87 protein-coding genes and 1 tRNA gene (1 of these 88 only partly in view) are annotated in these 115,343 nt (G+C 40.5%); 35 read left to right on the forward strand and 53 right to left on the reverse strand.

Annotated features, from left to right (window positions below; all coding sequences use genetic code 11):
- Positions 1-131: 131 nt before the first annotated feature.
- Positions 132-1,898: a protein adenylyltransferase SelO gene (locus EGC86_RS16380; RefSeq protein WP_123778256.1), complete on the reverse strand. Its 1,767-nt coding sequence runs from the start codon at positions 1,896-1,898 to the stop codon at positions 132-134.
- A gap of 1,328 nt (positions 1,899-3,226) precedes the next feature.
- On the opposite strand from EGC86_RS16380, the gene EGC86_RS16385 reads away from it, so the two are divergent.
- Together EGC86_RS16385 and EGC86_RS16390 are read left to right on the forward strand one after the other, a co-directional pair.
- The gene (locus EGC86_RS16385; protein WP_245423172.1) at positions 3,227-3,835 is read left to right on the forward strand and encodes an HNH endonuclease; all 609 of its coding nucleotides are present in this window, start codon (positions 3,227-3,229) and stop codon (positions 3,833-3,835) included.
- Between the two features lie 179 nt (positions 3,836-4,014).
- The gene (locus EGC86_RS16390; RefSeq protein WP_245423173.1) at positions 4,015-4,827 is read left to right on the forward strand and encodes a hypothetical protein; all 813 of its coding nucleotides are present in this window, start codon (positions 4,015-4,017) and stop codon (positions 4,825-4,827) included.
- A gap of 407 nt (positions 4,828-5,234) precedes the next feature.
- Here the strand turns inward: EGC86_RS16390 and EGC86_RS16395 are convergent, their stop codons facing one another.
- A complete protein-coding gene (locus EGC86_RS16395; RefSeq protein ID WP_123778257.1) occupies positions 5,235-5,774 on the reverse strand; it encodes a response regulator transcription factor in 540 nt (179 codons plus the stop codon).
- Between the two features lie 74 nt (positions 5,775-5,848).
- Positions 5,849-7,171, reverse strand: coding sequence for a sensor histidine kinase (locus tag EGC86_RS16400; protein WP_123778258.1), 1,323 nt, complete (start codon positions 7,169-7,171; stop codon positions 5,849-5,851).
- A gap of 390 nt (positions 7,172-7,561) precedes the next feature.
- On the opposite strand from EGC86_RS16400, the gene EGC86_RS16405 reads away from it, so the two are divergent.
- Both EGC86_RS16405 and EGC86_RS16410 read left to right on the forward strand, forming a co-directional pair.
- Entirely contained in the window at positions 7,562-8,968 is a 1,407-nt protein-coding gene (locus tag EGC86_RS16405; protein ID WP_102036284.1) for an alanine/glycine:cation symporter family protein, read from the forward strand.
- 389 nt (positions 8,969-9,357) lie between these two features.
- Complete coding sequence (locus EGC86_RS16410; protein WP_123778259.1) at positions 9,358-9,945, forward strand: TetR/AcrR family transcriptional regulator; 588 nt, start codon at positions 9,358-9,360, stop codon at positions 9,943-9,945.
- 175 nt (positions 9,946-10,120) lie between these two features.
- On the opposite strand, the gene EGC86_RS16415 is transcribed toward EGC86_RS16410, so the two are convergent.
- The 11 genes from EGC86_RS16415 to EGC86_RS16470 all read right to left on the reverse strand — a co-directional run bounded on the left by EGC86_RS16415 (position 10,121) and on the right by EGC86_RS16470 (position 22,487).
- Positions 10,121-10,591, reverse strand: a complete 471-nt coding sequence (locus tag EGC86_RS16415) for a Dps family protein (protein WP_011637305.1) — start codon at positions 10,589-10,591, stop codon at positions 10,121-10,123.
- A 440-nt stretch (positions 10,592-11,031) separates the two neighbouring features.
- Complete coding sequence (locus EGC86_RS16420; protein ID WP_123778260.1) at positions 11,032-11,490, reverse strand: DUF2127 domain-containing protein; 459 nt, start codon at positions 11,488-11,490, stop codon at positions 11,032-11,034.
- 531 nt (positions 11,491-12,021) lie between these two features.
- A complete protein-coding gene (locus EGC86_RS16425; RefSeq protein WP_123778261.1) occupies positions 12,022-12,516 on the reverse strand; it encodes a PaaI family thioesterase in 495 nt (164 codons plus the stop codon).
- Positions 12,517-12,873: 357 nt separating this feature from the next.
- Entirely contained in the window at positions 12,874-14,124 is a 1,251-nt protein-coding gene (locus EGC86_RS16435) for a phenylacetate--CoA ligase family protein (protein ID WP_165872440.1), read from the reverse strand.
- A gap of 89 nt (positions 14,125-14,213) precedes the next feature.
- Positions 14,214-15,035 (reverse strand): ABC transporter ATP-binding protein, encoded by an 822-nt coding sequence (locus tag EGC86_RS16440; protein WP_011637301.1) that lies wholly within the window; start codon positions 15,033-15,035, stop codon positions 14,214-14,216.
- Between the two features lie 98 nt (positions 15,036-15,133).
- A complete protein-coding gene (locus tag EGC86_RS16445; RefSeq protein WP_123778264.1) occupies positions 15,134-16,381 on the reverse strand; it encodes an ABC transporter substrate-binding protein in 1,248 nt (415 codons plus the stop codon).
- Positions 16,382-16,469: 88 nt separating this feature from the next.
- Entirely contained in the window at positions 16,470-17,543 is a 1,074-nt protein-coding gene (locus tag EGC86_RS16450) for a branched-chain amino acid ABC transporter permease (RefSeq protein ID WP_011637299.1), read from the reverse strand.
- Between the two features lie 96 nt (positions 17,544-17,639).
- Positions 17,640-18,533 carry a branched-chain amino acid ABC transporter permease gene (locus tag EGC86_RS16455; protein WP_123778265.1) on the reverse strand — a complete coding sequence of 298 codons (894 nt, stop codon included), beginning with the start codon at positions 18,531-18,533 and terminating at the stop codon, positions 17,640-17,642.
- On the reverse strand, positions 18,530-20,497 hold the full coding sequence (locus EGC86_RS16460; protein WP_123778266.1) for a long-chain fatty acid--CoA ligase: 1,968 nt from the start codon (positions 20,495-20,497) through the stop codon (positions 18,530-18,532). Before EGC86_RS16460 ends, EGC86_RS16455 begins: the two co-directional genes overlap by 4 nt.
- Positions 20,497-21,306, reverse strand: coding sequence for an ABC transporter ATP-binding protein (locus EGC86_RS16465; RefSeq protein ID WP_123778267.1), 810 nt, complete (start codon positions 21,304-21,306; stop codon positions 20,497-20,499). The genes EGC86_RS16460 and EGC86_RS16465 overlap by 1 nt, the downstream gene beginning before the upstream one ends.
- A gap of 140 nt (positions 21,307-21,446) precedes the next feature.
- Positions 21,447-22,487 carry a DcaP family trimeric outer membrane transporter gene (locus EGC86_RS16470; RefSeq protein ID WP_123778268.1) on the reverse strand — a complete coding sequence of 347 codons (1,041 nt, stop codon included), beginning with the start codon at positions 22,485-22,487 and terminating at the stop codon, positions 21,447-21,449.
- Positions 22,488-22,673: 186 nt separating this feature from the next.
- Between EGC86_RS16470 and EGC86_RS16475 the strand changes: the two genes are divergently transcribed.
- Positions 22,674-26,237, forward strand: a complete 3,564-nt coding sequence (locus EGC86_RS16475; RefSeq protein WP_123778269.1) for a hybrid sensor histidine kinase/response regulator — start codon at positions 22,674-22,676, stop codon at positions 26,235-26,237.
- A gap of 8 nt (positions 26,238-26,245) precedes the next feature.
- On the opposite strand, the gene EGC86_RS16480 is transcribed toward EGC86_RS16475, so the two are convergent.
- The 3 genes from EGC86_RS16480 to EGC86_RS16490 all read right to left on the reverse strand — a co-directional run bounded on the left by EGC86_RS16480 (position 26,246) and on the right by EGC86_RS16490 (position 28,641).
- Complete coding sequence (locus EGC86_RS16480; protein ID WP_123778270.1) at positions 26,246-26,896, reverse strand: response regulator transcription factor; 651 nt, start codon at positions 26,894-26,896, stop codon at positions 26,246-26,248.
- A 768-nt stretch (positions 26,897-27,664) separates the two neighbouring features.
- Positions 27,665-28,096 carry a hypothetical protein gene (locus EGC86_RS16485; RefSeq protein ID WP_425376050.1) on the reverse strand — a complete coding sequence of 144 codons (432 nt, stop codon included), beginning with the start codon at positions 28,094-28,096 and terminating at the stop codon, positions 27,665-27,667.
- 119 nt (positions 28,097-28,215) lie between these two features.
- A complete protein-coding gene (locus tag EGC86_RS16490) occupies positions 28,216-28,641 on the reverse strand; it encodes a PACE efflux transporter (RefSeq protein ID WP_123778271.1) in 426 nt (141 codons plus the stop codon).
- Between the two features lie 86 nt (positions 28,642-28,727).
- Here EGC86_RS16490 and EGC86_RS16495 point away from each other — a divergent pair, with 86 nt between their 5' ends.
- The 3 genes from EGC86_RS16495 (at position 28,728) to EGC86_RS16505 (ending at position 32,037) form a co-directional block, all read left to right on the forward strand.
- Positions 28,728-29,615 (forward strand): LysR family transcriptional regulator, encoded by an 888-nt coding sequence (locus EGC86_RS16495; RefSeq protein WP_041413545.1) that lies wholly within the window; start codon positions 28,728-28,730, stop codon positions 29,613-29,615.
- A gap of 77 nt (positions 29,616-29,692) precedes the next feature.
- A complete protein-coding gene (locus EGC86_RS16500; protein ID WP_123778272.1) occupies positions 29,693-30,478 on the forward strand; it encodes a DODA-type extradiol aromatic ring-opening family dioxygenase in 786 nt (261 codons plus the stop codon).
- A 341-nt stretch (positions 30,479-30,819) separates the two neighbouring features.
- Positions 30,820-32,037 (forward strand): cyclic di-GMP phosphodiesterase, encoded by a 1,218-nt coding sequence (locus tag EGC86_RS16505; RefSeq protein ID WP_123778273.1) that lies wholly within the window; start codon positions 30,820-30,822, stop codon positions 32,035-32,037.
- Between the two features lie 73 nt (positions 32,038-32,110).
- On the opposite strand, the gene EGC86_RS16510 is transcribed toward EGC86_RS16505, so the two are convergent.
- On the reverse strand, positions 32,111-33,241 hold the full coding sequence (locus tag EGC86_RS16510; RefSeq protein ID WP_123778274.1) for an acyltransferase family protein: 1,131 nt from the start codon (positions 33,239-33,241) through the stop codon (positions 32,111-32,113).
- A 287-nt stretch (positions 33,242-33,528) separates the two neighbouring features.
- Between EGC86_RS16510 and EGC86_RS16515 the strand changes: the two genes are divergently transcribed.
- The gene (locus tag EGC86_RS16515) at positions 33,529-34,710 is read left to right on the forward strand and encodes an NAD(P)H-hydrate dehydratase (protein ID WP_123778275.1); all 1,182 of its coding nucleotides are present in this window, start codon (positions 33,529-33,531) and stop codon (positions 34,708-34,710) included.
- A gap of 266 nt (positions 34,711-34,976) precedes the next feature.
- Here EGC86_RS16515 and proX (EGC86_RS16520) read toward each other — a convergent pair whose 3' ends face one another.
- The 6 genes from proX (EGC86_RS16520) to EGC86_RS16545 form a co-directional block, all read right to left on the reverse strand.
- On the reverse strand, positions 34,977-36,011 hold the full coding sequence (gene proX, locus EGC86_RS16520; protein WP_123778276.1) for a glycine betaine/L-proline ABC transporter substrate-binding protein ProX: 1,035 nt from the start codon (positions 36,009-36,011) through the stop codon (positions 34,977-34,979).
- A gap of 345 nt (positions 36,012-36,356) precedes the next feature.
- Positions 36,357-37,391, reverse strand: a complete 1,035-nt coding sequence (gene proX / locus EGC86_RS16525; protein WP_123778277.1) for a glycine betaine/L-proline ABC transporter substrate-binding protein ProX — start codon at positions 37,389-37,391, stop codon at positions 36,357-36,359.
- Positions 37,388-38,239 carry an ABC transporter permease gene (locus EGC86_RS16530; protein ID WP_011637284.1) on the reverse strand — a complete coding sequence of 284 codons (852 nt, stop codon included), beginning with the start codon at positions 38,237-38,239 and terminating at the stop codon, positions 37,388-37,390. The genes proX (EGC86_RS16525) and EGC86_RS16530 overlap by 4 nt, the downstream gene beginning before the upstream one ends.
- Before the next feature lie 26 nt (positions 38,240-38,265).
- Entirely contained in the window at positions 38,266-39,492 is a 1,227-nt protein-coding gene (proV, locus tag EGC86_RS16535) for a glycine betaine/L-proline ABC transporter ATP-binding protein ProV (RefSeq protein WP_207893052.1), read from the reverse strand.
- Between the two features lie 450 nt (positions 39,493-39,942).
- Positions 39,943-40,260, reverse strand: a complete 318-nt coding sequence (locus EGC86_RS16540; RefSeq protein ID WP_102037577.1) for a chaperone modulator CbpM — start codon at positions 40,258-40,260, stop codon at positions 39,943-39,945.
- A 2-nt stretch (positions 40,261-40,262) separates the two neighbouring features.
- Positions 40,263-41,234 carry a DnaJ C-terminal domain-containing protein gene (locus EGC86_RS16545; RefSeq protein WP_102037576.1) on the reverse strand — a complete coding sequence of 324 codons (972 nt, stop codon included), beginning with the start codon at positions 41,232-41,234 and terminating at the stop codon, positions 40,263-40,265.
- A 587-nt stretch (positions 41,235-41,821) separates the two neighbouring features.
- On the opposite strand from EGC86_RS16545, the gene EGC86_RS16550 reads away from it, so the two are divergent.
- From EGC86_RS16550 to EGC86_RS16570, 5 genes are all read left to right on the forward strand, one after another.
- Positions 41,822-43,120, forward strand: coding sequence for an efflux RND transporter periplasmic adaptor subunit (locus EGC86_RS16550; protein WP_011637280.1), 1,299 nt, complete (start codon positions 41,822-41,824; stop codon positions 43,118-43,120).
- Between the two features lie 8 nt (positions 43,121-43,128).
- Positions 43,129-43,839, forward strand: a complete 711-nt coding sequence (locus EGC86_RS16555; protein ID WP_011637279.1) for an ABC transporter ATP-binding protein — start codon at positions 43,129-43,131, stop codon at positions 43,837-43,839.
- The gene (locus EGC86_RS16560) at positions 43,839-45,044 is read left to right on the forward strand and encodes an ABC transporter permease (RefSeq protein WP_011637278.1); all 1,206 of its coding nucleotides are present in this window, start codon (positions 43,839-43,841) and stop codon (positions 45,042-45,044) included. The genes EGC86_RS16555 and EGC86_RS16560 overlap by 1 nt, the downstream gene beginning before the upstream one ends.
- A 438-nt stretch (positions 45,045-45,482) precedes the next feature.
- Positions 45,483-47,360, forward strand: coding sequence for a DUF294 nucleotidyltransferase-like domain-containing protein (locus EGC86_RS16565; protein ID WP_123778279.1), 1,878 nt, complete (start codon positions 45,483-45,485; stop codon positions 47,358-47,360).
- Positions 47,361-47,370: 10 nt separating this feature from the next.
- Positions 47,371-48,087 (forward strand): 3'-5' exonuclease, encoded by a 717-nt coding sequence (locus EGC86_RS16570; protein WP_011637276.1) that lies wholly within the window; start codon positions 47,371-47,373, stop codon positions 48,085-48,087.
- A 117-nt stretch (positions 48,088-48,204) separates the two neighbouring features.
- On the opposite strand, the gene EGC86_RS16575 is transcribed toward EGC86_RS16570, so the two are convergent.
- The 6 genes from EGC86_RS16575 to nhaC form a co-directional block, all read right to left on the reverse strand.
- Positions 48,205-49,785 carry a BCCT family transporter gene (locus tag EGC86_RS16575; RefSeq protein ID WP_011637275.1) on the reverse strand — a complete coding sequence of 527 codons (1,581 nt, stop codon included), beginning with the start codon at positions 49,783-49,785 and terminating at the stop codon, positions 48,205-48,207.
- 741 nt (positions 49,786-50,526) lie between these two features.
- The gene (locus tag EGC86_RS21160; protein ID WP_123778280.1) at positions 50,527-52,071 is read right to left on the reverse strand and encodes a methyl-accepting chemotaxis protein; all 1,545 of its coding nucleotides are present in this window, start codon (positions 52,069-52,071) and stop codon (positions 50,527-50,529) included.
- Between the two features lie 683 nt (positions 52,072-52,754).
- Positions 52,755-54,437 carry an ABC1 kinase family protein gene (locus EGC86_RS16585; RefSeq protein WP_123778281.1) on the reverse strand — a complete coding sequence of 561 codons (1,683 nt, stop codon included), beginning with the start codon at positions 54,435-54,437 and terminating at the stop codon, positions 52,755-52,757.
- 7 nt (positions 54,438-54,444) lie between these two features.
- Positions 54,445-55,128, reverse strand: a complete 684-nt coding sequence (locus tag EGC86_RS16590; protein WP_123778282.1) for a DUF6781 family protein — start codon at positions 55,126-55,128, stop codon at positions 54,445-54,447.
- Positions 55,129-55,248: 120 nt separating this feature from the next.
- Positions 55,249-55,596 carry a carboxymuconolactone decarboxylase family protein gene (locus tag EGC86_RS16595; RefSeq protein ID WP_243638332.1) on the reverse strand — a complete coding sequence of 116 codons (348 nt, stop codon included), beginning with the start codon at positions 55,594-55,596 and terminating at the stop codon, positions 55,249-55,251.
- A gap of 645 nt (positions 55,597-56,241) precedes the next feature.
- Positions 56,242-57,675 (reverse strand): Na+/H+ antiporter NhaC, encoded by a 1,434-nt coding sequence (gene nhaC, locus EGC86_RS16600; RefSeq protein ID WP_207893053.1) that lies wholly within the window; start codon positions 57,673-57,675, stop codon positions 56,242-56,244.
- A gap of 411 nt (positions 57,676-58,086) precedes the next feature.
- On the opposite strand from nhaC, the gene EGC86_RS21185 reads away from it, so the two are divergent.
- Together EGC86_RS21185 and EGC86_RS16605 are read left to right on the forward strand one after the other, a co-directional pair.
- Positions 58,087-58,353 carry a hypothetical protein gene (locus EGC86_RS21185; RefSeq protein WP_341539171.1) on the forward strand — a complete coding sequence of 89 codons (267 nt, stop codon included), beginning with the start codon at positions 58,087-58,089 and terminating at the stop codon, positions 58,351-58,353.
- A complete protein-coding gene (locus tag EGC86_RS16605) occupies positions 58,347-59,216 on the forward strand; it encodes an ADP-ribosylglycohydrolase family protein (RefSeq protein ID WP_342634238.1) in 870 nt (289 codons plus the stop codon). The genes EGC86_RS21185 and EGC86_RS16605 overlap by 7 nt, the downstream gene beginning before the upstream one ends.
- Here the strand turns inward: EGC86_RS16605 and ovoA are convergent.
- From ovoA to EGC86_RS16640, 7 genes are all read right to left on the reverse strand, one after another.
- Positions 59,185-61,350, reverse strand: coding sequence for a 5-histidylcysteine sulfoxide synthase (ovoA, locus tag EGC86_RS16610; protein WP_123778283.1), 2,166 nt, complete (start codon positions 61,348-61,350; stop codon positions 59,185-59,187). The two genes, EGC86_RS16605 and ovoA, sit on opposite strands and share 32 nt — an antisense overlap.
- Positions 61,351-61,462: 112 nt before the next feature.
- Positions 61,463-62,596, reverse strand: a complete 1,134-nt coding sequence (locus EGC86_RS16615; protein ID WP_123778284.1) for a MalY/PatB family protein — start codon at positions 62,594-62,596, stop codon at positions 61,463-61,465.
- Between the two features lie 901 nt (positions 62,597-63,497).
- Positions 63,498-64,082: a hypothetical protein gene (locus EGC86_RS16620; RefSeq protein WP_123778285.1), complete on the reverse strand. Its 585-nt coding sequence runs from the start codon at positions 64,080-64,082 to the stop codon at positions 63,498-63,500.
- A gap of 114 nt (positions 64,083-64,196) precedes the next feature.
- A complete protein-coding gene (locus EGC86_RS16625) occupies positions 64,197-66,431 on the reverse strand; it encodes an ankyrin repeat domain-containing protein (protein ID WP_123778286.1) in 2,235 nt (744 codons plus the stop codon).
- A 636-nt stretch (positions 66,432-67,067) separates the two neighbouring features.
- Entirely contained in the window at positions 67,068-67,805 is a 738-nt protein-coding gene (locus EGC86_RS16630; protein WP_165872441.1) for a hypothetical protein, read from the reverse strand.
- A gap of 962 nt (positions 67,806-68,767) precedes the next feature.
- Complete coding sequence (locus tag EGC86_RS16635; RefSeq protein ID WP_123778287.1) at positions 68,768-70,168, reverse strand: site-specific integrase; 1,401 nt, start codon at positions 70,166-70,168, stop codon at positions 68,768-68,770.
- Between the two features lie 98 nt (positions 70,169-70,266).
- Positions 70,267-70,356, reverse strand: a tRNA-Ser gene (locus EGC86_RS16640).
- Positions 70,357-70,695: 339 nt separating this feature from the next.
- Between EGC86_RS16640 and punR the strand changes: the two genes are divergently transcribed.
- The 6 genes from punR to EGC86_RS16670 all read left to right on the forward strand — a co-directional run bounded on the left by punR (position 70,696) and on the right by EGC86_RS16670 (position 73,943).
- Positions 70,696-71,598 (forward strand): DNA-binding transcriptional activator PunR, encoded by a 903-nt coding sequence (gene punR / locus EGC86_RS16645; protein WP_059746694.1) that lies wholly within the window; start codon positions 70,696-70,698, stop codon positions 71,596-71,598.
- 217 nt (positions 71,599-71,815) lie between these two features.
- Positions 71,816-72,475 carry a Bax inhibitor-1/YccA family protein gene (locus EGC86_RS16650; RefSeq protein WP_123778288.1) on the forward strand — a complete coding sequence of 220 codons (660 nt, stop codon included), beginning with the start codon at positions 71,816-71,818 and terminating at the stop codon, positions 72,473-72,475.
- Positions 72,476-72,540: 65 nt separating this feature from the next.
- On the forward strand, positions 72,541-72,930 hold the full coding sequence (gene tusD, locus EGC86_RS16655; RefSeq protein ID WP_123778289.1) for a sulfurtransferase complex subunit TusD: 390 nt from the start codon (positions 72,541-72,543) through the stop codon (positions 72,928-72,930).
- A gap of 19 nt (positions 72,931-72,949) precedes the next feature.
- The gene (gene tusC, locus EGC86_RS16660; protein ID WP_123778290.1) at positions 72,950-73,306 is read left to right on the forward strand and encodes a sulfurtransferase complex subunit TusC; all 357 of its coding nucleotides are present in this window, start codon (positions 72,950-72,952) and stop codon (positions 73,304-73,306) included.
- Positions 73,303-73,611: a sulfurtransferase complex subunit TusB gene (gene tusB, locus EGC86_RS16665; protein WP_123778291.1), complete on the forward strand. Its 309-nt coding sequence runs from the start codon at positions 73,303-73,305 to the stop codon at positions 73,609-73,611. Before tusC ends, tusB begins: the two co-directional genes overlap by 4 nt.
- Complete coding sequence (locus EGC86_RS16670; protein WP_123778292.1) at positions 73,605-73,943, forward strand: TusE/DsrC/DsvC family sulfur relay protein; 339 nt, start codon at positions 73,605-73,607, stop codon at positions 73,941-73,943. The genes tusB and EGC86_RS16670 overlap by 7 nt, the downstream gene beginning before the upstream one ends.
- A 483-nt stretch (positions 73,944-74,426) precedes the next feature.
- Here the strand turns inward: EGC86_RS16670 and serS are convergent, their stop codons facing one another.
- The 6 genes from serS to lrp form a co-directional block, all read right to left on the reverse strand.
- On the reverse strand, positions 74,427-75,713 hold the full coding sequence (serS, locus tag EGC86_RS16675) for a serine--tRNA ligase (protein WP_123778293.1): 1,287 nt from the start codon (positions 75,711-75,713) through the stop codon (positions 74,427-74,429).
- 18 nt (positions 75,714-75,731) lie between these two features.
- On the reverse strand, positions 75,732-76,106 hold the full coding sequence (crcB, locus tag EGC86_RS16680; protein WP_102037154.1) for a fluoride efflux transporter CrcB: 375 nt from the start codon (positions 76,104-76,106) through the stop codon (positions 75,732-75,734).
- A complete protein-coding gene (locus EGC86_RS16685; RefSeq protein ID WP_123778294.1) occupies positions 76,099-77,430 on the reverse strand; it encodes a replication-associated recombination protein A in 1,332 nt (443 codons plus the stop codon). Before EGC86_RS16685 ends, crcB begins: the two co-directional genes overlap by 8 nt.
- Before the next feature lie 8 nt (positions 77,431-77,438).
- Positions 77,439-78,083, reverse strand: a complete 645-nt coding sequence (lolA, locus tag EGC86_RS16690; protein ID WP_011637262.1) for an outer membrane lipoprotein periplasmic chaperone LolA — start codon at positions 78,081-78,083, stop codon at positions 77,439-77,441.
- A gap of 11 nt (positions 78,084-78,094) precedes the next feature.
- A complete protein-coding gene (locus EGC86_RS16695; protein ID WP_123778295.1) occupies positions 78,095-80,749 on the reverse strand; it encodes a DNA translocase FtsK in 2,655 nt (884 codons plus the stop codon).
- A 273-nt stretch (positions 80,750-81,022) separates the two neighbouring features.
- Positions 81,023-81,520 (reverse strand): leucine-responsive transcriptional regulator Lrp, encoded by a 498-nt coding sequence (gene lrp, locus EGC86_RS16700; protein WP_011637260.1) that lies wholly within the window; start codon positions 81,518-81,520, stop codon positions 81,023-81,025.
- 182 nt (positions 81,521-81,702) lie between these two features.
- On the opposite strand from lrp, the gene ald reads away from it, so the two are divergent.
- A complete protein-coding gene (gene ald, locus EGC86_RS16705; protein ID WP_123778366.1) occupies positions 81,703-82,818 on the forward strand; it encodes an alanine dehydrogenase in 1,116 nt (371 codons plus the stop codon).
- Between the two features lie 122 nt (positions 82,819-82,940).
- Here ald and EGC86_RS16710 read toward each other — a convergent pair whose 3' ends face one another.
- From EGC86_RS16710 to EGC86_RS16725, 4 genes are all read right to left on the reverse strand, one after another.
- Positions 82,941-85,199 carry a sensor domain-containing phosphodiesterase gene (locus EGC86_RS16710; RefSeq protein ID WP_123778296.1) on the reverse strand — a complete coding sequence of 753 codons (2,259 nt, stop codon included), beginning with the start codon at positions 85,197-85,199 and terminating at the stop codon, positions 82,941-82,943.
- Positions 85,200-85,422: 223 nt separating this feature from the next.
- Positions 85,423-86,637 carry an RsmB/NOP family class I SAM-dependent RNA methyltransferase gene (locus EGC86_RS16715; protein ID WP_123778297.1) on the reverse strand — a complete coding sequence of 405 codons (1,215 nt, stop codon included), beginning with the start codon at positions 86,635-86,637 and terminating at the stop codon, positions 85,423-85,425.
- A gap of 302 nt (positions 86,638-86,939) precedes the next feature.
- Entirely contained in the window at positions 86,940-88,205 is a 1,266-nt protein-coding gene (locus tag EGC86_RS16720) for a sugar MFS transporter (protein ID WP_123778298.1), read from the reverse strand.
- 166 nt (positions 88,206-88,371) lie between these two features.
- On the reverse strand, positions 88,372-90,006 hold the full coding sequence (locus EGC86_RS16725; RefSeq protein ID WP_123778299.1) for an alpha-glucosidase family protein: 1,635 nt from the start codon (positions 90,004-90,006) through the stop codon (positions 88,372-88,374).
- A 504-nt stretch (positions 90,007-90,510) separates the two neighbouring features.
- Here EGC86_RS16725 and EGC86_RS16730 point away from each other — a divergent pair.
- The 4 genes from EGC86_RS16730 (at position 90,511) to EGC86_RS16745 (ending at position 98,932) form a co-directional block, all read left to right on the forward strand.
- Positions 90,511-93,231: a TonB-dependent receptor gene (locus tag EGC86_RS16730; RefSeq protein ID WP_123778300.1), complete on the forward strand. Its 2,721-nt coding sequence runs from the start codon at positions 90,511-90,513 to the stop codon at positions 93,229-93,231.
- Positions 93,232-93,345: 114 nt separating this feature from the next.
- Positions 93,346-94,869, forward strand: a complete 1,524-nt coding sequence (locus EGC86_RS16735; protein ID WP_123778301.1) for a tryptophan halogenase family protein — start codon at positions 93,346-93,348, stop codon at positions 94,867-94,869.
- 62 nt (positions 94,870-94,931) lie between these two features.
- Positions 94,932-96,851, forward strand: a complete 1,920-nt coding sequence (locus EGC86_RS16740) for a glycoside hydrolase family 13 protein (RefSeq protein WP_123778302.1) — start codon at positions 94,932-94,934, stop codon at positions 96,849-96,851.
- Between the two features lie 98 nt (positions 96,852-96,949).
- Positions 96,950-98,932 (forward strand): alpha-amylase family protein, encoded by a 1,983-nt coding sequence (locus EGC86_RS16745; RefSeq protein ID WP_123778303.1) that lies wholly within the window; start codon positions 96,950-96,952, stop codon positions 98,930-98,932.
- A 329-nt stretch (positions 98,933-99,261) separates the two neighbouring features.
- Here EGC86_RS16745 and EGC86_RS16750 read toward each other — a convergent pair whose 3' ends face one another.
- On the reverse strand, positions 99,262-99,693 hold the full coding sequence (locus EGC86_RS16750; RefSeq protein WP_123778304.1) for a hypothetical protein: 432 nt from the start codon (positions 99,691-99,693) through the stop codon (positions 99,262-99,264).
- A gap of 1 nt (position 99,694) precedes the next feature.
- The gene (locus EGC86_RS16755; RefSeq protein WP_123778305.1) at positions 99,695-100,123 is read right to left on the reverse strand and encodes a hypothetical protein; all 429 of its coding nucleotides are present in this window, start codon (positions 100,121-100,123) and stop codon (positions 99,695-99,697) included.
- Positions 100,124-100,672: 549 nt separating this feature from the next.
- On the opposite strand from EGC86_RS16755, the gene EGC86_RS21240 reads away from it, so the two are divergent.
- The gene (locus EGC86_RS21240; RefSeq protein WP_123778306.1) at positions 100,673-100,840 is read left to right on the forward strand and encodes a helix-turn-helix domain-containing protein; all 168 of its coding nucleotides are present in this window, start codon (positions 100,673-100,675) and stop codon (positions 100,838-100,840) included.
- 479 nt (positions 100,841-101,319) lie between these two features.
- Entirely contained in the window at positions 101,320-103,530 is a 2,211-nt protein-coding gene (locus tag EGC86_RS16765) for a putative Ig domain-containing protein (RefSeq protein WP_123778307.1), read from the forward strand.
- Positions 103,531-104,040: 510 nt separating this feature from the next.
- Here EGC86_RS16765 and EGC86_RS16770 read toward each other — a convergent pair.
- The 3 genes from EGC86_RS16770 to EGC86_RS16780 all read right to left on the reverse strand — a co-directional run bounded on the left by EGC86_RS16770 (position 104,041) and on the right by EGC86_RS16780 (position 105,643).
- Positions 104,041-104,283, reverse strand: a complete 243-nt coding sequence (locus tag EGC86_RS16770) for a YecH family metal-binding protein (protein WP_011637249.1) — start codon at positions 104,281-104,283, stop codon at positions 104,041-104,043.
- A gap of 279 nt (positions 104,284-104,562) precedes the next feature.
- Positions 104,563-104,760 (reverse strand): hypothetical protein, encoded by a 198-nt coding sequence (locus tag EGC86_RS16775; RefSeq protein WP_011637248.1) that lies wholly within the window; start codon positions 104,758-104,760, stop codon positions 104,563-104,565.
- A 25-nt stretch (positions 104,761-104,785) separates the two neighbouring features.
- The gene (locus EGC86_RS16780) at positions 104,786-105,643 is read right to left on the reverse strand and encodes an STAS/SEC14 domain-containing protein (protein ID WP_123778308.1); all 858 of its coding nucleotides are present in this window, start codon (positions 105,641-105,643) and stop codon (positions 104,786-104,788) included.
- Between the two features lie 399 nt (positions 105,644-106,042).
- Between EGC86_RS16780 and EGC86_RS16785 the strand changes: the two genes are divergently transcribed.
- On the forward strand, positions 106,043-107,227 hold the full coding sequence (locus EGC86_RS16785; protein ID WP_245423175.1) for an MFS transporter: 1,185 nt from the start codon (positions 106,043-106,045) through the stop codon (positions 107,225-107,227).
- Between the two features lie 304 nt (positions 107,228-107,531).
- Positions 107,532-108,395, forward strand: coding sequence for a delta-class carbonic anhydrase (locus EGC86_RS16790; protein WP_102036752.1), 864 nt, complete (start codon positions 107,532-107,534; stop codon positions 108,393-108,395).
- Positions 108,396-108,636: 241 nt separating this feature from the next.
- Here the strand turns inward: EGC86_RS16790 and EGC86_RS16795 are convergent, their stop codons facing one another.
- The gene (locus EGC86_RS16795) at positions 108,637-109,107 is read right to left on the reverse strand and encodes a GNAT family N-acetyltransferase (RefSeq protein ID WP_123778310.1); all 471 of its coding nucleotides are present in this window, start codon (positions 109,105-109,107) and stop codon (positions 108,637-108,639) included.
- 290 nt (positions 109,108-109,397) lie between these two features.
- On the opposite strand from EGC86_RS16795, the gene trmY reads away from it, so the two are divergent.
- The 4 genes from trmY to EGC86_RS16815 form a co-directional block, all read left to right on the forward strand.
- Positions 109,398-109,994 carry a tRNA (pseudouridine(54)-N(1))-methyltransferase TrmY gene (gene trmY, locus EGC86_RS16800; protein WP_123778311.1) on the forward strand — a complete coding sequence of 199 codons (597 nt, stop codon included), beginning with the start codon at positions 109,398-109,400 and terminating at the stop codon, positions 109,992-109,994.
- A 224-nt stretch (positions 109,995-110,218) separates the two neighbouring features.
- Positions 110,219-112,312: a glycoside hydrolase family 97 protein gene (locus tag EGC86_RS16805; RefSeq protein ID WP_123778312.1), complete on the forward strand. Its 2,094-nt coding sequence runs from the start codon at positions 110,219-110,221 to the stop codon at positions 112,310-112,312.
- Positions 112,313-112,709: 397 nt separating this feature from the next.
- Positions 112,710-114,269: an MFS transporter gene (locus EGC86_RS16810; protein ID WP_123778313.1), complete on the forward strand. Its 1,560-nt coding sequence runs from the start codon at positions 112,710-112,712 to the stop codon at positions 114,267-114,269.
- A 57-nt stretch (positions 114,270-114,326) separates the two neighbouring features.
- Positions 114,327-115,343, forward strand: the 5' portion of a protein-coding gene (locus EGC86_RS16815) for a glucan 1,4-alpha-glucosidase (protein WP_123778314.1). 1,446 nt of this gene lie beyond the right edge of the window; the window shows 1,017 of its 2,463 coding nt (coding positions 1-1,017); it begins with the start codon at positions 114,327-114,329; the stop codon falls past the right edge of the window.

Genomic DNA, 115,343 nt, shown 5'->3' on the forward strand with positions numbered 1-115,343 from the left:
AAAAATAAACATTTAGCCGCTTTAGGCTAATGATAATATACCAGCCTAATAGTCAGATACGTTGAGATAACAATCCTGACGCAGGTGGCATAAAGCATGACACCAATCAAAGCTGATAGATTATCTCACCATTACGACGAGCAGCTTAAATGCGAACATCCACCTACCCCAAAGAACTCAGATGCCTTGAGTCGATAGTATTTGTCTTCAATTTCTTGAGACTGCTCTGCGTATGGCTGGGTCATCACCTTCTGCAATTCTCGAACAAGTGCATAATTGCCAACACTGGCTTGCTGATAAGCAGGCACCAACAACCACTCGCGTAAAGTATATTTAGGGTTAACTCGTTGCATCTGCGCAATAATATCATCACGGTTACGTGGCTGTGCGTCTGCGTCTGCGTCTGCGTCTGCAATAAGCATAGTGCTATTGCCCTCGGTGCCTAATAGTGTTTGCCACTGTACTAACCAAGCAGACCAGCGTTGCTCCAACCCTTTTGGCCCTTGCGCTAAGTCTCGATAGAAGCTTTTAGTCAGTGAACCAATATCATCAGGCAACGACGAAAGCTCTCGGAAAAACAGAGTGTAATCCACTGGGGTTTGCAGCATCAGCGTTTCAAGCTCATTAAATAACGCCGCATCAAAAGTGTTAAGCCCAAGCTTGGCCGCCCACATCTGCTCCATCTTTGTTTGCATCTCAGTGGCAAAACCATCGACCAACTGCTGGAGCTGTTCTAGATAATCTGGTGTAGACATCAATAATGGACTTAATGCGGTGCAAAACATCAAGAAATTACGTTCTGCTGCCACGCTTTGATTCAAAAATGCAAAATGTTGCCCGCCACCCGTCCATGGTTGATATTGTGGATTGAACACATCGCAAAATCCAAACGGGCCGTAATCGAGCGTAAAGCCACCAGCAGCACAGTTGTCGCTATTAAAATTGCCCTGACAGTAACCAACACGGATCCAGTTCGCTATCAATGAAGTTAAACGGTTACGGAATTCACGCGCCAGCAAAAGCACTTTTTGTTCGTTAGTGAGTTTTTGGTCGATAACATCAGCGTATTCACGATCAATTAAATGCAACATCAACAGTTCAAGCTCTGCCATCGCTTGCGGGTGTTCCTGCGTGCGGGCACGGCGACCAAATAGCTCAAGTTGGCCAACCCGAATAAACGAGGGTGCCACACGTGTTGAAATAGCAACCGCCTCACTAATCATTTGGTCAGGGTCTTGTGCGTTAGAGCCCTCAGAATACCAAGGCCGCTGCACAGTCTCGGTTTTAGATACATACAAACTCAGCGATCGAGACGTTGGTACGCCAAGCGCGTGCATGTGTTCTTGCGCGAGAAACTCACGCACACTGGATCGCAGCACAGCGCGACCATCCGCACCGCGGCAATATGGCGTGCGGCCACCGCCTTTAAGCTGCATTTCCCAGCGTTTATCATTAATCACAGCCTCAAGCACAGAAACTGCTCGACCATCGCCGTAGCCATTACCCGTTCTGAACGGACATTGTTGGATGTATTCGGTACCAAAAATGGACAATGCATATCCACACGCCCACCCGACCTTGCTCATTGGCTCTGGAACGTTCGACAGGTCACCAGAGAACATGCCCATAAAATCGGCAGACTGCGCCATGCTGTCAGCAAAACCCAATTCAGCAAATAAGCTGCTGCTGTGTGCTACATATTCTGGATTTTCAATCAGCGTCGGTTTAACAGGAACGTAGTGGCCAGAGAATACTTGTCGCGGCGCGTGGTCGTCGCCATTAGCTGTCGCGTCAGGATCGCTGTTGAGCGTGTCCATCAATGAGTAGTTGACCAATTTAGCGAGATCGTCGACTGTCTCGACAGTAACGGGAGTTTGCTGGGACAGTTGATTAGTCATAGGGATACCTTGTTGTTTGAGTCGAAGGGTTGTTCACAACTTGATGGTTCATCGTGTCGACGATGATTCGATTTGTTAGATTTCTGGAAGCGGATCTTTTCAGCATATATGTCGAAGGCCTGCGCGGTATAATTAGAAAGAGCCTGAGAGAAATGGATGGAACCGACACCCATGGTAACGACTCATTATACTAATGGAAAGCTTAGCTTGCTGCATCTGTAAAATTGATATCATGTCATATGATGATCCATCATATCTGCTATGGCCTGCGGCCACTAACGTCGTGGCGCTTCGCCCACACCAGATTTATCAAACTTCGTTTGAATTAGATCGCAAGGTTCCACCCTGCACGGGCCAAAAGGGGATCAACAGCAATCCCCTCTTGGATCACCCTTGCCGTTCCGGCAACATTTTCGCTATTTACAAAACAATAGCGGCGAAAAAATTGCGACGGAAAGTAATCCAGCTTTTAACTTCATTTGAATCCTGCCTCGGACTTATTCGAAAATGCTAACGCTTACGATGGGGCGTCCCTTCCCCTCGAAAGCTAGCCTGACATCCATGTCAGGACTCACGCTATTTTCTTCAACGCCCTCAAGTTCAGAGTTGAATCACACCATTTCCAAGTCAAGAAAACTAACTCGTTTTTGCCCCAAAGTGAGTTTGCTATTTTGGACAAATCAAAGTATCGGAGCTTCGCCCACAACAAATTTAGACCGTAGGTTTTCTTTCAGTATTTCCAAACTGCTTTGGATTAACATCGCAGGATTCCATCCTGCACCGGCCATTGTCAAAAAGCCCTAACAAATCAGATAGGCCATCCGTGGACAAACGAAACCTAGCGTGGCATCCATGCCAAGCTCACGGCCTTTTCTCGATGACCTGAATTCAAACTGTAGATCCAAGCTTCTCTTATGGAATTGTTACAAATAAAGTTAAACCGAAGAAGCGAAAATTTTCAGGTGTAGATGAGTCAGCGAGTATCCAAAGCAAGGATGCTTTGGTTAAGCCCACATGGAAGTGCTTGCAGCGTCTCGCTGAATTATCAGCAATAGGCCTGCGGCAGGCAATTGATTAGAGTGAAGTCACGGACCTACTTGAACTACCCAATATAACTTTTATTAAAATATTGAATTAAAGCTATAAAGTAGATTAAAGTATGAAAACTTAAGGATAAAGTTGGGTAAACTCGAACAGAATCATCGAGCGCACCATTTAGGGAGGATAAAGCCATTCAATAACATGTGCCTATCAATTCCCCTATAAACATTACTCTGACCAAACTAATTAAAAACCTAGAATTAATTCTACTTTAAATTGGAGCATCTGTGATTGAAGATGAAGAGTTATTTAAAAATTATTTAATTTACAAGAAAAGTCGAAAGCTCACAGCAGAGGCAGCAAATAGCTATATTGATGATCTCAATAGTATAAAAAAGGAAATAAACGTTGATATCACTCGTGATCAATTCAGCCATATTGAAGAAGTTAAAAGTATACTATACGTATTAAAAACACGTATGTCTGATAGCTCAATTAGGAACTGTCAATCTGCATTAAGGGCATATTTTTGGTTTAATCGTTCCAGCAGTAAAGAATCTGTTTACCCTGAAGAGATTGTTACTTATACGGAAGGTATGGTGACAAATATAAAGGTCAACAAATACGAAAGAGATATTAATGCTAGGTTAGCCTGCATTGATTATCACAAAGCTATTTGCAAAGTTTGTAATTTTAATTTTTCATTGATTTATGGAGCCATTGGTGAAGGTTTCATACATGTTCATCATCTTGTTCCGTTGGCACAAGTCGGTAAGCAATACATTGTAAATCCAATAATAGATTTAGTGCCAGTTTGCCCAAACTGTCATGCAATGTTGCACAGGAAGACCCCGCCTTTTACCATAAAAGAATTAATTAGTATAATATCTGTTTAAAAATTTAAACTGACGATAAAAACTAATCCCTTTGTTTTTTGTAAATAACTATTCTGCTCTAACTAATTTCAATCCAAAATAAGTTATGCAGGTACTAATCAAATGACCAGTGACAATTATCACTACACAAGTCTTTTACTAAGACGTTAGCCGCCTCTAAAATCACTGTTGAAGTAAATATGGAAATACAAAAAAAACAAGATTTTTTAAAGATGGATTCCCCTCGAACTGATTTTTGGATGCTGTTCAAAGTTTCCTCATATGAGAGGCTTCTTCAAATGCAAAATGGCCTTTTGTATATGAATAGTTTGGATTATTTTTCCAATCTGAAAGATGAGGAGTCACTAGCACTCCGTGTTGATGAGCATGAAGAAGTCTATGGTATCTTGAGAGCTGGCCCAAATGAAAAAGGTTTCTCTACACTAGCTCTTAAACTAGGAAATGGAGAAGAAATAGACCTCGGAGAAGAGGCTATATTGACAGCGAAATTCCCAAGACCCAAAAATACAATGCTATTTTGCATGGGAGCTCTGGGTGATGGTCAATATGGTGTTATTCCTGGAGAAAAAGATAATCAAATTATATTTGATGAAAAGTTTCTTGAGTTTGGCTCGCATTTATTACTTATAACTAAGCCCACAGAATTCTCAAGTCGAATAAATGCTGCATTGAGCAAAGAAAGTGATGCGTTCGGCTCTAAGATTTTTCATGATGGATATGGAATCGTCAACTACATGTCTCTCAAAGGCTATTCTGGTCCAATAGGCTTATACACAAAAGACACTAAATACTCATGGCAAATGGAGTTTAGGATCGCTTTTGGTGTTGAGGATCATCGCCTGAATAATAGAGGAGCATTTGAATTTAATATCGGAGATTTATCAGATATAAGCCAAATAATACCTGTTCAAGCACTCATCGATTTGCCAATGACGGTTAAAAGGAGGACTTATATTGAATTCAGTGATGAGCACGAGCAAATCAGCGGCTAACAAGCTTTTGTCCAAAAATGAGTTAGTGCCTGTAACCTATAAATGGATAAATTCAACTCTGAACTTGAGGCCGTTGAAGAAAATGACGTGAGCTGGCCATGGACGGCCAGCTAGCTTTCGAGGGGAAGGGACGCCCCATCGGAAGCGTTAGCATTTTCGAGTAAGGCCGAGGCCTATTACAAACGAGATTCAAAGCTGGATAAATCCCCATGGCGACTTTTCGCAGCTCTTATTTTGTAAATAGCGAAAATGTTGCGGGGCGGCTGGGAGTTCCAAGAGGGAACAGCCGTTGGTTTCCTCTTGGTCTGGTGTGGGCGAAGCGCCACGACGTTAGTGGCCGCAGGCCATGAAGCAATATCTAAAAACACCCTTTGTCCAAAGTAGGACAAACACCCAACTCCCCTATTCTACCGATTATCTGCCGTTGGCTTTTTCAGCAATTTGCGCTGCAAGGTTCTGCGGTGCATGCCCAGTTGGCGGGCAGTTTCTGATACGTTACCATTGTTGGTGGCGAGGACTTGTTGAATGTGTTCCCATTCGACCCGTTTGGGGTTAAGTGGTAGTTCTTCAATATCACCATAAGTCATTGTAGTGTCTGGTGTGACTAATAATGCATTTAATAAGGTTTGGGTGTCGACGGGTTTGGCGAGGTAATTGTCTGCGCCGAGACGGATGGCTTCTACCGCAGTCGCGATGCTGGCAAAGCCAGTGAGCAATACCATGTGGACGTTGGGTAATAATTGTCTTAACGGTTTAATTAACGACAAACCATTATGTTCAGCCAGTTTCATGTCTAACACGATATGCGTTGGCACAAATTGCCTGGCCATTAATAAACCGTCACTGGCGTGATGGCAGGTTTTACACTCAAAGCCATGTTTGCCAAGGCGGCGAGCTAAAATGGTCGCTAGGGCTAAATCGTCTTCTATAATCAATAGCTTGTTCATGATGTTCTCAATTCAGCTTGTATTTATTTCAACGTCTGTTTACTTCGACACGCTTCTATTCGTTTAAAATAGCTTCAACTCGTTTTTTGTACGCTTAACGGCAACGTCACGATGGCTTCGGTGCCGCATTCTGGGTGAGGTTTAAGGTATAACTTACCGCCTAAACGCTCAAAGCTGGTGTGACTTAATAATACCGCGATGCCCATCCCTTTGGGACTTTTTACCATGTTACTGCCTAAAGTTTGTAATAAATGAGTCGCAATGCCGACACCGTAATCACGTATAGTCATACTCAGCTGATTGGGTTGTGACAAACCAATATTGATATCTACGCGGGTCTGGTGTTGATTATCTTCACTGGCTTGAATACCATTTTGAATTAACGCCATTAATGCAGGCAACAAGCTCATGTCGGTCATGACTATACGTGACTCAACTTGTGGTGCTATGGCGATATTCAGTTGCGCTTCTGGCATCAACAAACTTATCTGTTCGGTTAAGGTTGCCACTAATTTGTCGACACGCTGCTCTGTCAATTTGTGCTCTCGTATCGACTCTGTCGCTAAACGTAAGTCTGCTAAGGTGACCTCGCAGCGATTCAACGCTTGCTGCATTTCGCTGATCAATTCCAGTTGTTCTGCATCATGATGGGTATCGACTAACTCATCGGTGAGTAAACGCAATGTGGCTAACGGCGTTGCCAGTTGGTGGGCCATTTGCGCTGATGCGGTGCCTAAGGCCAATATTTTTTCCTGGCGTAACTGCGCTTCTCGTAAATAACGTAGCTCGGCATTTTTTTGCCTAATGCGTTTAGCAATAAAGCCTACGGTAACGGTTAACACCAATGCGGAAATCACAAAATTAAACCACATGCCTAAATAGTGCGAGCCCATGTCCATACTGTGGCTTGCAGGCATAACATGATTTGCAGCCATTGGCATTTGGCTCATGTCATGGTCCATTATCGAGCCACTATTTTGTTCGGTGATATCAACAATCATCAAAGTATAAAATATCGTCGATACGATGGTTAAGCACCACGGTGCCCATCTGGGTAAGGTAATCGCTGAAATCGCAATCGGTAATAACAGCAATGAAACAAAGGCATTGGTTGCTCCACCGGTAAAATATAACCAGGTGGCCCAAAACAAGGTGTCTAACAATAAGGTTAAAAACAACAAACCATTGTTGTTCATGCTGAGTCGATGAAATCGGTAGCTAAAGCCGACATAACAAGCTTCAAATATGAGCACGTAAGACAAGGTTACTGGAGGCGTGGTTAAGCCAAATAAGTCGGTAGCAAACAGAATAAGGCCGATTTTAAGGCCCCAATTGACTAATCGCAGTAACGCTAATTGTTGCTGACTTGCATTAAAAGGCAGACTCGCATTTGTCATACTATTATTTATCCTAATTTTTATGATGTATTAAGCTAAAGAACCCGCTTTCAAATGTTAGAGCCTTACAACACGGCAATTGTGGAGCATTTTATCAAAAATTTACCCTTGCAGTGCCAATATTAACGATATTAATTCAGCGAAGCAGACTCACTTTTTTAGTCAATAATAAAATTAACAACTAACAAAAACGCCTCGCCTAGCGTTAAATATGTAGATACAATGCATATCGATTCAAATAACAAAATCAACCAACTGCATTATAACCCCTCTTACAGGGTTATTAACGCATTTGGACGTTGGCGGTGTTTGCATTCATAGGTCATTTTTTCGAAATGTAACCTTTTTAAATATCTAATAATAAAACGATAAAACCAAGGAAGTTGTTCAATGATTAACGACATTATATCGCTCGCCAACAATGTGCTATGGGGCGAGTACCAAGTACTCATTTATATATTGGTATTTGCCGGTATATGGTTTTCATTGAAATTAAGATTTATTCAACTTCGCCATTTTGGTTACATGTTTAAAGTGATGAAAGGCAGCACACAAGGTGACAAATCTGGCATTAGCTCGTATCAAGCATTATGTACTGGCCTGTCTGCCCGTGTGGGAACCGGTAATTTAGCCGGTGTCGCTATGGCGATTTCGTTGGGTGGCAGCGGCGCAGTATTTTGGATGTGGGTTATCGCGCTACTGGGTATGGCAACCGGATTTGCCGAAAGTATTTTAGGTCAGTTGTATAAAGTGCGCGACGACCATAAAGAATACCGCGGTGGACCCGCTTATTATATCCGCGCTGGGCTGAATAAACCTTGGTTAGCGGTATTATTCGCGCTGTGTTTATTCCTGGGTTACGGCATTAGTTTCAGTGCCATGCAAGCCAACACGATTACTGACGCACTCAACCACACTTTCGAGTTATCGCCGGTATATTCCGGTGCGGTTATTACCTTTATTGCTGGCATCATCGTTATGGGAGGTCTTCGCAGTATTGCGCGTTTTGCTGAGTTCGTGGTGCCGTTTATGGGATTGGCATTTATTTTATCCGCAGTGGTGGTCACCATTATTAATATCCAGCAAGTACCTGGAGTATTGATGGATATTATTAACTCTGCTTTTGGGTTAAATGAAGCGGCGGCTGGCGCACTGGGTGCTGCGATTAAAAATGGGATTCAACGCGGTTTGTATTCTAACGAAGCCGGCGCCGGTAGTGTGCCGCATGCCGCAGCTGGCGCAACACCGGTTCCTAATCACCCGGTTGCGCAAGGTTACGTACAAATGCTTGGGGTGTTTATCGACACTATGGTGTTGTGTAGCTGCACCGCGATTGTGATTTTATTGGCTCAAGGCAGTATTGGCTCTGAAATGGAAGGTATTCGGATCACTCAAAACGCCATGACTTACCATATGGGAATAAGCGGCGATATGTTTGTTGCCATCATTATTACTCTATTCTCTTTTACTTCTGTGGTGGCCAACTACGCCTATGCCGAAAGTAACTTACATTTATTTAAGCTCGACAATATCTATGGCCGCACCATTTATACACTCTTGTATTTAAGCATGGTGTATTGGGGAGCGAATGCCTCATTAAAAGAAGTGTGGAACATGGCCGACATGGCGCTAGGATTAATGACGGTAGTGAACATCAGCGCCATAATGCTGTTAACCCCGACCATCGTAAATTTAACTCGCGATTATCAAGTTAAACTTAAAACCACTAACAAGCCTGAATTCAAACTGGCCGATGTAGAAATACAAGGTAAAACAGAAGACGGTGTGTGGTCTTAGCCTGTAATCAACGTATTTATACAATAGAGTTAACTTGAGTGTAATTTAGTGGTTAGTTTTAAAGCGGAATTGAATAAATTAGTTCAATTCCGCCCCTATATTTACAATAGCGCCATTACGACCACACTAATACAACAGAACTATGACAACAGCTCTAGTAAAAAATAAGCCTGCTTACCGTTACGTTATCTCCTACTCTATTAACTTTTCAATTAGTCCAGCATTGAAACTGCATTGTTGATTAATCGACATTATTTGCTCAGTTCATATCACATCCATAATTAACCATAATCAGCAGCAATAGCCGTTATGATTAAAAAATTGCCAAAAGGTACTGGCCTTATCTCATAGGGTTAACGTAAAATAGAAGGCTAACAAAAGAGGATGTAATGGCTAATATTTCTAAATTTGATCGCGAAGACGTACTTGAAAGAGCAAAGAATCTGTTTTGGCAGAAGGGCTTTTTAGCCACATCCACGCGAGAAATTCAAACGGCTATGGACATGCGACCAGGCAGTATTTATGCCGCTTTTGGTAGTAAAGCTGATTTATATCAATCAACACTAATTCGTTATGCCCAAGCTGGCGAACAGAATTTAAATAACATGTTAGAACAGCACGATCGTGCGTGGGTTGGATTAACTCATTATCTACGTGGACTGATTAAACCATGCTGTGAAGGTTCACCTAGCGAATTGTGCATGTTGGTAAGAACGTTATCTGAATTAGATGAATCTCATCTTGATACATTAAACGTTGCCCGTGAGCTGCTTAGCAAATTTGAACAACGATTTGCCAGTATTATTGACCAAGCTAAACTTGAAGGCGACTTACCTGCCCATTTAGACAGTCAACTTACGGCTAAAAAAATTCAAATCAATATTATTGGTTTACGCTCTTATTTAAAAGCTACCGATGACGTTGATATGGTGAGACAACAGCAAGAAGAGTTTTTTACGCAACTCGCCAGCGTTTAACCACAAAAAAGCGCCTTATTAAGGCGCTTTTTTAATTCACGTTTTAACTCACGTATTAGTTGATGCCTTGATTATCTTGCTCGCTAACATCTTCATGAGTACTGCGTTGCGTCTCAATTCAGATAATAATATTAGCCAACATTAATTGCGCAAATAAATATCTGTACGTTACAGGTTACTTGCGAGTTGCTCTTAACATCCACGCTGTTTTTTCGTGTATTCGCATGCGATCAGACACTAAAGCAGCAGTTGACTCATCGTCAGCAGCTTGGGCTAACTTAAGCACTTGTCGCGATGTTTTAACCACTTGTTCATGGCCTTGGGTCAGTAAGTCAACCATATCAGCAGAACTCGGCACACCTTCAACTTCTTTAATTGAACTCAGGCGAGCAAACTCTTTATATGTTCCCGGTGCTGCCACATCCAAGGTACGAATACGCTCGGCAATATCATCAACCGCTACCGCAAGCTCAGTGTAATGTTCTTCAAACATTAAGTGTAATTCGCGAAAATGTACCCCTGTGACATTCCAATGGAAATTATGGGTTTGCAAATAAAGTGTATAAGAGTCGGCCAATAAGCTTTTTAAACCTTCGGCTATTTTTAGTCGGTCATCTTTTTTTATACCAATATCGATGTCAGTCATTTTATTCCTCATAAAGTAGAATTAATTAGTCATAACATTACAGCATTTGTATAAATGGTGATTACAAGCCAGCAAGCTAAACAATAAATTACTAACAACTTGCTTACATTGTATCCCAGCGTGTCTTTGTCGTCGTTTTATGACACCAACGAAAACAGTTCACGCTGTTAAAACAAATATCACACCACTAATAAAACTGAACTCAATTCAAATAATGTTCATTTATAAAACAGATATATTAATTGAATGTCTACATGAATTAACGTAATAAACTCGCGTAAACCAAATCATCTCGAATCTATTCATTACGGTTTCGCTAACTCATCGTTAATGTTAGTGAGTATTTATACTAACATTATCATCTAATGGATCAACCGTTAGCCATTAAACTCTGTTAATACTTTTATCTTAATAAGTACAAGCAAACATTGAAGTGGATCTCATATTGCTGCACGACGAGGAAACAACACAAAATACATATACATGACCACCACAAGGTTAATCAGCAGCACAATTACACTGAGCACATTAAAATGGCGAATCATTTCATAAAGCTCAAAAGGTAAATATATTGCGCCGCTAAGCAGTGCAAACCATTGGGTCCAGCGCATGTTATGCCATAAACCATAGGCTTCAATAAAGCGCACCGATGTATATACAGCCGCGCCAAACGCCATTAACGTCAGACTAGATTGCGACACTGAACCCACTGCTGAAATAAAAATACCTGGGTAATGACTCGCTGGATTTAGGTGCAAATGCCTCACCAACTCAAGCGCTAACGCAGACAGATTTTGGCCCGTGTAGACATGCAAGCCAATGGCAACCAGTAATGCCAGTAAGCCTTTGCTTGCTTCAAGCACCGCGACAGCACGAACGCCGCCATCAGAATGTTCCATTATTATTGCTTTCCTGAAATAAAGATTGGTTTATATAAAGGCCGGTTGATCTTTCAAGGTTGTTTTTGCAGCGAATTATTGGTCATTACTTAAACAGGAGCTACAAGGAATAGACGTTGAGGTGTAGTCATTCTACATAAAAAGTCGATAACGCAGTAGAAATGAACAACAAACGCTGCCCGAAGGGTTCGGCTAAAAACGTTTTACTCTTTGTTGAGCGATTCTTTGGTAAGCACCTCGATTAAAACGTTGTTATCTTGAACAAAATTTAACCGGCAAAGTTCAACAGGCCCTAATGTCTTATACTGATTAAGCCTATGATGGCTCATTAATACTAAAGCACATCAACGTAAGTATTTAGTCATTGCCTAAAACCGCGCAATAAAAGATACATTAGTTTAATAACAACCCTGATTTCTTCGCTTAGCGCTGAAACTACATTTCCATATAGATTATGTATACACCTGTATGTTCAACAAAAAAAGTGTAGAACGACTTCATGTTTAATTTTTAACATTGAGCATTTAACATTTAACATTTAACATTTAACATGGAGTCTGGCATTTTTACTGCTATGACAGTGCCTTTAGCACAAATAACATTGTTTGCAGATACGGTTATTTCTACCACGACTTTTTTTTCTTTTACTTCGATAAAAGTACCAATTAATTCAAGTTCAGCTCCCATGGGCGTTGGCGCTATATAGCTCACATTCAATGCCGCGGTAACAAAACGTAATGGCGGCAATGTTCCCATAGCTCGATTTGCTTGCTGGAAAGCTACCGCCGCGGCGCTTCCTGTGCCATGGCAGTCAATTAATGATGCCAATAAACCTCCATAGACAAAACCTGGGATAGCCGTATAGCAAGCTTCAGGCGTATAATGAGCAATGGTTAGCCCCTGTGAATTTTGATTGTCACTTTGCCAATAACTTTTAAGTTGATGACCGGCAGTATTATTTTTTCCACAGCCATAACAATGGCTAAGCTCATCTGGATAACAGTCTTGAAAAGCAACTTCGCTCACAATATTTTCCTTCTATGCTAGGGTCTGTTGATCTTTGCGGGTTAAATTTTGTTCGAGATAAAAACGTTTTAATCGAGGCGAGTGGATTGCTGCCTAGCAATCTAAGTAAAATTCGCTCAACAAAGAGTAAATCGTTTTTAGCCGAACCCTTTGGGCAGCGTTTGTTGTTCATTTCTACTGCGTTATCGGCTTCTATTGTAGAATAACTACACTACAAAGCCTCTGCCTTGTAGCTCATGTTTAAGTAATGAACAACAACTCGCTGCAAAAACAACCTTGAAAGATTGACAGACCCTAATGTAATGCCCTTTGGAATTACATTATGATTTTTGAATGATTAAAAACTGCGAATAACGGTTAATCAAAATCCCTTTGTTCATCAATCACCTTACCATCATCAGGTAAGCTATTTATGGGTACTAACTCTACTGAGCCTGTTAATTTGGTTACTGTCTTTAATGTTTGGGCAATTTTATCTTTCAGTACCTGTTCATTACCATTACTAAAAGCCGACTCAACGACTTCACAAACTAGATGCATCTTGTCTTTATGATTAACCTGACTCACGACTAAACGCGCTTTTATAATACAGGCATCACTTTGACAAACTTTGTCAACTTGTTCAGGATGAACAAACATACCTTTAACTTTAGTGGTTTGGTCTGCACGTCCCAACCATCCCTTTATTCGCATATTGGTTCTACCACAAGCGCTTTCACCTGCCTTGATTGCAGATAAGTCTCCTGTCGCAAAACGAATTAAGGGATAATCTCGATTAAAACTTGTGATCACAACCTCGCCTATTTCGCCATCAGCAACCGGTAGTCGGCTACCTGGACGCACAATCTCAACAATGACATCCTCGCTAATAATAAAGCCATCGTCGGCTATAGTTTCATAACCAATTAAGCCAACATCTGCAGAAGCATAAGCTTGTAAGGTACTAATTCCTGCAGCGTCAAACTCGCGTCTAAGTACTACAGGTAATGCCTCACCTGTAACCAATGCTTTTTGTAAACTACTCACATCACGATTGTCAGCAGTTGCTTTATCCAATAAAATTTTCAAAAATGAAGGTGTACCACAATAACCGTTAGGCTTTAAATCCTCGATTATATCGAGCTGTTGTTCCGTTTGTCCTGGCCCTGCCGGTATAACCACACAGCCACAGGCTCGCGCTCCCGAATCTAAAATAAACCCGCCAGGTGTTAAATGATAAGAAAGACAGTTTTGAACAATATCACCTTGCTTAAACCCTGCAGCATGGAAAGCTTGCCCGAGTCGCCACCAGTCATCAGCACAATGTTCAGGATCATAAATAGGCCCTGGCGATTGAAAAATTCGATGAAATTTTGCGCTTGCAGCATTTAATCCTGCCAGCGGAGGATTCAGCTTTTGCAGATTAATCAAATCTGATTTTCGCGTAATAGGTAATTTAGCTAATAGCGCTCTACTATCAATTTTATCAACATCAATATTGTTCAGTGTCTGCTGATAGTGTAAACATTCATGTTTAGCAAAGTTAAGAAAATCAGGCAGTTTAGTGAATAGTGAATGCTCTCGAGCATCTGCATCTTGGCACGCATTTTTATTAAAATAGCTGTTCATTGTTAGCCTATATTTGTGATTTTTCATTTAATTTGAGTTTTTCTAAATGAGTACTTAATTAACGTCACAAACTAATTAGTCAATAATAGTTATAACCAACGCTTGCGGCGTTTATAAGATTTCAAGCCTTTAAAACTCTTGCGTTCTTCATTACCGCCGCCGAGATAAAACTCTTTAACATCTTCATTACTCATGAGTTGTTCTTGCGTACCATCAAGCACAATTTTTCCTGATTCCATGATATAACCATAATTTGCTGCACGTAGAGCGTAATTGGCATTTTGCTCGACCAACAACATGGTGATCCCTTGGTCTTGGTTAATTTTTTTAATAATACCGAAAACTTCTTTGACTAATAGTGGGGATAGACCCATTGATGGTTCATCTAAACAAATCATCTTTGGACGCGCCATTAATGCACGACCTATTGCAAGCATTTGCTGCTCACCACCGGATAAATAACCCGCTAATCCAGTCCGTTCTTTCAAGCGAGGGAAATAGTGGAATACCATTTCAATATCTTGATTTATTCGAGAATCTTTACGGGTAAAAGCACCCAGCTTTAAATTCTCTATTGATGACATATCCTCAATAATGCGGCGCCCTTCCATCACCTGAAATAAGCCACTAGCAACAACATCTTCAGCATTTTTACTGTCAATACGCTCGCCCATAAAAGTAATATCACCTTTCGTTACCTCACCATTTTCGGTTTTTAACAAACCTGAAATAGCTTTAAGCGTCGTTGATTTCCCAGCACCATTAGGGCCTAGTAAGGTAACAACTTCGCCATCTGGCACATCTAAGCTTACACCGCGTAATACCTGAATAACGTCATCGTAAACCACTTCAATATTATTCACCGTTAATATAGATGATGTGGGTTGTATTTTTGTTGCAATTTGTGGCATATCTACTCCGTCGATGCTATTTGGCTATTAAGATGGTTACTGAGAAACACACTATGCTGTGCTCCCAGCAACCTAAACGTTATTGAATTAAGTGTTAATTAAAAACCTAACCAATCGTCTCGACGCTCTAGCGTAACTTGCGATACCTTCTCTACGACGACATCACCGCCGTTATAGTTACCCTTATAGATATTGACCTGGTTAATTCCACGATGGTCTTCATTACTCCAATTAGCCGCTAAACACACGCCCTCTAACCCTTTTGGCACCCAGTTTTTATGCACGTACATGCCTTTTTTCACATTTTCACCGGTAATACCGCCGTTATCTTTTGCCCATTCCATTGCTTCTTTCATAAAGAAGGTTGAACAAACACCGCGCATATAATGATGAACACGCTCTTCTGTACCTGACTTATCAGACTGCTTAGATATTTCACGTACTAGCTTCATACCAGGCGCATCATCATTCCAAAAGGGTGTCATGGTCGGGAAAATATAATCCTTTATCCCTTCGCCCGCGGCGGCGAAGATATTCTTATCCCCGCCCCAAATATTCGACATAAATTGAATGTCAGTACCTACGGTGTTACAAGATTTCACCAGTGAAAGCACTGAACCGCCTAAGTTACCAATGTAACCATAGTTAGAACCTGAACTTTTTAAACTTAAACATTGCGCCTTAAAGTCACCGGGTTTCATTGAAATAACAACCGATGGTTGTACATCAAAACCGAGTTCAGTAGCGTATTCCGCACATGCCGCTTTGGGTGCGTTAGGAAATGGATGATTGGCACCGATATGAGTGAATTTAGGCTTACCTTTTTCACCTTTGTCTTTCCAATCTTGTGCCGCCCATTGCACTAAACCACGACAAGCATCTGAGTAAGAGGCGCCATAAAAAAAGTTATAAGGGGCTGGTTTTTTAGTATGTGGATTTTTTCCGGTAGGATCAGTTAAATGACCAGAGTATGACGCTGAAAAAACTGGAATTTTATCTTTTGCAACAAAAGAAATTAACGCTTCAGTATCAGCGGTTCCCCAACCTTGCATCGCGACCATTTTTTTACGTGAATGCCATTTTTTATATGATGCGATGGCTTGCGGTACTTTGTAGGCATAGTCGATAGTTTCATATTCTAAGGTTGTGCCTTTAATACCACCGTTAGCATTAATGTAAGCGAGTGAATCTCGCACACCATCAGCATAGTTTTTACCCACAAAGGCTGTTGGTCCTGACATGTCAGCTAAATGTCCGACAAATACAGAATCTTCTGCTATTACCTGAGTGCTCATCCCCAAAGCACAGTATACGAATAGAGAACTTAATTTTGCTTTATGTTGCATGACTATTTCCTTCTTCTTTTAATGGCTATATTGCCAATGAATTGTTGTAATAATTTTTATTTATTCTTTCCCTTTCTATCCACACGGATTAGTAAGAAAAAGGGTAAAATTTCCAATAGTTTTTAATTTGTGCCCAACGATGTGCCATACCTTCGGGCTCAAAAATGAGGAATAAGATGATGACTAAACCTATTGCCATTTCTTTGATGTAAGCCAAACCATCAACCACGGCAGGAATATTGCCCCAGTCAGTCATTTTCATTAGGCCAACACCGCTTTCTAGCACTTCTGGCAAAAACACCATAAACACAACGCCCATTAACGTGCCTTTAATAGAACCCAAGCCACCAATAATGATCATCGCTAGAAATTGAATTGACATAAATAAGGTAAAACCTTCAGCAGACACATAGCCCAAGTAATGCGCATATAACGCACCACCAATACCGGCATAAAATGAAGAAACACCAAACGATAACAAGCGATATTTATTGAGTTTAATACCCATAATTTCTGCAGAAAGGTAATGATCTCGTACGGCTATAAACGCGCGCCCTTCTCGGCTACGCATTAAATTACAACCCCAGATATACATGAAAACTAAAGCAAATAATGCCACATAAAAAAAGCTTTCATCGGTATCAAAGACAAAGCCGAACAAACTAATAGGGTCTGCAGAAGAACCCGATGAACCACCTGAGAACCAGTCGGCACGTGCAAAAAAGTCTTCCAAAATAAATTGTGCTGCGAGTGTTGCTATTGCTAAATACAAACCTTTAATACGAGAAGCAGGTAAACCAAATATCATGCCCACCCCCATAGTTAAAAAACCGGCCAGTGGAATACAAAGCAATACCGGTATACCAAATGAAGTATTCAGCCAAGCGGATGCAAACGCACCAAAGCCAAAAAAAGCACCATGACCTAAGGATATTTGTCCGGTGTAACCAACGAGAATGTTTAACCCTAAAGCAGCTATGCCCAAATACGATATTTGAATAAATAGCGTCAAGTAGTAAGCGTCAACAACAAAAGGCGCAAGACATAGCAGTGCAATAGTAATCACTGCGATACTTTTGATGGTTTTAGTTTCAAAAATAGTATTATCTTGTTTATAGCTAGTACGAAAATCTCCGCACGGTCGCATTGTTAAACTCGACATAATTAACTCCTAAAAATTACATATAATATGCAACACACGAACAGAACTTTTTAATCCTTAGCGCTGCTCATGTTTTATTTTGAAATTGCAAATAGATTAAATTCGTTCAATATCTTTGGTTCCGAATAAACCGTACGGTTTAAACCAAAGAATAATTAACAATACATAGAATGGTGCGATGTCATACATGTTGCCGATATGAAGATATTGACTATCAAAAAACTCTGCCACATTCTCTAGCACGCCAATAATTAAGCCTCCAACAATAGCGCCAATAATGGAATCTAGTCCGCCAAGGATCACGGCTGGAAACACTTTAACCCCCATCACGGCTAGTGAATTTGAAACACCGTTTACCATGCCAATAACAATACCTGCGGTTGCCGATACTGTTGCAGCAATTCCCCAGCTCATAGCAAACACTTGCTTAACAGATATCCCTACACTCTGTGCGATTTGTTGATCGAAAGCGGTTGCTCGCATCGCTAAACCATATTTGGAATATTTAAAGAATAAGAAGAACGCGACCATGATAATTAACGCTATCACTGTGCTCATTAAGTAAGCTGATTCGATATTCAAACCAAAAATTTGGATATTTTCAGTTTCAAATACTTTTGGAAAACTCTGTGCAGACACACCGAATATCCACTTCATTAACGCTTGGAAAAATATTGATAACCCAATGGTGACCATAATCACTGAAATAATGGGTTCGCCAATCATCGGCCTTAGTACAATCATTTGGATTAAAATACCAAATATTGCCATAAATACCATTGTTGCTAAAAAGCCGACGATAAATGGTAATTCCAAGTAAATCAGCATTGCCCAACAAACCCATGCACCAACCAATAGAAACTCACCTTGGGCAAAGTTAACCACTTGAGTGGATTTATAAACCAGTACAAAACACATACCGACTACGCCATACAGCAAGCCAACAATTAAACCATTGATAACCAGTTGGATTAATAATTCATAATTCATGATGCTCTCCGTTCTGATGTGAGTTCATTTGTTGATGTATCGGGATTAGGTAAAAGCGAAGCCACTGTAAGCGCTGTTTGAATACGCGTTTTAGTACCATCCTGAAAGACAATAACGGTATCAATATCAACCTTTTCTTTGTCTTCATAGATAGATGAAATAATATCGCCGTATTTATCGGCAATAACCCCACGCCTCACTTTACGTGTACGTGTTAATTCACCATCATCGGCATCAAGCTCTTTATAAAGTAGTAAAAACTTATGGATTTTTTGTGCTTCAGGCAGTGATTCATTAACACGTGCAATCTCTTCACTCATTTTTTCATACACCTGGGGGAGCGTAGATAAATTGGTGTAGTTAGTGAATGCATAACCTTGTTGTTCCGCCCATTTGGCGACAATGCTAAAGCGAATACAGATAAGAGCAGAAAGATACGGACGATCTTTTCCTAAGATGACGGCTTCACCGATAAATGATGAAAACTTCAATTTATTTTCAATATATTGTGGTGAGTACTGGACGCCATTGCTGGTACAAGCAAGATCTTTAATACGATCAATGACCACTAGGTGGCCAGACGGTTTAAAGTAGCCTGCATCACCTGTTTGCATCCAACCATCAATAACATCTTCGTCATACGCTTTTTGGTTATTTAAGTAGCCTGTAAACATTCCAACTGTTTTAGCAATAATTTCACCAACACCTTCTTCATCAGTGTTAATGACTTTTACTTGGGCATTATCAAAAGCAACCCCTACACTATCGTAATCAACATCACCTTCATGATGAATTGTGTAGGCACCACACATTTCAGTTTGTCCATAAAGTTGACGTAACGGCACTCCGATAGTTTGGAAAAACCTAAAAGTATCAGGTCCCATAGCAGCCCCGCCCGTAGCAGCGGATTTTAAAAATGAAAAACCCAACCTATCGCGTAGAGCTTTCATCAATAAGACATCAGCAAGCCAAGACTTTTTACCCTGTGCTTGGCTCTCTTTAGCCAACTTCATAGCATAGTTAAACAGTTTTCTTTTAAGCGGGGTTGAATCCATCATACGCGCTTGAACATCTGCCAATATGCCTTCCCAAACGCGAGGCGCAAGCAAAACAAAACTCGGACCAATTTCACGTAAGTCAGACATTAAGGTTTCTTGCTCTTCAACAAAGTTGACAATTTGGCGGGCGATCAACGCTTGACCAACGGCATAAACCTGTTCCATGATCCAAGGTAATGGCAGCACAGAAACATAATTATCACCCGCATTACGAGGATCGGCTCTTAAGTAAGCGCTACAGTGCTTAACAAAATTTCCTCCATTTAACAGGGCAATTTTAGGTTTAGACGTGGTACCTGATGTCGTGCAGTAAATAGCTGTATCTTCTGGCGTTGTTGCTGCAACTAATTGGTCATAATACGTTGGTTGTGCTTTATCAATTTCTTGACCACGTTTATAAAGTGTCTCTATATCAATAAGGCGTGGATCATCATATTTACGCATACCTCGTGGGTCGCAATATACAATGTACTTCACTTTAGGAATGCCATCACCAAGCTCAAGTAACTTGTCACATTGCTCTTCATTCTCAGCAATAACAACAGTCGCGCCACTGCTATCGAGTAGGTAAATCACCTCGTCATGCATCGAGTCTTGATAGATTCCAATCGAGTAACATCGCATCGCATGGGCAGCGACTTCGCCCCACACCCATTCAGGTCTATTATCACCAAGCAAGGCAATAGCATCGCCTTTTTCTACTCCCATATCGAGTAAAGCTGTTGATAGCCATTTCACACGATTGTTATAGTCATTCCAGGTGAATTCATTCCAAATACCAAACTCTTTCTCACGCATTGACACATCGTTAGGCCAATTTTTTGCATTATGTTGTAAAATTTTAGGGAAAGTATTTAAACTTTCCATTTCAAAATCATTTTCATTATTGCTAATTGATGAAGCCATTAGTTAACCCCCTCTAATTGCAATATGTCTTCTTCCTCTTCTTCAAGACCAAGATAAGCACGCTTAACATATGGATCAGCCATCACTTCATCAGGTAAACCACAAATCAGTTTCTTGCCAAAATCAAGTACCATGACTTCATGAGAAATATCCATAACCACCCCCATGTCGTGCTCAATCATTACCACGGTAATACCAAACTCTTCATTCAAATCGAGAATGTATCTGGCCATATCTTCTTTTTCTTCAAGGTTCATGCCCGCCATGGGTTCATCTAAAAGAATTAATTTCGGGTTTAATGCCATTGCACGAGCAAGCTCTACACGTTTGCGTAAGCCGTAAGATAATGTGCCTGCAATTGATTTTCGAATATGAGAGATTTCTAAAAAATCAATAATCTCTTCCACTTTCCGACGATGTGCTAACTCTTCTTTTTGTGCACCAGACACCCAATATAAAGGTCCTGTAAGCCAATTATTTTTTAGCAGGTGATGACGACCAACCATAATATTGTCTAATACCGACATATGCCCAAATAAGGCTAAATTTTGAAAAGTACGTCCCATACCAAGATCGGCGCGGTCATTGGGGCGTAAATCGGTAACATTTTTACCATCAAAGATTATTTTTCCACTATTAGGACGATAGCGCCCCGAAATGCAATTGAGCATTGAAGTTTTACCCGCTCCATTTGGCCCTATAATGGAAAAAACTGAGCCTTTTTTTACTGAAAAGCTAACATCAGTAAGGGCTTTCACACCACCAAACGCCAGTGATATTTGCTCTATATTGAGTATTGACGCAGTCATACTCAACCTCCTAAATTCAAGTGGGGATAAAATTCTGTCACAACTATTATGTTAAAAAATAGAGGGGGAAAACCCCCCTCGAAAACGCAACAAAGATTGGGAAAGTTACGTAAATTTAAACAGTAGAATTGATAACGAGATCACAGTGCGTATCTCATGGTTGCTTGTATGTAGTTAGAATTTTTATCTAGCTCATCAAGAGAAAAGTTACCGACTTCAAAACCTACCGTGAGTTCCTTCGTTAAGTCTTGAAACAGATTAACTCCCCACTGTGTACGTTCTCGATTTGAAACATCACCTTCGACTTTTCCGTACAAAACAGTTGAGCGTAAAGATTCAGTCCAAAAATGGCGGTAAGCAACAAGTACAGAGGTTAAATCTTCCACTTCTTCACCATAAAGATCTTTAACAGCAGCAACGCCAACATAGCGACCTAGTTCACCTTTATGAAATTGGAAACGGATATCATCCTTACCCGTGGTGTTAATTCGACCGGCAATTGAGGCACCAAAAGCGGATTCACTATTTCCTAAACTGGTATTTAATTGACGTGCGAGACCCGAAACAGAAATACTGCCCCAGTCCCCTTCAATATTATATCGAGCAATAACATCCGGTACGCTGTCATTAGCGGTATCACCCCCCCAACTTTCTGGATTTTCAATTGCTACTTGAAAATTACCCATGTTATAGCGAATTTGGCCCTGGCGAATGAACACTAAGCCGGTAGTTGCACCAGCAAAATCAGCGGACTCAGGAATAGCACTTGTATTCATAAACGTTGACCACGTTTGACCAACCGTTAACTCTTTATATTTAACAAAAGCATGACGGATACGTGGATGGGCTGAATTAGAAACTATTTCATTACCGCCACCCCCCCAAAAATCCATTTCGATAAAACCCATAACATCGCCATGAACATATTTGGTATTGAAGCGTGTTTCGTTGGCAAAAATTTTAAATTTAGAAGCATCTTCGGTAAGTGGTTCGCCATCTCCTATCCAAAAATCTTTATAAGCAACATCACCATCAACATAACGAGCATCAATTTTAATGTAACCACCAAAAGTTAATTTATCATCTTCTGTTAAGTCAATTTCGTAGCCAGCAAACGCAGAACTTGTTGCTGCCATAAACGAAGATGCAAGTAGAATTTTTTTATATTTTGAATTAAACATTTAACTATTTCCCCTTGTATTTGTTTAATCAATACTATGGCAGTCGAACAAATCGACAATTGGAAATAAGGCCTAGCACCTAACACTTAGTCCTTTAGTCCAATTCCGTATAATTAATCTTGTGAGGGAAAATAGCTAAAGTTAAGATGAACAAATAAAATCAACTGGCGTGATAATAAGGAATATATGTTTTCAAATTGGCTATTGGTAAGCGTAAGCATTGGCTATATCAGCTTATTGTTTCTCATTGCCTATTTAGGTGGAAAATATCGCCATAAATTATTAGAAAAACAAAATGCAATTATCTATGCATTATCGCTTGGTGTTTATTGCACCTCTTGGGGGTTTTTAGGCACATCGGCACAAGCAGCAAATAATTCATTTACTTATATTTCGGTATATCTCGCACCAATATTATTATTTATTTTTGCATGGCCCTTTATTCAACGCATAATAACAACAAGTCTCAAGCTCAAGATCACTTCCATTGCGGACCTACTTTCTGCCCGTTTTGGTAAATCCCAAAGCTTGGCATTTGTTGTCACGCTAGTTGCGTTAATTGGTACTTTGCCTTATATAGCCTTACAGCTAAAAGCTATTGTTTACTCATACAAAATATTACAGCAAAATCAAGATCTTAATGTTTGGCAGATTGGTCTGGTTGTGAGTGGCATTTTGGCAGGCTTCACGATTATATTTGGCATAAGAACCATAGATGTTACTGAGCGTCATCCCGGTGTAATGATTGCTATTGCTTTTGAGTCTGTAGTTAAATTAATCGCTTTTTTATTGGTGGGCCTCTTTGTTTCCTTCGTCATCTATGATTCACCCATCGACATTTGGCGACTATCACAAAACAATATTTCATTTACACAACAATTTGATAGCAGCAGCCTGATCGGTATGGTGGGTTTATTAATTATCGTGATGTCTGCCTTCCTATGTTTACCAAGACAATTTCAAGTAATGTTTGTTGAAATTAAGGAAAAAAAAACCAGTAATTTAGCAAGATGGTTGCTCCCCATCTACATTATTGTTTTTGCTTTTTTTGCTGGCCCGATAGGCCTTGCAGGGACATTAAATTATGGTCAATCAATAGATGCAGACGCTTATGTGTTGTTTCTTCCGGCCTATAACGGGCAAGTATGGCTTTCTTTATTTGCTTTTCTTGGCGCCATTTCTGCTGCTAGCTCTATGGTTATCGTGTCGACAATAGCGTTAAGCACGATGTTAAGTAACGAAATAGTATTCCCATTAATGTTCAAGTTAGCACCACGAAAAAATCATGATTTTCTACATTTTCAATCACGCTTATTACTGATCCGTAAAGCCCTTGTCATTGCAGTGATCACACTCAGTTATTGTATGTTACTACTTTCTCCTCCTGACACATTAGCGTCATTGGGGGAAGTTGCATTTGGGGCTATCGCACAAATTGGTCCAGCTCTTTTAGCCGCTTTTTTCTGGCGAAGAGCGACTCAAAAAGGTGTGTTATGGGGAATAGTAAGCGGGTTTTCTATCTGGACATTATTGAATTTATTACCACAACTTGGCTTCTACCAACATCCTTTAGCGCATACAGACTGGCCTGAAACAACCATGGTGACACTCTTTGGCCTCTGCATTAACATCTTAGTACTGTATATTGTTTCACTACTAACACGGCAAAGTATCCGTGAAGAAATGCAGAGTAAATTTTTTTATAAAGAAGATAAAAATCAGCTCCCTTATTTACCTAAGCAACCTAAAGTTGTTCTGCTCGAATTAGAATATCTCGTTGCACGCTTTATAGGCCAAGAAAAATCAACCGATTGCTTTGCACAATTTAATCAATCACACAAAAATAAAAAACATAAAACCTACAACGAAGCCTTGTTATTTCATGCAGAAAACACTCTAGCCAGTGTTATGGGCTCAGCATCTGCAAAGCTCGTTATTTCCTTCGCCTTAGGTGGTCGCGACATAGCATTTGACCAAGTAGCCCAAATTGTTAAAGACAATTCAACACAGCAGTTAGAATTTAGCCGTTCGGTATTACAAGGAGCAATAGAGAATACCAGTGAAGGTATATCAGTCATTGACGGAAATTTAAATTTAGTCGCATGGAATAAACAATATCTCGACATTTTTAATTATCCCAAAGATCTGGTTTATATCGGTTGCCCAATAAGCCAACTTATTCGTTATAACCTCGCTAATCAAAAACACTACATTCTCGATATTGAAGCCCAAGTTCAAAAACGATTACAATTTATAAGGGCTGGTAGTAAACATAAGTCAGAGCGAAAACTACCAAATGATAAAATCATTAACATTGAGGGGAACCCAATACCCGGCGGTGGTTTTGTCATGATTTTCTCCGATATTACGGAGTTTCGTCAAACAGAGAATTACCTTAAAGAAGAGAACACCGACCTTGAAAGTCGCGTATTATCACGCACTAAAGAATTAGAGCAAGCAAACTTAGAACTCGAAAACGCCAACCGAGAATTAGCCCATGCGCAGCTTAAAGCAGAGCAAGCGCATTTGAAAAAAAGTCAATATTTACGTGCCTGTAGCCATGACTTATTGCAAGCATTATCCGCTGCTCGACTATTTTCATCTGCTGTATGTTTAAGTTCAAGAGTGTCCCGACAAGAACGACAGCAAATAAAACAAATAGACAATTCACTCGAGATAGCAAACAATTTACTCTTAGACTTAAATGAAATAGCCCGTATCGAAAGTGGCAATATAATCCCGGATATTTCGATCATCTGTGTTGAACAATTATTTTCTATGTTGCAGTCAGAGTTTTCAGTGCTAACTAAAGATTACCATATCGATTTTCATTGTCATTGTCATTCAAGTAAGTTATACATCAAAAGTGATTTAACGTTATTAGTAAGAATTGTGCAAAACTTCCTAAGTAATGCCTTTCGTTATGCTAACCATGGCAAGGTATTATTAGGCTGTCGTCGTAAAGGTCAAAATTTATGTATACAGGTACTCGATAATGGACCAGGAATACCTGAAGATAAGCAACAACAAGTATTTGAACAATTCACTCAGTTATCAACAAATTTGGTAGGACCTAAAGGCTTAGGTTTAGGACTAAATATAGCACAAAGTTTAGCCAACATTTTGCAGCATGACCTTGGACTCATCTCAAAAGTAGGATGCGGTTGCTTATTTAGCGTTGAAGTTCCCATTGCCAAAGAGCCAAAAATAATACAAGCAAAAGCCACTCGGGCCAGTGCAACTTTACAAGGGGTAGGCGTACTTTGCATTGACAACGAGATGGATGTAATTTCGGGCATGAGTGACTTATTAACCGCGTGGAAATGTCGAGTTTTTACTGCCCGCACTGCTAAGCAGGCTCTTGAAATTTATCAGGCTCACGAAGAAGATATCGATATATTATTAGTAGATTATCAATTGGTTGACGAAAAGCAAAGTGATTATCTTCAATACAAAAACTCACACAAAAGAACCAATTTTTCAAATAATCACAATAACAATAATCGCTGTGCTAATGAAAATAGACTTAATGGCATTGAATTAATTGCTTGTCTACGGGCGAAAAGTCATTACCCACTACCTGCAATATTAATTACTGCGACAACAGATGAGTCCGTATTAGTACAAGCACAACAAGCTGATATAGGCTATTTAAGGAAGATCATAAAACCACTCGCTTTACGTGCTTTAATGAGCTCATTATTGACGAGAAAACTAGAGCAAAATTACATTCCTAACTCATTCAATTAGCACAATCGCTACTGTGTAAAAGATGCATTTGCCATTTGACGATCATTTAATAGAATAACGGCTTGTGTGCGATTTTTTACGCCTAGCTTTAAAAATATAGTACTTGCATGGCTTTTTATTGTGGATTCTGAAAGATTAAGCTCATAAGCTATTTGCTTATTAAGCAAACCTTCTGCAAACATCAATAATATTTTCCGTTGCTGTGGTGTTAATGATGTCAACTTATCTTCTTGTTCTACGATATCATCATCAGGATTATAACTTCCGATTGGCGTCCATAACTTCCCGTTAATAACATCATTAATTGCTTTGATCATTGCCGGTACAGGTGTCGACTTAGGTATAAATCCCGCAGCACCTAAGTTCATGGCCTTACGAATCGTCTCAGGCTCTTCAAAACCAGAAATAACAATCACACCAATTTCTGGATATGTGTGTCGGATATTAATCAAAGTGTTAAAACCTTGCGCCCCCGGGATATCCAGATCAAGTAGTATCAGATCGATATCAGAGGTTTCTTCCAATTTTTGCTCTAATTCAGGAATCGTCTGTGCTTCAAGTAAACAAGAACAAACAAAGCTAGACTTCAACATGAACGACAATGCTTGTCTAAAAAGTGGGTGGTCATCTGCGATAATGATCTTAGTATTTAATGTCATTTTATAACTTAATATTTAGATTGATGAGCTTTTAGTGTTAGCAAAGTAAATGTGCGCCAAGCTAGTGTTAACTCGATAAGGTAACAATATTATAAATAACTTCAATGGCAATTATGGCAAACAAGACTAAAGGACTAAGACATCAAACGTAAAAAAGCACGTTTAAACGACAAAGCACAGGCGTGTTTTAACGGATTCGACAGCCTCAGTTAAGACATAATAAGCTAACGAGTAAGCAGAAATGAAAAACGGAAAAGGTATACCTAAGAGTTTATATTTAATGTATTTTTTTAGTTAGAGATCAAAGAATGACGGCTGCTAAAGCAAGTTTTAATTGAGGTGTTAGCGCTCAAATGCTTGGTTACAGGCTCAAACAATCAAATTAAAATGCTAAAGGATATTGCCAAATTTAGTGACAATACTTATGGTGAACGACGTATTAAAGTCGTACGTAATAGCTTCGGTTCCTGTAAGTCGAGGGATAATAGCCAACTTACCTGTGAAGCGCTAACAATGTCATTTCCCCTCATGAGTAAAAGGTTGTTGCGAGGGTAATGCTGTAGCAAAAATATTTTTGGGTAGCTAAAAGCAAGATCGTGTGTCTGGAGAAACGATGAAGCTCTTTAAGATGCACTTGGTGTGGTGAAGAATTGCATCACAATGTGTACAAGGGTAACCGGTGCCATTCTTATTTAATGTATCAAAGGCCTGGTGATTTTGAATTGAAATTCATGTGTTTGAAAAACAGCCTAACAGAGGTGTTTGAATTTACATAACTAGGCCAGATAACAGCTCGACTTGTTGATGCTCATCGTCAGTTAGTGCACCGTAATCTCTTGGGTATGACCAACCATAACCCCAGCGAAATTGAGTAGGTAAATAAGGCGTGCCACCCACTCTTACTCCGGCTAACATCAATAAAGCAATTTGTGGCTGACCCACGTTTGTGACACAAGCACGTAACGCTTTATCTGATGTGAGGCGTTCATCAAATGTGCCGCCTTTCCAATAGTCGTAATCATGATTTTGACAGCATGCCAACCATAATTCACTTTGCTCGAAAGTCCCATTAGGAAACGCACTGCAACCATCACTGGTGAAAGGTGTTAGCGCGTCAGCCTGTGCAAAATTGACTAGCATCGACACACTGGCGAAAACCAGAGCAGTGCAATTTAAGCAATATTTGTTCACTATTAACATCCAGCTTTGATTATTCACACATTATGATGCCACAGCAGCGATGACAGTAATAGAATAAAACGTTGCTTGTTGATTAAATCATCTTTCACATCAATGGGTAACGCTTTATAACTGCCAGACTAATGTGCCAGATTAGCAAACCATTTTTGGTACGGTTGATACACGTCGTAAAGCCAATTAAAGACTGCGGTATACACTAAAATAAAGCCTAAAACCCCAGCTTCTAATATTAAGGTGTTAATCAGACTTAATGACAAATACCATGACACTAATGGGATGGTGAAAAATAACATCCCGCCTTCAAAACCCAATGCATGAACGACTCTAATGCCAATTTTACGCTCAACTCTGTCAGAACCGTTGAGCTTATCAAACAATATGTTGTAAACGTAGTTCCAAAAAACAGCAAATAATGACAAACAAATACTCACTATCAACATGTCTGTGCTGTTTTGTTCCACTAACATCGCACTCACTGGCACAATAAAGGCCAACGCTATTACCTCAAAAGACACGGCGTGGAACACTCTTTCTCTTCTTTGCATGTTTATCTCTATTTAATGGTGACGTTTTGGCTATTTTCATCCAATATATAGATACATTGAAGTTGGTAAGTATCGGTAAACACGATATGTATAGTATTGAACAGCTTGAGGCCTTTGTGGCGACCGTAAAAACGGGCTCATTTTCATCTGCAGCAAGAGCGCTTAATAAAGCACAATCAGTTATCAGTCAGCATGTGATAAATCTTGAAATTGACTGTAATAGCGAACTATTTGATCGCAGTGGCCGCTATCCTCAATTGACACCAGCAGGTAAAAAACTACTGCCCCATGCCCAAGTGTTGCTCAGCCAGCATCAACGACTGCGCGATTGCGCCCAAAGTTTAGACCAACAAGCAATATCTGAATTGACGATTGGTTTAGATGAAGGAATACCTCTACAAAAGCTGTTCAATATTATTAATGAGCTCGAAGCTAAGTTTCCGACAATTACGCTTGAGTTTTTAACCGCATCAAGCATCGATATTATCGATATGATTGATACTGAGCGGGCTGTCACCGGCATTATTTTCAGCGAGTTAACGATCCCGGCTCACATCGATTTTGAATCTATTGGGTCAATTAAATTTGATATGTATGTGGCCAGCACACATCTCTTAGCACAACAGATATATGATAATTTAGCCCATTTGAAATTGCATCGTCAACTATTGATACGGTCACGAAATACTAAATCCAGTAGCTTTCAATTCGCCATTAGCCCAGACGTTTGGTACGCCGACAATTATTATATTTTGCTAGAACTTGCATTGCAGGGCCATGGCTGGTGTTTACTGCCAAATCATATTGCCAATCACTACGTGGATAGCGGGCAACTAGTCATGTTACCGTCTGAATTTAAAGAGATTGGTTGGCAAGCAAATGTTGATGTTATTCAACACCATCGCTACAGTCACGAACCGGTGTTTAAGCAACTCAGACATTCTTTGCGACAATTACTAACGTATTCAGCATGATGATGAACACTTTTAAAAATTGTTATTTGAGTTCACAATAACTTCGCAGTTAATGACATTAAGCGAGAAAGCCTACTATGCAACAGCATCAAAATCCCCTGTTTATATCGCATGGATCGCCTATGATGGCGGTTGAAAACAGCAACACATCGCGTTTTTTACAACGACTAGGCCAACAGCTCCCTACCCCAAAAGCCATTGTGGTATTTTCGGCCCATTTAGATGTCACTGACGATGTGGTGATTACCGCTGGAGCGCGTCCTGAAACAATACACGATTTTTATGGTTTCCCTGATGAACTGTATCAAATTCGCTACCCTGCACCTGGCGCACCTGTATTGGCAAAACAAATTGCCGACACGTTTATGAGTGCAGGTATTAAGGTCAATTTATCTCTAACACAAGGCTGGGATCATGGCGTGTGGATCCCACTGAAATTAATGCACCCGCAGGCGAACATTCCCATTGTACAAATATCCATTAATACCCGTGTAAGTGCAGCGCAAAACTATCGTTATGGACAGCTTATAACATCGTTAAAACACGACAACATTCTTATCATTGGTTCTGGTGGAATAAGCCATAATTTAAGCGAGGTTTTTCGTCAGCCTAAAACACCAAATGGCGTTGATATGATGAATCAATTCACAAAGTGGGTTGAAGAGAAATTAGTAAACAATGATACCGAATCGTTGTTGAGCTACATACAGCTCGCGCCGTTTGCCCAGTTTAATCATCCGACTCAGGAACATTTTTTACCGCTTATTGCTATTTTAGGAGCAAGTGAAGCAAGTGTTGCCAAAAAAATACATCAAGATGTTGAGTATGAATTGTTAGCACTCGATGCTTACTCGTTTACTTAAACAGGATGTATTAGATAATAAGCATAGAGTAAAAATTTAAGCTTATGTATTCGCAATATTAATAATAGCTATTGAATAAAAGAGCCGCAATCACATGACAGTAATTCAAACATATTGGACGTAGTAGGTAATTCGTCATAAACTGCAATGAAGTCTTATATTTCATTGTCGATACATTTATAAACTCTTCCTAAGTGTTTTTGGTAAAAGCTTGATCTTCATTGAGTTATTTCGCTTATATTACAGTACTGAATACGCTATATTATTAAACATATCTTGCTATAACAATATCATGTCTAGCATGGCTCATACGTTGATAAGTAACCCCAAGGAAACGATTTATGCTGATTGAACATGACATTACTGACGTTTGTGTTGGAATGTATGTGGTCGAAATAACCGAACCCAAAGATACGTTTTCGCTCGCTAAACCTGGTGTGCTTAAAAGCGAACGAGTCATTGAAGCATTAAAGCGAAAATCGGTTACTAAACTGCTTATTGATACCAGTAAAACTGAAGTTATTGTCGAAAAATCCGAGCAAAAAATCAGTGTGCCTAAGTCTCAACCGCCTCGTAAACTCACGCCTGCACGCACCGATGTTAAGGCAAATTTCTTTAATCAAGAAATAGTGAGAGCACGCCAAGTGTTTAATGAGTCAAAAGACATTCAAAAAAAGCTGTTTCATAATGCACAGCATGGTTTGCCTCTGGACATGGATCCGGTACAAAAAATTACCGCTGAATCCACAGATTTAATTTTTAATAATCCAAATGCTTTGTCATGTGTGATTAATATTCGTAATAAAGATGAATATTTATTAGAACATTCTGTGTCTGTGTCCGTGCTGATGACCATGTTTGCCGTGTACAAAAAAATCGACAAAGACATTGTTAATCAATTAGCTATTGGTGCATTTTTACATGATGTTGGAAAAATCATGATCCCAGATCGGATTTTAAACAAGCCGGACAAACTGACCGATGAAGAGTTTCATATTATGAAAACTCATGCCAGTTACTCAATTGAAATAATGAAGAGCACCCCAGGGATCAGTCCGCTGAGTTTAGAAGTAGCTAGCTTACACCATGAAAAACTCAATGGATTAGGTTACCCATTTGGCGTACCAGCAGAAAAAATCACCCTTTATGGCCGCATGATCAGCATATGCGATATTTATGATGCGCTGACTTCACACCGCTGTTACAAACAAGGTTATGCCCAAGTTAAAGCGTTCAGTATTTTGCGCGCGTTAGCGGATAAAAATGAATTAGATAAAGACTTAGTCGATCAATTTATTCGCTGTATGGGCGTTTACCCTGTCGGGTCGGTGGTTCAACTTGAATCAAATAGACTCGCTATAGTGGAAGGTCATAACCCGAAAGACCCTATCCGTCCGTTAGTCAGACCCTTCTATCATTTAAAACCTGAGCATTTTGAAGCAGGAAACAAAATTGATTTAGCCACCGTGACTGACGACTTAATTGTTAAGTGCGTACGTGCTGATGATTTTAACCTGAACATGGAACAAATTATTGAGTATCTAGCTCACGAAGGATAGAGAAATGCCATTAAACGAATTTAATGGCATTTTTTGTTTATCAAAAGCTTGCAGCATAAAGCTTGCTCATTCGCTATTTAGATGCAGGCAATACTTTGAGTCCAAATAAATATCGTGTGAGCTTAAACGGCCTAATCACGTAGTAACATAGCAAGGCACACACCATAAAAGCACTCATTAATACACTGACAGATTTAACCGCAATAGACGCCTGCCACTGCACAATATAAAACGCCAATATAACAATCACGGTTTGATGCAGAATATAAAACGGATAGATTAATTCATTGGTTTGATGTAACCATGTTGGCGTCTTTTTAATATGAGCAATCGCAAAACCTGCCATGGTTAATAACCCAGACCAAGACACTAGCGTACAAACTAACCACCATAATTGCCATCGTGTTGTAAGTGACAAATATGGGCTTAAATCAGGTGAGTAATAGTAGCCATAAAACAGGATTGAACTCACGAGCAAACTGACTAAATAAGTGTATCGATGTTCAGCTATTGCCCGCCAAATAACCTCACTTTTAACAAAACACATGCCCGCAAAAAAGAAAAACAGATAGAACACACTTAATGACAGGTTTTCGATATGATGACTGTCTGATGGCGCAACATATTTGAGCGCACCACGTAATACGATTAACACTAAAACTAAAGAGAGTAAGCCAAAACGATGACGACTGATTCGTTCAAGCCATTGTTGTAATTTATTGCCGGTTTGACGTGTTAACCAGTGCCTAAATGGCACAGCAAGCAGCATAAAAATGACTAAAAACTCTATAAACCATAAATGATTACTATCAAACGACAACAGCAACTGACCATAGGCCGATGCTAAAGAGCTATATTCAGTGATGTTCTCATAATAATTTTGTGGCGGCACAATCAATATCATTCCCACCAGCAAAGGGATAAAAAGCCGGTGAAATTTACTCGATAGAAATTGGCGAACAGGCATTTTTTGCAGTAACAAAAAGCTGGCTGCACCAGCGATAAAGAACAATGTTTGCAGTCTGAGCTGTTCAAAATACACCATGATATCGTCAAGCACCTTGCTCGACTCATTGTTCATTACATGCCAGCCGTCACCATTAAAGGGCATAAACACATGGTGTAAAAATACCGCAAAAATCAATATTACCCTTAACCAATCAAGTTCTGAGTAACGTCTGTTGTGTTGTAACATTTGTTGCATAATCAATGCCTTCCTTTGGCTTATATTTGTAAAATATTCTGCATGAAGGATAGCTTATCTTCTGAGATTTACTTTCACCAGCCCATACAGTTCATTATTCCCGGCTAGTTTATAAAAAAATAGCAGATAGCTAGTTTGCTATTTGTTCATGTCACACATAGCAAAGAGTCGTTTTTACAAAATTTCCTACAAAATAGGTTAACTCTAAATCAAAAGTATGCAGTAAATACCACTAATAAACTTGGTGTGTGCTACTTTATTCATATCGATATTAATCGGTTTAAATAATGAATACGTTAACCCTTGAATATATCAAAAGCATATTACCGCCACGGCCGGATAACAGTCATAAAATGACGTTTGGCCATGTATTGAATATTGCCGGTTCGCTGCATTACCGCGGGGCAGCTTATTTGTCGAGTTTATCCGCATTACGAGTGGGCGCGGGTTACGTCACCTTAGCCAGTAGCCCATCGGTATGTGACAGTGTGAGTGCATTAACACCCAACATCGTTACTTTTGCGTTACGAACGTTGTCGCCATTATCGGTTCACTCACTACAACGCACAGCAAATCTACATCTAAAAGATGCGCAAATCGTCGATGTACAAACTCTTTCACCACAAGCTGTTTTACAGCTCAGAGATAAATTGACTCAAGCCAGCGCCATTTCAATTGGCAGTGGTTTAAGCATTGGCCAAAGTACCGATCAATGCATCGATATCACAGCTATTAACACTGAGTTAACTGTAGATGTTGACGTGACTCTTTGCACTGAGATGAGCGCAGAGATAAGCACAGACTTGAACTCAGATTTGAACTCAGATTTGAATTCAGATTTACGTTCAGAGTTGCCTATTTGTAATGTCATCAAAGATAATCAACCACACTCAAACGAGTTAATCCCCCCACAAGGGAATCATGGTTTTTTTTACGCCCTACTCAACGAAATACAAACCTGCACAAAGCCAGTAATATTCGATGCTGACGCGCTAAACTTTATTAGCCACTTACTTAACCCACCAGTACAATTCGGAACAACTACGGTGACTTTGCCTAACAAGAGTATTATCACACCCCACCCAAAAGAGCTGGCAAGATTACTCAATATGGATGTCGCAACACTACAAACACAGCGGATGCATTTTGCTCGCTTAGCGGCAAAACAGTTAAATACGATTGTGGTGCTGAAAGGTAAAAACACCGTGATAACTGACGGTAATGATGTTTTCATTAACCCAACAGGTAACAGCGCGCTAGCCAAAGCCGGAACCGGAGATGTGTTAACAGGTATGATTTCAGGGTTTTGCGCTCAAGGCGTTAGCCCAATAAATGCAGCGTGTTTGGGTGTGTATCTGCATGGTTTGGCAGGCAACATTGCTGCAGAGGACTTAAGCCAATATGGCATGTTAGCCAGTGACCTACTTAGCTATATTCCTAAAGCTATTTTAAAAGTATTAGCCATTTAGCCATTTAGCCATTTAGCCATTTAGCCAATGCGAAATCAGCGCGTGATGGTGACCAATACCGAGATGGCTTACCAAAGGCTATATCGTAATAGTGCATGCTATAAATGTTTATTCATACCCTATTTTAAAACACAAAAGTAAATGACCTCTGCATTGATGACTAGTGGTTATATTTCAAATTGTCTTTATATACTCTATTTTTTATTTTAAAAAATACCCGGAAATACTCTGTACCCCGGGTTACCATTAGCTATTTCAGGTTGAGACTATTTAGCAGCATTACGTGCTTCAGTCAGCCAACCGTTCCATTTATCCTGATTTTTGGTAATCCACTCATCTACGTGGCCTTGAATATCCTGGGTACTCTTTTCACCTTCGTTCATCCGAGTATTTTGTTCATTGATATCACTAAGTGGCACTGTAAATACCTCAAAAAATTTCCTTGCTGCCGGATTTTGCTTGGTGAATTTCTTGTTGGCGACTATCTGGATGTCAGACACGACAAAACCCAGTTTTACCGGGTCAGAAACCGCGCCTTCAATTCCATTCACTGTCATCCGTTCAACTGCAGAACTTTGCGCCTTTGTCGGCTTTATTTCAGGCACGTTGATCCACACAACATCCTTGCCTGGCTTCAGTTTAAAAATGGTCCAATTTGGTGCCCAAGTATAGAAGAAGATTGGTCCACCATTTTTATAACCCGCCATCGCCGATGCCATTCCTGCTGCATATGAAGCGGTCACCGGATTGATAGCATCTTTGAGATCGTATACATCCATATGGTGGCTGATTATTTTTTCACATCCCCAGCCTGGTGGGCAGGCGGTAAGATCGGCCTTGCCATCACCATTGGTATCAAATGCTTTCTTCACCTCAGGGCGTTTAAAATCTTCAAGGGAAGTAATGTTGTATTTATCTGCCTCTTTCTTAGACACCAAATAGCCCTGTAGACCACCGGCCTTAACCACAAAACCTACTTTTTCGCCTTTGTCATAAAATCCTTTCGGCATCTGGTCATCATGATTTGGAAACCAGCCATTGGTCCAGTAATCAACATCACCGAGAGTCACTGTTTTGTAAAAGATCGGATTCGACAGATCTTTAGGTTTTTCTACATCATACCCAAGTGTTTCAAGGCCTCGTCGTACAAGCGCTTCCTGAAAAAATCCCGTGTCCCACGTGGCTCGCGCAGGTTTGACTGTTACGCCTTCACCTGGCTGGTGATTATCGGCAAGAGCTGCTGACCCTGTCATGGTCATTGCAGCTAAAGCGACACCCATTATTACTTTCTTAATTTTCATTTTCGTTCCTTATTTTTTTGTTGCCATAGATTGGGTCATTATCTTTAAATAATTACCAATAATAGACCTGTACCTTTGGACATAAATAAGCACATTCATTTTTTAGGTCATATTTTAAATAATATGTTGAATTTGAAATCATTTTTAAAAAGTATGATAAGAACTTAGGCTTGTTCTGTTAAAAAGCATCATTGCCTCGTAAAGGGCTACATCATTATCAGCTTTGCCCTCTTTTTTTAAAACGCTGACATACGTTTTACTAAACACTTGGGGGTTTGAATAAAAAATAACCCGTAAGCACTGTATGTGTGCTCCGGGTTACCAATAAGCTATTGCAGGTTGAGACTATTTAGCAGCATTACGTGCTTCAGTCAGCCAACCGTTCCATTGATCTTGGTTTTTGGCAATCCACTCATCTACGTGGCGTTGAATGTCCTGTTCACTCTTTTCGCCATCGTTCATCCGAGTATTCTGTTCGTTGACGTCGGCAAGCTGCAGGGTAAATACTTCAAAAAATTTCCTAGCTGCCGGATTTTGCTTGGTGAATTTTTTGTTGGCGACGACCTGGATGTCAGAAGCAACAAAACCAAGTTTTACCGGGTCAGAAACTGCGCCTTCAAGTCCCTTTATCGTCATTCGTTCAACAGCAGAACTTTGCGCTTTGGTCGGATTGATTTCAGGCACGTTGATCCACACAACGTCCTTGCCTGGCTTCAGTTTAAAAATGGTCCAATTTGGTGCCCAAGTATAGAAGAAGATTGGTCCACCATTTTTATAACCCGCCATCGCCGATGCCATTCCTGCTGCATATGCCGCTTTCACTGGATTGATAGCATCTTTGAGACCATATACGTCCATATGATGGGTGATTATTTTTTCACATCCCCAGCCTGGAGGGCAGGCAGTCAGATCGGCCTTGCCATCACCATTGGTATCAAAGGCTTTCTTCACCTCAGGGCGTTTAAAATCTTCAAGAGAGGTAATATTATATTTATCTACCTCTTTTTTAGACACTAAATAGCCACCCAGTCCACCGGCTTTCATTACATAACCAATCTTTTCAGCTTTTTTATCGAAGTTTTTCGGTAGTTGATCGTTATGCATTGGAAACCAACCATTGGTCCAATAATCAATATCACCGAGAGTGACAGTTTTGTAAAAAATTGGATTGACCAGAGTTTTGGGCTTTTCAACATCATACCCCAAAGTCTCAAGACCTCGTCGTACAAGCGCTTCCTGAAAAAAACCGGTGTCCCATGTCGCTCGAGCTGGTTTAACGGTTATGCCTTCTCCTGGCTTGAGAGTATCAGCAAGAGCTACTGACCCCGTCATTGTGATTGCAGCTAAAGCTGCGCCCAGTATTACTTTTTTAAGTATCATTTTACGTCCTTATTTTTTGGGGTTGCCATTGATTGGGTGATTCTATCTAAAATGATTGCTAATAAAACAATCGCAAGACCGCCAACCGTGGCCAAACCAATATCAAGTGTATTTAAGCCCAGAACGACAGGAGCCCCTAGGCCTCCTGCGCCAATCATTGCGGCGATAACCACCATGGAGAGCGACATCATGATGGTCTGATTAAGGCCAGCCATGATGGTCGGAAGAGCAAGTGGTATCTGAACTTTAAGTAAAACCTGCGAGCTTGTTGCCCCAAAGGCGAGCGCAGCCTCGACTAACTCTGGGTGTACCTGCCTGATACCGAGACTGGTTAATCTAACCAACGGTGGCAGGGCAAAAATGATGGTTGCAAGAACACCTGCTGTGTTGCCAATTGAAAAAAGCATCACAATAGGTACCAAATAGACAAAGGCTGGCGTTGTCTGCATCGCATCCAAAATGGGTCGGAGAATGTTATTAACACGATCACTGCGTCCAGCCCATATACCAAATGGCACTCCAACAACAGTACAGAACACAACAGATGAAAATACCATGGCGAGGGTTATCATGGTTTCAGACCAGAAACCAAGCAGACCAATGAGAATCAACGATGCAAGCGTAAAACCAGCAAGTTTGAAACCTGACACCCGCCAAGCAATGACGCCAAACAGTGCGATAACAAGTAGAGGTGGAGTTGCCAGAAGTCCATCTGACACACTTGATAAAATGAAGTCTACGGGCCATTTTATCATCTGAAAAAACCATCGATACCCTTCTACCAACCAGTCAACAAGGCTTGTGATCCATGCATCTAAGGGAATAACTCTTTCATCAAAACTGAACATAATATAAAACTCCTGAAGCTAGTATTCTAAGATGCTGACTGCTCAAAATAAGTCCCCTTTTCTGCACGGTTTAAGGTACGAAGAAACAGATTTTTAGAAACAACTCCGCGATATCTATTTTCTGAGTTTACAACTGGAATAGGCCAAGAATGAGATGCTACCAAAGATAAAATGTCCTGAAGACTATCGGTTTCCTGAACCGATTTGGCTTCTGTAAGGAAAGCATGCTCAAGTTTGCTGGTACCATTCCCCTGGTCAATAGCGTCGCGCAGAGAATCAGAAGAAACAACACCCAAATAACGATGTTCTGAGTCGAGTACATAGGCAAATTCGCGATCTTTCATACTCAACATTTCTAATGTGGCTCGTGGGCTACCTGCTTTAGTATGCCAAACGACCGTTGGCTGGCTATCGCGGGCAATGTCCCCTGCGGAGATAACACCGGTTGGATCCACGCCACGGAAAAATGCGCGTACATAATCGTCAGCGGGATTTTGCAGAATCTCTTCTGGCGTCCCCACTTGAATAACTCGGCCGCCCTGCATGATGGCAATTCGGTCGCCAATACGTAATGCTTCGTCTAAATCATGGGAGATAAATATGATGGTGCGCTCATGACGGTCTTGCAGTTTCAACAGTTCATCCTGCATTTCTGTCTTAATAAGAGGATCAAGCGCCGAAAATGCCTCATCCATGAGCAAGATATCAGGATCAACCGCTAAGCCTCGCGCCAATCCCACTCGCTGCTGCATACCACCACTTAACTCATTAGGATATGCATTCTCCAAGCCTTCAAGTCCGACTTGTTTTAAGGCATCTAGAGCTCGCTCTTCACGCTGTTTCTTATCCATGCCATCAAGCTCGAGGCCAAAAGCTGCATTTTCTAACACTGTCTGATGAGGCATAAGAGCGAAAGACTGAAAGACCATACTGGTTTTGCTTCTGCGAAACCTTACCAGCTCATCCTTATTCATTGTGAGGATATTTTGACCATCAACTAACACCTCTCCAGATGTTGGTTCAATGAGCCTGTTTAGCATTCTTACTAGAGTTGATTTTCCTGAGCCAGACAGACCCATCACGACAAAAATTTCACCTTTGTTTACGGTAAAACTTGCACCTTGTACTGCAACTGTAAGCCCTGTCTGTTCGTAAATTTCTTCTTTGCTTTTCCCTTGTTCAAGTAATTTCACTCCCTTGCGAGGCTCAGAACCAAAAACCTTATAGAGGTTTTTTATTACTATTTTTTCCATAATATTTTCCATGACGCTCTTTTACGCCGTTCTGCTTTTTTGTACTAACGCTACATAAAAAGCACGTGAATAAATTCTGCGCTGTTAAATATTTACCACACACTTTCGCGATATATTTTATACACTAGTCCCTAAACGCTCATCATGTCAATGTTAGTGTTTTCACAAATACAGATAAATCATTGAATTTAATTGTAAAAACACAACAGATATTACCCTCACTTTTAACAAGGATAATATTACTGGTTTAGTAACCTATTCGGAGTGTTATTAGCGGTAAAGCGCTTTAATAAACCTTTATAAACGGCTTAACTAGCAATTTTTAAATAGTAGTGGTTAATAAATAGCAGCCCTAATTAGCGGTGCTTAAATAATTAAGTAAAGCTTTATTCGGCTACTGCCAATGAGAAGTATAGCTACCTCTAACATCCATTTGTCAGCGGCTTATAATTATACTTTAAACCGACTCAACTGCTGCTTTAGCATATGGACTTCATGATCTAACTGGTCTCTTTCATCGAGTAATTGTAAGATTAATGCAATGCCACTCCAATCGAGTGCCAGATCACGTTGAATGCGCGTGGCTTTTTTCACTTGATGTAAATTCTCGACACTAAAGCGCCATTGTTCTATCACCTCACCCTCCATTGGCATGGCAATACTGTGCTCTACAAGTTCAAGTAGTAATGCTGAGCTGATATCGCTGCACTCACACAGTTCATCGCTACTCAACCAACAATCTTGTTCGCTTATATTAATTTGCAGCATCGTTATTTACTCCAACTGGCACGTGGGTCGAATATATTTTTCTCTGCTAATTCAGTCCACAATTGTTTGCTTGCTTCATCTGGCGATGTCGGGACGACTATTTTGAGTACCGCAAATAAGTCCCCATGTACTTTTTTACTGAGTAAGCCTTTTCCTTTTATACGTAAACGCTGTCCTGACTGACTATTAGCAGGGATAGTCAGTTGAATATGACCGGTTAACGTGGGCAGTTTAAGCTTGGTACCCAGCACTGCTTCCCATGGCGCTACGGGTACAACAATACTTAAATCTCGACCATCAACATCAAACATGGGATGAGGTACAAAACGAATTTGTAAGTACAGATCACCGTTATCTGCCTTGGTCGGTCCCGGACCGCCCTGTCCTTTCAAGCGAATACGTTCACCATTAACAACGCCAGCAGGAATTTTAACTTTTAACGATTTAGGTTGCTCAACGATACGACCGCTAGGATCCCGTTGTTGTAAGGTAAACTCGACTGGCTTTAGAGTATCGACCAATGTTTCTTCAAGAAACATCGGAAACTCAATTTCAATGTCTTGGCCTTTTTGAGGCTGAGTTTGGCGCTGTCTATGTTGGCTACCTTGTTCAAAACCTCCGCGGCTGGAGCCAAAAATTGAACTAAAAAAGTCTGAAAACTCTTGATCGGTTTGTGGATCGCTTTGCTGTTGTCCCCAGGTTTGCCCTGCACCATTCGCTGCGCCTTGATTGGCATAACGATTTTGGGTTCTATTAAGGTGATGATGACGTAATTCGTCATATTCAGCACGCTTTTTAGTGTTATGTAACACTTCATAGGCTTCACCTATTTCTTTGAATTTCGCCTCAGCATCTGGATGTTTACTCACGTCAGGATGATACTGCACGGCAAGTTTTTTATAAGCGACTTTAACCGCTTTATCATTCGCTTTAGGATCGATGCCTAATACAGTGTAATAGTCTTTAAAATTCATTTTATCCCCTCACAAAAAGCAAGTTTGCAACGGATCATTAGACAACTTTGAACCCATCTACATTAACGAGTTTAGGCCCACAGACAAACAACACGCTTGATCTTGATCAACTCTATTACAGTATAACGAGTTTAGTTAATGAGCATTACATGATTAAAAAAACATCTCTCTTTTAAAAGAACAGCAACAACATAACCCTATGAAATGGATTTATATCAAACACATTATACGTTTAGGGTTGTTCGCAAAAAGTGCCCATATTGGTTAGCGATATTTAGCTAACTCAATGACACAAAAACAGTACTATCATCTAGTTTTGGTCACGATGTCACCTTGACACAACAGCACGAAAAAACAGTGTCAGCAGCATAAACTCGGGGGATTAAAAATCAGCATTAGTGAAGAGTAAACTCATCATTGTGAGTGATTTACCTTGATATATCTCAACAAGTTGACTCAGATCACATTGCTGTTGCAGCTTAGTATTACACTTAATTTAAATGACACCTCAAGTGTGGCGTGTGCTATCGACTAACTTCACGTTCTCCAGCCTTGTATCGATGCTCAAATAATGAGAGGCCCATAATATGACATCAGATAAACAACAACCGACAACATCACACGATACTGATATTCGTCAAACGTTAGGACTCGATAAGTCTAGTGCAAAGCACAAGTTTGCGGGTAAATGGTTTTGGATTGTTGGGGGAATTGTTATTGTTATCATTGTAGTATGGCAAATATTCACTAACGGCCAATCGCAAACTATTCACTATAAAACGGCCAATGCCAACCGTGGATTATTGAGTATAACGGTTACCGCTACTGGCACGCTCGAACCCGTCAATCAGGTTGAAGTGGGCTCAGAAATTTCTGGCACAATTAAAACAGTATTGGTCGATTTTAATGATTACGTTAAAAAGGACCAAGTACTTGCGCGCATGGATACAGATCAATTGCAGGCCAAGGTAAACCAAGCTAAAGCATCTCTTGACTGGGCAAAAGCGCAGGTTAAACAAGTTGAAGCGACCATTATCGAAACCAAAAACAGCTTAAGTCGTTCCCGAGAACTCGCTAAAACGGGCATGTGTTCAGTACAAGAATGTGAAGCATCACAAGCGACATATGATCGCACTGTAGCCAATCTTGCAAGTGCTAAAGCCCAAGTCGTACAGTCGCAAGCAGCGCTTGATTCAGAGTTAACCACACTAGCAAAAGCCACCATACATTCACCGATTGATGGCATTGTGTTAATTCGTGATGTTGAACCAGGGCAGACCATGGCTGCCTCATTTCAAACACCGGTGATGTTTACCTTGGCAGAAAACCTCACTCAAATGGAATTACACGTAGACGTAGATGAAGCCGATGTTGGCCAGATTAGCGTGGGACAAGAGGCATTGTTTACTGTGGATGCTTATGCCAATCGAAATTTTCCAGCCAAAATTTCTGAGGTTCATTTTGCTTCTCAAACCGTTGATGGTGTGGTGACCTATGAAACCGTACTAATTGTCGATAATTCAGCCTTATTACTGCGTCCTGGGATGACGGCCACCGCGGATATTTTAGTTAAACAAGTATCCGATGCATTGCTGGTTCCCAATGCAGCCTTGCGTTTCAGTCCTCCAGAACAGGAGCAACAAGCCGCTAGCAGTGGCGGCTTAATGAGTAATTTACTTCCACGACCTCCAAGCAGCTCACAACCTCAAGAACACGCAGTAAACAGCAACAAAAATCAACAACACATATGGACATTACGCGACGGCCAACCCATTTCCATAGAAGTCACCACCGGATCGAGTGATGGAATTAACACTGAAATCACTGCTGGCGACATTGAAACGGGCATGGCATTAATTATCGATACCATCAGTAACAAACAGTGAAGGATATGATGCAAAGCCAGCAACCCTCCCTGATTGAGCTCAGGGACGTCACCAAAGTTTATGGCTCAGGACAAGCAGAGATGCAGGCCTTGGGCGGAATAGATTTAACCATCGAGCGCGGCGAGTTTGTGGCGGTGATGGGGCCTAGTGGATCAGGAAAATCAACCTGCATGAATGTGCTAGGTTGCTTAGATACACCAACTGCAGGCAGTTATAGGTTTGATGGTATTGATGTTGGTTCGTTAACTCGCGATCAATTAGCATTACTAAGACGTAACTATCTCGGTTTTGTGTTTCAGGGATTCAATTTACTTAACAGAACATCTGCACTGGAAAATGTTGAATTACCACTCATCTATCGAGGCATGCCAGCTGCTGAGCGTCGTGAGCATGCATTGAATGCACTCAAAGTAGTAGGCCTTAACGGCTGGGAAGATCACACCCCGGGAGAATTATCTGGTGGCCAACAACAACGAGTAGCGATTGCCCGCGCGATTGTGACTCAGCCCTCGGTGTTATTAGCCGATGAACCCACGGGTAATTTAGATTCATCGCGCAGTCGAGAAATAATGGAACTGTTAAGCTCATTTAATCGCGACCAAGGCATCACCATCGTAATGGTGACTCATGAGCCAGACATGGCAGCATTTGCCAAACGCCAAATACACTTCCTCGATGGCTTAGTCGCTCATGATGCCAACAACCAAGGACACAGCTGATGTTATGGAATGCTTTATTATTGGCTATGCGAGAAATTCGTCGCAATGTTATGCGGTCATTTCTTACGGTTTTGGGTATTGTCATTGGCGTAGCGGCGGTGATTATTATGGTCACTATTGGTGGCGGTGCAACACAACAGGTGACACAGCAAATTTCGAGCCTGGGCAGTAACCTGTTAATGGTCTCTCCTGGTCAGCGAATGGGAATGGGCCAGCGGTCCTCAGCATCGGCATTTCGTCTCGATGATGCTGAAGCTATCAGCAGAGAAATAAGCAACATCAGCGCAGTTGCTCCCTCCGCATCGCAGAGTGTTACCGTCGTTTTCGGCAATGAGAACTGGAGTACCAGTATTAGCGGTTCAACCAATCAACTTTTTGAAGCCGGAAACTGGGAATTTAAATCGGGGCGTCAGTTTGTCGAAAGTGAATTACGAGCAGGCAAGGCTGTTTGCATAATAGGTGAAACCGTTCGCAAGGAATTGTTTGGGGAACAAAACCCAATTGGACAAAAAATCCGCCTAGAAAAGCTGTCATGTGAAGTCATAGGGCTACTTAATTCCAAGGGGCAGTCAACAATGGGAATGGATCAGGACGATTTGGTGGTGATTCCGTTACGCACTTTTCAACGACGACTAGCGGGTAATCAGGATGTCAGACTGATCCAAATATCAGTTAAAGATGGCGTATCAACCCAGAAAGTAGAACAAGCTGTGACTGAATTGCTGCGTGAACGTCGCCATATATCAGCCAATGAAGATGATGACTTTTCGGTAATGGATCTAAAAGAAATCGCCAATATGCTAAGTGGTACAACACGAGTATTAACTATGCTACTGGGTGCCGTTGCTGCAGTGAGTTTACTGGTTGGCGGCATTGGCATTATGAACATCATGTTGGTGTCGGTCACTGAACGAACACGAGAAATCGGCATTCGTCTAGCCATTGGCGCACTTGAACGAGAAGTCCTATTACAGTTTCTGGTCGAAGCCATTGTGCTGTCTTCACTCGGCGGAATTGTCGGCATTATACTGGCATTGGCAGGCTCAGTTGCGCTAGCAAATTTAATACAAGTTCCGTTTGTATTCAACATGAGTATTGTGGTGGTATCGTTTCTATTCTCTGCAGCTGTAGGCGTCATCTTTGGGTATTTCCCTGCCCGTAAAGCCGCGCAACTAGATCCAATAGAAGCCCTGCGTCATGAATAGCCTTTATCCTCAACGCAAATTCGGTTTATTGTGCTTCTATGGTGTTAATTACGTCCCAATCAGTGCGAGATAAATCAACCGGTTATACTGGAATCTAGTTAACAACTCTAATGAACTCGAAGAGTGAATGTCACCTTTAATGTCAATAATCCACATTGTCATTTGTTTAAGCAAATTAACTCAATATCTGACCACACAGAAATGCTTTACGGACAATAGCAGAACAGCAGTGCTACTATAGCGAATAACCTAAATAGATTATCGTTTGCCTTGGTTACATCACTATCATTACCGGTTAATAAATGAAGATAACTAATGGCCTCTGCGACAGCGATATATTCGACCACAATGTCGAACGTCAATATTGTCGTGTTTACTCGTATAATGCTAAATAGATATTAACAATTCTTTAGTCATCACAAACTAGCAGGTCTATTCATGACAGCCGAAGTACTCGAAATTCAGAGCTTTATTGCTCAGTACGCCCCCTTTGATCAGCTTCCAGAACAAGTCTTAATTGACGTTGCCAAAAGTGTTGAGATTTCTTATTACCGCACAGACAGCATGATTGTTAACTTTAATGACAACATTAAAGAGCTTTATATGATCCGCAGCGGAGTCGTAGAGTTATATCGCCGTAAAGGTGAACTTTATAATCGTTTAGACCAAGGTCAGTTATTTGGGCAAATGGGCTTATTAACCAATAATAAAGTACGTTTCCCCGCTAAAGCAGTAAAAGATACGCTGGTTTACTGTATTCCTGAGTCTGTATTCAATGACTTATGCGAGAATTATGATGATTTTGCTGATTTCGTTGAAGCTGAGGATACCACCCGTTTAAAACAAGCGGTAAAGGGTAAAACCGATGATGCTAATGCACTAACCACCTCAAAAGTGAAAACCTTAGTTACCAGAGAGCCTGTGGTTCTATCTTGCCATAGCTCCATACAAGTGGTGGCCAAAATAATGGCCGAGCAAAACATTTCTGCGGTATTAATAAATGACCCTGATATAGATGATCAACAAGATAGCAGTTTTGTGGGTATTATTACCGAACATGATCTCTGCGCTAAAGTCATCGCTGCCGGAGTTAATGTAGATAATCCTATTTCACAAGTCATGTCGACCAGTTTAATATCGCTGGATCATAACGCATACATTTTTGAAGCTATGTTGCTTATGCTGCGCAATAATATTGATCATCTACCTATCTTAAAAAATAAAAAACCGATTGGTCTTATTGAAGTTGCGGATATCATTCGCTACGAATCACAAAATAGTTTGTTGTTTGTAAGCAGTATCTTCCAACAAAATAGTTGCGAAGATTTAGTGCTACTTTCTGCGCAGTTAAAAAACTGCTTCGTACGCATGGTTAATGAAGATGCCAATTCACACATGGTCGGACGGGCAATGTCTGAAATTGGTCGTAACTTTAAACAACGTTTGTTAGAACTAGCAGAAGAAAAATTCGGCCCACCGCCTGTTCCTTATTGCTTTTTAGCACTGGGGTCGATGGCCCGTGATGAACAGCTAATGGTGACCGACCAAGATAATGCCATTATCCTTGATAACAGCTATAACGCTGCGTTACATGGTGAGTATTTTGCGAAGCTAGCAGATTTTGTTTGCGATGGTTTAGCCGCCTGCGGTTATAGTTACTGCACTGGTGATATTATGGCAAGCAACCCAGAATACCGTAAAACTCGTGCTCAATGGGAAGATTGTTTCGGTGATTGGATAGAAAATCCTAACCCGCAAGCTTTATTAAACTGCTCTATTTTCTTTGATCTTACCGGTGTTTATGGCCGAGTAAAATGGGCGGAACAGCTAAATGCATTTATCTTAAGTAAGGCCAAGAAAAACAACCGTTTTCTAGCCTGTTTAGCGCACAATGCCCTCAACCGAAAACCACCACTTGGATTCTTTAAAGATTTTGTGATGGAAAAAGATGGTCGTCATAACAACTCTATTAATTTGAAACGTCGTGGTACTGCACCATTGGCAGATTTGATCCGAGTACACGCATTAGCAATCGGCTCGCAATCGCAAAACTCATTTGAACGTTTAGAAGATATTATCGACGCAGGCATTCTGCCAACATCAAAGGGCGAAGATTTACAACATGCTATGGAGCTTATCTCTCTGGTACGTTTACGTCATCAATCAACGGATATAGAGTCTGGGATTGAGCCTGATAATAATATTGAACCTGAAAGTATGTCAGATTTTGAAAGACGAAATCTTAAAGATGCCTTTTTAGTGTTAAGCAATGCGCAAAACTTTTTAAAATATCGCTACAGTTCGAACAAACTTTAAAGGTTAACTCATGACTAATTTCAGTAACCAGGCGATTTTAAACTGGCAAGCCTTTCTAGAATTAAAAGTGCAAAACAGTAAAGATAGACGCCTGCATGATTTCTATCATGCGGGAACTTATCACAATGAAACACCATTAAGTGATATTGAGTTTGTCGCATTGGATTTTGAAACAACTGGTTTAGATTCACAGAAAAACAGCATCATTAGTATTGGCTTAGTGCCATTTACCTTGCAGCGTATTTTCTGCCGTAAAGCAAAAAAATGGTATCTCAACCCTAAAGATAAATTACAAGAAGACTCTATTATTATTCACGGTATCACCCACTCTGATTTACAAGATGCGCCTGATTTACTATTGATTTTAGAGCAGCTTTTAAATGAATTAGCCGGTAAAGTCGTGGTAGTGCATTATCGTCATATTGAGCGTGATTTTCTTGATCATACGCTACGCATGTTGATTAATGAAGGCATTGTGTTTCCGGTTATCGATACCATGCAGATTGAGGCTAATGTACAACGAGAAAAATCGCAGGGATTATTTAATTTCTTTAAAAGAAAACGCACAGAATCAATTCGCCTTGCAAATAGTCGTGAACGTTATCATTTGCCCGCTTATGCCCCTCATGATGCGTTAACTGATGCCATAGCCACCGCAGAGTTATTGCAGGCTCAAATTAAATATCATTTTAGTCCCGACACTGCGATTAAAAATTTATGGTTATAAAGTTTAGCTGAACAGAAATATTTATGAAAAAAAAGCCGATGAATTAATCATCGGCTTTTTTGTGTGAATTATTAAGTCCTGAAATGTGTTTGCACTTTAAGGACTTAATTTCAACAATTAGCTTTTATTATGCTTTTCGGTACGCATACCCATCAACAAACTGACACACATAACCAATAGAATAATGGTAAAGGGTAATCCAGTTGAAATAGCACCCGCTTGAAGTGCTTCAATCGCCTGAGTACCACCAACCCAAAGTAATACAGCTGCAATAGCACCTTCTATTACAGCCCAAAAGATGCGTTGAGGGATCGGAGCATCAATTTTACCACCAGCAGTAATACTGTCGATAACTAGTGAGCCTGAATCCGAAGAAGTAATAAAGAAAACCAGCACCAATAGCACAGCCAACATTGATAACAGATTACCTAAAGGCAACGAATCAAACATTTGGAACATAGCTAGCGGAACTTCTGTTAATCCCTTACTGCCCAATGTACCCACATTATTGATAACTTGATCAATTGCGATACCACCAAATACAGACATCCATAAAATAGTGACTACGGTTGGCACAATCAATACAGTGGAAAGAAATTCACGTACTGTACGACCGCGTGAGATACGAGCAATAAACATACCCACAAATGGTGACCATGAAATCCACCACGCCCAATAAAACACAGTCCAACCGTGCATCCAAGCTTCGTCTTCACGACCGATTGGATTACTCAATGGAATAATATTCTTTATATAACCCATTACCGTTGTTGGAATTGTACCCATTGAAACAGCAAAAGTAACAAGTGCTACAAAAATGAGTAAAGCAACAGCTAGTAACATATTGATATTACTAATGACTTTAACGCCGCCTTCAAGGCCGCGTACTACCGAGATAACAGCTAACAACGTCACTACTACAATAATAGTGATTTGTAGGGTTAAGCCGGCTTCAATGCCAAACACATGATGGAACCCAGCTGCAGCTTGTTGAGCACCTAAACCTAATGAGGTTGCTAGACCAAATAATGTGGCTAATACGGCGAAAATATCAATGATATGTCCAGGCCAGCCCCATGTGCGGTCACCCAATATAGGGTAAAAAGCAGATCGGATAGAAAGCGGCAAACCTTTGTTATAAGCAAAGAAAGCCATAGACAGCGCTACCACGCCATAAATTGACCAAGGATGTAACCCCCAATGGAACATTGTGGCACCAAGTGCAAGTTCTGCTGCTTCAGGTGTATTAGCAACCACATTCAATGGTGTTTCATACCAGCCGGTGTAATATGCTAAAGGTTCTGCAACGCCCCAAAACATCAAACCAATACCCATGCCTGCAGCAAAAAGCATTGCTATCCATGAAAGTCTTGAATAATCAGCTTTTGCATCATCTCCGCCTAAGCGAATTTTACCAAAAGGAGAAACGATTAATGCTAAGCAAAAAATCACAAAAATATTAGCAGACCACATAAAGAGACTGTCAAAGGTGCCGATAATTTGCCATTTTAAGCCATCTAAAAACTCTTTTGATGTTGCCGGATCGATAATTAAGATTGCAATTAAAAAAGCAGCGATTAACCCTGCGCTTATCCCAAAAACGGCGTTATGAATATCAAAGCCCCATTTTTGGATGTTATCCTGTCCAACAGTATAATCGGTATTATCTATACTGTATTTGTCCTTATTTATCTTCATAAACCCTCGGTTAGAGCCGCCTTGCCCTATTGATTTGATACTCGATTGCATCTTAGATAAGGATTTTAACAAAATCGGAATGTGATTTCAGTCTTATTTCATTATCAGGTTAATTTTAAAATATAAAACATATAAATAATCATATATTTAAATAACACAAGCTGCATTTTCACTTAACCGAACATGCACCATTCATCGAAATATCCGCAATATCTTTGGTCTTCCTCAGAAAATAGCCTCTTGCAGTAAAACATTAATGCCTTTTAGGTGTCGTGTTTGTTTGATGTTTGCATAAGCAATTACAGCTCATTCATCAATCACTCTGATCCACCAAACAGCACATCGTGGACCTTGTGAGTTTATACAGCTTCGCCTAGTGGAAATTTCTGAGCCAACCTTGCTACCACGTTCACTACAATTTCGGCTTAAATTTAGAAATCCTCAATATGTAGCCAAGCTACCTTTAACTCTTAATGAGTTAATAATAATGTTCTTATGGGTAATGAAAAATCGGTATGGTTCAGGGCTATTTCTCAAAGGTATTAATTTGACCTTATTTAAATTTGTATTTTTAGGCGGGGAATGTTCAATGCTATTGGCGCACAGCAACTAAATATACTTTAGGCTGCTGTGCATTAGGTCTTTAGTCAATGAATTAACAACATAATTCCAATGTGTAGATTTTTATTGGTTGCATGCACATAAAATAATAATCATGCGCCGGATAGCGCAGATTATTTATTACTCTTCTGCCTTGTACCCAATTCTAAACCCACCCCAATGCTTTCCATTAACGTAAATAGGTGCAGACAGATCATGCATCACTTCACCGGTATCACGCTTATAAGTTTGCAGTAAAAAAGTTTCGGTGTTGCTGCCGCATCGCTTGCCTGTTGGGTCATCAAAAATACGCTTGGTGCGATTACCAGCAAGGTCTTGTTCCCGATTTCCGGTTAAAGGCTTAGAAAATTTGAGATTATGGGTAGGGAAATAGCCTCTTACATCCACAGCTCCTGCATAAATAATATCTGCGTTATTTTTTAAAATGACCTCTTGAATGTTAGGTAAATTTGAGTCTGTAAAACGGTCAAAACCGGTGGTGAATTTTTGCGGGTCGGTTTTAGGGATTGGTTGGTAATTTGAGTCAAATAACTGTGCTTGTGTAAGTGAACCTTTTTCCAAAGCGTATTCAAAAATGGTTCCGACATCAGCCGCTGCATTAAGCGCGACATTAGCAATAACTGCGTGTTTATCCGATAAATCGAAACTCTGCAGATGACGAAAAATCTGTTCGGCAAAGCCACTGAGTTCAAGAACACGATCTGAAGCTTCTATTAAGTCGGTATCAACTTTGAGTATAGAGGCACCTATTCCTTCAATATTTGCACCAATACCATTGGTATTATCAACGGTTAACCCTACTGTTTGATCCATTTGCAGCATTTCGCTTGCTGCACCGGCCATACTTTCTTGGCTCGCTTGTGTGAGGATATAGATCTCATTCATGCGTTGAGAGAGCTTCCCCCCCATCTCACTCACTCGTTGCATTGCTTGTACTGATTGAATGCTATTCTCGCCAATTTCTGACAACAATGATTCGATACCTTGCGTTGCTTCAGCCGTTTTATGTGCCAGATTGCGAACTTCATCGGCTACCACGGCAAATCCTCTGCCTTGCTCACCGGCTCTGGCGGCTTCAATTGCAGCATTGAGGGCCAACATATTGGTTTGATCAGATAGTTGATTAATAGTGTCGGTAATACTGCTTATAGCATTAGCTTTATTTTTAAGTTCGATTAATAACACTGCCGTTGATTCAATCTCAGTAGACAGGATGCGTTGCTGTTCATCGACTTGTTTTATTTCTTTGGCGTAGCTGGAAGCTTGGGTATTTGCTTCTTCAACCAGTAAGCGTACTTGGGCGGATTGGCCTAGAAGTTGTTGAGCACCTTGCTCTAAATTACCTGCTCTTTCTGATATTTCTTGAACATGCTTAACTTGTAAACCCATTGCATGTGCTAGTTTTTCGATAAAAAATGACACTTCAGCCCCACCAATGGCAATCCGAGTGGCAGCTTTGCTAATACCACTAGCAACATGCTCATCTTGTTGAGATGAGTCAAGGATTTCTGGGCTAGTTTCTTTTTTGTGGGTAAGCAGTAACGTGGCCACAGATGCGAGTGCGATCAACAATGCATACAGCCAAGGAGATAGAGTGAAATAACTCAGTAGCACAGTGATAGCAAATACCACTAAACCATTAATAAAAATTGTTCTATTTAGCATGAATACTCCAATCCTTTTTTATTCAGGTTAGCATTGTCTATGTCATTGTAGGCTATCGACTTTGGTCTATGGCTAAACTGTCATCTCAACCTAAGGCTTAAACCGTATTAATGACGCAATAGAGCCACAGCAAGAACTTGATATTGCATTTATTTGTGTACAAACCACGACATTAAGCATCAAGTGATCAACTCGAGCATTTTAGTGTAGTTTACAGATGCAACGATTCGACCAAAAATGCTGCTCTAATAGCAAAAGAAGTGCTAATGAACCGTTTTTTGTTATTAATCGAACACATGAATAACTTCACGGTTGACCGCAAAGAAATCCCTGGGAGTCATTCAGACAAAACCTCTTCACATTTGAGTTAAATAAAGTATTAGTTGCTACATCAATCGATGTAAAAGTGTAGTTGATGGATTTTTAACGTTAGGCGTTAAGCTGCATTGTGTATTTGTAACTTCTCGTCACTTTTTAACACTAAACGGTCTGATTTTTCAGGTTGTATGGGAAGGAATGATTATGTTTTATACTAATAAATAGAACTATTATTAATGTCGAGCAAAACAACCAAGGTAATATGAGTTATTACTATCGAAGTATATTGTTAATGCTTCACGCACTGTAAGTGCTGCATCAACATTTATGCACCCTCATGTGTATTATTGTTATAGGCAAAATTTCTACTTCCAGCGCCCACTTGACCAAATGGAAAATAACAACCAAATTCCACCGACGATAGCACTCAGAAATCCAAGTATGCCAAATAACGGCAAACCAAATAAAGTCGGGCCACCATCAACTGTCATCACGATAGACGACCCAATAATCATAGCCGCTACCACGTTACCTATTGCCACACGGCTAGCAGCACGATCAAGTTGATTACCAAATGCTTTTAGCCTTGTTACATCAACATGCAGTTGAAATCGACCACTACGGGCTGAACGTAAAAGTTGTTGCAAGTCTTGTGGTAATCCACTTAACAGTTCGCCAGTATCGACAATGGCTTGCCAACCTCTTTTGGCCAATGCGTCTGGTGCGTATCGGTCTACCATTAGCTGGTGTAATAATGGTTTGGCTTCAGTGACCATATTAAAGTCTGGGTCTAACTGCAGAGCTACACCTTCAAGTGCAATTAATGCTTTGATCAATATAATAATATCTGGTGGTAAGCTCAGACCATATTCTCTAAGCAGTGAGATCAGTTCAGTTAGCATCATGCTTAACTGGAAATTTTTTAACGAAACACCGTGATACTTATCAACAAATTCTTCTACTTCATATGTGAGATTTTCACAATTTATCGCAGGATTTCCAGCCCAATCCAGTAATACATCCACAACACGAGGAGCATCCAACTCAACCATGCTATGTAAAAGCTGTACCACTTGATGTCGGCGCTCGAAAGACAATCGTCCCACCATTCCAAAATCAATAAATGCGATTCGATTATCTGGTAGATAAAAAATATTACCTTGATGTGGGTCTGCATGATAAAAACCGTCAATTAATATCATTTTCAACGCGGCTTGACCGCCATACTTAGCTAACAGTTTTCTATCTAAACCAGCCTTTTCGACTGCTTCAACATTTCGACCAGAAATACCATCAATAAACTGTTGCACATTGACGCGTTCGCTACACCAAGACCAATACACTTTAGGAATAACGATATTAGGGTTACTTTTAAAATTTTTGGCTACCCTTTGGGCATTGCGACACTCGGCCAATAAATCCAATTCTCGGCGTAGAGAATGGGTAAATTGACGTACCACCTCACGAGGCTTAAAACGGCGTAATGTCGGAGACTCTGACTCCATGATCTCTGCAATACGGGCAAGTAAACGTAAATCGGCTTCCATAACGGGCCTAATGCCTGGCCGGCGAACCTTAATAATCACTTCAGTACCATCATGTAGACGAGCTCGATGCACTTGGGCAATGGACGCAGCAGCAAAAGGTTTTGGATTAAATTCAGCAAAAGCTTGTTGCGGACTACATCCTAAGTCTTCTTGTAATTGTTTACAGATTAATTCGGATGATACCGCAGGCGCATGATTTTGTAATTTTTCAAATTCAGTCGTCCACTCTGGTGAAAATAGGTCTGAACGGGTAGCAAGAATTTGTCCTAATTTTATAAAGGTTGGCCCCATTTCAGCTAATGCATGACAAAACCTGACTGGTGACTCCAAACTGGTTATTTCCGCAGCATGCTTCCAATGCAATGCCTTACCTGCGACATTCAACATGTCAGCGAGGCCAAGCCTGCGCATTACATCGCCGAAGCCATAACGGATTAAGACCGAAGCAAGCTCATTCAGTCGACCAATATCTCGCGCTGTGCCTAACGTCTCCCAAAGCATGGTGCACCTATTTACTTTTATTTGGGGCTGGATTAGATGTTGATTTCTGATTCAATTTTTGTCCAAGCGCATCAAGAAAACCAGCTGCAGCATAAGCTAGGTTACTTGTTACTTTCGCAGCTGAATCGACTCCGGCGCTTACAGTGTCGCTTAACCTTTCACTGAATTGTTGGTTTAACAATGTTGCGATCTCAGTTGTTTTTTGACCAACTGCAGTGCCGCTTACCCGCCCATGACGAACCAAATCATTTAAGGTATCGGATACCGTCTCATTAGCCTCTATTGCTACCTCTTTCAAAGTATCTAAAAACATAGCTTCAAGCTCACTAAGGTCATTAATGGCGCGATCTAAATCCTGCTTACTAAAGGTGTTAACATGCGAACTAGCTTCTTCAACGGCTAATTTGCATGCTTCGGCGGCAGAACATAAGGCATCGTCAAGTCCCGCAACGGCATAAGTTAACTTGTCCTGACCATCACGGCCGTGAGTAATAGCACCTAAACCAGCACCTTTAACCACTCGGTTTGCAATTTGCGAGATCTCACTGAAGTCCAATTTACCTTCACTAAATGCTTTAAGAGTAATGCACCGAACGGTTTCCCTAATATTATTATCGGTCTCAACAGCCTCTTTAATATATCCTTCGAGATTGTCACGATTGCTATTTTTGTCACTTTTAGCTGTACTCATATTTATTCACCTATACAGTCTCTGGTTACAAGGAAAAAACAAACAGCCGCTATTAGTGTGTTAATGATGCTAGTAAACATTCTGGCTAATTCAAGTTTCTAAATTATTGATAGATTGAGGTTATAATCCTTGCTGTTGATATTGACTGACAGCTTGCATGGCCTCAATTCCGTAAACCATTGATGGACCTCCCCCCATCAGAATGGCCACAGACACAGTTTCAGCTATTTCCTCTTTACTAGCACCAGCCTGTAATGCGTCATGAACATGAAATGTAATACACCCATCACATCTAACCGTTATCGCTATACCAAGAGCAATTAGCTCCTTAGTTTTACTGTCTAAAGCTGCAGGAGTAATCGATGCCTTATGCAGTTCAGCAAACCCTTGCATAGCCTCAGGTATAGCCACCCCGAGTTTGTCCATCCAAGTATTAAGTTCTTTATAATGTTCAGGAAAATTTTTCATCTGTTTGACTCTTTTTGTGATTACAACTAAAGGAATCAGATACGTAAATGCGTATTAGAAATAACATTGTCATTATAAATTTAACTGAAATGTGTCGGTGATATCTTGACGTGCCTCAATGATGCAGCAAATAACGAACAATAAACGCACAATAGACGAACGATAAAAATCTCATTAATTTGAATTTTCATATGATGTGAATATTCAGACATAAGTTTCTATGGTCATGAACATCAAATTTTCGCAGCGGTCAGTAAGCCTACTTAAAAACTAATTGGTTTGTACCTTGTACTTTTCATTTCATAGATTCAACAATCAATGTAAGCACTTCAAAATCTAAACTAGAACATATTTTAGGCCGTGACGATGTGCCTAAGGCTTTGCGTTCTTAACCATCGGGATCTTAGGGGCAAATAGTGCAGACACAAAAGCCCCATCATTTCTGATGAGGCTTTCTCGATAAATCTTGCAGAGGGATTGCAGGCTTTTAATAAACAAGCCCCCCCTGACTTCGCATATAAAAATCAAAGTAAACCGTTATTTATCTGGCATTAACTATGAATGTCACCGTTAATATTAGCAGATTTACAATGGCGTAGTGTGTTACTAAAATCTTGGTACATTTATAAATCGCCAGCCATGTGACTAAAGCTCCTTTGAAGTGAAAACTGCCAAGGCAGGTTTGGTTTTCGGTTTGAGAAGACCAATGCCAAATGCTGCCATTACCACTGCAATGATGGCATTGAGGTAGTTGAAAAATGCATAGGGCGCGTAGTCAAGAACATCTACCCCTAGTGTGGCGGTATAAAAGGCCCCGGCTGTGGTCCACGGAATAAGGCCTGTGGTCATAGTGGCACCTTCTTCAACAGAGCGCGAAAGAATGGCAGCCTCTAGATTCTGTTGCTCATATTTCGGCTTAAACAGTTGGCAACTTAGAATAATCGAAATATAAGCCTCTCCCATAGCAATGTTACCTAAAAAACCGGACATAATAGTCGTAGCAATAAGGGTGGCGGTGCGCTGCACTCTTTTTATAATACCGGCTAACAATACGGTGAGAAATCCCGCGCCGTGCAAAATCCCACCTAGCGCGATGGCCATTAACGCCAGCAGCAAGGTCCAGCTCATGCTGCTAATGCCGCCGCGACCAAGCAAAGCATCTAAACTGGATATACCCGTTGATTCGGGCGTATTTTCCCACAGCGCATTAAGCACGGAGATAACACTCTCACCTTGATAAAAAATGGCAATGAGCACGGCAAGTATAATACTGCATGACATCGTTACTTCAGCGGGCACTTTTCTAATGCTCAATACCGCAAGTAAAATCAGTGGTAATAAGGTAATTAATGGCGTAAGGCTGTAAGTGTTGGCCAGTGCCGTTTGAATTGAGGTAACTTCTGTTAAGTCTAGATTTTGCTCCGCATAATTAAATCCTATCACTAAAAATATGATGAAGGTGAGGATAAAAGTAGGCATTGTAGTGAACAACATGGCGTAAATATGTCGATAAATATCGGTGCCAGCACTCATCGCGGCGAGGTTTGTAGTATCTGAAATCGGCGACATTTTATCACCGAAAGTTGCACCACAGACAATCATACCGGCAACTAAAGGAAGTGGAATATTCATCACAGAGCCAATGCCAATAAAAACCACGCCTAAAGTGCCGACTGTACCCCAAGACGTTCCGGTTGCAACCGACATCAAGGCGCACAGTAATAAACCGACGGCCAAAAACAAACTCGGACTCAGCCAGCTAAGGCCATAATAAATAAGGGTAGCGATGGTACCACTGTGCATAAAACTGGCAATCACCATGCCGATCAATATAAATATATAGATGGCAGGCATGGCTCTGCTGAGGGCGTTAGTCATTAACTCACGTATGTGTACATAGCCATAGCCAAGACTAAAAGCGTTAAGTCCTATCCACAAAAGACACAGAAACATCAGTATATGCAGGCTGATCCCTAGACCAAAAAGTCCTCCTGCAATGGTGATGATAATCACGCTAAAACAGACAATAGACTGCAAAAAACTAGGGCTACGGGGTAAGTTAGGAGTGATTACAGACATTGGCACACAGTATGTTAACAATTGGAATGAAGCTGAGTATATCAGTACAAATAATTGGGTAAACTATTAACAAGCAGGATATCAAAAATATAAACCGATCGTCTTTTATAAGTGGTGGTTTAGCCCCCAAAAAACGCCAACATAAAAGTTATTGCCGTGTGAGTTGCAAAATTATAATGTTCAACATTATGGTTGCGAATAATTGTCTTTGTAAATAAGAGCTTGTAATTAATTTAATGTATTGCCATAAAAAACGTCTAGATTTGTATAAATGACGTATCAAGTATATCCACATACGTTTTTAATCATATTCACATCATCAAAATTTCCATTCGTTATCGATTCACAACCTATTGTTGCGGAGTCAATGCTGATACGAATTATTTTTTGCCATGTGATAAAGGCATTATCATGAATAACACCCCTTCTGAGCTAGTTCGCGTAACCTGGGCACTTAAAACAAGTTTTATTGCTGACGCTTTAGCCATGCCTGTGCATTGGTATTATCAGCCAATGGAAATAGAGCGTGCCTTTACTGGTGGTATTCAGCGCTTTGAAGCCGCACCAGAGTTTCACCCTTCTTCTATTATGTCCTTGCACTCCAAACATAAAGGAGGGCGACAGTCCATCGATCGTCTAAGGGGCATTCAACTAACGATCTGTCGCCGCAAGTGGTAGGCGATGTTATTTTAAAAGATAAGGCGCAGTTTTGGGACCAACCGAATGTACATTATCATCAAGGCATGCAGGCCGGTGAAAACACCCTCAACGCCCATTGCGCTCGTGTGCTGATGCGCACCTTGGCGAGTTCGCCACAACGCTACGACCGACAAGCATTTGTTAATGCCTACATTGACTTTATGACAATGACTCCCGCCGCTCATCCCGATACTTATGCAGAATCCTACCATCGAGGATTTTTTGCTAATTTGGCGCAGGGACGCAAGCCTGAAAATTGTGGAATGATAACTCACGACACGGCATCTATCGGTGCATTGGTGACAATAGCGCCTTTGGTTTTTTCAGAACGACTTAGTGGCATAAGCGAAGCCGAGATAAAGATTGCCTGCCGAGCACATCTAGCCTTAACCCATCCTGATGAATCCTTAATGCAGGTGTGTGATAGCTATGTGCAACTATTGTGTGGGCTGATGGACGGGCCTGATGAAGCTGGCGTTAAAACACTTTTACTTGATGCAAGTAAGGGCTTAACGAGTACTAATTTAGCCGGTCTGTTAAAACGTAATGTGCCCGATAACCAAGTCGTCGGTCAGATTTTTTCAAGGGCGTGTTATATTTCAGATTCTTGGCCTGTCGTCTTGTATCTGGCTTATAAATACCAAAATAATCCTTGGCAAGCACTGCGAGTAAATACCAATTTAGGCGGTGACAATGTACATCGTGGCATCGTGCTGGGAACCTTGCTTGGACTGCAAAGCGATATTGTGGCCACCAGTTGGTTTGAACAACTGGTAGACCACAAAGAGATAGCTCATGAAATTGAGGCGCTTATCCGCGTGGCAAGCGCTCCCAAACCGTAAGTTCAGACAAGGTATGCTGAAACTTGTGCTGAGTTTCACGGATCACAAACGGGACTTTTCGCGGCTCACCGACTAACTTAAAATGGCTTGATAGTTGATCTTTCAAGCCATCTAACGTGCTGTAGTTTTCGCCATCTTTTTTGAACCCACCTATCCACTCGTCCTTGGGTGTATGTTCTTCCAGCCACGTGTAAGGCGATGCAATAATAAGCAAGCCGCCATCATTGATCCGCTGTGCCATATCCGCAAGAAAACGGCTCGGCTGGTAGAGTCTGTCAATTAAATTAGCTGCTAGTACTAAATCATAAGAAGTGAATTGGGGTTTGAGGTTACAGGCATCGCCTTGATGAAATGCTACGCGGTTTGCATAAGCTTCCAACCCTAGTTCTTGCAAGGTACGAGTATGATAGCTCACTAACTCGCCTTCTTCAGCTCGGGCGTAACGCACTGCACCTTGCTGCGCCATTTGAGCAGCAAGGCGGGTAAAGTTTGCTGAAAAATCAATACCGTCTACTTCATCAAACTGACGGGCTAGCTCAAAACTTGCACGACCACATGCACAGCCTAGGTCAAGAGCTTTAACTGTGGGTTTGCCCTTCATTGCCTCAAGTGCAATATCAGCTAAGGCTTTAGGGAAATTATCTACGCCATACCAAGTATCACCAAAGTGAAACTCTGCGTATTCTGACAATAACTGATTACTTTCGTAGTAAGCCTTAGGAGACGTCGCCTCAACACTAGAGGTAATATAGCGGAATCCGGCGTGCTGAAAGAAGTGACGCCTAAACGCATAACGTGCACTAAGGCGCGCTTCGTTACCACTTGAAATCCATGAACCACCTTTGATCAGGTTGTGTTTACCATCAAAAGTTGGCGTGGTGAAATCGTCATACAATGGGTGTACTTTAAAGTTATCGAAGGGGTAAATTGGCGTTTCAGTCCATTGCCACACGTTGCCCACCACATCAAACCAATTGCCATGTTGATAGCGCGTTACCGGGCAGCATGATGCAAAATGGTCAAGATGTAAGTTAGCATTAGCCGCGCTATTACCCAGCTCTTCAACTCCAGCTTGTGAGCATAGAAGATGCCATTCGTCTTCAGTTGGCATGCGGATCTGTTGCCCGGTAGCGACTGTTTTCCATTCACAAAACGCTTTCGCTTCATGATAGTTAACTTCAGCAGGCCAATCCCAAGCCATATCAATTTCTTCTGTCATCAGACGTAAACGCCAGCCATTATGCCAATGCCAAAATGCTGGGTGTTTCGCCTCAGTAAATTGTCGCCAAGCCAGGCCTTCATCGCTCCAGAAACTATTTTGCTCGTAACCACCGGCCTCAACAAACTCGAGGAACTCTTGATTACTGACTAAATATTGGCTGGCTTTAAATTCAGCGACCTCTGCCTGATGTTGGCCATATTCGTTATCCCAGCCATAGACATCACTATCAAAGGATTTTCCAAGATTAACAGAGCCGGCAGCGACGCTTATCAATTTATTTTTTGGCGCCTGGCCAGTCTCTTTGCAAGCAGGCCATTGAGGTAATGATTGGACTTTGGCCAGTTCATGCTGGCGAATGAGTACCGACGACGTCTCAAGGTGAATACGCTCGTGCTCAATACCCATGACGATAGGCCACCAGGTATTTTCCCAATCAATGGGTAGAACAAGGTCCAAGGTATCAATTAATGTTAATACTGTGGCACGCACTGTCGCGCGATAGTCTTTTACCGCAGAAACACTGGGCCAGTCATAACTGTCTTCAGACAGATCATCCCAGCTCATTTCATCAACACCCACAGCAAAAATTGACTCCATATGAGGATTTATCCTATTGGGGATCAGATTTGCTAATAGTAGCTTGTTGATGAAAAAAGTGGCCGTATGCCCAAGATAGAAAATAAGCGGGTGGCGCAAGGGGATAGGTTTTTGATAAAAACCAGCATCGTCGCGCAAACAATCAAACAGTTGCGAATAGGTATCGAAAGTATTAGTGAAGTAAAGCGCGATTTCTTTGCGCTTGTCATCCACACAGCCACTGCTGAGTTTAGGGGTTCTGCGCAATGCACCAGGTTCAACGAACGTTGCGGATCGTTTAGCCATTTCTTGAGCGTTTTGTATAGGTAAGGTCATCCTGAAACACGTTCCTTAAATTTTTATTCTATAGTCATACGATTAACTACTGGATAAAGGCTCAACTTTTTTACTTTATATTGATATTATCCGCAAAAAATTTTGCTTGTGGTTAAACGACTCCGCCCTGCAGTTTTTTAATTGCTTCGACTAAATAATCTCGTGAGCAACCGAAGTTCAAGCGAAAATAGTCTTTATCACCAAAGTCTCTGCCCGCTGATGGACCAACACCTTTGGCTTCACACCAGGCTTGCGTATCGGTGACTTGCAAACCGGTTGCATCAACCCAGAGTAAAAAAGTCGCCGCGGGTGAGATAGCTTTTAAACCGTCAATTTTGTTGATTTCAGTCACTAAATAATCGCGATTTTGAGTTAAATACGCCACTTGTTGTTGATGCCAGTTATCGCAATGCTTGAAGGCTGCATTAGTCGCCGTAAGACCCGTGACGGTTACCGATGGTAATCTGCCGCGGGCAGCATGGTTGAAAGCTGCTCTTAGTTTTTCGTTTGGAATAATAGCGAAAGACGTACCTAATCCAGCAATATTAAACGTTTTACTGGCTGCCATTAATGTTATTGAATGCTCAGCCAACTCGGGGTGCGCACTGGCAGGTAAATGTGGCACGTCATCTAAAATGAGATCGCAGTGAATTTCATCCGAACACAGCATCACGCCATGTTTTCTGCATATTGCTGCAATTTTGTCTAGCTCGTCTTGGTTTAAGACTGAACCAAGCGGATTCATTGGATTACACATAATAAATAAGCTGGCTTTAGGATCCGCGGCAGCCTCTTCTAAGGCATTAAAATCGAGTGTCCAGCGACCCTCCACTTCTATCGATCCTATACAAGTTCGGTTGAGATTATTAATTGCAGGTGCCGCCAATATCGGAGGATAATTGGGTGTTTGTACAATAATCGTGTCTCCTGCTTGGCAATAGGCTTGAATAGCCACATTGAACGCAGGCACCACACCCGGAGTCCAGACGAGCCAACTAGGATCAATCTTCCAGTTATACTGACGTTGACACCACGCGACTACGGCCTCATTGGCATCGGTATCGTGAGCCGGACAGGTATAACCGAGTAAGCCGTCATCAATGCGCTGATGTAAAGCGGATAAGATAGGCTCAGCACAGCGAAACTCAGTATCTGCAATCCACATAGGCAGTATATCTGTACCTTTGTATTTTTCCCATTTATGGGCTTTCGATGATGTGCGATCGGGTTTATCACTGAAGTTCATTGCGGATCCTTCGATTATTAATTAAGCCGTTTGCATAAAACCGCTAATGTAGATTGTTACTGGCAACTTTGGTTTAGATTAAAACACAATAACAATAACCCAAGAACTTGTTAATATTAACTACTTTATTTGACTGGGATATTTCATAAAAGGGTATTTTTAATAGGCACCCCTTTATTTAAAAAACATACTCTGTATAAATCGGTATTAACTGATGCAATGTCTCATTGAGGAGCAAAAACACCATAACATTATCTGAGTCGGGTCTATATGTGTAAACATGCTTCTACATTCTGTAGTTGATAACGCCAAGTGCTAAATAAGAACTCGGAGTTCAAAGTCCTATGTTTCTCCCAATAAAGTGGAACCCAGACTCTTAATTAAAATAGTCAATTAATTTCAATTGGTGGCAGAGCTTTACATCTTCAAAATCTGCAATTACGAACTAAGATTGGCTTTATTCCTGAAGTTGAAAAAGTCGATAATTATGAACTGATTTCATTAGGTGCACAGATCTCACTGTTAAATCGCTGCTCTGTAAATATCAGGGCATTAATACCGCTTGTAGCGGTAAGTGAATCGCATCAAAAGTAACGATAAAAATAAGAATGTTGTACAGAAAACTAAGGCCCCAAAGCCTTCGGTGAGCAGAGTATTATCTTGACTCACCGGGAGCGTCCATATGTGGCCATGCTATTGGTTCCTAAATTTGTCATTGAGCAGGTATTTTTAAACAATCACAACATCGACGCTAGGTTTACTTCGTTAGACACTCACCCATAATGAGCTGCCAGCCTAGGTCTGAAACAGCAAAGCCCGCACTGCGGGCTTTGGAATCACTCTATTCACTGACTAAGTATTTTTAACCATGAGTGTCTCGTTTAAATGCCGCCAAAAGTTCCTAAAAGTCCGTGACTTTATACTTATCTCGCAATTCATATAAGGTCATAAAATTGGCTTCTTCTGACTGTTCAAGTGGCAACACAACACAACTTCCCCCTATACAGATCCCAATACTATTAGTACTTTCTCCCAAGTAAATGGCATCAAGTGCGTTGATACTCTCTAGCGAATAAAACAATTCAGGAGTGGTATCACAAAATGAACCTAACATACTTATGAAAACTTGAGATTTAGTTTCAAGTTCTTTTTCTCTTGATTGATCCAGCCACAAATCACAATCCATAGTAAACTCTTTTAAAGGAAGACCAACCGCCGAATACACAGATAAATAATTATCAGCTTGCCAACGTGAAGACATACCAATGAGATATTCACCGTTTGTTGTCCATGTTAACGCTAGGAATCTTGGTGACTTATCTTTAACTGTAAGAGTCAAATTGTCATTATGACTATAATACAATTCAAGATATGACACATCTTTTAAATCTTTCAGGTCTTTATCGTAATATCTATAGTGACTATGTAATGCGAGCTTATTCTGGCTCTTAGCATATACAGATACTTTGCCGCTATAATCCAGCAATTGATCAGCCTGAGAAATAAAAGCCGAAAAACTAAATGGTGAGTTAACTTCTTCAATAACATAATCATCTATGTCGTATGTATTTATCGTCTCTATCGAAGTATGCTTATCTAATTAATTATTGCCTATTCCATTGTAATTGAAGGAGATATTTTTAAATAATGTATCTAGAGATGTATGATCATTTTTAGAGCGCAGTATCAGTATTTTTCGATTTTCGAAGTGAAATTTAAAATGGTTGTTATCTGCCAGAACAGCACTACAAGTCTGCATTAATCCATCATCGAATTGGCTTATAATCTTATTTTTTCTAGCGATATTTTTGGTCAACATCCAAGCATTGATATATGAGTAAATAGCTGGTTCAGCGCAATAATATTGACCGTCATACGTAATGGTATGGCCGATATCAGTATTAAGCATTTTTACTTGATGCTGATCACAGACTAGCCCTTGATTAAACCATGCATTCGCCACCGTTTTACTATTTTCACTATGATTAATTAACCAGTTACTGGCTGATAATGAATGACCGAATTGGTTATTTTTCAACGCAATTAATGACATGTCACTAAGTGCTTTCTCATTTTTAGGGTTAATGCTCAATGCCTTGATTAAATACTCATAAGCATCTTGTACTTTACCCTGTTGATAAGCTGCTATAGCCGATTTTATTTGATCTTTTTCAACTTTATCTAATTGTTGTGAACTTGGAGGCGTAAGCCACTGTTGTACAGTTAACTTACTTTCTTGAGGAATATGACTATTTATCTCAGCTGATGCTTTATCGGTATAACGATAGAACCAATCCAATGGTGATTCTTCTGTCATTGGGTAATTATTATGGTTCTCAGCTTTCATATAAGTTGCAGCACCATTGTCTATTAATAACTTAATAAAATCAGGAGAAGCATACCTTACGGCATAATGAAGAGCCGTCATTTTGAAGGTGCTTAACGCGTAATAACAAGTATCATCTGGTATTGTGGTATTCGCGACTGTATTAGCCCCGTGTTGAATAAGCAACTTGGCGGACTCTAATAAATTATATTGCGCCGTGTACATCAAAGGTGTTTTACCAAATGCATTACTGTGATTGGGACTAATGCCCTGTTGCAATAGATATTCTAGTACTTCAGGTTGGTCAATCGCTAAGTTTAAAATACTTTCTTGTGCCTCTTGCGAATAATAAGCTTTTGCGATGCTGTCGATATCACTAGCAATAAACTCAATTTTTTTTATGGTATCTAATGATTGTTTGGTAATGATTGCATTTCTTAGATTGAACTCACCTGCGGAAAATTCAGGGTTATACATATAGAACCCAAAACCTGCACTAATTGCTGATGTTAATGCAAGCTCAGCCATTTCATCGGATTGTTGTTTATGCCAATGATTCGCCTGTTGATAAAATTGCGAAAGCGATTTTATCGAGATAGCTAACTGATGTTTATAGCCATTAAATGCTTTTTGCTCAGCGAAACCAGTTAATGACCACCTTTCTAAATCGGTTATCATTTTAGAATAATTACCGTGACTATTCTCACTTTCTCTAACTTCGCCCCCCATTGCCCAGGGGCGAGTTAACGTTAAACTCAGTTGATGTTTAATGGCATTGTCCCAACGCCAACGAGTATTCATTCGTCCACAAGAACCACCGTTTCCTTGACTTAAAGCCAGAGTAGATTGATACAAATCATCAAAACTTTTCATCGCGCTGAAATAACTATGCTCTTTGTTGAAAGGCACTTCTGCTGCTGTTAAGTTTATTTCGCAAGCTGGTGCCCATGTAGCGTTTGGGCTAAGACGATAAACGAATAGCAGGCCTATATCAGCGCCATAATGTCCTAAAACAAACATATACGGTATATTAGTGCCCGACTGGGCATATGTGTAACCATAGCTCATTGCAGGTGGTGCATTTGTGGCTAAAGTTCCTATTTGCTCAGCGGTTAGCTCAGTGAATGGTGAAGTAGACACTAGCGATTGCTGCCTCTCACACGCTCCACTGCAACCATTGTGCAAATAATTATAAAGATAGAAGTCTTTATCGTAAGCATGCAGGCTTGTTAAAGAGTCTCCTCCTAATATTGTCCAATCTAGTATTTCTCCAGTATTTACATAGCCATGCCCTCTAACGCCATAAGCTGCGCCCCAATCGATATCTGAGTAGAATTTTGATTGTGCATCTTCCAACAAGGATTGACATGCAGGGTCATTATCTGTGATTAAACTCGGCTTATTCCAAGCTGAGGTTACTTTTACAAAAGGCGTTTTCTCAGAAGATAAAGAGTGACAAGAAAAAACAATTAAGCAGAGGGTTAATAAGCAACGTAACATTAATATCATCCATAATATTCAATACAACCAATTGGATGTCATCCTAAAGATGATAAACAGTAATAACAATCTTTATTTTCAAATAGATAGCATATGCATTGACACATAGACTTTGGGTTTTAGCTAATAAAATTAATCGTGACACCTGCAGTTAATCTGTAATTCATGATGGTACTTTATCGTATTGGTATTGGATCTTGAAGATGGATATAGCTTGCGTGTAATGCGGGTTTTGAATCTCTATTTCCCCCCCAAAAAAAGGCCTTAAATTTGTCGATTTGGCATTTGGTCTTGTATCTTGAAGAGGGATAGCGATCTTTTATAAAGAGGAACCCAGGGCTTAAATCTCTATTTTTCGCCCAAATAAAAAGGCCTTATCTTTCGATAAGGCCTTTTTATTTGAATGTGGCGGAGGGATAGGGATTTGAACCCAAGAAATCAGCCACAAAATAAAATTAAAATTCATTATAATCAATAACTAATCGTAAAATCACATCTCAGATAGTGAACATTCGTAGTTGATATATGACATTTAAATATTTATTGAGTAGGTTGTCAATGATTAACGCCCAAATTTAGCGCGGAAAGCCACGCAGCGGGTTGACGTCGCAGCCAGCGCCTTTTGCTGGTGATAAAATTTTTTTGTTATATTTCAAATCTACGAAGCTTAAACTCAAAATCATCGTCAACCCTGATACGCTTAACCAGATTTGATCTATCAGGCCGATATTTTCTCCAATCCCATTCGCCATCTAAGAGTACAATATTAACTAGTCCAAATTTTTTCATATCAGCTTTAGAGTAATCAAAACCAACAGTTCCTTTACCAAAAAAGCCCAGAGTGGAGTCCAAGAAATTAAATTTAGACTGGCCGTAAGTAGCTAGTAGGTTATCGACTGCGATATCTGCGTAAAAATCAGTTTCCTTTTTACGCATTAAAGTTATGTAAGTGTTGAAAGCTTCACGGTGCTCTTGATCGACATGCCAATTGGATTGCCAAGCGCTACCATGCCATATCAGAATCGAGTCTTTTCTTAAGTACTTCGTATTGGCAGCTGGTAATACATAGTTAGCACAAGAAGAAGCGCATACTCTTGTGACCTCAACATCCAAATTATTATCTCTAACCCACTGACCTAAATTCATTCCGGCACCAATCTCACCGCCCTGGCTCGAAATAATCAGTCGGTTTGGCTTGAATTCAGCAGCCCTAAACAATGAAAAAATCACATTATTTGATGTTTCAGTTATTTCACCTTGATAAATCAGGTTTCCATCTTCTATACCAACAAAAACTTCAGGATTATGGCGGCTTTCACTAGCATCTTTTAAACTGGTACAGCCAACAACCAGAAAAGAAAAAACTAAAACTAAATGCTTCACTAATCCTCCTTGAAATATAACGAGACTGTAGAATAACTCTAACAGCCAAATTCAATTAAAAAACGAGCTCCTGAAATCAATCCTAAACCCTTTTAAAACACTAGGTAATGCATTTGGAACCCATAATAAAGGCTGTTTTTCTGTAAAATGAGTAATTCTACAGCCTCAACAGCTTATTAAAGGGCCAAATAAATTTAAAGTCGGCCGTTTAAGTTATTGATTAATATCATCCTACATTTGCTATCTTATTGAAGTAAAGCAATTAATTGTGCCTAACAGACAAAAACAAACCGAGGTTGCGCTTAAAGTAGAGTTTGTGGTCACCGCCAGAAAAATTAAAGGCATTAATATCAGATGATTACGATTTTTCTATTTTTAATACGATACAACTAAAGAACGATTTTAAATCGTTTTTTAGCGTAAATCGATGAAATCCCATTATAACTGTACATAAAAACAGTGCGTACCACATAAAAGTGTACATATTGATTTTATCTTTCACGCTTTTGACTTTTTCACATGCGCAGCATGTGGCTGTTGGGGTTAAGGGGTTCTCCCCTTGCCCGTAGATCCTATCCGACCTTTTGGAACAAAAGTGGGATAGGAGCGTACCGGGTTACGTTGTAGTCCCACATAATTGTGGGCTGCTTTTGCTTCGCACTCACTGAGTGCGAAGCGGTTTAAGTTGCACTCTTTACGTGAGAAGTTACGCGAAATTAACGCAAAAAAAGTGAAAGTTCGATTTCTCAGCAAGATTTATTATCGTTTTACGCCCATAGGATTTGATAAGTGCTGCTGATAAATGATGCCGCTGATAGGTTTCATCATTTCTCAGGCTGATTATTGGTTCTGTGAGAGCAAATTTTGGCGTATAAAGTCACTCAGGATTTACTGACTGTTGTCATGATTAACGCTCTACAGTTGATCTTTTCAGCAAAAATCCTCTCATATAATCCCACTTCTTATACTGGTAGAAATAAATTCAATGTGTAACTGACTTTATCCACCACTGGTTTGAGTGTTTTTACATCATATTGCTTGCCGTATCGTCCATAGGTGATGTTGTGATAAACGTGCCCGACGATTTGTGCCACCATCGACTCTTCTATTTGCAGTTGCTTAAGCTCATCAATAAAGGTGTGACGGAATGAATAGGCTGTTGGTCGCTTACCTGCGATAAAGTTAAGTTGGTCGAGTAATTTGCCAAATTCACGGCAGAACTTATGTGACCAAACGCCATCACTACTAGGTTGGTAATGAAATAACGGGCTGTATTTAAAATAACTTCTTTTTGATGTTCGGTCAGTCATGATTTGGACGAAATCAATAAAACCGAGCTCAATCAATTTTTGATGTAACGGAACGGTTCGTTTTGACTGTGCAGTCTTGAGCTGTTGGCTCGTGCCTTCATTGGTCACGTGAATGACGCTGATACCATCGATTACGGTTATATCATTACTGTGTAGTTGACAAGCCTCTGAAGGTCGTAAACCGTGATACAGCATCAATAGTGTTATCCATTTAAAGTCAGGGTGTTTATCAATAAAGTCTTGTGATTGCAGTACGTATTTTAGTTGCTCTGGTTGCCAGCGTTGACGCGCTAAATCATGCCCAGTTTGATTACTTGGCTTTGACAGTTTTACTTCATCAAACGGGTTGGCGGTGGTGTAGCGCATTAGTTTGCACCATTTAAAGAATTGCGACACCGCCGCTAAGTAATCTTTATTACTTTTATGGCTTCGACCTTCTTCGAGCAAACAATCCTTGTATTCCATCGCCTCAGCGCTAGTGATGTCGAATACATCATCTAGGTGAGTTCTTTCAATAAAGTGGCCTATACGTTGATTAAGCTGCTTTACCGTTAACACTGAGACAGACTGCTTTTGTTTAGAAGCAATAAATTTAATTAGTGCATCCGTTAATGTGACGTTAGCGACTGAATTTGTTTGTTTTTTACTATCCGAACTTTTTGAGAATGCCAAGTTTGTTGGTAAGGGATAATTGTCATATGTCGCACTATTATGTGCTAATTTCGTTGGCCGAGTGGGAATAAACTGAATGATTTCCCGCACTGGCTTAGCCTTATCATCAAGCGTATCAGTTACCCCAATAAAGCCTGCACGGGCATCATTAATCAATTGATTAACCTGTGTTTTAAACACATCTGGCATTGATTGTGGTGTTAAGTTGCTGATTAATGGCCGTAAGATACCCGCAACGACAAGATTACGGCCTATCGCGATTGAGCGCTGTTTAGTGAGCAAAGATACTTTGATGTCGGCAGCGAAGCCTTTATCACGCAGATAAGCAGGCAACACCATGCGGGTGTAATAGGTACAATTTGTGGCTCTGAATAGGTACATATGTCTCAGTCATCCGTTTTGGGTCTGAGAATATGATTTTTCAAATGCTAGAAAGCAAAAAAGCCATTGATTATCAATGGCTTTTTCACTTTAGAATGTGGCGGAGGGATAGGGATTTGAACCCTAGAACGGGATAAACCGTTGCCGGTTTTCAAGACCGGTGCATTCGACCACTCTGCCATCCCTCCGAGCGGGCGAATAATATGACAATGACTGTTTTGTGTAAAGGGTAAATTGCAAATAATTTGTTAAGTGGTGATTAAACACTCAAGTTAACTGTAATTGGTGTATCGATATGGATTATTCGCTAACAGCTAAGCCTCTATAATGAGGATGAACACAATATGTGGCTTGAAGTGTTCTTAAACGAGCTCAACGGCAGTTGAATTGTGCTAATCAACTTAAGCTGACCATTTTTGTCATTTAAAATGTGATTAAACAGCTGATAGCGGCGACTTTGCTTGATTTGATTAGGCTTAATGTTTACCTTTACTGCAAGTAATTTTGCCAATGCCAAGGATAGCGAGATGCTTTCAGAACAAGCATTCGAAATGATAGATATTGTTGCCCGTGTGGGCAGTTTTACCGCAGCAGCCAATAAATTGAATAAAGTACCGTCTGCGGTGAGTTATGCCATTAAACAGATTGAAGATGACTTAGGGGTGATATTATTTGAGCGTCACCATCGCAGTGTTAGTTTGACGCCAGCGGGTGAGCATTTTGTCGCGCAGTCGCGCGAGATAATGACCAAGCTTAATAACATTAAACGAGATACCCAGAAAGTGGCTAACGGTTGGCGCCCTTCTTTATCTATTGCGATTGACAATATGGTTCGTGCGGACAAAATCAGTGGTTTAATTGCTGATTTTTATCGCCACTTTACTGATATTGAATTGATTATTCGCTTAGAAGTTTATAATGGCGTGTGGGAAGCATTGTCGACGGGCAAAAGCGATATCGCTATAGGAGCAACCTCAAGTATTCCTGTGGGTGGCACTTTTAAGTCACGCGATATGGGAATGATTCAGTGGTCTTTTTTAGTGGGTAAAAATCATCCGTTAGCTAAAGCTGAACATGCGTTAACAGACGATGAATTATTACAATATCCGTCAATTTGCTTGCAAGATACAGCTCATAATATTGCCCACAGACCAAATTGGTTGTTAAATAATCAGCGTAGAATTGTGGTACCTGATTGGATAAGAGCAATAAATTGTTTTAGAGAAGGCTTAGGCGTGGGTTACATGCCATATCATTTGGCTGATATTTTTATTAAAGCTGGCGCGCTAATAGAAAAACAACTCGCCACCCCAAAGCAAGACACAGCCTGCTGTTTAGCCTGGAATAATGCCAATATGACGCCTGCTATGCAGTGGGTGTTAGATCACCTCGGCGACACCGAGAAACTAAAAAAAGAGTGGCTTAGCTAAGCCACTTTTGCAAAATAAGTTTTTGTTAATAACATTACTTATACAAACGTTTATGTTAAATTAGCGACTATTAAGATGATGTTTGTTATGAATTAATTTTTGTTTAATGTACATTGCTTACGCTATACAAAAGGATTTAGCTTCAGAGTGAAATATTTTTTTGTGAAAGATATTTTTCTCGTTGAGCAAATCATTGAGTTAACACCTGGAGACGATAATGAATCAACAATCAGTTATATCACCTAGTCTATCGACTACTGATGTCAACAAAATGCTAAAAAACACTTATATGTTGCTGGCAATGACATTGGCATTTTCTGCAGTAACTGCAGGTTTAGCCATGGCAATCAACCTTGGGCCGATGATGTCATTAGGCTTATCGCTTGGTAGCTTAGTGTTATTATTCGTGACCCTTAAAAAAGCCGACAGTGCTGCTGCTATATTTTGGGTGTTTGCCTTTACCGGTATGCAAGGCGCGTCGCTCGGTTACATTCTTAACCATTATGCTGGTATGGCAAATGGCCCTGGCTTAATTATGCAGGCATTAGGGTTAACCTCTATCATTTTCGTATCGCTTTCAGCTTATGCGTTAACCACTAAGAAAGACTTCTCATTTATGGGCGGTTTCTTATTTGCGGGTTTATTAGTAATGATCGGTGCTATGGTCATTAACATATTCGTTGGTAGCTCAATATTATTTATGGCAATGAATGCAGGTATTGCGTTGCTAATGACTGGTTTCATTCTATATGACACTAGTCGTATCGTGAATGGCGGCGAAACAAACTACGTTCGTGCGACTATTTCATTGTACTTAGATTTTTTGAACTTGTTCATAAGCCTACTACATTTAATGGGTATTGGCAGCGACGACTAATCGTCGATAGAGTTCATCAGCAAATTACGTTAAAATGACCCTACATTAGGGTCATTTTTTTTATAATGAGCAAATTCATCATTCAAGTAAACGGCAGCGTTTATGGCTCTACAGCCAGTTTTCGCGCGTTATCATTTTGCCAAAGCGCATTAGCTAATGGCCACCAAATTATCAACGTCTTTTTCTATCAAGATGGCGTAACCAATAGTAATGCTCTCACCTGTCCTGCATCTGACGAAATTGATATGCATTCCAATTGGCAATCATTGTCATCAAAACATTCAATACCGCTAACCAATTGTGTGTCTGCTGCGCTGCGTCGTGGTGTGTTATCACCACAAGATGCTACAGAGAATGGTAAACCACAATGGAATAGCAGTGACGCCTTTACCATGGGCGGTTTGGGTGAATTAGTGGTCGGTATTGAACAAGCTGACAGGTTGATTAGCTTTTAACGTATTAGTGGAAAAGACAATGAAATCAATGGTAATTATGTTTAGGCATGCACCATTGGGTACCACCAGTACCCGCGAAGGGCTGGACTTTGCCATGCTCAGTGCCAGCTTTGAACAAGAAGTGAGTATTATATTTACCAATGAAGCGGTATTACATTTATTAGCAGGCCAAACACCTGAGCAAGCAGGATCTAAAGATTATGTAGCGGCGTTTAAAGCGCTATCTCTTTACGATATTGATACCGTGTTGGTTTGTGCCCAATCAATGCAAACATTAGGAATGCAGCCCAATGACCTCAGTATTACAGCGACGGTGGCGACTCCAGAGGTTATTACTCAAACCCTGCAAGCCGCTGATGAGGTGTTAGTATTTTGATATTACATCATATCCAAACATCAGTAATGGCTGACAATGCCTTAAGTACGTGCCTACGCTATATTCACCCTACAGACAGTATTTTATTGTCTAGCGATGCAGTGAATTGTTTATTACAAACCCAGTGGCAACAAGCTTTAGCAGACGTAAAGCTGTTTGTGCTACAAGATGATGTTGTCGCTAGGGGTTTATTTGATCGCTTGATGATTATTTTAGCCAGTGAAGCTGCGGGCTCTTTTGATATTATTGATTATTCACAATTTGTTGAACAATCTTTGTTACACGAGAAGGTAATAACTTGGTAAACTTTTTTGAATTTAATGGCCAACAAATTGAAACCGATCATCAAGGCTATTTAAAAAATGTTAATGATTGGCAAGAACCTATGGCCGCTGTGATTGCCGCCACTGAGAACATTGAGTTAACCGAGCAACACTGGGAAGTTATCCGTTTTGTGCGTGATTTTTATCTGGAGTACAAAACCAGTCCTGCTATACGTGTGCTGGTCAAAGCTATCGGTCAACGTTTAGGAGCGGATAAAGGTAACTCTAAATACTTATATACCTTGTTTCCGATTGGCCCTGCAAAACAAGCAACTAAAATTGCAGGGTTACCCAAACCGGCAAAATGTTTATAACTGATTAGTACTGACAAAAAAGCCCGCTTAAGATAACTTAAGCGGGCTTTTTAAATGGCTAACCTTGACTGAGGTTATTTTGGAAATATATTTTCTATCACTATAAATGCTGCTTGAGCTAGTTGAACAATTACCAACAAAATAAAAAAGAAGATAACTGATAAATAGATAAGCCTACGATTATCACGCCGACTTGAACCCATTGCTGGTTGTACCAACCCTTATAAATATGTGATCAACTCAAACTGAGTGACACAATTTCCAATACAACGTAGAAGTAAATATGTGTTGCGATACGGTAACACCGTTAACACGATTTACGGATTACGAGGTTACTCAACGCGCTATAACATACAGGTTTTTTAGAACGACGAAGGTCTAAAGCTCTATCTTGTACAAGACTGACAATTAACACCTTAGCCACACTCAGAATGGACCGCGGCTAGGACTCTATCAATTGGCCAATCATATTAGCCAATCACATTAACCAATCAGGCTTAAACCGCCCATGTATGGACGTAAAGCTTCAGGTACTGTGATGGTGCCATCTTGATTTTGATAGTTTTCAATTACGGCTACTAACGTACGGCCAACCGCTAAACCTGAACCATTTAAGGTGTGCAGTAAAGCAGGTTTGTTATCTGCTTTGCTACGATATCTAGCTTGCATTCTACGCGCCTGGAAATCTTTCATGTTTGAACATGATGAAATTTCACGGTAGGTATTTTGCGCAGGTAACCACACTTCTATATCAAAGGTTTTACTTGAGCCAAAGCCCATATCACCGGTACATAGCACCATAGTGCGGTACGGTAAGTTAAGTAACTGTAATACTTTTTCAGCATGCGAGGTAATTTCTTCCAATGCTTGCATTGAATGATCTGGATGAGCAATTTGCACTAACTCTACTTTGTCGAATTGATGCTGACGGATCAAACCACGAGTATCACGACCATAAGAGCCCGCTTCACTGCGGAAACATGACGTTAACGCCGTCATTTTCATCGGAAGTTCAGTTTCATCCACAATCATATCGCGCACATAGTTAGTTAATGGCACTTCTGCAGTTGGAATAAGTGATAAACCTTGGCCTTCTTCGGTGGCCGGTTTAGTGTGGAATAAATCTTCACCAAACTTAGGTAATTGACCTGTGCCTAATAAGCTTTCTTCGTTAACCAATAACGGTACGTATGTTTCTGTATAGCCATGTTCAGTGGTGTGTAGGTCTAACATAAACTGACCTAATGCACGATTTAAACGGGCAATTTGACCACGCATGATAATAAAACGTGAACCGGTAATTTTAACCGCGCTTTTAAAATCTAATCCGCCTAGTGCTTCGCCTAGATCTAAGTGATCTTTCACTTCAAAGTCGAATACTTTTGGGGTGCCCCAACGACGTACTTCAACATTGTCGTTTTCATCAGCACCTACGGGAGCCGATTCGTCAGGCAAATTTGGCATGCTCATGGCGATGCTATTGATCTGTTGCAACAACTCAGCAAGCTCAGCTTTCTTTGCATCTAGCTGTGCACCTAAATCACCCACTTGCGCCATAATGGAACTGGTATCTTCACCGCGTGCTTTAGCTTGACCAATCGACTTAGAGATTGCGTTACGCGATGCTTGCAAGTCTTCTGTAGCAACTTGTAGCGATTTACGCTTTTCTTCAAGTTTGGTCAAATTATCGACATCAAGAATAAAGCCACGAGTGGCTAAACGCTCGGCAGTAATTTCCAGTTCATTACGCAAAAATTTTGGATCTAGCATGTTGTGAGTTCTTTTTAGTTAAACACGTGAAAATATAAGCTGTTGACCTAAATACACCATAAAGAGGCATAAGGTGACATTCAACAACACATTTAAAATAGCTTTATGCCATAAACCTTCTTGCAATAGCAGTAAGGTTTCATTCGAAAAAGTCGAAAACGTCGTTAATGCGCCTAATAGACCAATGCCAATAAGCGCTTTAATTTCAGGGCTAATATGACTCAATTGCCCTAGCGCATAAACGGCGCCCATTAAAAACGATCCCAATAAATTGACTAACAGTGTACCAAAAGGAAAACTGGTTCCAAATACCTGGATCATAAAAATTGAAAGAAGATAGCGTAAAACTGCACCAATTGACCCACCTAATGCCACCAACAACACATTAGTCATAGCGTTTGTCCTCGCTTTGTTGATCAAGTTGGTTTAATTGGGCCAATTTATCTTGAATGCGTTTTTCAAAACCTCTGTTCGTGGGTTGATAAAATTGACTGTGTTGCAGTGATTCTGGAAAGTAATTTTCGCCCGCAGCATAAGCACCAGGTTCATTATGTGCATAACGATATTCTTTGCCAAAGCCGATGTCTTTCATCAGTTTGGTTGGCGCATTACGCAGATGGTTAGGCACAGGCTCGTGTCCGGTTTGTTTGGCTAACTCGCGAGCAGCACCAAATGCACTATAAACAGCATTACTTTTAGGGGCACTGGCTAAATACAATACGGCTTGTGCTATCGCTCGCTCACCTTCAGCAGGGCCAATGCGGTGATAACAATCCCAGGCATTAAGCGCAACGGTCATGGCTACGGGGTCGGCATTTCCAATGTCTTCTGAGGCAATTGCTAATAAACGGCGGGCAACATATAAGGCATCGCCGCCACCTTCTAAAATACGGCAATACCAATACAAAGCGGCATCGGGCGCTGAGCCCCGTACAGACTTATGTACTGCTGAAATTAAATCGTAAAATTGATCGCCATTTTTATCGTAACCCGCAGCTTGGTGTCCGGCAACTTGCGTCAGCATCTCGGTGGTAAACGCGCCAGCATCTGCCACTAAATCGCTCATTAACTCAAGCAAATTAAGCGCTTTACGTGCGTCACCATCACTTATGTCGGCCAATTGCTTGGCTACATCGGCAGGTAATATTAATTGGCGTTTACCCAAACCACGTTCAACATCGGCTAAAGCTTGAGTGACAATTAAGTTAATTTCGTCAGAGCTCAGGCGATTAATAAGGTAAACACGCGCACGCGACAATAATGCGTTATTGATTTCAAATGAGGGGTTTTCGGTGGTGGCACCGATAAAAATAACTGTGCCGTCTTCAATAAAAGGTAAAAATGCATCTTGCTGGCTTTTATTAAAACGATGAACTTCGTCGACAAATAATAAAGTTCGTTGACCGCGACTTTGGGCAATGGCTTTAGCTTGTTCTATAGCGGCACGAATGTCCTTTACGCCAGATGTTACCGCAGAAATACGTTCAACATGGGCGTTGGCATAATGGGCAATTAACTCAGCTAATGTGGTTTTTCCCGTACCGGGTGGGCCCCACAGCAACATCGAGTGTGCACGGTTTGCCTCTAGTGCCTTACGCAGAGGTTTACCTTCACCTAATAAATGTACCTGGCCAATGTATTCGCTAATGTCCCTTGGACGCATACGAGCAGCCAAGGGGCGAAAGTCTGGGGCAAAATCAAAACCTAAATTAGCCATAAAACGTCTTAGTTAGCTTGCTTTAAACGTTGATCGTCGATATCAACGTTATCAGGCACGGCAAACTTAAATATGTTTGCTTCGTTGTCTTTCACTTTACGTTGTTGAGTTAACGCAAATTGACTTAGGTTGCCTTGCTCGTCAGTTAAGTTAAATTTCACTAACTGGCTAGCTTCAAAACACACACTCACGGCAACAACATTGCTGTTAAGTTTTTTAGGTTGAATATCAAAACAGGTTGATTTTCCGCTTACGGCACGCTTAGTGACCGAATACTTAGCCCATGTGGCTTCGTCTCGATGCACTAACAAGGCCATAGGAGATGCATCAACGGCTTGAGCAACATCCATCACAGTCACTTCTTCCGCAAAAGGATTATAAATCCATAAATTAGCGCCATCAGCCACAATTAATGATTCGTCTGGCTGAGTTAAATGCCAGTAAAATTGATTCGGATACGCAAGTGCGAACACCCCGCTTCCAGTTTGAATAGGCTTACTGTTAATGTCAGTCACTTGCTGGGAAAATGTCGCATGCAAGCTATCAATATTAGATAGCTTAGCGCGTAATTCGGTTGCGTCATCGGCCATTGCGGCAGCGCTGCTTAAACTTGTGGCTAGTAATAGGCTTAATACTGTAATACGTTTATTCATCATCATTCCTATTATGTTCTCGGTGGTGGCGGAGCCAACACTTCACGATTACCGTTGTGGCCTTGGGCTGTCACAATACCTTGGCTTTCCATCATTTCAATAATGCGGGCGGCGCGATTGTAACCAATTTTAAATTTACGTTGTACGCTAGAAATTGAGCCGCGGCGAGTTTCGGTAACAAATGCTACCGCGTCATCATATAACGCATCCAACTCTTCTTCACTATCGGAGGTTTCACCCGGTAATAATACTTGTTCACCATCGGTAGCACCATTAAGAATTTCTTCAATATATTGTGGCTTACCACGAGCACACCAATCGGCTACAACTTTATGCACTTCATGATCATCAATAAACGCACCATGAACACGGTTGGGTAAACCAGTTCCAGGAGGTAAATACAACATATCACCCATGCCTAACAAGGTTTCTGCGCCTTGCTGATCAAGAATGGTACGAGAGTCAATTCGTGACGACACTTGGAACGCAATACGGGTTGGAATGTTAGCTTTAATCAAGCCTGTGATCACATCAACCGATGGACGCTGAGTCGCTAATATTAAGTGAATACCTGCCGCACGTGCTTTTTGCGCGATACGAGCAATAAGTTCTTCAACTTTCTTACCGACAATCATGATCATGTCAGCAAATTCATCGACGACTACAACAATAGAGGGCAGTTTTTCTAATGGTGGCGCATCGTCTAACATGCTTTCTGACGACTTCCATAATGGATCTGGAATGTACTCCCCTTTGGCGGCGGCTTCTTTAATTTTAAAGTTATAGCCTTTAAGGTTACGTACACCTAATGCCGACATTAATTTATATCGACGTTCCATTTCACCCACACACCAGCGCAGTGCATTGGCCGCTTCTTTCATGTCGGTAACCACTTCACACAATAAATGTGGAATACCTTCATACACCGACAATTCGAGCATCTTAGGGTCAATCATAATAAAGCGGACATCATCTGGGCCCGATTTATACAACAAACTGGTGATCATGGCATTCACACCGACCGATTTACCTGAACCCGTTGTACCGGCAACTAATAAATGCGGCATTTTGCCTAAATCAACGACCACCGGCTCACCGGCAATGTCTTGTCCTAACACCATAGACAATGTCGACTTGCTGTCTTTAAACGCAGCAGAATCGAGTACATCGCGCATAAACACCGTTTCACGGAACTTGTTCGGTAATTCTAAGCCTACATAAGCTTTACCAGGAATCACTTCAACCACACGCACGTTTTCAGATAATAATGAACGGGCTAAATCTTTTGATAAATTGGTGATTTTAGACGCTTTAACCCCTGGAGCTAATTCAAGCTCAAAACGAGTAATCACAGGTCCAGGATATACCCCTACTACATTGGCGATAATGTTAAAGTCGGCCAGCTTTGTTTCAACCAATCGAGCGACTTGCTGCAATTCAGCTTCACTGATGGGATTTTTCTTACGATCAGGAACATCAAGTAAGGTAATGCTCGGTAGCGGATCCATTTTTTGACGAGCTTGTTGAGGATTTTGACCATCAATTATTACAACACCATCAACAATTCGGACATCTTTTTTCGGCTTTTGCTGTGCAACTAATGCCCCTGTTGAATGAGGCTTATTAAATGCTTCTTCAAAAGGCTCATCTGCGATATCGAGATTATTAATTGCAGGGCTATCATTAACGCCATCATTGTCGTCATCAATATCAAAATCGACATCATCTTTTGTCGCAACCCAAGGTGCAAAAGATGTGTCGTCATTATCGAGTTGCATCGACGGCTCTTGGCGATCATCTATATCAAGTTCATCGTCATCAATGTCTGAGACGATAATATCTTCAACAGGTTTAGCCTTGCGACTAAAGAAACTGCGTTTTTTCTCAACAATAGGTGGCGTCTCTATGGTTGGCTTGGTATGAATTGGTATTTCGACTGCCGCTTTGCTCTGTTTATCCAGCGAGGGCTCATTTTGAAGATCAATTTCATTACGGCGTTGGGTAAACTTATCCACTAATGACATAAAACCTTTGGTATCTTCGGTCTCACGTTCACGTTTAAATACTTGAGGTAATGTCCATATTTTTTTGGCTAACCAGATAGAACCTAAACCCGTTAACTCAATAATGGTTAACCAACTCACACCTGTCGCTAAGGTGAAGCCTGCACCAATAAAACACATTAATAGTAATGTGGTGCCGAGCTTATTAAAATACGGCAGCATGGCCTGACCAATTACGTCACCAGCAACGCCACCAGCTGAAAACACAAACATATTGTCGGCATTCATACTGACCAGTGCAGCTAACGCCAGCAACATCAGAATAAAGCCGATAATTCTTAGGCCAACAGAAAAATAATCGATTTCGAACACTCGATGCGCGCGATTAAAAATAAACCAGCCTGTTGTGGCTATCATCATGGGAATTAAAAAAGCGATAAAACCAAAGAAATAAAACAGCACATCTGCTGTCCAAGCGCCTACAGCACCAGTCCAGTTATGAATTTCACCTTGGAAATGCGACTGACTCCAGCCAGGATCACTTGGATTGAAACTGGACAATGCCAATAGAATATACGTTGCAACCATGCAACATAATATAAGGCCACCTTCAAGCAGCCGTTGTAGGCCACTGAGTGTTTTAAGACTATTTTCCTGAGTCAAACGAAAGCATCCATAAAAAAGTGAAAAATAAGGGTTAAGATAACAGAATATCACTGTATTTGCAGTGATTATGCACCTTGAATTAACCAAGCTCAATCGATTGTTATGTCGAATTAATCAAGAAACATAAAAGCATGGATGAAGCTAATCAAGATGATGATTTTATATACAAAAAATGTTTGATTAACGAAAAAGATGAACATAGGCAACGACAGTCATCTATAATTCATCATTCTGGCTGCAAAAACTGGATAAGAGATAAATCTCGCGGGGTTAGCCTAGGTTATATAACGCAACCTTGTTGGTTTGTTTAACCTCTTCCATTACTACATAAGTACGAGTGTCTGAAATAGAGGGTAGTTTCAGCAAGGTTTCACCTAATAATCGTCGATATGCAGACATATCTGACACTCTGGTCTTTAATAGGTAGTCAAAATCACCAGAGACTAAATGGCATTCTTGGATATCATCAAGCAATTGAACTGCACGGTTAAAGCGGTCAAAAATGTCTGGCGTGTCGCGATTTAGAGTGATCTCAACAAAGACTAATAAAGAAGCACCGAGAAAATGCGGATTAACCAACGCAGTGTAACCACTAATAAAACCTTGTTTCTCAAGCCTTTTAACTCTTTCCAAACATGGTGTAGGACTTAAGCCAACTCGTTTAGATAGTTCAACATTTGAAATGCGTCCGTCCTGTTGAAGTTCATTTAAGATATTACGATCAATACGGTCCAAATCTTTCACTGAAAAGCTTTTACTATTTACCATATATTCAACCTTGTTTTGTCCTTAAAACAATACTTCTGTCTATTAATTATCGAAATTCAGCAACATAATCTGCTAAAGCAGCACTATACTAGAGTCACCTGAAATAAGCACGTTCAGGTCACAATTAATAACAACTATACCCACTTGAAGTGGGGTTTTTTATGTCAATCGAGGCTCAAATAATGATTATTGGTGTTCCAACAGAAATCAAAAACCACGAATACCGTGTAGGCATGGTCCCTTCAAGCGTACGTGAATTAACCATAAAAGGTCACGTTGTTTATGTTCAATCAGATGCGGGTGTGGGTATTGGTTTTACCGATCAAGACTATATTGATGCGGGCGCCTCGATTTTAGCTACAGCAGCTGAAGTGTTTGCTAAATCAGACATGATTGTAAAAGTTAAAGAGCCACAAGCAGTTGAACGTGCAATGTTACGTCACGACCAGATTTTATTCACTTACTTGCACCTTGCACCAGATTTGCCACAAACTGAAGAATTAATCACCAGTGGCGCTGTTTGTATTGCTTACGAAACAGTCACTGATGACCGCGGCGGATTACCATTACTTGCCCCAATGTCAGAAGTTGCTGGCCGCATGTCAATCCAAGCAGGTGCTCGCGCACTTGAAAAATCATTAGGCGGCCGTGGTATGTTGCTTGGTGGTGTTCCAGGTGTTGAGCCAGCTAAAGTGGTCATCATTGGTGGCGGTATGGTTGGTACAAACGCAGCGCAAATGGCTGTTGGTATGGGGGCTGATGTTGTTGTTTTGGATCGCAGTATCGATGCATTACGTCGTCTAAATGTTCAATTTGGTTCAGCGGTTAAAGCTATTTACTCAACAGCTGATGCTATTGAGCGCCACGTATTAGAAGCTGACCTTGTTATTGGCGGTGTATTAGTTCCAGGTGCTGCAGCACCAAAATTAATCACTCGTGACATGGTTAAGCGCATGAAACCTGGTAGTGCAATTGTTGACGTTGCAATTGACCAAGGTGGTTGTGTTGAAACATCGCACGCTACCACTCACCAAGACCCAACTTACATTGTTGATGACGTAGTGCATTATTGTGTGGCTAACATGCCAGGTGCAGTAGCGCGTACTTCTACGTTTGCATTAAACAATGCAACACTACCTTACATTATCAAGTTAGCGAACCAAGGCTACAAACAAGCATTATTAAATGACAAACATTTATTAAATGGCTTAAACGTAATACACGGTAAAGTCGTCTGTAAAGAAGTGGCTGAAGCGTTGAACCTTGAGTTCACTGAACCAAAAAGCATGCTTGCTTAAATGAGTAAGTAATTGAATTTATTTAATTCAATAAAAATGCCGCATTAATATATGCGGCATTTTTTATGTTTATTAAGCGAATCTCAAACACTATTATCAAAAACTAATATCCAAAACTAATATTAAAATATACGAGATTGTTTCGCCAATAAATCAAAGAAGTCATTTTTCGGCATAGGTTTATAAAAATAATACCCTTGCACCGCTTCTATATTCTGTTTTTTGATGAAATTTAATTCAACTTCAGTTTCAACACCTTCAGCGACAATTGACAGATCTAATGCCCGGCTCATACTGACAATAGCTTCAATCAACGCTTCATGTCGCGCACCCAATGAAATTTTCTGGATAAAGGATTTATCAATTTTAACTTGATCCACTGGGAAGTTTGCCAAATACGATAAAGATGAATAACCAGTACCAAAATCATCTACTGAAATTTGCATTCCACGATGCCGAAGTTCTGTTAATAATTGGCTAATCGATGATTGTTGTTTCATCATTAATGATTCGGTGATCTCTAAAGTGATCAACTGATACGGGATCTCGCCGCCACCTAGCGCTTCTGAAATGTTATCAAAATAGTTTAAAAAGCGTTGTTGTAGATCGGTCGTCCAAAATTCAATCGTCGATACATTAATGGCAAAAGGAATCGCGTAACCGCTTTTTTGCAATGCGATGATACTGGTTAACGCTTGCGTTCTCACCCACTCACCTATTTGAACTATTAAACCCGACTCTTCTGCAATAGGAATAAACTCATCTGGCGAAATAAATTGACCATCATGTATCCAGCGCAATAACACTTCTGCTTTAATGATTTGGCCACTAAACGGATTTACAATAGGTTGATAATATAATTCAAATTCATTTTGGCTCAATGCAGATTTAAGGTGTAAGTATAACTCAGCATGTCTTTCAGCATCTTTTTGGATCTGCTGATTAAAAAACTGCAAACAATTACGACCTCGAGATTTTGCATTGTACATAGCTTGTGTGGCGTAATTTAGTATTTGTTCCACATTATCAGCATCGTGTGGATATCGAGCGAGGCCAGTACTCATGGATAACATGACATCTTGACCGCCAACAATAAAAAGTTTTTTCAATTCATTCGTTAGATCATCAAAAAGACTAATTAATGACTCGGTACACATTTTACCCGGTAACACTAATGCAAATTCATCGGCAGCAATACGTGCAATAAGGACATTATCAGGAATGACACTCAGTAAACGCTGTGCGACAAATTTCAATACAAGGTCACCATTATCATGCCCGAGGGTGTCGTTAATTTGTTTAAAATGGTCGATGTCCATCAACATCAAGCTAAAGTCTTGCTTACAACCGTCCACGCTGTCTTCTGAATCTATCATTGCTTGTAGACTTTCAAACAAGTATTTACGGTTCGACAATCCGGTAAGTTGATCATAGTTGGATTGAAAGTTAATCATTTTTTCAGCGTTTTTACGTGCGGAAATATCGGTAATTAACCATGCAAAACAATTCTGTTGCGTAAAACTATCCCTAATAACGGTCACATTAAGCGAGATATCAATAATATCATTGTCAGTTTTAAGACCTTTTAACTCCCCTTGCCAAGGGTGTCCGCGATTTAAATGTTCAAATAAGTCTGCTACTACATTTTGTTGGGAATGACTCAAAAAGCGATTAACATCAAATAATTTAAGATTGGCGTAATAGGTAGACGTTAAGGATTTAAAAATTGGATTGGCTGATAATACCGAGTTGTCTTCACTGGTAATAACTAACGCAATGGGCAAGCTGTTAAATATTTTGCTACTTAACCGTTGAATATGCATTCCACGGCTTCGTTCAATGGCTAAACTGGCCAAACGTGCCGCTTCTTGTATTAGGTGTAAATCTTGCTCCGACGGCGATTTAATCGTGTCATAGTACATGGCAAAAGTACCGAGTACATTTTGATTACTGTCTTTTATTGGTTCAGACCAACACGCTTTCAATCCGGCTTTTAAAGGTAATGCTTTAAAGGCTTTCCAATTAGGATGATGTTCAATGTCTTCAACAATGACTCTTTCACAAGTATATGCGGCGGCGCCACAAGAGCCCACATCAACGCCAATCTCGATGCCGTTAATCGCATTGTTATATTCTTCAGGAAGATTGGGAGCCGCACCCGAGAATAACCGTTTACCGTCATCACTCAATAAAAGCACTGATGCACGAGTACCAATTTTTTGTGCTTCTATCAATAATACTAAGGCATGAAGCATTTCGCCTAATGGTAGGCCCTGCAATACCATATCGAGTATTGTACTGTATCGCTCGATACTCGATTCACGAAAATCATGTTGGTCTGTTTTTTCTATGAATTTATTGATATGCGGTCCTATATCCATAACGCTCCATTATTACGGCGAATGCTTAAAAATAGATATTTTTAATATGAATAAGATTATGCATTTGTGAGAACTTAATCAATGTCTTAACGTAAATTAATTCAAAACACTCAGTTTAACGAGCAAAAATTATCCATAAATAAAAACAGTGCAAATAAATGCACTGTTTTTATGTTACTCACCATCAATTTAATGAATATAAAAATTGGTATTAATTGAATAATTATTCGCTAATGCGTTCCATCTTTGCAAGATAGAAACCATCGAAGCCGCGTTCCGAAACCAGAATGTTCTCATCTTCAATAAGCTTGAATTGTGGATTGTCTGCAAGAAATGCATCAATTTGATCTCGATTTTCTTCTGGCATGATTGAACAAGTCGCATAGATTAATATTCCGCCGACTTTAACCATACGGCTGTAGCTTTGCAAAATATGCTTCTGCAATTCAACCAACACAGGCAAACGCTCAGGAGTATCACGCCACTTTGAATCTGGATTGCGTTTTAGCACACCAAGTCCAGAACAAGGTACATCTAATAGCACACGGTCAGCGGTTAATTTTAAGCGTTTAATGGTTTTTGAACTGGCAATAATCCGCGTTTCAACGTTATGGGCACCTGCACGTTTAGCGCGAGTTTTAAGATTATCCAGTTTCCATTGCTCAATATCCATCGCGAGCAAACGGCCCTTACCTTGCATTTGTGCCGCAATATGCAAGGTTTTACCGCCCGCACCTGCACAAGCATCAACAACACGCATACCTGGTTTTGCATCAACAGCATTAGCAACTAATTGTGAACCAGCGTCTTGCTGTTCAAACCAACCGTCTTTAAATGCATCGGTACGAAATAATGCTGAGTCTGAAGTGACCTCAATAGCAGAAGCCACATCGCTTACTTCTATTGCCGTTACGCCTTCTTTTTTAAGTCTTTCAATAAGGGCGTCGCGATTACATTTCAGTTCATTAACGCGTAAATAGCGTTTTGGTTGCTCTGCCAGTGCCGCACGTTCAGCAGGCCACTTGTCACCCAATTGTGCTTGACCAAGCTCATTTAGCCACTCAGGACAACCATCCCATAATACAGGGTCTGTTTTGGCTTGTTCTAGATTAGCCTCAAATGCTGCTTGCTCTAGTTGCAATGAATACTGCATTTTAGGTAAATCTAAGCCATGAAATACATGCCAGCCGTTAAGTAATTTTGACCCTAAACGATCAAATTCTTCTGGTTTAATATCAACAAGAAAACAATATAAGTTTAAACGACGTAAAATATCGCCGGTGACTTGCGTGATCCGCGCTTGCTCTGATGGGTTAAGCGTTAAACCAGAAAAATGCTCTGAATAAGCTCTATCTAATGGTTTTCCTCGGGTTAACACCATGGTTAGCACATTTAAGACTAACTCTGATGAACTGCCTGACAACGGATAAGTCAACATGGGGGCTCTCTATCTAATATAACGATCAATTTAAAAACGTGCTGATCATAGGGATTAAAGCTGTTGATAGCAAGGCCATATCAGCCTTTACTCCTCACTTTGGAAGCATAAAAGAGTCAATCATTCTATGTTTATAGATTTTCTGTGAATGACCTTTTGTAACATCACCCGACCTTAATACGTTGAAGCCAACACTTGCCCTTTCACAACTGTGTGATGTTATGTTCACTAATGCAAAACATAAAAAAGCGGCCCGAAAGCCGCTGATGATTTAGTGCAATGTATCTGTAATCAAAACCAGATTACATTCTTGAGCCTTTAGCGCCATAGAATAAAATAAACGCATAACACACAACTGGTAAAATAAACGCCACTTGCAAGCCCATATTATCGGCCATCACACCCTGTAATAACGGTACAATTGCGCCGCCAACAATGGCTAAACATAATATGCCGCTACCTTGTGAGGTGTGTGGACCTAAATCTCGCAATGCTAAGCTAAAGATAGTTGGGAACATAATCGAATTAAACAATCCAACTGCCAAAATTGACCACATGGCCACAGCGCCAGTACTGTTCATTGCCACTAACACCAGTGCTGCGGCAACAAAAGCGTTAAACGCTAACATGTTACCTGCTGGGATTTTTTGCATAATCACAGAACCGACAAAACGGCCTATCATCGCCCCGCCCCAATAGTAGGTGATATATTTAGCGGCTTCTGCTTCTTGTAAACCGGCAACTTGTTCTTCGCCTAAGAAGTTGACTAAAAAGCTACCAATAGAGACTTCAGCGCCAACATAAACAAAAATACCGACAGCACCCAACACTAAATGCATGCTTTGTAAGGCACTGGTTTTACCATTATGCGTTATCACACCAGTAGCAGAATCATCGCTGTGTTCAGCAATGGTAGGTAAATTGAGTTTGGAAAAAATTAATGCGAGTAAGCCTAACATTGCAGCCAGAATAAGGTATGGAAGCTTTACCACTTCAGCTTCTGATTGTGCTTGGCTTAAGCCTTCTACCGCACCAGATGCAACAGACAATATCAATACAGCACCAAAGAAAGGAGCTACAGTCGTCCCTAATGCATTAAATGCTTGGGTTAGGTTTAAACGACTTGATGCGGTTTCAACTGAGCCCAACGCATTGACATAAGGGTTTGCCGCCACTTGTAAAATGGTGATCCCAGACGCCAATACAAACAGTGCACCTAGGAATAATCCATAAGTTGCAAACGCTGCAGCCGGGTAAAATAACAAACACCCGATACAAGCAATGACGAGCCCAGTGACGATACCTTTTTGATAACCTAATTTTTTGACTAACTTACCTGCTGGTAATGAGACTAAAAAGTACGCCCCAAAGAAACAAAACTGGATCAACATTGCTTCGGTGTAATTGAGTGAGAACACCGCTTTTAAATGTGGGATGAGAATATCATTTAAACAGGTAATAAATCCCCACATGAAAAACAGTGAAGTCAATGACACTAGAGCAAAGCGATAACTACCGCTGTCACCTGTCACTGTTGTTTGTTGAGTACTTTGCATTGATGAAGCCATAGAGTGGTCTCTTCTTGTTAATTATTGTTATATTGCTTTTTTGTCTATCTATAATGACGGCCATATAAGATATGACCGTTAGATGCATTAGCTTTTATATTGTTTGTATATTGAAAACTACCGAAACAAAAAAGCCGAAATACATGAGCATTTCGGCTTAGTCACACTACTTTCCAAGCAAACCATAAAAACTGGCAAAACTTGGTAACACAATGGTCGCTGGATGCTGTTTATCTTGCGCGCCACTGAGTAAACCATGGCCCTCTAAGATCGAAGATAAAGGTAACTCTTTTAGGTCAAAGGTTTGTTGCGCTGCAGATAAGTTAAACAGGACTAACATTCGTTGTTGATCTTGACTGCGGATGAACGCTAATACATCAGCATGGCTATCAATAAACTGAATATCACCTTCAATCAGGATATTTTGCTGTTTGCGCCACAGTAAAAAATGGCGATAACTGTTCAGTATTGAATCTTGATCTGCTTCTTGTACATCTACGGCACTATTATTATGCAACGGATCTATTGGTAGCCAAGGTGTTGCGTCACTAAAACCTGCATTAGGAGCTTCTTTTACCCAAGGCATTGGCGTGCGACATCCATCACGGCCTTTAAACATTGGCCAAAACGCTATTCCGAATGGATCTTGTAATTGACTAAATTCAATCGGTGCTTCAGTTAAGCCTAATTCTTCACCCTGATAACTACACACACTGCCACGTAATGAAAACAACATCGCATTGAGCATTTTAACCATTGTTGGGTTAACACTGTCTTTACCCCAACGAGATGCAACACGCTTCACATCATGATTGCCGATAGCCCAACATGGCCAACCATCACCAATGCTGGCTTCCAGTTCTTCAACGGTTTGGCGAATATAAGCCGCGCTAAAGTCATCCGTTAACAACTCAAAACTGTAGGCCATGTGTAAACGGTCGTCACCCTGGGTGTATTCAGCCATCGTGGCAAGTGAGTCTTCAGATGACACTTCACCTAAAGTAACCGCGCCAGGGTAACGATTTATTAATGCACGTAACTCTTCAATAAAACCAACAGTTTGTGGGCGAGTGTTATTGTAGTAATGGTATTGATAAGCATAAGGGTTATCTTCACTGAAGCCACGACCTTGACGCTTGTCTTTTGGTTTAGCAGGGTTATCACGTAATTGTTCATCGTGATAACAGAATGTAATCGCATCTAGACGGAAACCATCAACGCCTTTTTTAAGCCAAAATTCAACATTATCGAGCACAGCTTGACGAACCTGCGGACAATGGAAATTAACATCAGGCTGACTTTTAAGAAAATTATGTAAGTAGTATTGCTGACGGCGTGGTTCCCATTCCCAAGCACAACCACCAAAAATAGCGAGCCAATTGTTAGGCACACTGCCATCATCTTTTGGATCGGCCCATACATACCAATCGGCTTTATCATTATCACGACTTTGACGACTTTGCTCGAACCAATGATGTTGATCTGAGGTATGACTGAGTACTTGGTCAATCACCACTTTTATATTTAGTTGATGGGCTTTCTCAATAAGTTGGTCAAAGTCGGCCATGGTGCCAAACAGTGGGTCGATTTCAAGATAATCACTAATGTCGTAACCAAAGTCTTTCATTGGTGATTTGAAAAAAGGCGAAATCCAAATTGCATCAACATTTAAACTGGCAATATAATCAAGTTTAGCAATGATGCCCTGCAAGTCGCCGACACCGTCACCATTAGAATCCATTAAACTGCGTGGATAGATTTGATATATCACTCCACCGCGCCACCAGGTTACCTGATCCATTGCTTCCCCTTAGAATTAAGCTAACCCCAAAACACCTATGAGTTACCTTGATGTTGCGGCTGGGTAACAGCTCGCTGTTGTTTTTCATTACCCCGAGGATACGTGAATAAGGAAATCAGGTTCAATACACCTGCATACGTATGCAAAGAATTAATTGATCTATCGCACATATTAAAATCAATAAAAGGTACATAAATACAACAGATTAACTAGTATAAGTGGCACCACCAAGATGTTTCACAATTGTAAAATCCAGCCACTAATTCGCCACTAATAACGTTGAATACGTATGCATAATATTGTCGGCAAAACTGTACTGGGAGTAGTATCGTCACTGTTGTGCAACAATTTGGTCATAACTTCGGCACTTATGCAGTCACTTATAAAGTTAATTAAGCATGCTGAAGAAAAAACACAATAAAGACTGTAACCAAAATTCAAAAGGACACTAACACTCGACCTGGACTTCAAGTTGTTAAGTATCCACTTAAAGGGGAAAGATGAATGTTGCTATTTAAACCGAGCCTACTTACGCTAGCGTTAGTTGCTGCAGGTGCAAGCATGAGTGCTTACGCTGCGGATGACGTTAATACTACGGAAACTGCCGAAGAAAATATCGAAGTGATTCAAGTCACTGGTATTCGTCGCAGTTTACAAGAATCACAATCACTAAAAATGTCTTCATCATCCATTGTTGAAGCTATTTCTGCTGAAGACATTGGTAAATTACCAGATGTTAGTATTGCAGAGTCACTCGCCCGCTTACCTGGTGTATCAGCACAACGTTTAGATGGACGTGCTAACGTTATCTCTATCCGTGGTTTAGGCCCAGATTTCACTACCGCGACATTAAACGGTCGCGAACAAGCTTCGGTTAACGACAACCGTGGTGTTGAGTTTGACCAATACCCTTCTGAATTATTAAATCGTGTTGTTGTGTACAAAACACCAGATGCTTCTGTAATGGCACAAGCCATTGGCGGCACGGTAGATATGCAAACTATTAGCCCATTAACCCATGGCGAGCAAACTATTGCGATGTCGCTTCGTGGCGAGATGAACGACTTAGGTTCACTTAACAGTGGCTCAAGTGACACTGGTTATCGTGGTAGTATTTCATACATCGACCAGTTTGCAGACGACACTATCGGTATTGCGTTAGGTTATGCCCGCATGATGTCACCAAACCAAGAAGAACGCTGGCAGGCATGGGGTTATCCAGAAAATGATGCTGGAGACAGTGTTTTAGGTGGCGCAAAACCATTTGTGCGTTCAAGTGAATTAGAACGTGATGGTATATTAGCTGTATTTGAATACGCACCTAACGAAAAATTCACTTCAGTTGTTGACATTTACTATACAAAGTTCACTGATGACCAGCGTTTACGTGGTATCGAAATTCCTGCTGCTTGGGGCACTAACGGTGGTGTCACCTCGACAACTACCGAAGATGGTTTAGTGACCCAAGGAACCATTAATGGCGCCGAAGTCGTTATCCGTAACGATGTCAACAAACGTGATGCTGAATCACTGTCAATTGGCTGGAACAACAAGTTCACCATCAATGACAATTGGAGCGTTGAAGCTGATATCGCTTTATCAAAAGCTGAACGTACCGATATTGGTATGGAAAGTTATACCGGTACAGGCCGTGGCACCGGTGTTGGCGCAGTTGATGACCTAGGTTTTAACTACAATGGTAATGGCGGTTATAACTTTACCCATGACCTTAATTATGCCGATCCTAATGTCATCAAATTAGGCGACCCACTTGGTTGGGGTAGCCCACTTGGTGCCAATACTCAAGACGGTTTTATCAACAAGCCAGAAATTGATGATGAGCTTAAATCATTCCGTTTAAGCGCAGAATATGTGTTTGATGACGGTGCAGTGCGCAGCGTTGAGTTTGGTGTTAACCGCACTAATCGCGATAAAAGCAAGCTTGATAAAGGTTATTATCTAACGTTGGCTGGTTATGACGGTTCTGATGACTACTTAGAAACTGTACCAGAGCAATATTTATTATCGCCAACCTCACTCGATTTCTTTGGCATGGGTGATGTACTGAGTTATGACTCGCTAGCGTTTTATAACGATGGTGGTTATACCGAAACAGACGTTGCTGATGTAGATTTATCACGTGCGACAAACTCTTGGGCAGTATCAGAAGAAGTCTCTACTTTTTATGTTAAAACCAACCTAGAGTCTGAATTATTTGGTTTTCCATTAACCGGTAACGTCGGCATTCAAGCTGTACACACAGACCAAAGCTCAGACGGTACTGTGGCGACAGTAGAAAACGGAGTAGTGACATTAACGCCTCGTACTGCTGGTGATTCATACCTTGAATGGTTACCTAGCATGAACTTAGGTTTTGAAGTTGCCGATGGTCAAATGTTGCGTTTTGCTGCTGCGCGTACGTTAACTCGTGCTCGTATGGATAAAATGAACGCTAACGTTAACTTTAGCTACAACCAAAACCCAAATGACGGTGTTAACTGGTCAGGTGGTGCAGGTAATCCTGAGCTACGTCCATGGTTAGCGCGTCAATACGACATAAGCTATGAAAACTACTTTAGTGACCAAGGTTATTTCTCGGTAGCGGTTTTCTATAAAGACTTAGAAAACTACGTTTATGATCAACAAACTAACTTTGATTTCAGCACTATTTTGCCACAAAACCCAGGTGACAACCCAATTGGGAATGTCAGCCAACCTCAAAACGGTAATGGCGGTTATGTACAAGGTATTGAAGCATCATTATCAATCGACTTTGGTTTGTTTGCTGATTCTCTAAGTGGTTTTGGTACCATTTTAAGTGGTTCATACAACGACAGCGAAGTGAAAGAAACATCAGACAGTGATCCAACGACTCTGCCAGGCCTTTCTGAAAAAACCTTCAATGCCACTGTTTACTATGAAAACTCTGGTTTTGAAGCACGTATCAGCTCACGCTATCGTAGTGACTTCTTAGGTGAAGTAACTAAAATCAGTCTACAGCGTGAAAACGTTAACATAAAAGCTGAAACTGTTGTTGATGCACAAATTGGTTATGACTTTACTGAAAGCGGTATCGATGCCCTATACGGTTTATCGGTGCAGTTCCAAATAAACAACTTAACTAACGAGCCATTTACATCGTACACAGGTGATGATCAACGTTTAGTACGTGATTATCAAAACTACGGTCGTAACTTTATGTTAGGCGCAAACTACAAGTTCTAATTGGCTTGTAGAATGTACTAAACCGACAAAAAGCCTCTGTAACCTATTACAGGGGCTTTTTTACAATATCGGATTCAGTAAAAATAAATCAAAAATAGTTAAAAGGCGATAACAATGGATCAAACGATAATAAAAAACATTGTCATTGTAGGCGGCGGAACATCGGGCTGGATGACCGCAGCCATGTTAGCAAAATTGTTTAAAACACAACTTAATATCACTCTCATTGAATCTGACACCATCGGCACTATAGGTGTTGGTGAAGCCACCATTCCGCCACTGCAAATATTTAACAGCGTATTAGGCATCAGCGAGAAAGACTTTATTAAAGCGACCCAAGCAACCTATAAATTAGGCATCGAGTTTGAAAACTGGCACCTACAAGGCGATGCTTACATGCACGCTTTTGGCAATATTGGTCGTGACTTAGGCTTTACCTCGTTTCATCATTATTGGCTCAGCGCACAAGCTCATTGTGGCCAACAAAATCAAAGTACGTTTAGCGCTAAAGATTTCTGGCAATACTCGCTTAATTATCAGGCTGCTAAACACAATAAATTCCAACCTATTCAAAGTATTGCTCAAGCGCAGATGAGTGGTATCACCCATGCATATCACTTTGATGCTAGTTTATATGCCAACTTACTACGCCAATACAGCATACAACGTGGTGTTGTTCGGGTTGAAGGCACTATTACTAGCACTCAACTCACTAATGATGGCGCGATAGACAGTGTCACGTTACAAAATGGTGACTGCATTAATGGTGACTTATTTATTGATTGTTCGGGTTTTTCTGCTTTATTGATTGAAAAAGCATTAGGAATAGAATACGAAAACTGGCAGCATTGGCTACCCTGTGACAGCGCATATGCCGTGCCTTGTGAAAGCACCTCTCCTCTCACGCCTTACACTAAAGCAACCGCTCATGATGCTGGTTGGCAATGGCGTATTCCACTGCAACATCGCACTGGTAATGGCATTGTGTATAGCAGCCAACATATGAGCGACGAACAAGCTAAACAGCATTTATTAGCCAACCTAGACGGAAAACAGTTAGCCGAACCGCGTAAAATTAATTTCACCACTGGCAGGCGCGTCAAGCAATGGCATAAAAACTGTGTTGCTATTGGTTTATCGAGCGGATTTTTAGAACCGTTAGAGTCCACCAGCTTACATTTAGTCCAATCGGCTATCATTCGTTTAACAAAGTTATTTCCCCGAAACGGCATTCAATCGCAACACATTGATGAATTTAATCGCCAATCACAAACCGAGTTTGAGCAAATCCGCGACTTTATTATTTTGCATTATCATCTTAATGCAAAACAATCTGCCGACGGTGAACACGGTTTATGGCAGCAATGTCGCGATATGGACATCCCCGAAAGCTTGCAACGAAAAATCGATTTATTTAAATCCACTGCAACGGTTTTCAGGCATCAAGATGAACTCTTTACCGAAGCAGCTTGGATCCAGGTAATGTTAGGACAAGGCATTATTCCTTCAGATTATCATCCACTTACCCAAGCTGTCAGCCAAGTCGATTTAACAGACTATTTAAGCAATATCCGTAAGGTCATTGCCACCACGGTTAACCAAATGCCGACCCATGAAGCCTATATAAAAAAATGTTAAGCGATTGATTAACTATCAGTCAAAAGAATAAAAACAAATTAAATAGAACAGGACCAGTAATCATGTCATCACATTGCTCACACCCAACGCCACTAGGCCAACACCGCATCAGCAAGCTCGCATCACGTTTATTATTGGGCTGTGCGCTCAGTGTCAGCGCCATGTCGGTGAATGCCGCACTTAACGTCGAACCCATGTCATGGTGGGCGGGTATGCAACAACCTAAGTTACAACTGTTGATTGCTGGCGATAACATTCGTGACACCCAAGTGAAATTAATCAAGGCTCAAGGTGTCACACTCAACAGCGTTGATAAAACTGACAGTAACGACCATTTATTTATTAATTTGGACTTAAGCCAAGCTAAACCACAACGACTTACTTTGGGTTTATATAAAGGCGAACAATTAGTTGAACAATTTGATTATGTGCTGCAAACACGTCAAAAAGGCTCACGCGATCGCCAAGGGTTTAGTAATAAAGATGTGATTTACTTAATCACTCCAGATCGTTTTGTTAACGGTAATCCCGACAACGATAACCATCCAGACATGCTTGAAAAAGCTGACCGTAGTTTTGACGGTGGTCGCCATGGTGGTGATATTATGGGGATCCGCAAAGCACTGCCCTACTTGCATGATTTAGGCGTGACTCAGTTGTGGATTAATCCATTGCTTGAAAATAACCAACAAAAATATTCTTATCACGGGTATTCCACTACAGACTTTTATAACATTGATCCTCGCTTTGGTAGCAATCAAGAATACCAAGCCTTGGTAGAAGAAGCGCAAACCTTTGGCATTGGCATCATCCAAGATGTGGTTGTTAATCACATGGGATCCGGTCATAAATGGATGAGCAGTATGCCGAGTAACACTTGGATTAATGGTCAATCACGTTGGGTGAAAGACCCGACAGATGTCAGTTACTCAAGCCATAGACGCACTACCGTACAAGATCCTTACTCTGTGAATGCAGACACGGTAGATTTTAGCGATGGATGGTTTGACGTCACTATGCCAGATCTCAATCAACGCGATCCGCACATGGCAACATACTTAATTCAAAATAGTATTTGGTGGGTTGAATACGCGGGGCTGAGCGGTATTCGCGAAGACACCTACTCTTATGCTGACAAAGATTTTCTAACAGCATGGTCAAAGGCCATTATGGATGAATACCCGCATTTTAATATTGTTGGTGAAGAATGGAGTAGTAACCCAGTGACGGTAAGCTACTGGCAAGCTGGAAAGAAAAATGCAGATGGTTATCAATCTTTTGCACCTAGCATGATGGATTTTCCGTTGTATGACACTCTTATAGCAAGCTTAACCAAAGAGGAAGATTGGGGCGCTGGATTTATCGATCTTTACCAAATGTTGGCTAACGACGTGGTGTATGCCAATCCAAGCCAGTTAGTGTTATTTGAAGGTAATCACGACACTAACCGTATTTACAGTTTAATGAAAAACGACATTGAACTGTACAAAATGGCCATGGCTTATGTACTGACCAGCAATCGTATCCCACAAATATTTTACGGCTCAGAAATAGTCATGCAAAGTCCTACAGAAGACCGTAACGACGGAGCTGTACGCGCAGACTTCCCAGGTGGCTGGCCGCAAGACAGTGTCAATGTATTTACAGGTAAAGGTTTGAATGCACAACAAACCGAAGCACTTACCTTCGTACGTACATTATTAAATTACCGTAAAAATTCATTAGCTATTCAACAGGGTAAATTACAGCACTTTGTGCCAAAAGACGGTGTTTATGTTCAAAGTCGTCATCAAGGCGATGAAACGTTACTGATCATTTACAATAAAAACAGCCACGCCATTGAGCTTGATTTACAACGTTTTAAACCTGCTATTAATGACAACACTGCTGGCGTTGATATTATCAACAAACAAACGTATTCATTATCTAAACCGCTTACGTTATCCAATAAAGGTGTCACGATTCTTAAACTGAACCGTTGATTTTTATTACTGATATTTTGATCCGTTATTTGAAATTAAGGAGTGGTTCTATGTTCTTCAATTGAACCACTCCCATAAAAATAATAAAAGAGAGACTCATGGGCACCATCATTAAACCGTTAGCAAGCCAACTTCACCGACCTTCCCCAACCTCTAAGGCATTGGTACTAGCCTGTATGCTGGGATTAGGATTAAGCGCTTGCCAACCCAATACCATTGAACAAACTGATACTGCGGTAAAAAACGATAACGAAAACGTATCAGTTACCCAAATAAACCAAACTGCTACAACAGGCAAACCGGTGGTATATCAAGTATTCACTCGCCTGTATGGCAACACCAATACCACCAATAAAGCTTGGGGAACTATTGCCGAAAATGGCGTAGGAAAATTCAGTGATTTTACCGATGTGGCATTACGAGATATTAAATCCTTAGGCACCACTCACGTTTGGTATACCGGCGTACCGCATCATGCGTTGGTCAATGACTATACGGCTGATGGTATTAGTAATGATGATCCTGATGTGGTAAAAGGCCGCGCGGGCTCACCATATGCGGTAAAAGACTACTACAACGTCAATCCTGATCTGGCTGACAATCCGGCTAATCGCTTGGCAGAATTCGAAGCCTTAATCGGTCGTACTCATGCCAATGGCATGCGGGTGATTATCGATATCGTGCCTAATCATGTCGCGCGCAATTATCATTCTATTTCAGCGCCAAAAGGCGAGCCAGACTTTGGTGCTAACGACGATAAAACTAACACCTATAGTAGACACAACAATTTCTATTATGTAGTCGGTGAAGACTTTCAAGTCCCACAAGCATCGGATGGTTATCTGCCATTAGGCGGCGAAACACATCCCCTCATCGACGCAAAGTTTGCCGAGTCACCGGCAAAATGGACCGGCAATGGCTCACGTTTAGCCAAGCCCGATGCCAATGATTGGTACGAAACCGTTAAAATAAATTACGGAGTCAAACCCGATGGCAGCCATGACTTCCCTGCACTGCCTAATGATTATGCAAATAAAACCGCAGCCGAGCATTTAGCCTTTTGGCAAGCACAAGCGGCCGATGACATTCCAGATTCATGGCGTAAGTTTGAGCACATCGCGCAATATTGGCTAGCCAAAGGCGTAGATGGTTTTCGCTACGACATGGCTGAAATGGTACCAGTTGAATTTTGGAGTTACCTCAACAGCCACATTAAGCACACCAACCCAAATGCGTTTATTCTGGCTGAGGTGTATAACCCTGATTTATATCGCGATTATATTCATTTAGGTAAAATGGATTACTTATACGACAAAGTCGATTTATATGACACCTTAAAAGCCATAATTCAAGGTAAGGCCAGTACAGCAGCCATTGCCACAGTTCAAGCCAAAGTCAGCGACATAGAGCAACATATGCTGCACTTTTTAGAAAACCACGACGAGCAACGTATCAACACGGTCGACTTTGCCGGCAATCCATTTAATGCACTGCCAGCGATGGTGGTGTCTGCAACGTTAAGTCGCTCACCCACTTTACTGTATTTTGGTCAAGATGTAGGAGAGCAAGGCGCTGAAAATGCAGGCTTTGGACAACCGACTCGCACCAGTATTTTTGACTATGTGGGCGTACCAGCTCATCAACGCTGGATGAACAACGGCAAGTTTGATGGCGGACAGTCAACATCTGATGAAAAGACATTACGGGCTTATTACCAAACCTTGTTAACCCTAAGCCATAGTGCATCAGCATTAACTGGCGAATATATCGAATTAGACACGCTACAGCGCCAACTTAATACCCAGGGGTACGATGATGAGGTATTTGCCTTTAGCCGTTTTAATGCAGACCAGCAGTTGATCATTGTCAGTAACTTTAGCCAACACCAAAGCAAGCTGTTTACCCTAACATTGCCACACACTCTGATTAACCAATGGCACATAATTAAAAACACACCCGTTAAAGACTTACTCAACTACACTCTGTTGACTCAGCAGCTCGTGTTACAGAGCGACAGCAGCGCCACTATTGATGTGCAATTAGCCCCACTGCAATCAGTCGTTATGGCATTACAACGCTAAATCACTAAACAAAAGCCATAAACCAAAAGCAGCGAGTTGAAAGGCTTAATCCAATAATACTGCAAAACCCTCTAGCCATCAGCTAGAGGGTTTTTATTATCGGTATTAATCAGTTTGGATATAGGTACACAAGAGAAAGCCTATATGTGACTATTTTTTAATATTATTGCCTATTTAGTTGTATATTTACTGACTCTTATTTAGCAACTCTATCTTTTAACTCTATAGACATATCAGGATCATTAATTTCATCAATAATATATTGCACCAATTTTGGATTGGTGACCATGTTGGGTTCAGATTATCAATCAAATATTCTGACGTTAAATTCAATTTTGATATTCACTGGGACATTTAGCTGAATCAGTAAAATCAGCAATCGAATTTACAAATAAAACTCCAATTTCCTCTATAAGCCAGTGCTCATTTTCAGCAATATATTTTATATTGAAGGATATTGGCATGTTCTCATTATCGAATCCATTAATAGATAAGCACCCGACTTTCTCATTTATTTTTTCAAAGTGTGATTTTTGCTTAAACATGTACTTTTTAAAGAGTAATTGTTCAGTTATTTCAGGCTCATTTATGTTCAAATTTTTTATTAAATTTGAACTAAAAAAATCAAATTGCAACTTGTGTATATTATCAACACTCACAGATTGTTCGTATCGATAATAGCTTGAATATAATGGTCCATTATTCATTTTTACTGCACATGCAGATAAAAATAATACTAAAAACAAAGTAATTGATCTCATATTATCTTCCCATTATGCTTTCTAATTCAGCTTCATAAGCCCTATTTCGACCTTTAAGAGCTCTCGCTGCTGAGCATAATAAACCTGAACATGAAGTGATAAGCTCTTCTAAATCAAAATCACCATTAACAGTTAAACTTATGACTGCTAAATTTACAGTTGCACTATATCCAATATTCATTTCACCTTTATTTTCAAAGCTAATACTAATACGCTTGACCTTAATACCTATTTTCTCAAGTGTTGGTGTCCCGCTGAATGTTAATACACCAGCATTTCCGCTTAAGGTAGCCGTTCCACTCTGATCAACAGTAAGCTTAAAACTTCCTTTTTCAGCCATTATTTTTGTTGTTAAACCTTTGTCTTTCGAATATGACGCTTCAATTAATTTAGCAACCGTAATTTTTACTTCAGCTCTAGTCATGCTCATAGTTAAAAACTCCTTTTAAGCCACTATTTTTGTTTAGTGTTTATGATTTCATCTTTAATGGGGTTAATGGTTAGGTAAAAAATCAACCTTAATGTGGAAGAAGCTTTCTAATTTTACCCTATCGAAATAGCAAAACAATTATCAACTAGTATGTAATTATCTAAATATGCCACTTTTTTTTGAAGTACTAAGCCTAATTAAATGTTACCCCCAAATCCAATTCACGCTGTTTGAGCCAAGCAGCATCTTTGCTTAACCACACTCCTTTTGCTAACGCTAATTTTGTCATCTTATTTTACTCCTTAAGCGCTGGGATATTGTCGAGATCGGTGACAAGCTGAATATCTTTTTTTCATGTTAAAGATGCAATGCAAAAAGATGCCACCTATGAATACTTGATCAAAAATGAGACATGTTTATCCAAATGGGTAACGTCAACGCTTTCAGGTTATAGGTAGTTAAATCTGATGGCTGTACCCGACCCGCGTGCTGTAATCCTCTTAAAACAGTAACCTAGTCATCCATTCAGGTAGAGGTAACTGCTTAAGCATGTTTCTATTTCTTCCACCGCACTCTCAGGAATATAATATCCATTATTATCTAAACCATGTGTATAAAATATTGAAAAGTATTGGCTTAAGTTGGATTACAAGTCGCTCTAAGCATCCAAGACAATCCTTAGAAACTCAAGCAGAGTTTAAAAAAACTCATTTCTAAAACGATCGCAACGGTCACTGTTTATATCCCTTTAGGCACTGTCGATATTTGCTTTCAAGATGAATCGCGATTTGGTCAGCAAAATACAACGACCAAACTGTGGGCGCAAAAGGCTATCGACCCAGAGCTGTAAAACAGCAACAATGTGAATATGCTTATCTATTTTGGGAAGCCCCCAGCAGCAGGGTAACAGGAGCTTTGGTCACTCTCTTTCTCACACGCAAGATTTGAAAAATATCTTTCTTGTTGCCTGTATTAAAATTGATGCTGCTAACAGAATTATATAGCCGTATTTGGCTTGCTATTAACATTTAACCTATACAAAAGTGTACGCTAATCGCCAATGCACATCACTTATGATTATTGATAAATCATTGTTTAATCGTCATTATCGCAACGAAATATGCAACTAAAGATTAACACATTATGTTTAATATTTTAATGACTAGTTAACAATTATTGATTCATGGAGTAGGTAAATGGAATTAACAAACAAGTGGCGACTTTCTGTTGTTGCAACTGCACTTTCTTTTGTATTAACCGGATGTGGTTCATCTTCCGATGATGAAGATGAGGTGATTAAAAACATCGCACCGTTAATATCTTCTAGTGCTATTATCACTGCAATTGAAGATAGTGAATACCTGTATCAGCTAACCGTTATCGATCAAGACGATGCCAATGATGGTACGAATTTAACATTCAATTTAACCAATGCGCCAGATGGTATGGCCATTAACAACACAGGTCTGATTTCATGGACACCACTTGAAGGTGTATTAACGTCTGGGTCAATCACGGTTACTGTGAGTGATGGTGGAGAAGACGAAGCGCAACCTGCTGTACAGAACTTTGAAGTCTCTGTAACGCCTGTAAACGATGCCCCTGTTGTGTCTTCTATCGCGGCGCAAAGTGTTGATTCTGGCTCGACATTTACCTACCAATTAGTCGTTTCTGATGTAGACGATTCTGACACTGAAAATGACATTAACTTTGAACTAATTGCCGGACCAAATGGTTTATTGATTAGTCCTTCTGGCTTAATAACTTATACATCTTCCGTAAATGAAACGACATCAACTGATATTTATGTACAAGTCGCTGACGGTGGTGAAGATGGCGTTGCGCCAATTCAAGTTAGTTTCAATTTAAATGAAAAGTTTTTCTATACTATTTCTGGTACCACGATTAACTATTTTAATGGTGAAGTCATTCCAGAAAGTATCGTAAGTTTATCTAATGGTAACCTAGTTGTTAATACAGCAACTTCTGATGCTGAAGGCTTATTTTCAGCAAAAATCCAAGATATTAAATTAAGTGACAGATTGACTCTTGTTGCTGATGCGACAGATTATTCTGAAGCTGCGTTGAGTATTTCAAGAAATGAGCTAACCCAAGAACACAATTTACTATTACAACCTGTTCATGCATCAATTAGTTTTGATGCGACTCAAGTATCTGAGCTAGCTGTTGATGGTAATGTGCTTGTTACTTTGCCTGAAAACAGCCTTGTTGATTTAAATGGTAACCTTGTATCTTCAGCCGTTGTAGCTGAACTAACCGTCATTAACCCGGCTATTGATATTGAAATGATGCCCGGTGATATGCTCACAACAAACAGTGCCAACGAAATTGTGCCAATAGAATCATTTGGTGCTATAACAGTTAGTTTTGTTGATAGTGCAGGTAACAAGCTACAACTCGCTCCAAATAAAGTCGCGCAAATTCATATACCTGTAGCAGGTACTACTCCCCCCTCAACGATACCGCTTTATTATTTCGACACTACGTCAGGTTTATGGATCGAAGAAGGTGAAGCGCAATTAGTTTCAGTCAACGGTAAATCATTTTATCAAGGTAATGTTAGTCATTTCACTACTTGGAATGCTGATATGATTTACGACACCATTATGGTAAATGGTTGTGTGGAAGATGAAGATGGTAATTTGTTAAATGGTGCTCGCGTTATTTCGGACGGACGTGATTACTTGGGGCGCTCGCTGACATTCTCTATCGATGATGGCACATTTAGCATCCCTGTTAAGCGTCATTCTACCGTTTTACTTGGCGCCACTATCGGATTTCAAAGCCGAACATCTATTATTAACACGTTTGAAGAGGACATCACCTTAGCAGAGTGTTTAGTGCTATCTGAAGCGTTAACTAAAATAACCTTGAACTGGGGTGAAGCACCTCGTGATTTAGACTCACACCTTTATATTACAGATACTGAAGGTAATGAAAGCCATGTGTATTATGCCAATTCAGAAGTCACCCTTAATGAAACCATCATCTATTTAGATGTTGATGATGTAACAAGTTATGGGCCTGAAGTGATTTCAATTCCTCAGTTTCCTGTCGAAGGTAGATACGATTACTACGTGAAAAATTTCTCTGGCTCACCTGACATTGACCCGGCTACAACACGTGTTGAATTTATATTTAATAATGAACAACGCATATTTAGCCCACCAACAGTTGGTATTACAGAGTGGTGGTATGTAGCCAAAATTGAAAAAGGTGCTGATGGTCAATTATTGTTCACCTCAATTAATGAATGGATAGATGGACCACAATCAGTGACGCCGCAATCATCACATGGAATACAATCGGTGGTTCCGATAAAACAAATTGAATCTATTGTTAAAGGCATGATTAATAGTAAGTATTATGATAACCGTAGCAAGTAAATAGCCAGAGGGATTAAGTTAATACTTAATCCCTTTTTTATTCATCCCCTAGTTTGTTACATAAATATAATGCTTATAGACTTAGCGTTGTGGAATTCAAATTGCCACCCATTTTTGAAATAACAACATAGCTCGATTCAATTTTAGTTGTCATACCTCAAATCATTTTATCAATCCGTAGGACTATGTTAACGGGGTTAAAAATGTGATTTCAATAAGCACTACATAATTTTAAGCGAAATATAAGGCAGCACAGAAGCTTTCTTGAAAAGGTCAGCAATATTCATCGTTCTCGACTAACGAGTTGTCTATTCCGCAAGAAAGCCTTACGCACGATCCGCGCACAGCAGCGACAACTTTATATATGCAGGTGATGGCGTATCTTCTAAGCTAACACCAGTTTCTCTTGGTCTAGCCACCTTCAATTACCATTTTTAGAAAATGTAATGAAAACCTAGTTGAGTGTTAAATATTTATCCAACTGAGCTGAGATGCCATGTTCAACAAACCCTAGTGATTACAGATTTTATCTTTGGCGGTTGTAATGCCACCTTCGCTTGGGATGAACTTGCCTTTGCCTTCTAAAAACTCAATCAACATCTCAGCATCCATCTCGGTTGCTGAACAAGTATGATAACGAGTCTCTGCACCAAACTCAGTATGCATCATGGTTTTAAGATCATGCTTTGTTAACGCAGAGCCATGGGTTAGCATCATTTCCATCACTTTATGGCCGTGAACTGATTCTGACATTGTATCTCCAATTAAAGGTGTAATTTATTTGTATTTTATAACGTATTTTTTAGTTATAAATACCGATCTCACACACAAGATTTGAAAAATATTATTGTTGGCGCCTATATTAAAATTGATGCCGATAACACTCAATTTACCGGCATAAGAGGCGCTAATAAAAACCAAAAAATCATAGCGTAAAAAATATTTTCTGGTTAAATCTCAATAAAAACAGTTGTCAGGTAACGGTAAAATGTAGCAACATCTGCTGTTATATTTACGGCTACGTTCATGACGTCAAACTTTTATTGAGCTTGTTTCAATTTCAACAACGGCAGCATGAATTGCTTGAAAGATAAGCCTATCAGCTTCCACAGTGTCATTATCAGGGACATCCCAGGCCATAATTTCGCGATATCGCTCTACGAGTTGACGAACATCTTCGGTGATCTGGTCATGGTAGCGTTCAATTTCTATATTTTGTATATCGGACATATAAATATACCTTAGCCATAATAAGTTAGAACACAGGAGCTTGAACCGGAACGATTAATATTTCACAACGACTATGATTTTGAACGTAATGCGGCACTGAGCCCAATAACTTGTTTATGCCTTTTTTCTTTTTTGCCCCAAATATGGCTAAATCAATATGTTGTGCTTCCAAAAAAGACACAACGCCATAATTTATCTCACCACAAATCACTTTGGTCTCAATGGGAAAATCAGTATCCAAATCGTTCACAAAAGCTTTCATCTGAAACTGAGCAGCATCAATATTTTTTTTGTTTTGATCTTTGATGATATCTAGATCAACAACGTTGTAGCCCACTGGATCGCCATAGAGTGTATAAGCGAGTACTTCTGGAACAACATTGAGTAATGTTAATGAAGCTTGATAGTAGTTAGCTAATTCTATTGCGCGTTTGCATGCATGCTTTGAATACAGAGAGAAATCCACCGCAACCACAATATTTTGATAGGGTTGCAATTGTTCTACCGCTTTTTCAAACTCTTGCTTTTCACGTAACCAGTCCCATGCTTGTTGCAGATTTTCTCGGTTAAAATAACGCACTTCACTAGATATTAAAAAAGGCTTCGCGATTAACGCCATCCAATGTTCCCAAGACTTATCGCCAACCATTGCAATGCGCTCAAAATCACTAAGGTGTTTCATACCAAACTTAATATCATCTATTGCGGCATCTAAATCCCAGCCGGAAAAATTATCAAACTCAAAAAGTAATGAGATTTTACCTAATCGTTTAATTTGCGTTTCAAGTTGGGGAAAGAATTGCTGGAAATCCTCAAGAGTTAGTTTTCCAGAAGCTCGCACAGCAATGGTATTGCCATCGAATACAGGTATAAATTGCAACATGGAATTTTCCTTCTATTTATGGATAGTTCACATCCAGAATGATGATAAAACATACTGCTCATTAACTTCATCTTAAAACCTTTTTTTATGCTGATTATTGATCAATGACATTATTTTATTATTCAATTTCGTTTATTTTTCGTACTCATCGATTACAGTTTTTCATTTGTTGTTTATCTGTATTTCAAGCCTATGCATAGCGCTATAATTGAATCAAAAAAACGGCCTACAGTGCGACTTAAAATTGATAAAAATCTAAAGTAATTAACGATTTGTTTATCGATTCAAGGAATCTTGATCGCAAGTCATTTATTGTTTCTTTGATGACTTGAAGGTCAAGCTAGGTATAAAGACTTATCGGATACATCACGAGGTTGATAATTCAACACTATGCGGCATATGAACAACAACGTCATTTATCTCGGGTGGGTCAGTTTTTTTACTGATTTCGCTTCGTCTATGGTCACAACTCTAGTGCCTTTATATGTTGTTTATATCCTCAACGAAGGCGTCGACAAACTGGGCATTATTATCGCAGCGGCAAGCTTTATCTCTTATTTTTTCAGAATATTGTTTGGTTACCTAAGTGACCGTTTTACGCTAGTCAAACCTTTGGTCGTAAGCGGTTATTTAATCTCCGCACTTACCAAGCCAATGTTGGCATTGACACAGGGTTACCTAGGAGTAGCAATAATCCGTGGCGTGGAACGTGTGGGTAAAGCTGTCCGCAGCGCCCCCAAAGATGCATTAATCAGCGCCTATAGTGAAACGAATTACTCTGGCAAAACCTTTGGCTTTCACAAAACAATGGATATAGCTGGTGAGCTTGGCGGCGCTATCTGTATTTTCCTCATCCTCACGTGGTTTACACTGGATAAAGACAGCATTCGGCTAATATTCGCCGCCACGTTGATCCCTGGTCTCATTGCTAGCGCCATCGCGTTATTTTTGGTTAAAGATATTCCTACTTCAATTCAAGCCAAAAATGAAAAACGCAAAGCGGTAATCAACCAACAAGACATGCGCTTATTGCCTTTGATTATCATTTACTTTATTTCACTATTTTTTATCTTGAGTGATCAGTTTCTGATCATTAAAGTTAAACAAGCGGGTTATTCTGTTTCCATTATTCCTCTATTTATCATTATCCTGACGCTAACCCAAACCTTATTCAGTTATTATAGTGGTGTAATAACGGACAAAATTGGCAACCACAAAATGCTGTTAATTGCCTTTGTATTCGGCACCCTATCTCTCCTAGCCTTATGGCAAGAATATTTATGGCTGTGTTTTATTTTATTGGGAATGTTTACGGTTATGTCACTTAACGCAATCAGAGCCTACATATCTCAATATGCTATTAGCAAAGCTTTCGTTTATGGCATCTTCTATGGTGGTATTGCATTAACTAGCTCGCTCGGAGCTATTATTGTTGCCCAATTATGGAAACAATTTGGATTTGAAACAGTTATCCTTTTTTCACTTTCTGGCATGATCATACTTTTGTTGGTACTGGCTGTTTGGATTTGGAAGAAACCAACTTATAAACATGAAGATAACGCTATTACATCTTTAGATATATAACCAACCCGCCACTAACAAAACCTATAACCTATTGTCATACAATGAAAATACGTTATTTTTAGTTAATACCCTTCAGCACTCAAATTGGGGGAATTGAAGGCTGTTGTGTTCAATTCTTGGGATGATCAGCTAAACACGCAAGCAAATAATTACAAAATATTGACTACAGGCTAACGCCCATTCAATCTTGATAATATTTGCTGCTTTTATGGCTTATCGACACGGAGTAATACTGGATAACAAACTGTTAACATACTAAGATTATGTTTCAAATATACCAACTACAAGGTTATAGGTCATAAAAATGAACAAAAAACTATTACTAACAATCGCAACTTTATCGCTGTCAACCAACGCCATAGCTAAAGACAATCTCTCAGAACATCATGCAACCGTCGCTGATAGCGTGGTCGCAGAACAAAGAGCAAATCTTGCCACTAGCACTAAAGGTGAGGGTTTTGGACCTCAGTCACCTCGAGATGTAAACTCACTTGTCGGTACTAATCCAATACAATTTTCTCAAGCCCCTTCTTTCACTAAAATGAATTTATGTAATATTCATTTTCATAAAAATGCTGAACACTCAGGTGGAGAGTTCACCACTTATGCAGGTAATGGCGATGGTAAAGGTTTCCAATCAGGTTTTAAGTATTCAGGTAAACTAAATAAAGCGGAATTAACGCCAACTAAAAATGCTATTTGCCCAAGTGAACATGGTGCTTTAACGGCTGGAGATACCATTGAAGTGCATTATGTACATTCAAGCGCACAAGTCGTACCTGGTCCAACATTAGGTGCTTGTTTAAATGATGCGATAAACAACCCGCAACTGCGAGTTGAAACTCAAGTGTTTGTGTTGGTCAATGACAATAAAGCGTTAGATTTTACAGCACTAACTGCATCAGAAATAAAACAAGGTTTTCATCAAGCGGTTAATATTCCAAATAATACCGGTGATGCAATTCAGTATAATGGCTCAACAACAGGCCCTGGTTATAATGAAATAGGCTCACCATTCCAAGTCTCTTGGAGTGTCCGTCCTAAAGTGGCAAAAGTGAATATTAACACTGTAGGCAAGTGGTGTGAGGGTAACGTCTTCAAGGAAGATCACGCTCATGGTGTGAGAAACCTAGTCACTAACCCAGCGCTACTGTCAGAAATCAAGTAAGCGCTATTAGCCGCAACCTTAGTTCGTGAAATTAAAAAGTCACAGATAGTATATCTGTGACTTTTTAATTTACATCTTTTAGGTAATTATCTATAACAAAAGGGCTAAAAAGCTTTTAAACACTATGTTTAAAAGCGATATACTCGCTATTTTTTTAACTAATCTATCAGTATGGGCATCGCTATTTATTTTGACGGTGGTGAAGGAGTTATGACTTTTACCGCGATTGTAGATTGATGATTCAGTTTTTAAGCAATTTTCGCATCGGAATGCAATCCAAACTAATTCCCCTTGGAGAATGATAAGTCGATACTTCATCACCAACAAAACCACAGGCACGGTAAAATGACGCTGCGTTCAGTGTAGATTCAAGTTGTAATAATTTCAGATCATTATCCAAGGCTAACTCTTCCAGAAAAACCAACATGGACTTTGCGGCCCCTTGGCCAGAATGGTCAGGATCGACAAAAATAGCGTCTATCATGCCAGTTTCGAGATTAACTTTACCGCATCCGATAACACGATCCTTGAATACTGATACAAAGAAGTTCGCTACAATATCATTAATCAATGCTGCTGAAATGTCGCCTTGTGTCCATAATGCCAACTGCGCTGAACTATAAAAGCCGGTGCATTTTTCAATAATAGCTCGGTTTCTCATGCTGTAAATAGATTGAACGTCAGACTCTAGCGCTTTTCTGATTTTCATCATAAATGACCTTGAATTAGTGACCTCATAAATGTAAATTACGGGTTTGATGACCAGCATCAATAATTGAATAAATCACACGTCCCCATTATCAATAACATAACGCTTAGCGTTTGTTTTAACAACCGTATTGCTCAATAGCACTAGTCTGTGCAATCTAAAACTTAACCATTAGATTAATCGCGTTACAGCCAAGCTCAAAACTGCAATAATAATGCTATGCGCAGTAACAGATTGATTATTCGACTACGTTAACGGCTTTATGCTTAATTTACTTCTAAATAGGATTTACTATGCGCGCTTTTGTCGTTCGAGCCAGAGCTGCTCCAGTTGATAGTCAACAATTTCTAGCCGCTATTGGTCATGAAGCTCACACTGAAATTTTAGCTCACACCTTAATGAATACCATTTTTGTCGCCCAATCTCATCGTGACGATGTTGTGGTGTATTTAGTGCTAGAAAGTACCCAAGACTTTTCTCGCACAATTTGCTTTCGTTCAAACGAATTAGGCCATATCGGTGGCTTCCACGAGCAAAACTTAACCAATAAAATAGCTAAAGCCTTAACGGCATCTAAAGGCATGGCGAAAGAACAGTTACGTGAAGTTGAAGCAGGAATTACGGTACGCACCGTGAGTTTCGAAAAATTGATACAGGAATTAACTGAAGATTATCAACTGTATATGTTAGAGAAAAAAGGTACACCAATACGTGATATAGAGTTTGCCGCTAACCCGTGTTTTTTACTCACCGATCACATCCCTATGCCTAAGAAGAGCTTTAATAGCCTTAAACGCCTGGGTACTCAACACATTAACTTAGGCCCTAAAATGCTGTTTGCATCGCAATGCGTGGTGCTGATCCACAATGAATTAGACATGAGATTGTAAATCAGTACGATTGAATAAAGGATAAAGTGTTGATGAATCAATGTGTGAGCCGATTAATCAACACGGAGCCAATCATTGTTCATGAGGTAACAATATAGTTGCGTAAATTAACTTCAAGCACTTGCTTGGCACACTGAATACGTATGCAAATCTTTGCTGTATAAACGAAAAACGTCTTATATTACTTGTTCTAAAGATAAAATAATAATCAACAAGGACATACTATGGCGCGCGTTTTATTTAACGGTGCAAATCCGCTATCCACACAGTCACACTTTGCACTTAATGTTATCGCAGTAGCTTGTGCTGTCGCGCTAACCACAATTCCCAGTCTCGCTCAAGCTAAAACTGTCAACGTCGAATCCCCAGACAAACATATCAATATCAGTTTGACTGATGATAATGGCCGTCCAGAATACCAAGTAAAATTTAATGACAATATTGTTATTAATCCAAGTAAATTAGGGTTGGTATTTCAACAGTTAGGTGAATTAGGTACTGATTTCAACATTAAACATGTGACTAACAGCAACGTAGACCAAACATGGCAGCAACCTTGGGGAGAACGTGAAAATATTCGTGACCATTACAACCGCGTGGTCGCCACCCTGAGTAACGGTAAAATTGACTTCGATATCGAATTTAAAGCGTTTAATGACGGTATTGGCTTTCGTTACCTGGTGCCAAAACAAACCGGGCTGGCTAACACACCGAAACTTGATATTACCGATGAATTAACTGAATTTGCCATCCCAGACCCACAACACACAACCGCATGGTGGATCCCCGCGCGCGGCTGGAACCGATATGAATATTTATACCGTACAACCTCACTTGATAAAATCGACCGAGCCCACACACCTATGACTTTTAGAACGGCTGATGGCGTGCATTTAAGCATCCATGAAGCCGCCCTCACCGATTATGCCGCAATGGTGCTTAATCAAGGGCGTGACGGTATTTTACGTGCTGATTTAACGCCTTGGTCGGACGGTATTCGAGTGAAGACTCAACCTGGCTTTTCAACACCTTGGCGTACGATTCAAATTGCTAAGGATGCCCCAGGTTTACTTAACTCAGACCTGATCCTTAATCTTAATGAACCTAATAAATTAGGTGATGTATCTTGGGTGCAACCGGGTAAATACGTTGGGATTTGGTGGGGAATGCACCTCAATGAAAACACCTGGGGAAGCGGCCCTAAGCATGGTGCAACCACCAGCGAAACCAAGCGGTATATGGATTTTGCCGCCCAATATGGGTTTGATGGGGTATTGGTTGAAGGTTGGAATGAAGGTTGGGATGGTAGTTGGTTCGATAACGGCGACGTGTTTAGCTTTACTAAAGCTTATCCTGATTTTGACATCGATGAGATAACTCAATATGGACACAGTAAAAATGTCCGTTTAATTGGCCATCATGAAACCTCTGGTTCAGTCACTAATTACCGAAATCAAATGAGTGATGCTTATGATTTATATCAAAAACATGGCGTGACTCAAGTTAAAACCGGTTACGTAGCAGACGGTGGAGACATTAAGCGCGTTGATGAAAATGGTATTGTGCGCCATGAATGGCACGACGGCCAATTTATGGTTAACGAATATCTACATAGCGTTACCGAAGCCGCAAAACGTGGTATTAGCATTAATACCCATGAGCCGATTAAAGATACCGGTTTACGTCGTACTTACCCAAATTGGATAGCACGCGAAGGCGCTCGAGGCCAAGAGTTTAATGCATGGGGAAGCCCACCTAATACTCCAGAACATACGGCAATTCTACCTTATACTCGTATGCTAGCTGGGCCGATGGACTTCACCCCAGGTATCTTTAATTTAGCGCCTGAAGGTCTAGATGCGGTAAACCGCGTGAAAACCACACTCACTAAGCAATTAGCCTTATATGTTGTGTTGTACAGCCCTATTCAAATGGCTGCAGACTTACCGCGTAACTATGTGCAACGTCTCGATGCTTTTCAGTTTATTCAAGATGTACCGACAGATTGGAGCGACAGTATCGCCCTTGCGGGTGAAATTGGTGACTATGTTGCCTTTGCAAGAAAACAGCGCGGTGCTGAAGACTGGTATCTAGGCGCATTAACAGATGAAGACTCACGAAAATTGACGTTAAAATTAGACTTCCTCACGCAGGGGAAACGCTACCAAGCCGAAATTTATCGTGACGGTGATAAAGCTGATTGGTTAACTAATCCATATGATTACGTGATTGAAACCAAAATCGTTACGGCAAATGACGCGATGACACTGAACTTAGCAGCCAGTGGGGGTACCGCGATTCGTTTTAAAGCCTTGTAACACTGGAATGTTACATAAGTGTTCGCATTAGGTTACTAACAAAGCATGAATACGTATGTAGTCAGTTGTACCAAGAACAAGCTCGAGGATACTATAAAACATGCTGTTTCGTTTCTAATTGCAGGATGGAATGGTTAGGTCGTTTCTGGTGTGTCTTCGACCATGGAGACTATCAGCTTTAGAGTACCTTCATTTACTTTATCCATTGATTATTTGACGAAAGTCGCTAATGGATAAAGCGTAGGTCTTGGCGAATACCCGTCTTAGGGAGATGCGTATTCGCCATTTTTTTAACTATTAATATGTAACGTAGCCATCTCAATGGTTATCAACGAATTCGCCATAAGAAGTAAAATTACAAGAAGTAAGCACAACGACTTACCAAAAAGGATGTCACATGTCTGGCAATAATCATAAAAACGTCACCCAACAACCGCAGCTTAATTTTTGGCAAATTTTCAATATGTGTTTTGGCTTTTTGGGGATCCAATTTGGTTTCGCACTGCAAAATGCCAATGTCAGCCGTATCTTTCAAACCTTAGGTGCATCTATTGATGATATTCCCATTTTATGGATTGCCGCACCGCTCACGGGCCTCATCGTACAACCTATTATTGGTTACTTAAGTGACAATACTTGGAATAGCCTTGGCCGTCGTCGCCCCTATTTTTTAATTGGTGCAGTATTAACCACATTGTCACTCTTTATCATGCCGCACTCGCCTACGTTATGGATTGCTGCGGGTATGTTGTGGATTATGGATGCCTCAATCAATATCGCCATGGAACCGTTTCGTGCTTTTGTCGGCGATAATCTACCAAAAAGCCAACGGACCCAAGGCTATGCAATGCAGAGCTTTTTCATTGGTATTGGCGCGGTGGTGGCATCTGCCTTGCCATATATTTTAACCAATGTATTTGATGTGGAAAATACCGCCCCAGCGGGCGAAATTGCCGACTCTGTACGCTATGCATTTTACTTTGGTGGCGCGGTACTAATGTTGGCCGTGGGTTGGACCATTATTTCAACCAAAGAATACTCTCCAGAGCAATTAGCTGAATTTCATCAACAAGACACCACTGACGCACAAGACACTAACGTCAATACGCGTACAGCCAAACAATATCAAAATGGTGCGATTATATGGATGGCGATTGGCGCCATTTTCACCCTCGCAATTGTTAGCCTAGATCTAGATAAGCAACTTTATATTTTAAGTTTGGGTATTTTTACCTTCGGACCGCTGCAACTTTACTGTTCGCGTAAGTTAGCCAAACTGTCAAACAGCAACACTGAGTCGTCAGTAACGCGCGACGGATTAGGCATGACGTTTAATGTTGTCGATGATTTGTTTCATATGCCCAAAGCCATGCGTCAGCTAGCACTGGTGCAGTTTTTTGCTTGGTTTGCCCTATTTGCAATGTGGATTTACACCACAGCGGCCGTTACTTCGTATCATTACGGCACCACTGATGTGGTATCCCAAGCCTATAATAACGGTGCAGATTGGGTCGGTATGTTGTTCGCGTCGTATAACGGCTTTGCTGCAATTGCTGCGATTATTATTCCGTTTCTAGCTAAGGCCGTCGGCATTAAACTCACCCATACCATCAACATGTTTATTGGCGGTGCGGGTCTCATCAGCTTTATGTTTATTGAAAACCCTAACCTGTTGTGGATACCAATGATTGGCGTCGGTTTTGCCTGGGCATCTATTCTATCGGTACCTTACGCCATGTTGTCTGGTGTATTACCCCCGAAAAAAATGGGCGTTTACATGGGAATTTTTAACTTCTTCATCGTAATTCCACAGCTGTTAGCGGCCAGTATTCTTGGCTTATTGCTTAAGGTATTTTTTGATGGACAACCAATTTACGCTTTAGTGCTAGGCGGGATATTTATGATGCTGTCGGGCATTGCGGTGCTATTTGTAGATCAAGACAAGCAAACACAATAAGGATTACCAGTCTTTGTCACTGGTAACTAGATTGAGATTATTATTTTGGGGAATTCCATGTTAAAACCACATTTACTCACGCATCGCAGTATCATAGCGAAAGCTGTTACGACCAGCATGATGGCTCTAGCCTTAAGTGCGTGCTCACCTGCAGATACTCAAGTAAACACACAAGCTCAAGTTGTTAACGTCGCACCCGGTACGCCAGGCACAGAACCTACTTGGGCGTTCTCAGGAAAAACTGGCATAGGCACATCTTACGAGCCCTATGTTAACGGCCATTATCAAGACACAGCTGCAAACCCGGTCAGTAAAGTATGGTTTTCGATTGCTCAAGGCGTATTAACCGAAACCATGTTTGGCCTTATTCACAATGCCCAGCTTAAAGAACTGCAATTTATTATCTCTGGCAAAGGCTTTGTCGATACTGAAAAAGACAATACTATCAGCACTATTGAGTATTTAGATACCGATGATATGGGACGACCATTATCGCTGGCTTATAAAGTCATCAATAAAGATGTTGAAGGTAAATACCAAATAGAAAAACATATATTTACCGATCCCGATAGAAGTAGCTTGATGATGAAAGTCACCTTTACTGCTTTTGAGGCTGGCATTACACCACACCTTTATGTCAATCCGCACATTGATAACAGTGGTGCCAATGACATTGCTAGAGTTGAAGGCCAATCGCTAGTGGCTTACACAAGTGACACTAACTCAACGGTAATGACGGTTAAAACAGATGTCGATTTTGTCGCCGCTAGCGCTGGGTTTGTCGGCACATCAGATGGTATTGTCGATTTACAAGATAACGGTAAACTTGATTATCATTACCAAACCACTAGCGACACCAATCAAGGCGGTAACGTCGCGCTAACCGCACAATACCCTACCCTCACCAATGCTAATGACAGCCTAAGCTTTAATTTGGTTATTGGTTTTGGTAAAGACAAAGCAAGCAGCTTAGCCACCACTCAAGCGACATTAGATGCGGGTTATGACGCCGTTAAACAAGCGTATTTAGGCGACGATAAACATCTTGGCTGGAAAGATTACTTAGCCTCGCTG

Origin of the sequence: Shewanella frigidimarina (genome assembly GCF_003797125.1) — a bacterium.
Lineage (GTDB): Bacteria > Pseudomonadota > Gammaproteobacteria > Enterobacterales > Shewanellaceae > Shewanella > Shewanella frigidimarina.

Bases quoted from the DNA above. Each gene is read 5' to 3' on its own strand.
- EGC86_RS16380 (WP_123778256.1), bottom strand. From the start codon at position 1,898: ATGACTAATCAACTGTCCCAGCAAACTCCCGTTACTGTCGAGACAGTC.
- EGC86_RS16390 (WP_245423173.1), top strand. From the start codon at position 4,015: ATGGAAATACAAAAAAAACAAGATTTTTTAAAGATGGATTCCCCTCGA.
- EGC86_RS16395 (WP_123778257.1), bottom strand. From the start codon at position 5,774: ATGAACAAGCTATTGATTATAGAAGACGATTTAGCCCTAGCGACCATT.
- EGC86_RS16400 (WP_123778258.1), bottom strand. From the start codon at position 7,171: ATGACAAATGCGAGTCTGCCTTTTAATGCAAGTCAGCAACAATTAGCG.
- EGC86_RS16405 (WP_102036284.1), top strand. From the start codon at position 7,562: ATGATTAACGACATTATATCGCTCGCCAACAATGTGCTATGGGGCGAG.
- EGC86_RS16410 (WP_123778259.1), top strand. From the start codon at position 9,358: ATGGCTAATATTTCTAAATTTGATCGCGAAGACGTACTTGAAAGAGCA.
- EGC86_RS16415 (WP_011637305.1), bottom strand. From the start codon at position 10,591: ATGACTGACATCGATATTGGTATAAAAAAAGATGACCGACTAAAAATA.
- EGC86_RS16420 (WP_123778260.1), bottom strand. From the start codon at position 11,490: ATGGAACATTCTGATGGCGGCGTTCGTGCTGTCGCGGTGCTTGAAGCA.
- EGC86_RS16435 (WP_165872440.1), bottom strand. From the start codon at position 14,124: ATGAACAGCTATTTTAATAAAAATGCGTGCCAAGATGCAGATGCTCGA.
- EGC86_RS16440 (WP_011637301.1), bottom strand. From the start codon at position 15,035: ATGCCACAAATTGCAACAAAAATACAACCCACATCATCTATATTAACG.
- EGC86_RS16445 (WP_123778264.1), bottom strand. From the start codon at position 16,381: ATGCAACATAAAGCAAAATTAAGTTCTCTATTCGTATACTGTGCTTTG.
- EGC86_RS16450 (WP_011637299.1), bottom strand. From the start codon at position 17,543: ATGTCGAGTTTAACAATGCGACCGTGCGGAGATTTTCGTACTAGCTAT.
- EGC86_RS16455 (WP_123778265.1), bottom strand. From the start codon at position 18,533: ATGAATTATGAATTATTAATCCAACTGGTTATCAATGGTTTAATTGTT.
- EGC86_RS16460 (WP_123778266.1), bottom strand. From the start codon at position 20,497: ATGGCTTCATCAATTAGCAATAATGAAAATGATTTTGAAATGGAAAGT.
- EGC86_RS16465 (WP_123778267.1), bottom strand. From the start codon at position 21,306: ATGACTGCGTCAATACTCAATATAGAGCAAATATCACTGGCGTTTGGT.
- EGC86_RS16470 (WP_123778268.1), bottom strand. From the start codon at position 22,487: ATGTTTAATTCAAAATATAAAAAAATTCTACTTGCATCTTCGTTTATG.
- EGC86_RS16475 (WP_123778269.1), top strand. From the start codon at position 22,674: ATGTTTTCAAATTGGCTATTGGTAAGCGTAAGCATTGGCTATATCAGC.
- EGC86_RS16480 (WP_123778270.1), bottom strand. From the start codon at position 26,896: ATGACATTAAATACTAAGATCATTATCGCAGATGACCACCCACTTTTT.
- EGC86_RS16485 (WP_425376050.1), bottom strand. From the start codon at position 28,096: ATGTTAATAGTGAACAAATATTGCTTAAATTGCACTGCTCTGGTTTTC.
- EGC86_RS16490 (WP_123778271.1), bottom strand. From the start codon at position 28,641: ATGCAAAGAAGAGAAAGAGTGTTCCACGCCGTGTCTTTTGAGGTAATA.
- EGC86_RS16495 (WP_041413545.1), top strand. From the start codon at position 28,728: ATGTATAGTATTGAACAGCTTGAGGCCTTTGTGGCGACCGTAAAAACG.
- EGC86_RS16500 (WP_123778272.1), top strand. From the start codon at position 29,693: ATGCAACAGCATCAAAATCCCCTGTTTATATCGCATGGATCGCCTATG.
- EGC86_RS16505 (WP_123778273.1), top strand. From the start codon at position 30,820: ATGCTGATTGAACATGACATTACTGACGTTTGTGTTGGAATGTATGTG.
- EGC86_RS16510 (WP_123778274.1), bottom strand. From the start codon at position 33,241: ATGCAACAAATGTTACAACACAACAGACGTTACTCAGAACTTGATTGG.
- EGC86_RS16515 (WP_123778275.1), top strand. From the start codon at position 33,529: ATGAATACGTTAACCCTTGAATATATCAAAAGCATATTACCGCCACGG.
- proX (WP_123778276.1), bottom strand. From the start codon at position 36,011: ATGAAAATTAAGAAAGTAATAATGGGTGTCGCTTTAGCTGCAATGACC.
- proX (WP_123778277.1), bottom strand. From the start codon at position 37,391: ATGATACTTAAAAAAGTAATACTGGGCGCAGCTTTAGCTGCAATCACA.
- EGC86_RS16530 (WP_011637284.1), bottom strand. From the start codon at position 38,239: ATGTTCAGTTTTGATGAAAGAGTTATTCCCTTAGATGCATGGATCACA.
- proV (WP_207893052.1), bottom strand. From the start codon at position 39,492: ATGGAAAAAATAGTAATAAAAAACCTCTATAAGGTTTTTGGTTCTGAG.
- EGC86_RS16540 (WP_102037577.1), bottom strand. From the start codon at position 40,260: ATGCTGCAAATTAATATAAGCGAACAAGATTGTTGGTTGAGTAGCGAT.
- EGC86_RS16545 (WP_102037576.1), bottom strand. From the start codon at position 41,234: ATGAATTTTAAAGACTATTACACTGTATTAGGCATCGATCCTAAAGCG.
- EGC86_RS16550 (WP_011637280.1), top strand. From the start codon at position 41,822: ATGACATCAGATAAACAACAACCGACAACATCACACGATACTGATATT.
- EGC86_RS16555 (WP_011637279.1), top strand. From the start codon at position 43,129: ATGCAAAGCCAGCAACCCTCCCTGATTGAGCTCAGGGACGTCACCAAA.
- EGC86_RS16560 (WP_011637278.1), top strand. From the start codon at position 43,839: ATGTTATGGAATGCTTTATTATTGGCTATGCGAGAAATTCGTCGCAAT.
- EGC86_RS16565 (WP_123778279.1), top strand. From the start codon at position 45,483: ATGACAGCCGAAGTACTCGAAATTCAGAGCTTTATTGCTCAGTACGCC.
- EGC86_RS16570 (WP_011637276.1), top strand. From the start codon at position 47,371: ATGACTAATTTCAGTAACCAGGCGATTTTAAACTGGCAAGCCTTTCTA.
- EGC86_RS16575 (WP_011637275.1), bottom strand. From the start codon at position 49,785: ATGAAGATAAATAAGGACAAATACAGTATAGATAATACCGATTATACT.
- EGC86_RS21160 (WP_123778280.1), bottom strand. From the start codon at position 52,071: ATGCTAAATAGAACAATTTTTATTAATGGTTTAGTGGTATTTGCTATC.
- EGC86_RS16585 (WP_123778281.1), bottom strand. From the start codon at position 54,437: ATGCTTTGGGAGACGTTAGGCACAGCGCGAGATATTGGTCGACTGAAT.
- EGC86_RS16590 (WP_123778282.1), bottom strand. From the start codon at position 55,128: ATGAGTACAGCTAAAAGTGACAAAAATAGCAATCGTGACAATCTCGAA.
- EGC86_RS16595 (WP_243638332.1), bottom strand. From the start codon at position 55,596: ATGAAAAATTTTCCTGAACATTATAAAGAACTTAATACTTGGATGGAC.
- nhaC (WP_207893053.1), bottom strand. From the start codon at position 57,675: ATGTCTGTAATCACTCCTAACTTACCCCGTAGCCCTAGTTTTTTGCAG.
- EGC86_RS21185 (WP_341539171.1), top strand. From the start codon at position 58,087: ATGAATAACACCCCTTCTGAGCTAGTTCGCGTAACCTGGGCACTTAAA.
- ovoA (WP_123778283.1), bottom strand. From the start codon at position 61,350: ATGACCTTACCTATACAAAACGCTCAAGAAATGGCTAAACGATCCGCA.
- EGC86_RS16615 (WP_123778284.1), bottom strand. From the start codon at position 62,596: ATGAACTTCAGTGATAAACCCGATCGCACATCATCGAAAGCCCATAAA.
- EGC86_RS16625 (WP_123778286.1), bottom strand. From the start codon at position 66,431: ATGATATTAATGTTACGTTGCTTATTAACCCTCTGCTTAATTGTTTTT.
- EGC86_RS16635 (WP_123778287.1), bottom strand. From the start codon at position 70,168: ATGTACCTATTCAGAGCCACAAATTGTACCTATTACACCCGCATGGTG.
- punR (WP_059746694.1), top strand. From the start codon at position 70,696: ATGCTTTCAGAACAAGCATTCGAAATGATAGATATTGTTGCCCGTGTG.
- EGC86_RS16650 (WP_123778288.1), top strand. From the start codon at position 71,816: ATGAATCAACAATCAGTTATATCACCTAGTCTATCGACTACTGATGTC.
- tusD (WP_123778289.1), top strand. From the start codon at position 72,541: ATGAGCAAATTCATCATTCAAGTAAACGGCAGCGTTTATGGCTCTACA.
- tusC (WP_123778290.1), top strand. From the start codon at position 72,950: ATGAAATCAATGGTAATTATGTTTAGGCATGCACCATTGGGTACCACC.
- serS (WP_123778293.1), bottom strand. From the start codon at position 75,713: ATGCTAGATCCAAAATTTTTGCGTAATGAACTGGAAATTACTGCCGAG.
- crcB (WP_102037154.1), bottom strand. From the start codon at position 76,106: ATGACTAATGTGTTGTTGGTGGCATTAGGTGGGTCAATTGGTGCAGTT.
- EGC86_RS16685 (WP_123778294.1), bottom strand. From the start codon at position 77,430: ATGGCTAATTTAGGTTTTGATTTTGCCCCAGACTTTCGCCCCTTGGCT.
- lolA (WP_011637262.1), bottom strand. From the start codon at position 78,083: ATGAATAAACGTATTACAGTATTAAGCCTATTACTAGCCACAAGTTTA.
- lrp (WP_011637260.1), bottom strand. From the start codon at position 81,520: ATGGTAAATAGTAAAAGCTTTTCAGTGAAAGATTTGGACCGTATTGAT.
- ald (WP_123778366.1), top strand. From the start codon at position 81,703: ATGATTATTGGTGTTCCAACAGAAATCAAAAACCACGAATACCGTGTA.
- EGC86_RS16710 (WP_123778296.1), bottom strand. From the start codon at position 85,199: ATGGATATAGGACCGCATATCAATAAATTCATAGAAAAAACAGACCAA.
- EGC86_RS16715 (WP_123778297.1), bottom strand. From the start codon at position 86,637: ATGTTGACTTATCCGTTGTCAGGCAGTTCATCAGAGTTAGTCTTAAAT.
- EGC86_RS16720 (WP_123778298.1), bottom strand. From the start codon at position 88,205: ATGGCTTCATCAATGCAAAGTACTCAACAAACAACAGTGACAGGTGAC.
- EGC86_RS16725 (WP_123778299.1), bottom strand. From the start codon at position 90,006: ATGGATCAGGTAACCTGGTGGCGCGGTGGAGTGATATATCAAATCTAT.
- EGC86_RS16730 (WP_123778300.1), top strand. From the start codon at position 90,511: ATGTTGCTATTTAAACCGAGCCTACTTACGCTAGCGTTAGTTGCTGCA.
- EGC86_RS16735 (WP_123778301.1), top strand. From the start codon at position 93,346: ATGGATCAAACGATAATAAAAAACATTGTCATTGTAGGCGGCGGAACA.
- EGC86_RS16740 (WP_123778302.1), top strand. From the start codon at position 94,932: ATGTCATCACATTGCTCACACCCAACGCCACTAGGCCAACACCGCATC.
- EGC86_RS16745 (WP_123778303.1), top strand. From the start codon at position 96,950: ATGGGCACCATCATTAAACCGTTAGCAAGCCAACTTCACCGACCTTCC.
- EGC86_RS16750 (WP_123778304.1), bottom strand. From the start codon at position 99,693: ATGAGATCAATTACTTTGTTTTTAGTATTATTTTTATCTGCATGTGCA.
- EGC86_RS16755 (WP_123778305.1), bottom strand. From the start codon at position 100,123: ATGAGCATGACTAGAGCTGAAGTAAAAATTACGGTTGCTAAATTAATT.
- EGC86_RS21240 (WP_123778306.1), top strand. From the start codon at position 100,673: ATGTTTCTATTTCTTCCACCGCACTCTCAGGAATATAATATCCATTAT.
- EGC86_RS16765 (WP_123778307.1), top strand. From the start codon at position 101,320: ATGGAATTAACAAACAAGTGGCGACTTTCTGTTGTTGCAACTGCACTT.
- EGC86_RS16770 (WP_011637249.1), bottom strand. From the start codon at position 104,283: ATGTCAGAATCAGTTCACGGCCATAAAGTGATGGAAATGATGCTAACC.
- EGC86_RS16775 (WP_011637248.1), bottom strand. From the start codon at position 104,760: ATGTCCGATATACAAAATATAGAAATTGAACGCTACCATGACCAGATC.
- EGC86_RS16780 (WP_123778308.1), bottom strand. From the start codon at position 105,643: ATGTTGCAATTTATACCTGTATTCGATGGCAATACCATTGCTGTGCGA.
- EGC86_RS16785 (WP_245423175.1), top strand. From the start codon at position 106,043: ATGAACAACAACGTCATTTATCTCGGGTGGGTCAGTTTTTTTACTGAT.
- EGC86_RS16790 (WP_102036752.1), top strand. From the start codon at position 107,532: ATGAACAAAAAACTATTACTAACAATCGCAACTTTATCGCTGTCAACC.
- EGC86_RS16795 (WP_123778310.1), bottom strand. From the start codon at position 109,107: ATGATGAAAATCAGAAAAGCGCTAGAGTCTGACGTTCAATCTATTTAC.
- trmY (WP_123778311.1), top strand. From the start codon at position 109,398: ATGCGCGCTTTTGTCGTTCGAGCCAGAGCTGCTCCAGTTGATAGTCAA.
- EGC86_RS16805 (WP_123778312.1), top strand. From the start codon at position 110,219: ATGGCGCGCGTTTTATTTAACGGTGCAAATCCGCTATCCACACAGTCA.
- EGC86_RS16810 (WP_123778313.1), top strand. From the start codon at position 112,710: ATGTCTGGCAATAATCATAAAAACGTCACCCAACAACCGCAGCTTAAT.